The sequence below is a fragment of the Thetidibacter halocola genome, from assembly GCF_018224955.1.
Classification (GTDB): Bacteria; Pseudomonadota; Alphaproteobacteria; order Rhodobacterales; family Rhodobacteraceae; genus Thetidibacter; species Thetidibacter halocola.
In genome coordinates this window covers 449,014-549,061 of record NZ_JAGTUU010000004.1, presented here as the reverse complement: position 1 = coordinate 549,061, position 100,048 = coordinate 449,014, and the positions used below count along the sequence as shown (strand labels likewise).

Sequence of the window (100,048 nt, the reverse complement as noted above, 5' to 3'; positions counted from 1 at the left end):
CGTCCAGGACCGGACCCATGACGGGCGGGTGTTTCGAACACTCGACATCATCGACGAGTTCACGAAGGAAGCGCTGGCGATCCGTGTCGAACGCAAGCTCAATTCGACCGACGTGGTCGACGCCCTGACTGACCTGTTCATCCTGCGGGGGCCGCCCGAGTTCATAACGTCCGACAATGGCGCGGAATTCATCGCCAGGAAGGTGCGCGGCTGGATCGGCGCAGTCGGCGCCAAGACCGCCTTCATCGAACCCGGGTCACCCTGGGAGAACGGCTACTGCGAGAGCTTCAATGCCCGGTTCCGTGACGAGTTGCTGAATGCCGAGATCTTCTACTCGCTCAGGGAAGCCCAGATCCTCATAGAAAACTGGCGCCGCCACTATAACACCGTCAGACCGCACAGTTCGCTGGGCTACCGACCCCCAGCACCAGAAACCTTCGTCCCAATAGACCAGAGACCGACGATGCACTAACAATCAACCCGGACCACTCGTTGGGGGTAGACCAGTTGCGTGCGCCCTTTTTCTGAACGCGGGTCATCTCGGACAGCAGATGCGCGTAATGCTCGAAGGACCGATCCTTCTGCGCGGCATGGTTCGTGTTCTGCTTCGACTTGTAGTCAGCGTGGAGTTCGTCAGCGACTTTTCTCGCCTCTAACGTACTGGTCTCTTTGGTAGAACGAACGACATACCGCTTCTTGATGGAATCATAGAGACGCGCGTGCCAGAACGGCGACCGACCTGTCTTGTAGATGCTGAGTCCGCGTCGCAGGTGCTTGATCTATTTCTTCGCGTTCGGTGATTTTCCGGTCAAATCAGCGACTTACCCCGAGTGCCTAACTGTGTCTAAGTATGGAGCGCGCAGATAGCATCCGCAAAGCGCGAAAATTACTGTTTATTATCAGGTATTTGTGGTGCCCGGGGGCGGGGTCCGTGACCTCGTCCGTGAGGGCAGATCGGGGTTCTACTCCCGTTACAGGCACTTACGACACTGCTTGCGTCAGCAAAATCAGGGTTAGCAGGACCACGGATTCACCGTCAACAGGCGCATTTTGTACTACGGAATGTGCTACGGTATCGAGGCACGGGCTGCCGTGGGGGCTGCGAATGGATTTGTCCGGATCTGCTCAGTCATGATGCACGGTTAGGTTCCGGATCAGCTCACCGGTAGAAGGCGGATCTTTGGGCCTGGTAGGCGTACCGATTGGATCTGATGCGGGACGTGCTGCAGGGCCTCTCAGAGACTCATAGAACGGCCGTGCTGATCTGACTTGGCGAGATTGCTAGGCATGACTGCATGCCGGTGAGATGGCCTCTCCGTGGCCCTGTAGCGCCATCTGATGGGCGAGGTGCATAGGGGGGCGAGTGCCACCCCCGAAGGGTAGCGTTTCCGTATATGAGGCGATCACGGATTGGGGTTTGGGTAAGTCAACCTACCGGGCGACCTGATGCCGATGCCACGCTCTGACCAATCATCCTGAGAAGATCTCCGGATGTGACGGATGCCAGGTCGGGCTGGATGGGTTGGCTCCGTGTACCCAATTGCCCAGAGATCTCGACGGGTCTGTTGCAGGTCGAGTCGACGTCTCAGAGCTTCACAGAGCCACGGAGAGAGTCGCTGAGGGCCTTCTGAGGCCCCCGGGCAAGGGACCCCTAGCCAGACCGCAGCCAAGCGCCTCAGAGACGGTCACAGAGTCACTGCGAGGCGGCCTCAATACAGCCATCTACTGCGTGTGGCATGGCTCAGTCACGATAGCAGTACTCCACCTTCTGCCGCCGTCTTGTAATCGGAGGCATCGCCCCAGCTCCCCTCATCATCGACCCATTCGCCAGGATCATCGCCCCAGGCAGAGAAGCTAAGACGGTAATGGTCCTCGCCGATTTGGATTTCCAGGCGATCCCCATCTTCGGGCTGGTAGCCAAAGTCGAAGCATGCCGTCGTGTTCAGGTCCGACAGGATCTTCGACAGCATCAACTGATGATCCACGGGTGGGGTTGCCGGTTCCACGGCACTCCCAACGAAGTAGCTCGGCTCTCCGTGTCTGCGGAGAAGACGCCAGGACGCGGCAGGATCGATCTGGTCAAGGTCACAGGTGCAAAGCTTGATGGTCTTTCCGGCGCGGCACATGGAAGATCTCGTGAATAGTTACACAAGATCAGACCATTACGGAAAGCTGAAGGTCACGCAACATCTTGCCTTGGCCCTATCCCGATTAGTATGGTGACGGGGAGGCCCGCCCCACGGCGGGGACGCCCCCTGAACAGATCACATAGAACGAAAAGCAACCTGAACTTACGGGATCATGGTAGAACGCGCCTATTCCATCTCTTCAAGTGAGAACCCTAGTACCCGTGCGCTCCAAGGGGGTCATTCTTGGACGCCGATAGGGGGTCAAGATTGCGTGCCGATTGACAAGCCGCAGATACGTCAACACAGCCTCGGACAGCTTCGAAATGCCCGCGTTGACAGGATCCGCTTTGGGGTATGTTGGCGACCTTCCAAGGCCGAACCGAAGAAGATGCTTTCCGGGCAGTTCTGCATCCTGCGATCTGAGATGAAACCAGTATTCATCCAGCTTGCAGGCGGCCTGGTTTGCCCGGGCAGTGGCTACAGAACTCGACTTGGTTCTGAGGGAGTATGAGATCTTGTCAGACGAATAATGTCGTCTGAGATCGGCAGGGATTCTGCGGATGAAATAAAAGATGCCGTCCTTGCGGAAGGTGAAGGGTGCAGATTTGTACTCCGACATGTACTACGCCTCGGCTGCGTTGGTGCAAAAGCCGATGCAAAACAATGTCTTGAGCGAGATCTGTGGTGCCCGGGGGCGGAATCGAACCACCGACACGAGGATTTTCAATCCACTGCTCTACCCCTGAGCTACCCGGGCACGGGTGAAGGTTTCCCTTCGGGTGGCGCGGGTCTAGCCGAGAGGAAAACCGGTGTCCAGAGGGTTTTCTCGACTGAGAGCGATTTCATCAGGCCATCCGGCGGGGCGGCGATGCGGGGGCTTTTCCCGGCCCTCGGAGCGGGTTAGATGCGCGCCATGCCTATCGCATTCCGCTCCCTTCCCGAGATCCTGTCAGCCGGCTTCGACACTGTCATCGATGTCCGCAGCCCGGCCGAATTCGACGAGGACCACCTGCCCGGCGCGATCAACCTGCCGGTTCTCGACAACGAAGAGCGCGCGCGGGTCGGCACGCTTTACAAGCAGGTTTCGCCTTTCGACGCGCGCAAGCTGGGTGCGGCGCTGGTGTTCCGCAATGCCGCGAACCATATCGAACGCAACCTGTCGGGCCGCGACGGCGCATGGCGGCCGCTGGTCTATTGCTGGCGGGGCGGGCAGCGCTCGGGCGCCTTCGCCTGGATGCTGAAGGAGATCGGCTGGCGGTCGGACACGATCGAAGGCGGCTACAGGACCTATCGGCGCCTCGTGACAGCCTATCTCTACGACACGCCCCTGCCATTCCGGCTGATCCAGCTGGGCGGGCACACCGGCACGGCCAAGACCGCCCTGTTGCCTCGTCTTGCCGTGCGCGGCGTGCAGGTTCTGGACCTCGAGGGGCTGGCGCGGCATCGCGGCTCTCTGCTGGGCGAGATGCCGGGTGGTCAGCCCGGCCAGAAGGCATTCGAGACCGAGCTGGCGCGCAGCCTGTGCGCGCTGGACCCCGCGCGCCCTGTCCTCGTCGAGGCGGAAAGCAGCAAGATCGGGGCGCTTAACCTGCCACCCTCGCTTTGGGACGCGATGAAGGCCGCGCCCTGGGTCGAGGTCGCCGCTCCGATCGAGGCCCGTGCCGCCTACCTGGGGGAGGCCTATGACGACATCCTGTCGGACGGACCGGCGCTGCGGGACAAGCTGCGCCCGCTGCGGTTTCACCGCGGTCACGCCCTGGTCGATCAGTGGGACAGGCTGATCGAGGCGGGTGACCGGCTGGCCCTGTGCCGGTCGCTGGCCGAGGATCATTACGATCCGGCCTATGACAAATCGATGCGGGCGGTCGCGCCCCGCATCCTTGCCCGGCTCGAGACGCCCAGCCTCGATCCTGCCGCGCTCGACCTGCTGGCAGAGCGCATTTCCGACGTACTTCAGACCGCCGCGATCTGACCAGCGCGGTCGGTGATTCGACCGATGATGGCGGCCTCGCATCCGGTCTCGCGCAGGCGGTTCAGCAGGGCGTCGGCATGGCCCGGAACCGCCGCCAGAAGGCCGCCGCCCGTCTGAGGATCGAACAGCAGATCGGTCAAGGGGTCCTTTGGCCAGAACGGGTGCGCGGCGCGGTTTTCCGGGTAAAGCGTCGAGCGGATGCCCTGCCGCGCCAGGTCCAGCGCACCGGGAAGCAGCGGGATCGCATCCGGGCGCAGTTCGGCGCCGACGCCGGACTGCGCGCAGATGTTGCCCAGGTGCCCCAGCAGGCCAAAGCCCGTCACATCGGTCATCGCATGGGCGCCGGCCAGCAGCGCGGCAGCGTCGCCCTGCGGGCGCGTCATGCTGTCCAGCGCCGCGGCCACCCAGCCGCCACGCGCCTTGCCTTGCATCTCTGCCGCCATGACTACGCCGGTTCCCAGCGCTTTCGTCAACACCAGAGAATCGCCCGGACGCGCGCCCTTCAGGGTGATTGGCGCGCCGTCGCACAGGCCTGTCACGGTGAAGCCGATGGTCAGTTCCGCGCCCAGCGTACTGTGGCCACCGACGATCTCGGCTCCGGCCTGTGCCATCACGGCGCGGGCGGTCTGCATGATTTCCGACAGGCTGCGCTCGGCAAGAGCGGGTGCCATGCGCGGCAGGATGATCGAGGCGGTCGCCGCCTGAGGCCGCGCGCCCATCGCCCAGATGTCGCCCAGCGCATGCACCGCGGCAATGCGCGCCATGATGACCGGATCCTCGGTCAGGGCGCGCAGGTGGTCGGTCGAGATCACCTGGCGCGCGCCACCCGTGTCCAGAACCGCTGCATCGTCACCCGGACCTGCCGTTCCGTTCGGGTCGAGCGCGCGCTGCAAGGCGGGCGCCCCGATCTTGGCGCCGCAGCCGCCGCAGGCCGGCTTGGTGCCCAGCGCGGCCCGCACGCCGGCGGCGCGCGGCCAGGGCAGGACGGGCGCCGGCATGGCGGGAAGGTCTTGGAACCGCCGCATGAACCTGCGGTCGATGCGGTCCTTCCAGCGCCAGACCCAGCTACCGGAAAATGACAGGCCAAAGCGGTCGCCAAGCGCCGATTGGCGACCCAGCGAGATCAACTTGAGGTAATCCTTCTGTGGGCGGTAGGGCCGCTGCCCGCCCTGGCCGATCAGGCTGGCGCGAAGGTTTTCATGAAGAATTGGCGCCTGCCGCACCGCGTAGACGCCGGCCTTGGGCAGGGGCGCGGGCGCGAAATGCGCGCAATCGCCGACAGCAAAAACCGACGGGACGGAGCTGCGCAGGAAGGTGTCGACCACAACGAACCCGTCCTGCATCCGCAACCCGCAGTCGCGCAGCCAGCCATGCGGCCGGGCACCGGCAGCACCGGTGATGAAATCGGCCTCGATCCGGCGCCCGTCCGAGAGCAGGACGACGCCTGCCTCGATCCTTTCGATCCCGACGCCTTCCAGAAGCGTGACCTCTTGTTGCTTCAGGGCCGCCCGCAGATCGCGGGTCGAATGTGGCGGCAGGGCGGAAAACGCCTCGGCCCGCTCGATCAGCGTGACCTGTGCATCGCGCACTCTGGTCCGCATCGCATGCGCCATGGCCATCGCCAGCTCTGCCCCGGCGACACCTGCGCCGATGACGGCGATCCGGGCCGGTCCGGCTCCCGCGCGGAACCTGTCCCAGGCTTCGGCGAAGGGGCCAAGCGGTTTGGCCGGGATCGCGTGCCGCGCAAATCCCGGCAGGTCAGGCATGTCGCTGGTGATGCCGACATCGATCGATGCGACGTCGAAGGCCACCGAGGGGCGGTCGTCGAACAGAACCGCGCGTCTTTCGACATCCAGTCCCGTTGCTGGCGACAGGATCAGCCGCGCCCCGGCGCGGCGTGACAGCCGGACCAGGTCGATGTCGAGTGCCTCGCGGTCGTAATGGCCGGCCACAAAGCCGGGAAGCATGCCCGAATAGGGTGCGGTGGGACCTGGATTGATGACCGTGATGCGCGCGCCCGGCAGCGGCCGCATGATCCAGCGCCGAAGGACCAGTGCGTGACTGTGCCCTCCGCCGATCAGGACGAGATCGCGCGTGGCGGGTATCTGGATCTGCTGCATGGGGCCTCCTGTGGCGGGAGGCTTATCACGCGGTCGGTGCGAGGCAAGCTGCGCGCATTGTCCCAGATACAGCACACCAGTCAGAACAGTGTGATGGCGTCCTTCTGGGGTTTCGGAGCCTGCGGCACGATGGCGACACTGGGCAGTTCGGCGTTCTCGACGACGAGTTGCCGGACCCGTCCCGTCGTTGCCCAGAACCTCAGGCGGCGCGCAGCATGCCCGCCGAGGCTTTCTGCGGCGATAGGCACGCCCTCGTCTGACAGGAAGCTGCGGGCGAATTGCGCATTCGACTGGCCGATATCGCGCAAATTGTCGTTCATGCGCGCCCCCCCAAAGACCTTGGCCTGCAATCGGTCACGGTTGGCGCCGCGTTTTAGAAGCCCGTTGATCAGCAGTTCCATCGCGTGGGTTCCGTACCGCACGTTGACCCCGCCGGTGTTGTCCCCGCTTGGCAGCAGGAAATGGTTCATGCCGCCGACGCCGCGATCGGCGTCATAGAGGCAGACCGCCACACACGAGCCCAGAACCGTGGTCAACACCTCGGCCGGATCCTCGGAAATCACGAAATCCCCCTGGATGACATTCGTCAATCTTTCGTGTTCGGCGATCATGCGCGCAGTTCCCGTTTGTCATTGCCGACCGATCGCGCAGCGTCCAGCAACGCCACCCCCATGGCCGCGATGGGCAGGCTGCGTTCGACCGCGCCCATCTCGACCGCTGCGCGCGGCATTCCGTAGACGACCGAACTCGCTTCGTCCTGTGCAAAGGTTCGGGCCCCCACTGCGCGCAGGGCTCGCAATCCTTCGGCCCCGTCGCGCCCCATGCCGGTCAGGAGCGCGGCGACGATCCTCTGCCCCACCGGGACCGCGGATCGGAACAATGCATCGACCGAAGGGCGGTGGCCGGAAACCGGATCGCCCGGCATCGGTTCGACTCGCAGAGGGCGGTCAGCCGTGAGTGCCATGTGCGCCGAAAGGCCCGCCGCCACGATCACATGCCCGCGGCGCAGGGTGCGCTCGTCATCGCCCAGCAAGACGGTGGGCGCGCATTGCTGATCCAGCAGGCGGACGAGGCTTTCACCGAACCCTCTACCGGTATGCTGTACGATGAGCGTGGGCGGGCAGTCGGGGGGAAACCTGCGCAGCACTGTCAGAACCGCATCGACGCCGCCAGTGCTGGCGCCGATCAGGATGAGTCGGTCATAGGGGCCGCTGTCCTCCGTCTGGCGGGGCGTTGACCCCTTTGACGATGCTCGGGCCGGCTCCAGCCGCGTGAGGGCGCGCAGTTGTGCGCCGAGGGCCGACCCTTCGATGTCTGGCGGAAGCAGGAAAAGGTCGGCAGCCGGCGCCCTTGCCTTCGCGCGGGGGATGGAGGCCCCTGCTAGAGCCGTGTTTCGAATGAGAAGCCAGCGGACATCCAGCGCCGCGAACAACGCGTGCATGACCTCGAATTCCTCGGTGCGCGCCAGATCTTCGGAAATCAGCACGGCGTTCGGCAGGTTGTCTTCGACTTCGGCAAAGGTCTGCACCAGGTCCGCCGTTGTTCCGATCACGTGGAAATCCGGCAAACCGTCGACCAGACGTGCAAGCGCCTTTCTGACGGAAAGTTCTGTATGCGCGATGATGATGCTCTTGCGCGCCATGGCGGTCTCCGGACTGGCGTGGCTGCGGAGGACGGGACTGCGCCGTCCTCCGGGCTGGCGATCAGAACAATTCCATGTCGTCGGCTGGGCCCGGCTGGTCCGAACGCCCGGCGAGGCGTTCCGCCAGTTCCCGCAGCGGCACTGTCTTGATGGCCGAGCGCATGCAGATATTCCCTTCGTAGGCCTCGGGGATGCCCGCGACATGTTCGAGGAAATCGGCGAGGGCAGCCGTCGATTGCACGACGAGGTCGACATCCTGGAACGCCCGGATCTCGTCGGCATCGAGCGGCCGGCCCTTCCTGAAGTAGAGGTCCTCGAGCCGGTGTTCGATCCGTTCGAGACGTTCCTTCAGCAAGCGCAGTTCGGTTGCCGCGCGCGAGAGCACGATCGCAACCGGCTCTTGCGTCGCATCGGCGGCCATCACAGCCGACCCACGACGCTCTCGATGCATTGCTTCATCGAGGTCGAGGTGAACGGCTTCTTGATCATGTTGTTCAGCCCCAGTTGCTTGGCCTGTGTGACGAGTTCCGGCGTGGGCCGGCCAGTGACGAGGATGAAGCCAAGCTTTTGCGTCGCCTGGTTGGTCCTGACGGCCTTGAGCAGGCCCAGCCCGTCCATTCCGGGCATGTTGTAATCGGACAGGACGAGATGCACCGGCGTGGAGGCGAGTCGCTGGAAGGCCTTCTGGCCGTCGTTTTCGGTCACGTAGTTCTTGATGCCGATGTCATCCAGGGCCTGCGTGATGAGCCCGCGACTGGTGGCCATGTCGTCGACGACCATGATCCTCAGAGAGTCTTTCAGACCCATTGGATACTCCTATTGCTCGGTTTGGTTTCGGACTCGGTGACCTTGCGATAGCTGGTCACGCCGCATGCTTGCAGACTGGTTTCCGCGGGCCCCGAAATGCGTTCGGAATGCCCGATAAAGAGGTTGCCCGTTTCAGTCAGCAAACCGGCAAAGCGCTGCCACAAGGCCTGTTGAGTCGGTTGGTCGAAATAGATTGCGACGTTGCGGCAGAAGATGGCATCGAACGGGCCCTTGAACGGCCAGGGGTCCATGAGGTTCAGCTCGGCGAAGGTGATCAGCGCGCGAGGCTCGTCCGTGATCGAGACCGTGCCGTCGTCGCTGTCGCGGATCCACTTGCGATACGGATCCTTGCCCAGCGCTTCGGCATCCTGACCACTGTAGATGCCCTGCCGCGCGCGGTCGACAACGATCGGATCGATGTCCGTTGCGAGGACACGGACATCGCGGCGCAAGGCATCCGGCCAGGCGGCCAGGATTGTCATGGCGATGGAGTAGGGCTCTTGCCCCGTTGAACAACCGGCCGACCAGATCCGGAATCGGCCGCCTGCATCCAGCTTGGCACGTGCTTGCCTGAGGCAGACAGTGGTCAGGGTTTCGAAATGGTGCTTTTCGCGGAAGAAACTGGTGACGTTTGTCGTCAGCGCCGAGATGAGGGCCAGACGTTCTTCGTTTTCGCCCTTGGTCGTCACCAGCGCGAGGTAATCCGCGAAGGAAACAAGCCCCCTTGCCTTGACCCGCCGGGAAAGGCGCGAATAGACCAGCGGCTTTTTCGATGCCGCCAGATCGAGCCCGAATTCCCTTCGCGCCAGTCCCGCCAGCATCTGGAAATCGGCGTCGGTAAAGGGGATGTCCTCTCGCGGCGCGACACCGGATGCGACCATGCTCATACGGCAATTCCCATGCCGGTATCGAGCACGGCGTCAAGATTGACCACACGCACCATCGTCTCGCCCACGGAGATCATTCCGAGTATGCTGTTGCGCGTGACGTCGGACTTGATGTTGGGCGTCTCCTGGATGGCGCTTTTCGCCACCGAGAGGATTTCCGAAACCGACTCGACCAGAAGACCGATCGTGGTGCTGCCGACCGCTGCCACGATCACGACGTTTCGCTCGTTCGACTCGGTCTTTCCCAAGCCGAAACGCGCGGAGAGATCGAAGATCGGGATCACGGCGCCGCGCAGGTTCATCACCCCAAGCACATCTTCAGGAGTATGCGGCAGCGCCGTGACTGGGGTCCAGCGGCGGATTTCGCGGATTTGAGTGATCTCGAGGCAGAAGCTTTGTCCGCCTGCGGAGAAGGTGATGAATTCGAACTGGGCCTCGGCGCGGGTTTCTTCGGTTTCAGCCATGACGAAGCTCCATTCTTGCCTGCTGAGAGGCCGTTTCATGAACAGGCGTATGTGCCAGTTTGATGAGTTCCTCGGGGTCGAGGATCAGGGCGATCTTGCCGTCGCCGAGGATTGTGGCGGCGGAGACACCGGGGATTGCGGTATAGTTACTCTCAAGACTCTTGATGACGACCTGCCTCTGGTCATGGATCCCTGACACGCGCAGCGCGGTCAGCCCGTGGGTTTCGGTGCTGACAAGCAGCAGGGTGCCGGCATTGCCGCGCTCCGCCCCGTCGCCGAGGCCCAGGTTCTCGGCGACGTCGACGATCGGGACATAGGAGCCGCGCAGGCTGATCACCTCGGAATCGGTTCCGACGATATGGATGTCCTTTGCACGCGGGCGGATCGTCTCGAGGATCGAGGCGATCGGAATGACCATGGTCTGGTCGGCGACCGAGATCACGAACCCGTCCATGACCGCCAGAGTCAACGGCAGAACGATGGTGAAGGTCGTGCCCTTGCCCGGCGTCGAACTGATGGACACCCGGCCGCCGAGGGCAGAGACCGCGTTTTTGACCACGTCCATCCCGACACCGCGCCCGGACAGGTTGGACACCTGGCTGGCGGTCGAGAAGCCGGGCAGGAACAGCAGGTTGTCGATCTCTGGTTCAGAGAGTTCCACATCCGCTGCGACCAACTGCTTTTCAATTGCCTTTTGCAGGATGCGCTCCCGGTTCAGGCCGGCCCCGTCGTCGGAGACCTCGATGAACACGCTGCCCGAACGATGCGCGGCCGAGAGGCGGATGGTGCCCGTCACATCCTTGCCGGCTGCCTTGCGGATATCGGGCTTCTCGAGGCCGTGATCGACGGCGTTCCGGATCATGTGCGTCAGTGGGTCGGCGAGGCGCTCGATGACCGTCTTGTCGACCTCGGTCGAGTCGCCGACGGTGACCATCTTGGCCTTCTTGCCGGTCGCATCAGAGGCTTCGCGCACGATGCGGGACATGCGCTGGAACAGCGGCTTGACCGGCTGGGCCCGGATCGCCATGACGCCTTCCTGGATGTCGCGGGCCAGAAGCTTGTATGCTTCGAGTTCGTTGGTGAGGTGCGCGACGGTCGGCAGGTCGAGTTCCTCGATCCTCTGCGAGATCATCGCCTGGTTGATGATCAATTCGCCCACGGTGTTGATCAGCCGGTCGACCCTGTCGAGATCGACGCGCAGGGTCGGCTTTGGCCCGCGCGCATCCTTCGAGGATCCTGGCAAGGACGTGGCCGGACGGTCGGATGCGCCGCGGTCGGGGGATTCCGCCATCGCGTCTTCGGCGTCATCGCCGGCCAGCATGTCATCCACGTCCGGTGGCGCCGGCCTCATCACCGGCCCAAGGTCCAAAGGGGCGGTGGCGGCCTCGGCAGGCTCGTCCGTCGTGTCGATGTCTAGCGTGCACAGACCTTCGACGAATTCGAAGATCTCGTGCAGGGTCGTCTCGCTCTCGGCGGTGACAAGGCTCAGGCGCCAGGACAGGACCGCGTCTGACGGATCGAACTTGTTGAAATCGGGTAGGGCTGACAGGTCGGCCGTCACCGACAGATCGCCAAGATCCGCCAGTGAGTCGAACAGCAGAAGAGGCTCGTGGCCGTTTTCGTAGAGCGCACGCGTGGGTCGGAACGCGATGTCGAAGCGGCGGCGCGTGGGCTGCGGCGCCTCGTCGCCCATGTCCAGGGTCAACGCCTCGAACATGAACTCGGTCTCTTCGCCGCCGGGCCCGAGATAGGCTTCCAGTTCCTTGATGAGGCCAGCCTCGGTCTCGTCGTTGACGTCGGACTCGTCCCGCGCGGCGGTGACCAGATCTGACAGGAAGTCACCGGCGCGATGGAACAGCCCCATCAGGCTTTCATCGACGGCCAGCTCCTGGCCGCGCACCTTGTCCATGACGGTTTCGAAGGTGTGGGCAAAGCCCACTAGGCGGTCCAGCCCAAAGGCGCCGGCCCCACCCTTGATCGAGTGCACCGCCCGGAAGACCGCGTTCACGATCTCCATGTCGCCGGGCGCTTCCTCCATACCGGACAGCCCCTCTACCAGGGCCTCCAGCAGTTCCTCGCATTCCTCGAAGAACGTGTCGCGAATCGAGTTTCCAGACATCTTACGCCACGTGCCCCGTCAAACGCCGCAGAACGGAAACCAGGGATGCATCGTCGAACGGCTTGACGATCCAACCTGTTGCACCGGCGGTCCGGGCGCGCGCCTTGAGGTCGTCCGAGCTTTCCGTGGTCAGGACCAGGATCGGCACATTGGTCCGGTTCGGCCCGGTGCGCAGCGCGTCGATCACGCCGAAGCCGTCGAGTTTCGGCATGTTGATGTCGGTGATCACCACGTCCGGGTCGACATCGGGAAAGATCTCGACTCCTTCGGCACCGTCGCAGGCGGAATGGAATTCGAAACCGGCCCCTTCGAGCGAGACGCGCAGAAGGTTTCGGATGGTGCGAGAATCGTCGATTGCGAGAACCTTCGTCATTGCGGCCTTTCCTTGTCGAAATGGTCGGCGTCGAGCCCGAGCCGTTCCAGCCCTTGCCGGAAGGCCGGAGACATGTCGGTGACCGTGAACGGAACACCGTCGGACGCCCAGCGGCGCTGGGCGACGAGCAGAATCTGAAGCCGGTGCGAATCGATCCGGTTGACGTCACGCGTCGAGATCGTGACGGGCCCTTTCAGCGCCCCGAGCAGAAACGGCACGAGCGGATCCTCGCCCGAGCGGGCACGGGCCGGACCCATTGCGTGGAAATGGATATCTGACATGGCGAACCTGTATTCCTGTTGCCGCTGTGCATGCCGATCCGGGGCATGTCTGACGCACAACTGGATACGCGCGCTCTCTTAACAAAGCGTTCCGAGAGATCGGTCTATTCGGCGCATTGTCAGCTTTCGTAGCGGGTGCGGCCGCGCCTGAATGCATCGATGGGCAGGTTCACGTGCAGTGGCTGGTGGGCACGCTGTGAACAGGCCTGCCTGGGGCAGACATGGCAGTTCAGGCCGATCGGCGCATACAGGCTGTCATCCGACAAGTTGAAGGATTTCGCATAGGCGACGCCTTCGACATGGCTCAGTTCACAGCCGATGGCGACAACCAGGCGTCGGTCCTGGGTGCGATGGCTGAAGACCGGTCGGTCCGTGGTGCGCGACAGCGTGAAGAACCGACCGCCCTCGGGCAATTCGACGAATTGCGGCACGATTACCCCCGGCATCCGGAAGGCGCCGTGGATGTCCCAGACCGGGCAGGCGCCGCCCTGTTCGGCCAGGGTAAAGGCCGTGGCGTTGAACCGCTTGGTGACGTTGCCGGCCCGGTCTACCCGCAGAAAGAAGAAAGGGATGCCCCGCGCCCCGTCGCGTTGCAGCGTGGTCAGCCGATGGCAGACCTGTTCGAAGCTGACGCCGAAAGCCGCCGCCATTCGGTCGATGTCGTAGCCGGTTTCGCGGGCGAGGTTCAGCGTCTCGTCATAGGGCATCAAAAAGGCCGCGGCGAAGTAATTCGTCAGTTCGACGCGCACGCGCGCCCGACCCGCCTCGGTGTCGATTCCACTTTCCTCGACCAGCGCGTCCAGCTGGTTGCCCGCCTCCAGCAGGCCCAGCACATGCGCCAGCTGGAAGATGCGGTTGGGATGGTCCAGCGCCTCGGACAGATCGACCCGGCCCGTTTTCGCGTCGAAGGTGCGCAGCGCCTCGGGCATGTCCGACATCCGTCGCACGCGCGTGTCGATCGAATGCTCGATCCTCAGTTGCCGCTTCAGCAGCGTGTACATGTCGTCGGAACTGCCGCCCACGCGCGACCTCAGGACCGCGGCGGCGGTCTCGAGGGTTTCGAAGTAGTTGCCATGATCGCGGAAGAAGTCGTGGATCGCCGTTTCGGGCGAGACCCGCAGCAGCGATTCGGTCGATCCGGTTCCAGGCACGCGTTTCAGCTGTTCGACCATGCTGCGGTGGCTCTGGTAGAGATGCACGAACAACTCGACCAGGCCCGGCGCATGATCGAGCGCGGCGCGCAACTCGGCCAGGTCGGGCGGATCTCCGGGAAAGATCGGGTCGCGCACCGCGGCGCGCAGGTCAGCCAACTTGTGCGTCTCGCCATCCTGCACGAGGCTGCGCATGTCGATGCCGTAATGCTCGGATAGCGCGACCAGAACTGGCACTGACAACGAACGCTGGTTGTTTTCCAGCAGGTTGACATAGGCGGGGCTGATCCCCAGCCGCCTAGCCATTTCCGCCTGGGTATGGCCATTCCGCCGTCGAAGCTGTCGCAGTTGAGGGCCGATAAGGGTTTTTCGCATATTTACAACATTACAGGATATGGATTTGTCATGGAAAGAGTTTACACGATAACCCGATTCTAAGTGAAATAATATTTCGTGCCGATATGTTTCCCCCATAGCCCAGCGAGGGAAAGCGTGACTGCCACGCTAGTGAGATGCTGGCACCACCTTGGGAGGACTTTACATGCAAAACAATATCACTCGCCGCTTCATGATGGCAGCCACCGCATCGGTCGCCTTGTTCGCGACCACCGCCACCTCGGCGCTGGCCGAGGGCTGGGCGCCGCAAAAGCCCGTCGAGATGGTGATCATGGCCGGACAGGGCGGCGGCGCCGACCGCCTCGCGCGGATGTTCCAGGCGATCATCCAGAAGGAAGGCCTGTCGCGCATGCCCATGCTGCCGGTGAACATGGGCGGCGGTTCGGGGGCCGAGGCGCTGCGCTATCTCAAGGACAAGGAAGGCGACGCGCACACGATCATGGCGACGCTGAATTCCTACTACACCACGCCGCTGCGCACCGACATCGGCGTGAACATCGAGGAATTCACCCCGATCGCCCGCATGGCCGAGGACACGTTCCTGCTGTGGGTCAGCGCCGACAGCGGCATCACCTCGCTCGACGACTACGTGGCCAAGGTCAAGACCTCGGGCAAGGACTGGAAGATGGGCGGCACCGGCACCGGGCAGGAAGACAGCCTGCTGACAGCGATGATCGAAAAGACCTTTGGTCTCGAGATGACCTACGTGCCCTTCCAGGGCGGTGGCGACGTGGCCAAGAACCTCGTGGGCAACCATATCGACTCCACCGTCAACAACCCGTCCGAACAGATGGGCTTCTTCAGGGCGGGCAAGTCGATCCCGCTGGTCGCGTTCACGCCCGAGCGCCTGGTGCAATTCCCCGACGTGCCGACGGCGCGCGAGTTGGGCCATGACCTCGTCTACGTGATGCAGCGGTCCTTCGTGGCACCTCCGGGTATGCCGGCCGAGGCCGTGGCCTATTACACCGAGATGTTCCGCCAGCTTTCCGAGTTGCCCGAGTGGCAGAAGTACACCCAGGACGAGTCGCTGGAGCCGGCCTTCCTGACCGGAAACGAGCTTCAGGCCTATTTCCTGGAAGAACGCGAAAAGCACCGCGCGATCCTCGCCGGCATGGAAGACGGCAGTTCCTGATCCTTGCGAACAGGGAATTTGGCCGGGCCGCCAGGGAGCGGCCCGGTCTTTTTGGGGTGAACAAGACTGAGGGGAGCGAGAGATGCTGGTCGCGGATCGGATGATTGCGGGCGCCTTGATGGTGCTTTCGGCCTACTTCATGTGGCATGCTGTGGAATTGCCCATCGGCTGGAACGGCCGGACCGGTGGGCCCGGGGGCGGATCGTTTCCGTTCTGGCTTTCGGCCGTGATGCTGGTCTGCTCGGGCCTGGCGCTGCTGCGAAGCTTCGCCGCCGATGCCAAGGCAAGCTTCTTCTTCGACATGTCGATGCTGCGCAGCGTGCTCGCCATCATCGCGTCGCTGGTGGTGACGATCGCGCTGATCCCCATCGTGGGCGCCTACATCGCGCTGCCACTTTTCCTGTTCTGGTACCTGCGGATCTATGGCGGTCACGGCTGGGTGCTGACGTTGTCGATCACGCTGCTGACGCCGGTCGTCATCTTTTTCTTCTTCGAAGTGACGCTGCGCATCCTCCTTCCCAAGGGTGTGACGGAACCGCTGTTCTTCCCGCTTTACGCAATGTTCTTCTGAGGGGAACGACATGGAAATGTTTTCACTGCTCGCAGACGGCTTCGCTACGTCTCTGTCCCCCCTGAACATCATGATCGTCCTGATTGGTGTCACGGTGGGTCTGTTCATCGGCGCCATGCCGGGCCTCGGCTCGGTCAATGGCGTGGCCATCGTGCTGCCGCTCACCTTCATCGTGCCGCCCTCTTCGGCCATCATACTGCTGGCGGCGATCTATTACGGCGCCATGTATGGCGGCGCCATCTCGTCGATCCTGCTGGGCATTCCCGGTGCTTCGACCGCTGTGGCCACCACGTTCGACGGTCGCCCCATGGCGCAGCAGGGCAAGGCGGGTCTCGCCCTGATCGCCGCCGCCGTTGCATCCTTTGTCGGTGGCACGATCTCGGTCGTGCTGTTCACGCTGTTCGCGGCACCGCTGGCGGACCTTGCGCTGGCCTTCGGCCCGGCCGAGGAATTCGCGCTGGTCTTGATGGCCTTCACGACCTTCGTGGGCCTCGGCGGCGACGACAAGCTGAAGACGGTCATCATGATCTGCCTTGGCCTGGTGCTGTCGACCGTGGGTCTCGACCTGATCTCGGGCCAGCCGCGCCTGATCTTCGGCGACATGCCGGGCTTCTACTCGGGCGTGTCGTTCCTCGTGCTGGCGATCGGCGTCTACGGCATCGGCGAGGTGCTTTACACCATCGAGACCTCAAAGACCGCACCGACCGTCACCGCTGCCAAGATCACCTGGAAGGAACTGGGCTACGGTATCCGCGAGATGAACAAGCTCTGGCGATCGATGAGCATCGGCTCTTTCCTGGGCTTCTTCGTCGGGATGCTGCCGGCTGCCGGGGCAACCCCTGCCTCGCTGATGGCCTATGGCATCGCCCGCCAGACATCCAAGCGGCCCGACTCGTTCGGCAAGGGCAACATCGAGGGCGTCGCGGCGCCGGAAACCGCTAATAACGCAGCATCCACCGGCTCGCTGCTGCCGATGCTGACGCTGGGTATTCCGGGTTCGCCCACCACGGCGCTGCTGCTGGGCGGGATGGTGATGTGGGGTCTGGTGCCCGGCCCGATGCTGTTCATCGAACAGCCGGATTTCGTCTGGGGCCTGATCTCGTCGCTCTACACAGCGAACTTTGCCGCCGTGCTGATCAACATCGCGCTGATCCCGCTGTTCGTCTGGGCGTTGCGGATGCCGTTCACGGTGCTCTGCTCCATCGTCATCGTGCTGTGTATCGTCGGCGGTTTCGCCCCCAGCCAGAAGATGCACGACGTGTGGATGATCGCCGGCTTCGGCGTCGCGGGCTACCTGCTGCGCAAGGCCGACTATCCGCTGGCACCGCTGGTCCTGGCACTGGTTCTGGGCCCGCTGATGGAGAAAAGCTTCCGCCAGACGCTGATCGCCGAGCAGGGCAACGTGCTGGCCTTCATCGAGCGGCCGCTTTCGGGCACGTTTATCGCTATCGCACTCTTGTTCTTCGCGCTGCCTCTGATCAAGATGCTGCGCAAGAACGGTCGCCGCGCAGTTGCTCCGGCGGAGTGAGCGCTATGTTGCACGAGAGCATCGAGAACTATGCAAGGGGAGAGGGACATGGGGAGCACAATGAAGGCGCTGCTGGCGCCGCATCCGGAGGGGGCGCCGGCGATCGGCGCACCGGGGCGCGACTGGCTGAGCTATGGCGGGCTGCGTGCACTGTCGGAGAAGGTCCGCGACCAGCTGCGGGTCCACGGGGTCGGCGCGCAGGACCGGGTGGCGATCGTGCTGCCCAACGGTCCGGAAATGGCCACGGCCTTCGTGACCATCGCGCAATCGGCCACGACGGCCCCCCTCAATCCTTCGTACCGCGAGGATGAATATGCCTTCTACCTCGACGACCTGAAGGCCAAGGCGATCGTTCTCGCCGATGGCGACGAGGGCCCGGCCTTTGCCGCGGCGAACCGGCTGGGCATCGCCGTGCTGCGTGCAGTCGTTGCCGAGGGCGCTCCGGCGGGCGCGTTCTCGCTGCAAGGCCCTGTTGCAGAGCCTGCCCCCGCAGGCGAGCCCACCGAAAATGACGTGGCGCTGATCCTGCACACCTCGGGCACCACCTCGCGGCCCAAGATCGTGCCGCTGCTGCAGTCGAACGTCGCCGCCTCGGCCCGGCACATCGCCGAGAGCCTTGCGCTGACGCCGCAGGACCGCTGCATGAACGTCATGCCGCTGTTCCACATCCACGGTCTGATTGCGGCGGTGTCCGCCTCGCTTCAGGCTGGTGGGTCAATCTTCTGCACCAACGGGTTCAACGCGATGAACTTCTTCGCGATGATGAAAGAGGCGCGCCCGACCTGGTACACCGCCGTGCCGACCATGCACCAGGCGATCCTGACCCGCGCGGGCCGCAACGCGGACACGATCAAGGAGGTGCCGCTGCGCTTCCTGCGCTCGTCCTCGGCGTCGCTGCCGGCCCAGGTCATGGAGCAGTTGCGCGAGACTTTCGGCGCGCCGGTGGTCGAGGCCTACGGCATGACCGAGGCCGCGCACCAGATGTGCTGCAACCGCCTCGATCTGCAAAAGCCGGGCAGCGTCGGCGTCGCGGCCGGGCCGAAGGTCGCGATCGCGCACGAGACCGAGAACCGGATCATCGACGGCACGGGCGAGGTGGTCATCTCCGGCCCGAACGTCACGCCGGGCTACGAGAGCAACCCGGATGCGAACGCCAAGAACTTCTTCGAGGTGGATGGCCTGCGCTGGTTTCGCACCGGCGACCAGGGCGCCTTTGACGAGGAGGGGTTCCTGCACCTGACAGGCCGCCTGAAGGAGATCATCAACCGTGGCGGCGAAAAGGTGTCGCCGCTGGAGGTGGATGGCGTACTGATGGATCACCCCGCAATTCAGCAGGTCGTGACCTTCGCCCTGCCGCACCCCAAGCTGGGAGAGGAAGTCGCGGCGGCAGTCGTGCTGCGCGAGGGCATGACCGCGACCGAACGCGAAATCCGCGATTTCGCACTGGAACGGCTGGCCGACTTCAAGGCGCCGCGCAAGGTGGTGATCCTCGACGAGATCCCGAAGGGCGCAACCGGCAAGATGCAGCGCATCGGCCTGGCCGAGAAACTGGGTCTGGCGGAACCGGCCTGATCCTACCCCGCCGGAGGCTCTGGCCGCGCTTGCGGGAGCCTCCGGCGGGAGTTTATTCTGCAAGATGAAGACACAGGGGACGCGCCCGGCCATGCACCGGGTCGCGTGGGGACAGCGATGAAGATTTGCGTATTCGGCGCCGGCGCCATTGGCGGCTACATGGGCGTGAAACTGGCGCAGGCCGGGGCGGATGTGAGCCTCGTGGCACGCGGGCCGCACCTGGCGGCGATGAAGGCCAATGGCTTGAAGCTGATCGAGGAAGGCGGCGAGGAGACGGTGGTCTCTGTGACCGCCTCGGACAATCCGGCCGACCTGGGCGTTCAGGATTACATCATCGTCACGCTCAAGGCGCATTCCGTGCCGCCTGTCGTCGACAAGATGATGCCGCTGATTGGTGACAACACAACCATCGTATCGGGCGTGAACGGCGTGCCGTGGTGGTATTTCCACAAGATCGGCAATGAATACGAGGGCACGCGCCTGCACTCGGTCGATCCGGGAAACAAGCAGTGGGACGGGTTCGGCCCGGACCGCGTGCTGGGCTGCGTGGTCTACCCGGCGGCCGAGGTGATCGAGCCGGGCGTCATCAAGCATATCGAGGGCAACCGATTCTCGCTGGGGGAACCCGACGGCTCGAAATCGGACCGCGCCACGGCACTGTCGCAGGCGCTGGGGTCTGCGGGTCTGAAGGCCCCGGTACGTCCTCGTCTGCGCGACGAAATCTGGGTCAAGCTGTGGGGCAACCTGTCGTTCAACCCGATCTCGGCGCTGACCCATGCGACGCTGGACGTGCTCTGCACCGATCCGGGCACGCGGGCGGTGGCGCGTGGCATGATGGTCGAAGCGCAAGAGATTGCCGAGAAGCTGGGCGTGAAGTTCCCCATCGACGTGGACAAGCGGATCGACGGCGGCGCCGCCGTGGGCGCGCACCGCACGTCCATGTGGCAGGATCTCGACATGGGCCGCCCGATGGAGATCGACGCGCTGGTGGGCTCGGTGCAGGAGCTTGGCCGCCTGACCGACACGCCGACACCGACCATCGACACGGTGCTGGCGCTGGTCAAGCTGCGCGGCCGGATGGCCGGCTGCTACGACGGCTGAGGCTCAGGGAAAGACCGTTCCATCGAAGAGCTTGCGCGCAGTGCGCAAGATGGCGGTGCGGGTGACTGTGCCGCCTTCGACGTTTGCGATGACGGTCATTTCCCCGGTCGGGTGTTCCACTGACAGGGTCTTCTCCGTGCCTTCCGGCAGAACAGCGACCGCATGGGCCGGGCTGCCGGGCAGCAGGGCGGCGGTGGCGACGCTGACCGCGCCGAATACGCCGATCGCCTCGTGGCAGCGATGCGGGATGAAGGTGCGGGTTGACAGGATGCCGCCCGATTGCGGGGCCGAGACCATCGTCAGTTTCGGCACGCTTTTCTGTGTCACGTCGCCGAGGTTCATCAAGGGCCCGGCCGCGAGGCGGATCGCCTCGAGCCGGGCGCGCAGCGCCGTATCGGCCTCCAGCTCGGCGGGGGTCTCTGTGCCCGTGATGCCCAGGTCAGAGGCGCGCATGACCACCACGGGCATACCGTTGTCGATCAGGGTGCAGGCAATGCCCTTGATCACGTCCGCCTCGTTGCCGGTGGGCAGCAGCGCGCCACAGGTCGATCCGGCGGTGTCCTGGAACTCTACTGGCACCGGGGCGTGGGTGCCCGGCACGCCGTCGATCCGCGCATCGCCCGAATAGGACACGCGTCCTCCCGGGGTCTGGATGCGCGCGGTGGCGATCTGGCTCGTATTTTCCATGAAGATGCGAACCTCGGTCACGCCGTCCTGCGCCGGGATCAGCCCGCGCTCGATGGCGAAGGGGCCGACACCGGCGAGGATGTTGCCGCAGTTCTGGGCATCCGTCACCACGGCCCGATCGACCATGACCTGAAGGAATAGGTAATCCACGTCGACGCCAAGCCGCTCGGATCGGCGGACCACACCGACCTTCGAGGTCAGCGGGTTCGCGCCGCCCATGCCGTCGATCTGCCGTGCGTCGGGCGAACCCATCACGCCCAGCAGTAGGGTGTCGCGTTCAGTCGGATCAGACGGCAGGTCGGAGGCCAGGAAATAGCCGCCCTTGGACGTTCCGCCGCGCATCCACATGCAGCGGATGCCGGCGTCAGACATATTTCAGGCCCTTCTCGGCCAGCCGGAGGCGCATTTTGTAGATGTCGAGGCCAAGCTCACCCGCGGCAAGCCGCGTGCGCTTGGCCTCTTCGGCGGCGAGCCGCTCCTGCGCCTTGGCCAGAACCTCCGTCGCCTTTGCCTGCGGCACGACGCAGACGCCGTCGTCATCCGCCACGATCACGTCGCCCGCGTTGACCAGCGCGCCTGCGCAGACCACCGGCACGTTCACGGACCCCAGAGTTTCCTTCACCGTGCCTTGCGCGCTGATGCATTTCGACCAGACGGGAAAGCCCATTGCGGTCAGGTCGCGCACGTCGCGAACGCCCGCGTCAATCACCAGCCCGCGACAGCCGCGCGCCTGCGCCGATGTTGCCAGCAGGTCTCCGAAGTAGCCGTCATCGCAGGGCGAGGTCGGCGCCAGCACCAGGATATCGCCGGGGCGCAGCTGCTCGATGGCGACATGCAGCATCCAGTTGTCGCCCGGCGGCGCGCTGATCGTCACCGCCGACCCAGCGATGGCCGCACCGCCGTAGATCGGCCGCATATAGCTTTGCATCAGCCCCGTGCGCCCCTGTGCCTCGTGCACTGTTGCAACACCGGCCTGTGCCAGCGTGTCGATCACCGAGGCATCGGCGCGCGGGATGGTCTGGACGACGACGCTCACAGCTCGTCCACCGTGCGCGGAAAGATCGACTGGAAGCCCTCGGCATACTTGCAGTCACGCCCGCCCGATTGGCCGCCCGAGTTGCGCTTGAAGTGGTTGGCGCGGTTCTGGGCGACGCGGGTGTAATACTCCCACAGGTGCTCCTGCCCCTGCATGCACTCGATGGCGGCACGTTTCTTGTCCCAGACGGGCGTGATGTCGAGGAAGGTGTCGGGCTTCCATCCCATCTGCTCGGTCTGGTGCGGCTCGAACAGGTAAAGCTGCGGCGAGCCCAGCACCTTTTGCCCCGGATTGTGGCCCCAGGCCTGCGCGATCATCCGGCAGTCGAGCGCGAAGCGCATCGTGTTCATGTGGTCGGTGTTGTAGGGGTCCCATTCCGAATGGGTCAGCATGAAGGACGGCTGAACCTCGCGGATCACGTCGACCATGCGGTCGCGCGCCTCGGGGCCAAGGTCGAGTGGGTAGTCGCCGATGTCGAAAAAGCGGATATCGGCGAGGCCCAGAGCCTGCGCGGCATTCTCGGCCTCGACCCGGCGGGCGGTCTTGACCTTGTCGAGGGTCATGCCCTCCTGCTTCCACAGCTTCGCGCTTTCGCCGCGCTCGCCGAAGCTGAGGCAGACCACCGTCACGTCGTAGCCCCTTTGCGCATGCAGGGCGATAGCCCCACCGCAGCGCCACACGAAATCCGCCGAATGCGCCGAGATGACCAGCGCGGTCTTGTTGGCACTCATGGCCGTCCTCCGTTGGCGCGCAGCGGCGCCTGTTCCGTCATGCGCCCGGCATACTCGGCCGAGGCAGCAATCCCGTCCAGCGGGAAGATGTGAACGCCCGCGATCAGGCTGTCCGGGTTGGCCGCGTCATAGGCGGCGAGATCCTCGAGAACCTCGGTCGGCTCGAACGGCACCAGCAGCTTTGTCACGTCCTTGGCGCGGCGCTGGATCACGGACATGGAGGCGCCGACGCCGCAGGCGATGGCGAACTTGATCAGCGTTTGCAGCTTGGTCGGACCAGCAACGCCGACATGGATCGGCAGGGTGCTGCCCGTGGCCTTCAGCCGTTCGGCCCAGGCGATGACCGGCTGTGCGTCAAAGGCGAATTGCGTGGCCATCGCCATCGCGGCATCGGTGCGCTGGGCAAAGGCGTTCTTCCACTGCACCGCCTCGTCCACCAGCCGCGTCGAGCCGTCCGGATCGATGTCCTTGTTGCCCTCGGGGTGCCCCGCCACGTGCAGGCGCTTGAACCCGTGCGTGTCGAACAACCCGGTTTCGAGCAGTTGCATCGAGCTGTGGAACTCGCCGAGCGGCGTGGTCGGGCCACCGGCAAGAACCAGCGCCTCGGTCACGCCCGCCTCTTCGGCGTAGCGGCGCAGCCAGGTGTCCAGCGCGGCGCGGTCGGGCACGATGCGCGCGGGCACGTGCGGCATAACGGTAAAGCCTTCTTCCGCGATGCGCTTCGCCGTCGCCACCATGTCGTCGATGGGCGTGCCCTCGATATGGGCGATGTAGACGCGGGTGCCCGCGGGCAGGATCGCGCGGAAATCCTCGATCTTGGCGGCCGTGCGCGGCATCACCTCGATCGAGTAGCCTTGCAGGAAGGCGGCCATCTGCGCGCTGCCCTGCTGCGCGTCGCGCTTGCCGAAATTCAGGATTGCCATGTCGTCACTCCTTTCCGGGAACGGGAGGCGTTCCGTGGGTATGGAAACTCGGGATGGTCTTGAGGCCCCAGGCCTGGCCCTTCTTGCGCTCGGTCTCGGTCCAGGTGACGGTCTGCCAGTCCGGGGCCAGGATCAGCCGCGCACCGGCGTTGGCCAGCTCTACGCGATTGCCCGCCGGTTCCCAGACATAGAGGAAGAAGGTGCCCTGGATCGCGTGCTTGTGCGGCCCGGTCTCGATATGCACGCCGTTTTCCAGGAAGATGTCGGCGGCGCGCAGGATATCCTCGCGCTGGTCGGTGGCGTAGGTGACGTGGTGCAGCCGCCCGTTGCCGCCGCCGTGCTCTTCGGTGCAGGCCAGATCATAGGTCTTGTTGTTGACCGTGAACCAGCAGCCGCCGAGACGGCCATTGTCCAGCTGGATCTGTTCCGTCACGCGGCTGCCGAGGCAGGTCGTCATGAAGTCGCGGAAGGCGGTCACGTCCTCGGACAGAAGGTTCAGGTGATCCAGCCGGCGCGGACAGGCGCCCTGCGCGTGGAACCGGGACGCCATGTTCTTGAGTGCCGGGCGGTCAGCCTCGGGCGGGACATAGCGGTTGGTGTCCCAGTAGAGCTCGAACACATGCCCGAACGGGTCCTCGAAGCGAAAGGCGCGGCCGTGGCCCATGTCGCCTTCGACCCAGCCATGCACCTTGTAGGGGCTGGCCTCGATCGCCGCTACGCGCCGTTCCAGCGCCTGCGGGCTGCTGACCCGATAGCCGATATGGCCGACGCCCGTGGTGTGGTGGCGCGTGAGTTTCAGCGAGTGGAACTCGTAGTCCTCCCAGGCGCGCAGATAGGCGCTGGTCTCATCCTGGCCCGACAGCTTCAGCCCGTAGACGCGGGTGAAGAAATCGAGGCTTTCCTCGAACTTGTCGGTGAAGACCTCGACATGGCCCAGGTGCGCGACGTCGAAACAGGGCTCGGTCATGGGCCTCTCCCTCAATTGAACATGGTGTTGGGCAGGATCAGGCTGATCTGCGGAAAGGCGATCAGGATGCCCAGCGTGACCAGCATCGCGCCCCAGAACGGCAGCACCCCGCGAAAGATCTGGCCCAGGTCGACATTCGGCGCGACCGATTTCACGATGAACACGTTGATGCCCACCGGCGGAGAGATCAGCCCCATTTCCAGCGTCAGCACCACCAGCACGCCGAACCAGATCGGGTCGATCCCCAGTTGCATGATCACCGGGAAGAAGATCGGCAGGGTCAGCACCAGCATGGCGAACCCTTCGAGGAAGCAGCCCAGCACCATGTAGACGAAGAGGATGATCAGCAGCGTCCCGATGACGCCTGCATCCAGCGCGGCCAGGAAATTGCCCACCACGTCCGGGATATGGCTGAGCGCGAGGAACGGGTTGATCATGTGCGCCGCGATCAGGATCAGCATGACCGTCGCGGTGGTCACGATGCTGTCCTTGGCCGCCGCCCAGAAGGAGGCGAAATCCAGCTTGCCGATGGCAAGGCCGTAAAGGATCACGAGGCCCGCGCCGACGCCCGCCGCTTCTGTCGGCGAGAAGAAGCCGCCATAGATGCCGCCGATGGTCAGCAGGATCACCGTCAGGATGGGCAGGGCGCCGAGGATGCTCTTGCGCTTTTCGGCCATGCTGGTCTTCGGCCCGGCGGGGCCGAGGCTCGGCTTGATCCAGCACAGCAGCGTGATGGTCAGCACGAAGGCCGTCAGCAGCAGCAGGCCCGGCAGCACGCCGGCCAGGAACAGGCGCCCGATGCTCTGCTCGGTCAGGATGGCGTAGATGACGAAACCCGTGGACGGCGGGATCAGGATGCCCAGCGTGCCGCCCGCGGCGACGACGCCGGTGGACAGCCGCGGATCGTATTCATAGCGGTCCATCTCCTTGAGGCTGACCTTGCCCATGGTCAGCGCAGAGGCGACCGAAGATCCCGACAGCGCGGCAAAGCCGCCGCAGCCGATCACCGTGGCGCTGGCCAGCCCGCCGCGGACCTGGCCGATCATCGCATAGGCCGCGTCATAGAGTTGCCGGCTCATGCCGGTCTGGGTGGCCACGTTACCCATCAGGATGAAGAGCGGGATGATGACCAGTTCGGAATTCGAGGCCAAGGTGAAGGTCTCGGACGCCAGCAGGCCCATCGCGGCGTTCCAGCCGTTCAGGATCCAGATTCCGACGAACCCCACCAGAAACATCACGAAGGCCACGGGGATGCGGAACATCAGCAGCACCAGCAGGATGCCGGTGCCGACCAGGCCGATCATCTCGCCGCTCATTGACCGGCCTCCCATTCGCGGCGCACGTCACGCCCGGACACGGTCAGTTCGACGGCGCGCAAGGCCATGCCCAGTGCCGTCAGCACCGAAAAGCCGCAGAGCGCCCACTGGAACCAGACCTTTGGCAGTTGCAGCAGGTTGGTCGACAGGTTCAGCATTGCCGAGAGTTTCGCGCTGTCCCAGACCGCCCAGGCGATGAAGGCAAAGATCACCGCGCCCAGCGCCGCCGAGACGATGTCCAGCACGCGGTTCATCAGGCCCGGGAATTTCTTTTCCAGCAGGTCGACCGAGATGTGGCCGCCCTTGCGGTCACACAGCGCCATGCCGCCGAAGACGAGGATGACCATCGTCATGGTGATCAGGTCCTGCGAGCCGAACATCGGCTTGCCGAATGCCCGACCGATCACGTCAACCAGGATCACGCCCACTTCGGCGATCACGGCCAGCGTGCCGATGATGGCGGACAGGCCGATCAGCCCGTCCGCCGCCTTTCTGAGTGCTGACAGCACTTACTGGCCCTGCATCGCGGCCAGCGCAGCCTCGCCGCCGACCGAGGCGACATAGGCGTTCACCACGTCGGACACCGCGTCGGCAAAGGCCTGCGCTTCTTCTTCGGTCAGGTCGACCACGGTGTTGCCGCTGTCGGCACGCGCCACGTCCAGCGCAGCGTCTGCGGTGGCGTTCCACGAGGTTTCCGCCGAGGCCGACACATCGGCGCGCATGCCGTCGAGTGCGGCCTTCTGCTCGTCCGTCAGGGCATCGTACGCGCCCTGGTTCATCACCGTGAAAAAGGCGAGGCGACCCAGGTTGGCGCCCAGCGTATAGCTGCTGGCGACTTCGTCCAGTTTGAAGTCGGACAGGGTGGATGCACCGGTGATGACGCCGTCGATCAGGCCGGTCTGAAGCGCGTTGTAGACCTGGTTGATCGGCATCTGCACCGGCGTCGCACCCAGCGCCTCGGCCACCTGCGCGGCGGTCGCGCCGGCGACGCGCACCTTGAGGCCGGCCATGTCGGCAGGGGTGCGGATCACCTTGTCCTTCATGATGAAGATGTTGGGTTCCGACGTCCAGAGCGCGACCGCGTGGGTGCCCGGAAACTCGCCCGAGATTTCGTCCCAGGCGCGCCACAGCGCCTCGTCCCCGCGCGCGTCGAGCGGGATTGCGTTCGGCAGCTCGACGATCATGGTCTTCTGGAACTGCGAGCTGGTGTAGCCCGGCAGGCCCCAGCCCAGATCAGCCACGCCCTGCACAACGCGAACATACTGTTCGACGGGGCCTGCGCCCAGTTCGCCGCCGTGATAGCCGCGCACCGTCACCGCGCCGCCGGTGGCGGCCGACAGGTCGGCGTTCAGCTTTTCGATCACGCTGGCGTTGATCGTGTGGAACGGCGGGGTGAAGTTGGCAAATTTCAGTTCCGTCGCCTGAGCGGCGACAGCCGATGCCGCGATAGCGACGCCGGCAAGAATGCTGGTCAGTTTCATTGTTGTTCCTCCCGTTGGGTTGGCCCGCACCCCTCGCGCGGGCCGCGCGACGGGCAACGCATAATCGATAGCGCCGCCCGCCTCACATTCAATCTCTCGCAGAGAGCATAAGTTCTGTCTATTCCGCTGCGACGCCGGACGACTTGGTGCGCCAGCTGTCGGCATAGTTTTCGCGGGCCTCGGCCGCGTAGGGCGTCGGCGACACGCGCACGCGGATATCGGTCTGTTTGTGCGGCTCTGTCGAGGTCTTGGCGGTGGTCTCGGGCTCACCCCATTTCAGCGTCAGCACATCGCCCACCTGCACGTCGCTCGACACGACGCCGAGGCTCAGCACGCAGCGCTCGTTCCAGGAAAAGCCGTTGAACATCGACATGCCGACCATCTTGCCGGACTCGTCGCAGACCATGTCGGCGCTGGACGAGGCGTAGTTCGGCTGCGGGAAGTCGATCCACTTGTAGGGTGTGCCCTGCTCGAAGGCGCTGGCGATGACCTTCAGCACGTCTTCGCGGTTCCACTCGAAGGTGACTTTCTTGCGCTTGGCGCCCTCGGCCTTGATCTTTTCCAGCGCGGCCTTGCCGACGAAGTCGGGCTTCTTCCACCCGATGTAGAAGTCATAGCCCAGCTCGAACGGGTTGACGTAGTAGTCCTCGATGTTGTCGGACACGAAGGAGCCGCCGATCGCGCCCGCGGCCTCATACATGTCGGCACCCAGCCAGTCGCGGTAATCGGCCAGCATGCCGTCGCCGGTGTAGATGCCCGGCAGAGGCGACGGGATCCAGCCCGACTCCAGCGTGTTGGTCGAATAGGCCCGGCTGCCGCACTGCACCAGGCTGACGCCTGCCGTCCTGGCCGATTCCAGGATCACCGAGTGGATGTAGTCCTTGTCCTTGTAGGGGCCCCAGACCTCGAGGCCCGGTGCGCCGGACATGCCGTGGCGAAGCGCCTGAACCTTCTTTGAACCGATGTTGATCCAGTCGACATGGAAGAACTTGATGTCGGGGATCGGGCCGCCGTTCATCACTTCGAAGATCTTGTAGGCCTCGGGGCCTTGGATCTGATAGCGATAATGCTCGCGCAGCACGCGCTCGCCCTCGGGGCGCGACGGCGAACGGGGGTCATAGCGCAGGCGGACGTTCCACTTGCCCCATGCGGCGGCGAACATCAGCCAGTTCGAGGTCGGCGCGCGGCCGACCAGCACATACTTGTCCTCGCGCTCTCGGAAGATGATGTGGTCGCCGATCACGTGGCCGTTCGGCGTGACGGGGACGAAATGCTTGGCCCGGTTCAGCTCGAAATTGGCAAAGCTGTTGATGCCGTGATGGCTGAGGAACTCGGTGGCCTGCGGGCCCTCGACGAGCAGCTCGTCCATGTGGTGCGACTGGTCGAACAGCACGGCGGACTCGCGCCACGCGGCCTGTTCGTTGCGCCAGTTCTGGAATTCCGGCGCCACCACCGGATAGACATACATCCCCGTGCGCGAGTTGCGCAGCATCTCGACCGGGTTCTTCCACTGATTCATCACATCGCTGAGACTGGGCATTCCGGGTTCCTCTCTCCCACTTGGTTCAGTCATTCCCCCACAAGCGACAGGCCCGGCACGCGCTCGGCGAGGCTGGGATCCTGGCTTGTGACGTATTCCAGGTTGGTCCGCGCAAGGCGGGCATGTTCGCGGGCCAGCGCCTCGGCCCTTGCCCCCTCGCGGTTGCGGATCGCGTCGAAGATCGCGCGGTGCTGCCACTGGGCGCGGCGCAGGCTGGCGCGGAAATCGGGGATCAGTTCCTGTCCCTGCATGAAGGCGCCGGGCGAGGCGGCGGGCAGACGGCCCATCCGCTCGACCTCGCGGGCGATGACGCTCGACCCGGCCAGCCGCGCCAGCAGGTCATGGAACCGGTCGTTGAGGGGGACATAGGCCTTGAAGTCGAGTTCACCCTCGGTGGCGCGGTCGAGCCCGTCCAGCACCTGCGCCATCTCCTCGGCGAGGCCGGGACGGATGCCGCGTTCGGCGGCGAGGCGGGCGGCGGTTCCCTCGAGCACGCCGCGCAGCTCGATCGCGTCGCGGATGTCGTCCATCGAGAAACGGGAAACGCGCACGCCGCCGGTCTCGTTCCTCTCCAGCAGCCCCTCGTCCACCAGCCGGTCCATTGCCTGACGCAGCGGCGTGCGCGAGAGCCCCAGCCGTTCGGCCAGGGTCGTCTCGGGGAGGCGATCGCCGGGGACGAATTCGCCCTCCAGTACCAGCGACCTGAGATCCATCAGAGCGCGCATGAACTGCGCGTTGCGCTCCTGCCGGTCCATGCTTGCTCCTCCCCGAGTGGCGAGAAGGTAGTTTGTATACAGAAATCGGTCAATGCCTTTCCGAAAAGGGTGTATTCGGTTTATTTTTCCAGATTTTGTATACCGAATGACGGGGTGGCGGCCCCGTGTCGGATCGAATCGCCAGCGATCAGCCAACTTTTGCAAGCGGCCTGCGACCTGCTATGAAAGGCCCTGCGGCGTGATTGGCGCCGCCCAAAGATCCTGGACGATGACGCAGCAAGACTTCCCCGACCACGAATACCTGACGGTGCGCGAACTGGCCGACCTGTTGCGTCTAAAAGAGCGCAAGGTCTACGATCTGGCCGCCTCGGGCGCTGTGCCGTGTTCTCGTGCGACCGGAAAGCTGCTTTTTCCCGCCGCCGAGATCCGCGCCTGGGTCGCGCGCGCGCAAAATGGCGGCGCGGCAGAGGCGGGCCCGGGGCCGCCCATCGTGCTGGGAAGTCATGACCCTCTTCTGGACTGGGCGATCCGCCAGTCGCGCTGCGGTCTGGCCACTTATTTCGACGGCTCCTTCGACGGGCTCGACAGGTTTCTCAACGGCGAGGGCATCGCCGCGGGCCTGCATGTGCAGGATGCCGCCAGCGGCCGCTGGAACGTGCCAGCAGTCGAGCAGGCCGCCGCCGACCGAAACGCGGTGCTGATCGCCTTCGCGCGGCGTAGCCGCGGGCTGGTTCATCGTGGCGACGGTCCGCCCCTGGTGCGGCTGGTCGACGTGGCTGGCCGGCGGATGGTGCCCCGCCAGCCGGAATCGGGCACTGACCGGCTGTTCCGCGCCTGCGCCGCTGCCGAGGGGCTGGACCTGACATCGGTCATCGTCACCGACCTCGCCCGAACCGAGGATGACGCCGTCGCTGCCGTCCGCCGGGGCGAGGCCGACGTGACCTTTGGCCTCGCCTCGGTCGCGCGCGGTTATGGCCTGGAGTTCTTGCCGCTGGTGCAGGAGGAATTTGCCCTGCTCATCGACCGCCGCGCCTTTTTCGAGCCGCCGTGGCAGGCCCTGATGGGCTTCTTTCGCGGGGCGGACTTTGCCCAGCGGGCGACGGCGCTGGAAGGCTACGACATTTCCGGCCTTGGCACCGTATTGTGGAACGCCTGACCGCCGGATGCGGCTGACTGCGTGCTGACGCCCATAGATGGCCACCTGTGCAAGGCCGAACCAGCATCACGGCGCCTGATGGATCGGTCGCGGATGGGGGCGGGCGCACTCGGCTGGACAGGGGATCGGCAGGGCCGTCAGCTGACCCGCGCGATCCCGGTCGTCACCTGTCGTAATAGGCCTTGCCGTATCTGGAATAGGCTCCGTACTGGTCGCCATACCCGTATTTGCGGATCCGCTTCGCATTGACCTGGGTGATCGCAAAGCCGGTGATCGTCTGGCCGAAGGCCTCGAACAGGCGCACACCGTTGAGAACCTGCTCGCGCGAGGTCGAATCCCATTTCACGGCGTAAAGCACGCTGTCCGCGAGAGAGGCGATGATCCGGGCATCCGGAACCACCAGCACCGGCGGCGTGTCGATGATGATGTGATCGTATTCGGTCCTGAGCGCGTTCAGCAAGTTCTTGAATGCCGGGGACGAGAACAGGTCGGCCGGGTTCACGTCGCTCTTCTGGCCAATCAGAACATTGATCCCCGTGGTCGGTTCCGTGACGACAGCCTCGTCGAGGCTGACCGTTCCCGTCACCACGTCGAGAAGCCCGCGGGTATCGTCCGAGATGTCCAGGTAGTTGTTGAGCGTCCGCCGCCGGATGTCTCCTTCGATAAGCAGGACGCGCTTGCCCAGGCCGGAAAGGTTGAATGCCAGCGAGAGCGATAGCGATGTCTTGCCTTCCCCCGGAATGGAGGAGGTGATCATGATGACCTTCGGCGCCTCGGCCAGGTTCCGCATCAGGATCGATGTGCGCAGGTTGCGCAGGGACTCGATCTCAGGCGAGGTTGGGTTGGACACGAGGAAGTTAAGCAATTCCCGGCGCCTGCGCTTCCTGATCGGGAAGGCCGGGACCGAGCCCAGCACGGGCAGACCGGTCAGGTTTTCCAGGTCGGTCATGTTCTGGATGCGGTTGTTCAGGAACTCGCGCACCAGGAGGAAGGCAAGGCCGATGACGAACCCGACAAGCAGGGACGCTCCCAGGATCAGCCGCTTGCGCGGGCTGTCGGCGAGTTGCGGCACGAGAGCCCGGGACATCACGCGCGAGTCGGAGCGGACAAGCCCGACCTGCACCGTCGCCTCCTGAAGCCCTGTCAGGAACGTCTGGTAGAGATCCCGCGAAACGGCGAGTTCCCTCTGCATCTGTTCGATCATCTGCAGGTCGCTGCTTTGCACGTCGATGCGGGACTCGAGGCCGGTCAGCGATTGGGACAAAGCGTCGATTTCATTCTGTATGCGCGTGCGGGAAAGGCGGGTGGCATCGGCGAGCGTGCGCGCCCGCTCGAGGAAGGCCTCGCGATCTCCGTTGTCGCCTTCGAGAGACTCGTCAAGGCGCGACCCGGCGCGGATCAGGAACTGGTCGTCGAAGGCGGCGAGGATCTGGCTCTTGGACAGCGAAGCCAGAGCGGCGTCCTGTGCGTCGGACTGGATCCGGACCGTCACCAATGCATCCTGGCGGCTTTCAAGGCGGTCCCGGAATTCCTTGGCCTGGATTTGCACGGCCTGAAGCGCCTCACGGTTGATCAGGTCGGTTGCCGATTGAAGGGACGTGATTTCGGTTTCCCGCTCACGTAGGTCTGCTTCCAGTTTTCTCGCGCGGTCGGACAGCCAGTCGATGGCCTGCTCCGTCTCGACATACTTCGCATCCAGTTGGGACTGGACATAGACTTCGGCGACGGTATTCGCCAGCTGCGCGGCGACCGTCGGCCTTGACGCATTGGCAGTGATCCGCAGCAGGTATGTGTCTATCACTTCGGTCGCATTTACCGATGACTGCACCCAGTTGATGGCGCGCCGCCTGGCCCATTGTTCAATCTGTTCGTCGGTCGAGGGCAGGTTCGCAACCGGCATCCCCAGCAGTTCCTTGAGATTGTCCTTCCAGGTCTGGACGGGAGGGGTGGTGAACATCGGATCCTGCGCCAGGTTCAGCCTGGCGACGACCATCTCGGCCATTTCGTGCGACTCGATCTTGGCGATTTCCGTGTTGAGCGTCACGTAGTCGACGGACGTGCCTGTGACGACGGCCTCGAGGTCAAGCAACGGGGATTCCCGCGGCGTGAATTCGACGACGGCCGAGGCGGTGAATGCCGGTTGCGCGACCCGATACGCGTAGTAGCCCCCGACAACGAAGCAGGCCAGCATGCACAGAGCCACCCAGACACGTCCGCGCCAGATCGTGCGGAGCAAGACAAACAAATCCAGTTCGTCGCGCTGGCCGAACGATAAAAGCTTTGTCTTTGGTGCCGAGGGGAGGTCAGTCTGGCTATTCATCATTCTTCTCTCAGCAGCACAGGCGATCCGCCCGTCTTGGCCAAAAAGACACGCAATTCCCGCCGGGTTTAGGGACTCGTCACCAGACGGTCAACCTGCTGCTGCCGGGTGGCGCGTGCGCGCCTTGTTGCGTCCAGCGGAGCGCATCGCACTCTGCACCCAAGGAACGTTTACCATATCCGAGCAGCTTCCGGGTTTCGACGGCATGACGGATGCGACGCATCGACGTGCCGGGTGGACCTTAGGAGCACACGAGGAGCTGTCAATGGGATACATCAATGTTGAAGGCGCGATGATCGCGCGAACGGCCAGCGGCGAGCAGATCGCGCGCGCGCGCCGCTACGTGTATCATCAGGGGACGGATGTTCTGGCTCGGCTCTACACCGACGTGGGTCTGACCGACCTGCTGGCCAATCCCACGATCGCGGACGAGACCGGAACCTTCGAACCCTGCTACACCGTGGACGGTCTCTATCGCATCGTCATCGAGACGCCGAAGGGCGAGCGTGTGGCGGTGTTTGACAATATCGACGTCAGGTCCGCCGAGGTCGCGGCAGCGGCGTCGGCATCGGCGGCTGCGACGGCCGCGCTCTCTGCCCAGCGCTGGGCGGCGGAAACCGAGGATTCGATCGTCGCAGACGGATTGCATTCCGCGCTTCACTATGCGGCGAAGGCCGCAGCCTCGCAGGTTGCCGCCGGCTCGTCGCAGTCCGCGACCGAGGTCGCCCGGACCGCGGCAGAGACTGCCCACACTGGCGCGGCTGCGGCGCGGGTCGCGGCGGAAACCGCGCAGGCCAGCGCGGAAGGCGCGCGCACCGTTGCCGAGGCCGCGCGCACCGCATCGCTGGCCGCGCAGACCGTCGCGGAGGTTGCCGGGTCCGGCGCGCAGGCGGCACGGACGCAGGCCGAGCTTGCGGCGATTGCCGCCGGGGCGCCGATCCATGCCAGCACGGCGGCGGGGCTGGCCGCAACGTCGAATGGCGATGTGTTCCTGGTCTCGACAGCGCCGGGCATCCAGGTGCGGCAGAACGTGTCCGGCACGGCTTCCGTGTTGGGCTGGCTCGGCGAAGTGCTCTATGACAACGCGGCGTCGGTCATCGCCTCGACCGAGACGGGTTTTGCAACCGGAGCCATCATCCGCACGCGTGAAGGCGCCTTTGCCTACAAGGTCGCGGCCGCGAATGCTACGACTCACCATCTGACGACCGCGGGCGGCGTCAAGCTGCACGTCCTCCCCGGGCCGGACGGCTATGCAAACATCCTCGCCTTTGGCGCGACGGGGGTTGCCGGACAGAACCAGAATGCGGCCCTGGTCGCCGCAGCCGCGTCGGGCCTGCCGATCGTGCTGCCCGCGACCGGCGGGCGCTACGAGTTCTCCAGCACACTCCAGCTCACCGCGCCTTGGCGCGGGCTCTACACCGCCTGGAGTTCGCAGACCGTCAACCCCGGCGCAGAACTGAAGTTCACCGGAACCGGCACCGCGATCGTGACCGGACTCAGCCTCGAGTGCCTAGAGTTGACGGCCGACACGACGGTGGCGGGACAGTCGGGCATCCGCATCGAAAACTCGGTCTTCGGCGTGAAATACCACGACATCACGCTGCGCGACTTTGACGGAACGAGCTTTGCTGTTGGTTTGAAGAACTCGCGCGCATCATTCTACACGGATTTCAATGGCATCCACATCCGTAACGACAACCGTGACGGCGCGGTGGGTCTTTATGTTTCGGGCCTGGGCCTGCCCAACAGCAATGCCAACACGTTCACCAACGTGTTCATCACCGGGCGGCTTGTCGATTTCTTCCACATCGAGGGCAACAGCAACAAGTTCATCAACGTGAACGCGACCCCTCGGCTGGACGCGATGACCACGCTGACCTTCAGTTCCCTGTTCAAGATCGAGGGCCATCTGAACAGTTTCGACACGGTCTATGTCGAACCCTTCGGCAGCGTCTATCCCACCCGGGTGTGGCAGTTCACCACCGGGTCGGGCGGTCTGGGAGCGAATTCCAACAAGTTCCAGAACGTCTACCTCGCGTCGATCGGGGGCAATGGCAACCCGTATGCGCTGGTCGAGGATGTCGGCACGAACAACGACGTCCAGATCCGCCCGATCAGCTTCAATTTCCCGCAAGGCGCGGGCACGCCGAAAGGGCAGGGCAACCTGATCTTCAACGCGGGGTTCCGGGCGATCGACGTCGCCGGAATGCCGAAAGGGTGGCAGAAGAGCGGCACTGGAACGGTGACGCGGCTCACCTCTCCGGCGCGCGGCGACGCCTATGTCATGTCGCTTGATGTCGTGAACAGCGCGGTGACGCTGCAACAGGTGCTTGTGACGACCGCGAACCCGGTCACCTTCAACTGCCTTGGCACCTACCCGCCGGCCAAGTTCGAGGGGCAGACGATCACGGTCGGGGTGTGGTGTCTGTCCTCGGTTGCGGGCATGGGGTCCATTGCGGCGAATGCCGGCGGGCCGACCGTCGGATCCATGAGGCACACGGGATCCGGCAAGTGGGAGTTCCTGACCGTGCAATTGCGCGGCGCGCCCGTCATGACCACGCTTCAGGTGCAACTGCGGACGCATTTCCAGAATGCCGCCCAAACCGGAACCGTCCATTTCAGCGAACCGGTCCTCGTGATGGGCGAGGATGTGCCGCGCAGCCCCGAGCCGCGTCCTCTGAACGACGCCGAGGCGGTCCTGGCCGGGCGGATCGTGAACAATCCGATCGTGACCTTCCCGGATGGCAATGCCACGCCGAGCATCATGGACGGCAACGTGTTCATGACCGGGAACACGGCTGCCACCACGATCACGAATTTCACCGGGCGGCATGTCGGCGGCGGTGCGCAGGATATCCGCATCTTTGTGAACGACAGCAACACGACCCTTGCGAACAACAGCAACATCCGCACCACGACCAACGCCAGCAAGGTGCTTGTTCGCAATACGGTCTGTTCGTTGCTGTGGAACGGGTCGCGCTGGATCGAATACTGATCTTCCGGCCCTGCTGAAACTCTGGAGCCCCTGTCGTCGACAGGGGCTTTCGGCGTTTTGTGGAACCTGCGCGAAAGGGCCTTGATCCTGAGCGGGTTCCATGGGTTTCCCATGCGATGCACACCCTTCTGGCGAGGTGCCTTGAACCAAGAGTCTGCCTTCTTTATAGGCGCTGCAAGAGGGCTGCCGGAAAGAGGGTTTTCCATTCGGCCCGGGGCTGCTTGAATGGCCTGCGGGCGATGACAAAGATATCTATTGGACAGGCCGTTGGCCCTATCCTCAGTAATTTCCAATCCCTTTTGCCGAGACGCCAAGGGCAGCGTGGCGCCACGGACGGAGAAAGCCAATGAAGCAGCGCAAGGGCATCATTCTAGCCGGAGGGTCGGGAACGCGGCTCTATCCGATCACGATGGGTGTCAGTAAACAGCTGCTGCCGGTCTACGACAAGCCGATGATCTACTACCCCCTCTCGGTGCTCATGCTGAGCGGCATCCGGGATATCGCGATCATCACCACGCCGGAAGACCAGACGCAGTTCCAGCGTCTTCTCGGCGACGGATCGCAGTGGGGGCTGTCCTTCACCTATATCGTCCAGCCCTCGCCCGACGGCCTGGCGCAGGCCTATATCCTGGCCGAGGATTTCCTCGATGGCGCGCCATCGGCGATGGTGCTGGGTGACAACATCTTTTTCGGTCACGGCCTGCCTGACCTGTTGCAGGCGGCCGATGGGAGAGAGACCGGAGGCACCGTGTTCGGCTATCATGTCTCGGATCCGGAGCGGTATGGCGTTGTGGCCTTCGGCGCGGATGGACTGGCACGCGAGATCATCGAGAAACCCGAGGTGCCTCCGTCCAATTACGCGGTGACGGGGTTGTATTTCCTCGACGGTCGCGCACCGGAGCGGGCACGATCCGTGCAGCCCTCGGCGCGCGGTGAACTCGAGATCACGTCGCTGCTCCAGATCTATCTGGACGAGGGCACGCTGGACGTGCAGCGCATGGGGCGCGGATATGCCTGGCTCGACACCGGCACCCATGCCTCGCTGCTGGATGCGGGGAACTTCGTGCGCACCCTGGCCATGCGGCAGGGCATGCAGACCGGCAGCCCAGACGAGATCGCCTTTGCCAATGGCTGGATCGATCGGGCAGGGCTCGCGGCCAGGGCGGACCTGTTCCGCAAAACCGCCTATGGTGCCTATCTGAAGGCATTGCTCGGGGACTGACAGCGCATCCGCGAAAGGGTCTGTCCGCTCATGGCCAGCCAGGTATTCGATCTTCGACGCTTGCGGCGCAGCTTCCTCGGCGTGTCTGGCCTTTACCTGCTGGGCATCCCGCTGATGCTTCTGGCCAACATCGTTCTGGCGCGCACTCTCAGCGTGGCCGAATTCGGCGCCTTCGGGTTTGCCATCTCGCTGGCGACCGTGCTGGCGATCCCGGTCTCGGGCGGGCTGCCGATGCTTCTGACGCGCGAGGTGGCCACCTACAGCCAGAAGACGGACTGGCCGGCCTATCGCGGTCTGATCGTTGCGGCCCATCGCTGGGTCGCGGCCATCTCTGCGGTGATCGCACTGGGGCTGCTGACCTGGTGGCTGACCGCCGGGGGCGTACCGACCGGACCGTTGCTGATCGGCTTCCTTCTGGTGCCCTTCCTCGGCCTGAACGGTATTCGTGCCGGTATCCTGAAGGGCCTCGGCCGCCCGATGCTGGCAGAGGCGCCGACGCAGATCTTGCAACCGGCGTTGATGATCCTGGGCTATCTCGGCCTCGCCTGGCTGGGGCTGTCCTCGGCCATCCATGCGATGTGGTGGTATCTCTGCGTGGTAATCGTGGTCTTCGGGCTGGCATCGGTTATGCTGTGGCAGGTGCAGCCGTCTCAGGTGCATGGCGCGATGTCGGACCTCGGCGATCTGCCGCGCTGGCGGAGGTCGATCCTGCCCTTCGTCCTGATGAGCGCCGCGACAGTGCTGAGCACGCAGATCGCCGTTCTTCTGCTGGGGTTCTCCGGCCAGGAAGAGGCCGTCGCCCAGATGCGTGTGGCCGAACGCGGCGCGCAGATGGTGGCGCTCCCGCTGACCTTCATCAATTCCATCCTCGGTCCCTATTTCGTGCAGGCAATGACCGCGCAGGAAGCGGGCGCCCTGCGCCGGATCACCCTGCAATCGGCGCGGCTGACGCTGGCCGCGTCGCTGCCGGTCGCCTTGATCCTGGTGCTGTTCGGCCGCAGCCTGATCGGCTGGACCTTCGGTGCGCCCTACGACGCCCTGTCCTACCTGCCGATGGCGACCCTGATCGCCGCACAAGTCCTGTCGGTTGCCTTGGGCAATGGCGGGATGCTGCTGGCAATGGGCGGGCACGAGCGGCAGACGCTCTACAGCCTCGTGCTTTCGCTGGCGGTGAATGCCATGCTCTGCCTGCTGCTGATCGGCACCTACGGCGCGATGGGCGCGGCCATTGGCGCTGCGGCGGGCATCGTGACGGCAAAGCTGTATGTCTATGTCGTGGTCAGGCGCCTTTTTGGCTTTTCATCAGGTGTCGCATGAAGTCGAGGTCCGGATGCTGACGTTGGAACGGTTCGTGGAGCGCGTCGCACAAGGTATCGTCAGCCGGCTGGCGCGGCTGCGGTATCGGCGCTTTCTCGAGGTTGGCGGCCCGCTCAGCATCGGCCGCAATGTCGTGATGCGCAGTTTCCAGGGAGGGCAGGAGGGGCGCAAGTCCCAGCTTCGACTCGTGACTGCCGGGCACAACACCATCGGTGTCGGCGTGGTCATCCAGGGAACCGGAAGGTTGTTCCTGGGCGAGAAGACCTTTGTCGGCGATTACGCGGTCATCGGCTGCAACGCCGTGATCACCGTTGGCCGGGACGTGATGATCGCACAGGCCGTGACCATCCGCGACACCGACCACGCCTTTGACCGCACCGATATCCCGATGAACCGGCAGGGCATCACCACCGCCCCCATCCTGATCGGCGACGACGTCTGGATCGGGCATGGCGCGGCCATCCTGAAGGGGGTCACCATCGGCACCGGGGCCATTGTCGCGGCCGGGGCGGTGGTAACCCGCGACGTGGCGCCCTACGACATCGTCGGTGGTGTTCCGGCACGCGTCATTGGCCACCGCAGGACCGATGACAGCCCCTCGGAGACGGCCCAGGACGCGGAGAGCAGGACATGAGACTCCCCGACTTCCTCGTCGTCGGCGCGCAGAAGGGCGGAACCACGTCGTTGTTCGTGCTGCTGTCGAAGCATCCGCAGCTTTTCCTGCCTGGCCGCAAGGAATTGCAGTTCTTTTCCAGCCCGATGCTCTATCCCAAGGGGCTTGAGTGGTATTCGCAGGAGTTCTTTTCCACCTGCCCGAAGGACCGGCTGGCGGGCGAGGTCTCGCCGCAATACATGTATTCGACCGAGATCGCGCGGCGGGTGCATGACGCGCTGCCCGACGCAAGGATCATCGCGATCCTTCGCGACCCGATCGACCGGGCCTGGTCGCATTACCAGATGACATGCCGCCGTCAGCAGGAAACCCGCGCCCCCGAAGCGGCCATGGCTGCAGCGCTGGCGACGGACGAGACCGACACCGACGCGCCGGAGACCGCGCGGTATCTCCAGTTTTCCGACTACGAGCGCGTGCTGTCGGAATACCTGCGGCTTTATGGCCGCGACCGGCTGCTGATCCTGTTCCAGGAAGACCTGGACAAGCGCCCCGAGGCGGTGATGCGGCAGGTTTGCGCCTTTCTCGGTATCGACGAGGTGATCCCCGAAAACGTGAACGTCCGGGTCCACCAGTCGGGCGAGGTCCGGTTCAAGCTGCTCAGCCGGCTGGTCAAGGGAGACAATATCGCCCGCCGCGTGCTGCGCGCCTTCGTGCCGCGCAAGCTGCGGCCGACCATCGTCTTCTGGACCGAGATGTTCAACATCCGACCCGTCAAGAAGGATGGCGTGCCCGACAGTCTGCGCCACGACTTCGGCGCGTTTGCCCGCCGTCAGGCGGCCTTCCTCGAACGCGAGTTTGGCCTCGTGCCTCCCTGGCCCTCGGCCTCGGACGCGGATGCGGATGCCGGCCGCCCATGAGGTCGCTGGGCGACGATATCCTTCAGGCGGGGCCGTTCCGGGCCTTTCTGGGTGACATGGCTGCACTCGGTGTGACGCCTGTCGCTTCGGGCGGGCAGGCCTTTGCAGTTGTTGCCGCGCGGTCGAACCCGCGCTGGTGGCTGCTGCCGTTGGACAGCCGCCGGGCGACGGCGGCGGGGCTGGAGATGCTTCAACCGGTCACCACGGCGGCCGGGCTGGCCAAGGTGGCGATGCGCGGGCTGGCGCGGGTCGGACCGCTCGGGATGCTGGGCCGTGGCCAGGTTCGGCTGTCGGGGCTGCCAGACCTGTCCGGCGCTTTTGATGGGCAGGCCGCCCACATGGCCTGTTTCACTGGCACCGAGGGGCCACATCGCAAGACCGCCCTGCAGGTGATGGACAAGACCGGCGGGATCCTCGGCTATGCCAAGCTGAGCCGCGCGGCGCATGTCCGGACCTATGTGCGCAACGAGGCAAAGGTGCTGCGACAGCTGGCCGGGATGGGCCTTGCGTCGGCGGATGTGCCGCGGGTGCTGTCGCTGCGCGACGACGCGGCGCTGACGCTGCTGGTCACCGACAGCCTGAAATCCGCGTCCCACAGTGCGCCGCGCCAGCCGGGGCCGGCACATCTGCGCTTTCTCGAAGAGTTGCGGGACAGGACCCGGCGAACCGGTGCCGGGCTGGTGCTGGACGGGCTGGCGCAACGGATGGCGACGCTTGCGACGCGCGCCGGGAAGGGCTGGACCGACCGGATCGCACGGGTGCGCACGGCACTGGCGCCAATGGCCGACACGATCCCGGTCTGCCTGGTGCACGGGGATTTCACGCCGTGGAACAGCTTTCTCCAGGGCGGGCGGCTTTATGTCTTCGACTGGGAGTATGCCAGGCCCGACTGGCCCGTAGGCTTCGACCTGGCGCATTTCCTGCTGGCCACCATCCCCCCCGACCGGCAAGCCGACTGCCTGCCCGCCTTGCGGCAGGCGCTGGCCGCGGCGCATTTCGGCGGAGACGCACCGGCGGCCGGGCGTGCGCTGCTGATGTCGCTGGCCTGTCACGCGGTGTTCTACCTGGGCCGACTGGACGAGGCGGATCGCCCGCTGGCGGACTGGGCCGATGGCCCGGTGCGCGCCGCCATGATCGACCGTCTCATGGACGCGGCGGAGGTTGGCGCATGAACGGGTCCGGCCTGCGCGTCGGGGCGGTGGTCCTGACCTACAACAGCACCGAGGATCTGCCGGACTGCCTGGCGGGGCTGATCGCCCAACGCGGCGTCGACCTGCGGGTGATCGTGGTCGACAACGCCTCGTGCCCCGGGTCCCGCGCGCGGATGGAGGCGGACTTTCTCGCTGCCTTTCCCGGGGGAAGCGTCATCGAGGCAGACGGTGCCCGCGGCGATGCGGATGCGGCCCTGCCGGCGGTCTTCCTGCGCAACGCCGTCAACGCCGGCTATTCGGCGGGCAACAACATCGGCGCGCGGCTGGCGGCGGCGATCGGCTGCGACGCGGTGCTGGTCGTCAATCCGGACGTTCGCATCACCGATCCCGACTATGTGCGCCGGCTGGCCGCGCTGATCGTGGCCGATCCGAAAGCGGCGGTGACCTGCTCGGCGCTGAGCAACCTCTCGGGCGCGCAGGAAAACCCGATGACAGAGCCCGGCTTTGTCGAGGAACTGCTCTGGCCGGTCTCGATGCTGGTGGCTGGCCTGTCGCGGCGCCGCAAGGCATCCCCGCCGCTGCCCGAGGCACCCTGCCGGGTTGCCAAGGTTTCGGGCGCCTGTTTCCTGGTCCGGGTGGATTTCCTGCGACAGGTGGGATTTTTTGACGAGTCGGTTTTCCTTTACTGCGAGGAATCGATACTGATGGCGCAGGTCCGGGCCGCGGGCTGGCACATGATGATGGATCCGGGGATTCATGCGCTGCATGCTCACCGCGGCGGCGCCAAGGGCGATCCCCTGCCGCGGTTCCGCCTGTGGATGCAGAGTCGCAGCCGCTTCCACGAGGCGCATGGCGGCTACGGAGCGCTGCGGCGGACACTGCTGGCCGGATCGCGCTCGGCGTCGCTGGGCCTGGTCCGGGGACGGACCTTGTCGAGGCGGCTGCGCGATTACGCTGCCGGGACGCGGGTTGGACGAAAGGACTGAGCGGATGAGTGCGACGACGGACATGGCAGACATCCCGAGGCCCGCGGCCGCAGCCCCTGCCGCGACCAGGTCGGTCGAGACGGTTCAGTTCCTGCGGTTCGTCGCAGCCGGCATGGTCCTGATCGCGCATGTGAGTTTCTTCGTCCATCACCGCGTCGACACGGATGTGCGCATCCTCGGCGAGGTCGCCCAGGGCGTGGCCCTGTTCTTCGTGATCTCGGGCTTCATCATGACGGTCACGGCCAGCCCGCATTCCGGCGAGCCGGGTTTCGTGCGCTACTTCGCCCTGTCGCGGCTGATCCGGATCGTGCCGCTTTACTGGGCGGTGAACGCGGCCAAGCTGCTGGGCTTCGTGCTGGTCCCGGGCATGATCGCGGCCAATCCGACCGTGTCCAACGTCGTCTACTCGCTGCTTTTCCTGCCCGCGAAGAACGCCGACGGAAACATCGAGGCCTTTTACGGCGTCGGGTGGTCGTTGAATTTCGAAATGGCCTTCTATGCGTTGTTTGCGCTGGCCCTTCTGCTGGGCAAGAGACCCACCCGGTTCACGATCCCCATTCTTCTGGCGGCGGGCGCGCTGTCTTTCCTGAAGACGGAGGCCTGGCCGACTGCCGCCTACCTGCTGAGCCCGGCGCTGTTCAACTTTGTCTGGGGCATCCTGATCGGTGAGTGGTATCTGTCCGGACGCAAGCTGCCGGTGCCGATCGCAGTGGCGCTGATCGCGGCGGGAACGGCAGCGACCTTCGTGCCGCTGGCCGCGTTGCAGGGGCTCCTCGTGACGAAGGTTCACATGGGCGCCATCGTGCTCGGGTTCGTCGCGCTCGAGGACCGGATCGGGCAGGCGATCCCGAAACTGCTCACCTTCCTGGGGGATGCCTCCTATTCGCTTTACCTGACGCATCCGATGGTCGGGGTGCTGTCCGTGGTCGTTCTGCACAAGCTCGCGCCCTGGATGCCGTCCTCGCTGATCTTTGTCCTGACGGTCCTGCTGTGTCTCGTCTTCTCCGCCGCCAGCTTCATCTATTTCGAAAAGCCGATCACCCTTTGGTTGCGCAAGCGGCTGCTGAAACGCGGCAAGTCGGTCGAAAGTTGAAGAAGAGTCGGCTGTTCATGCGGAACACGTTGTCCACGAACTCGGGTAAGACATGAGATCGAAATCCCTTGTCCTGACATCGCGGGATTTCCTGACCTTCATTCTGGTCTCCTACGCCGTCGTCATATTCGCCTTCGTGGACGCGGGCCTGCGCAACTACCTTGTCCTGTTCGCGGCGATGCTGGGTGGCCTTCTGTTCTTCGTTTTCGGCCTCAGGTTGCACCGTCAGGCCTTCTGGGCTTTTCTGCTGCTGTCCTTCATGGCCATGCAGGGCCTGTTCGTGGGCGGGCGGGGCGAACTCGGATCAGTGTTGCTGACCCTGGTCTATGCCATGGGGTATTTCGCAATCGCCAGCATGCTTGACCGGGTGAGAGACAAGCGCGCCTTCGTGCAGGGCATGATGCGGACGCTGATCTATGCGTTCGCGATCCTCTCCCTCATCCAGATGGCAGCCTCGCTTGTCGGCCTGCCGATCCCCAACCTCGGATCAACCAGGGGTTTGTGGAGCTACAACTCCCTCGCTTTCGAACCCTCGCAGCTGGGCCGCGTCGTCGGGATCAGCATGCTGTGTTACCTGGTGCTTGACCGCCTGCCGGTGCTGCCGGGCCATGCCGAAGAGTCGCCCGGAACGCGCCAGAAGGTCATTCTCGCCTTTCTGACGACCATGCTCCTCAGCGGCAGCGCCCTGGCGGCGGCTGCGATCATTCTCGTGTATTTCATGTCCCGATCACTGATCCTCGTCATCTTCCTGACCAGCGCCAGTTTCCTGATCTGGCCGCTCTTCCTGCTCGTCGATTTCGGACCGCTCCAGCGGGTCGCGGCGATCCTGGCCAACCTTGGCACGCTCGATGCGGACGCCCTTCTGGATGCGGATGAGAGCGGCGCGGTGCGCATCATTCCGGCCCTGATCTACATGAAGGAAACCTCGATTCTCGACCTCGAGTTCTGGTTCGGCTACGGCAGCGATGGCCTGAGACGCTTTTTCCTGGGCCGCATTCCGGGTCTGGGGGAAAAGATTCCCGCCGGTTTCGTGCCCGGGTTCGCGGTGGTCTACGGCATCATCATGGCGGCCTTCTTCGCCTGGATCTTCGCCTTCCGCCAGGCCAACAGGACGACGGCGCCGCTGATCGGGTTCTGGCTGATCTTCATGTCGTTTTCCGCCTGGAACACCCAGGTCTTCTGGTATGGCCTGATCGTCATCCAGGTCGCCTGGGCGGCAAGCCGGGAAAACGCCCTCGAACAGGGCGAGGTCCGGTCATGAAGATCCTGATCTCTGCCTACAGTTGCGAGACCGGCCGCGGCAGCGAGGGCGAGATAGGGTGGCGCATGGTCAACGCGCTGGCCAAGCGGCACGAGGTGCGGGTCATCACCCGCGCCAACCTGCGCCCCGTGCACGAAGCCACCTTTGCCGAGGTGCCAAGACCTGCCGGACTGACCTTCGAGTATTTCGACCTGCCGTGGATCTTCCGCTTCTACAAGAAGGGAAAGCGGTTCTTTCTGGTCTATTATTACCTCTGGCAGATCGGTGTCGGTCTGCGCGCCCGGCGCCTGTTGCGCAGGGAACCCGCCGATGTCCTGCACCACCTGATCGGCGGGATGGACTGGATGCCCGCCGGGCTTGCCCTGTGCCCGGGGCCCTTCGTCTGGGGGCCGGTGGGCAGCGAGGACACGCACCCGGTCATCCTGCGGCACCTGTCGCTGAAATCCCGGCTGAAGGACGGGCTTCGGGTCGCGATGCGCGGGCTCCTGCGCACGGTCGAGCCCTTCACCCGCCTGACCGCGGCGCGGGCGGACATCATCCTCAGCCACACGCCAGAGACGATGCCGCGCCGCCTGGCCGCCCGCCTGCGACCCTTCACCCAGACCGGCATCGCAGACTTGCCCGGCCTTGCCCGGCCAAAGACGGATCTGGCCCGTGGACCGCGCCTGCGGCTGGTCTATGCGGGCGAGTTGAAGGACTGGAAAGGCGCGCGCATGGCGCTGGACGCATCGCTTGCCTTTTTGGAGACCGGGGCCGACGCCGACCTGGTGGTGATCGGCGACGGCCCGCTCCGGGCGGACATGGAGGCCGTCGCCCGAGCGCACCCGCAGGGCGCGCGCGTCACCTTCCTCGGCAAGGTGCCGATGGAGCGCCTGATCGACGAATTGCACGCGGGCGACCTGTTCCTGTATCCCAGCTTCCATCACGGGCTGGCGACCATCGTGTTGCAGGCCATGCTGACCGGCCTGCCGGTGGTGTGCATCGCGGGCGATGCCACGGGCCGCGCCGTGGGCCAGGAGGCGGGCGTCACCGTGCCACTGTCCGAGGACGAGGCGCCCGCCGAGGGTCTTGCCCGTGCCATCGGCGAACTGGCGGCAGACGAAGACCGCCGACAGGCCCTGGCGGCGTCAGCCCGGCGGATCGCGCTGGAACGCCATTCCTATGATGCGCTGTCGAGGCAGGTCGAACAGGTCTATCGGGATGCCCTGTCCGGCACCTCGGCGGCCGGCAAGCCGAGAGAGGTGCCATGAAGGCCCATATCGACGATATCCAGATACTGCGGGCCGTGGCGGCGCTGGCGGTCCTGTTCTTCCATGCCGAGCGCGAATTGTCGGCAGGCGGGTCCGACGCCCTCGCGCCGCTGTTCGTCGGTCTTGCCTGGCTGGGACAGGCGGGGGTCGACATCTTCTTCGTGATCAGCGGGTTCATCATGTATTTCGTGCATCGGGGGGATTTCGGTCGTCCGGGCATGATGGGGCGGTTCCTGCTGCGGCGGTTGGTGCGGATCGTGCCGACCTACTGGTTGCTGACCACGCTGACGGTGGCGGGGCTGGTTCTGCTGCCCGGTCTGTTCAACTCGCGATCCGTCGACTGGACCTGGATCGGAGCTTCCTACCTTTTCATCCCGTGGCAATCGCCGGCCGGAGACATCAGCCCGCCGGTCGGGCCGGGCTGGACGCTGAACTTCGAAATGTATTTCTACGTGATCTTCGGCGCGGTCCTGTTGGTGCCGAGGCGGGTGGCGCTGCCGGTGATGACAGTCTTCATGGTGGGATCGGTTATGCTGGGACTGATCCTGAAACCCGGCCTGCCAATCCTTGCCATGATGAGCGGCGCCCTGCTGATCGAATTCCTCTGCGGCATCTGGATCGCCTGGGCCTTTACCCGTGGCATGACGGTGGGTGGTGCTGCCCGGATTGCCCTCGTGGCGGCGGGGCTGGCGGTGCTCTGCGTTTCGCCTGTGTTCTACAGCAACGGCGACCTGGCCACCTGGTGGCGCCTGCCGTTCTTCGGCCTGCCGGCAGCGGCGCTCGTGGCCGCGACGATCCTGCGTCCAGGCCTGCAAGGCGCAGAGCGGGCCGGCAGCCCGGTTTCCCGCTTGTTCGTGGCGCTGGGGGATTCCTCTTACGCGCTTTATCTCAGCCACATCTTTACCCTGCGGATCATTGACCTGGTGCTGGCGCGACTGTTCCCACAACTGCCACTGGCCTTGGATTTCGTGCTGCTCGTCGTCGCGGCCGTCGTCGTGGGGCACCTGTTCTTCCTCTGGGTCGAGCGTCCGCTCTACCGGTTTCTCAAGCAGCGCCTTCCGGGCGGCAGGGCCGCGGAGGTGCCTGCGTGACCCTTCCCGCCATTTCCATCGTGGTCTGCTGCTACAACGCCGCCGCGACCCTGCCGCGGACCCTCGACAGCCTGCGCGCCCAGGATTTCGCCGATTTCGAGATCGTCGCCATCGACGACGGATCGAAGGATGACACGGTTGCCGTGCTGCACGAGCATGCCGCGCGCGAACCGCGCCTGCGGGTGCTGGAAAACACCGGCAACCGGGGCACCGCCTTTACCCGCCAGCGCGGGCTGGACGAGGCGCGCGCCGACCTCGTGATGTTCGTCGACGCCGACGACATCGCCGATCCACGCCTGCTGGCGCGGCTGCACGAAACGCTGACCGCGGATCCCGACCTGGTGGGCGTGGGCTGCTACACCACCTATTTCGTCGAAGAGGGCAACGACCTGGGGTTGCAGCGCGTCGGCCCCGAAAGCCGCGCCGCATTCGAACGCATCTACCGCGAGGCCAAGCTGCTGTTCATGGTGCCCTGCACGCTGTTCCGCAAGGCGGACGCGCTGGCGGTGGGCGGCTACCGCCAGGCAGTGATGCCCAATGCCGAGGGCATCCGCTACGAGGATTTCTCCGAGGACCTGGACCTGTGGTGCCGGCTATCCGACCTCGGCGCGCAGGGGCGCTATTTCCTGACCCTGCCGGAAAGCCTGCTGCGCTATCGCAAGCCGCTCGGATCGCTCTCGACGAGGAACCTCGGGCACATGCAACTCAAGATGCGCTGGATCAAGGATTGCCTGCGCCGCCGCCGCGCCGGCCGGCCCGAACGCAGCCTGGCCGATTTCATAGCGTCGCGCGGCTCCTGGGAGCGGCTCGGCGACTGGCGCTCCGACAAGGCGGCTGGCTTTTACAAGCAGGCCGGTTTCGCCTATGCGCGGCGCAATTTCGCCGGGCTCGCTTGGTATCTGATGCTGACCGGGGTGATGTCGCCCAAGCTGATCCGCCAGAAGATCGCGACCCAGAAGGTGACCCGATGAAGGACGTGATATCCGACAGCCAGGCGGCGTTCGAGGCCGAGGCGCTCGGGGCGCTGTTCGGCGGCATGGCCGAAGCCGGGCTGCGCCACGCGGTCCTGCGCAACTACGAGAACCTGCCCGACAGCGTCGGCGCACGCGACATCGACATCGTGGTGCACCCGGACGACCTGTCCGCCGCCTGCGCGCTGGTGGCGGATACTGCGCGTAGCATGGGCCTGCGCCTTGGCAACCATTTCGCTGACGAACGCCTGACCCAGTTCGCGCTGGTGCGGCGCGATGCGGATGGCGGGCTGCAACAGATCAAGATCGATTTCTTCATCCGCAGCGAGGTCTACGGGATCGAGATCCTGTCGGCCGGGGACATGCTGGCGGACCTGCGCCACCACAATGGCGTGCCGGTGGTCGCGGACCGCGTGCTGTTGCTGGACAAGTGGCTGTTTCACCTGCTGGTGGGCCGTCCCGTGCATGCGAAATACGACGCGGATTTCGCGGCGATCGCCGGGGCGGAGGGCGCCGCGCTGGTGCGCAGCCTGTCGCGTTTTCTGCCCCCGGCGCGCACGACGGAACTGGTGGATGCGCTGGCCGCGGGCAAAGGCTCGACCCTGGTTCTGGCCCGGGCGGAGCGCCGCCGCGCCCTGGCCCGGCTCTGGGCCGCGCAGGGGCTGGCCGCCCTGCCGCGCAGCCTGCGCTTCATGGGCTTCCGCCTGCGCGACCGGCTGCGTCCGCATGGCGTGTTCCTGTCGGTCAGCGGGCCGGACGGAGCGGGCAAGACCACGGTGATCGACATGGTGATCACCCAGCTTGGCGCCATCTACGGCGAGGGTGCGGTGCATTACGCCCATTTCCGGCCCACCATGCTGCCGCGCATCGCAGAAGTGGCAAAAAAGGCCCGCGCGGTCGAGACCGTGGACGTGAACTACGACCAGCCGCACCGGGCGAAGCCCTCGGGGCTGGGGGGGTCTGCGGCGCGGCTGGCCTATTACTGGCTGGATTACATGGGCGGCTATTTCCGCAGCGTGCGGCCGGTGCTGAAGCGGCGCGAGGTCATGCTGTTCGACCGCTATTACTACGACATGATCGCGGACAGCTTTCGCAGCCGGATCGCGCTGCCGATGCCGCTGCTGCTGGCCATGGGGCGCATCCTGCCGCTGCCGCATTACGCCTTCTTCATCCATGTCGACCCGGACGAGATCCACCGCCGCAAGCAGGAACTGACGATGGAGCGGATCGCGGCGCTGAACGCGCGTTACGGGACACTGGCCGATAGTGGCTGGCTGATCCGCATCGACAACAACGGCGCCCCCGAAGACGCAGCGGCGGCCATCGTCGACCGGATCGTCGCCGACCGTCACGCCCGGGCTCCACGAGCGTTGCGGTGATCGTCTTCTGTCACCTGCTCAACGATCGCTCGGGCAGTCCGACGGTGCTGCGCTCCACCCTGGAGGCGCTGAACGCACGCGAGGAGGGCCTGCTTTACGTCGGCTCGCAGGGACGCGGCGTGCTGGAGGAGGCAGGCGTGCCGACCCGCCGCTACTGGTATCGGCGCAGTCCGCACCGGATCGTGACGCTGTTCACCTACATGGCCAGCCAGGTCGCGCTGTACCGGGCGCTATCGCGGGCCGACGACATTCCGCGCGATGCCACCGTCTTCGTCAACACGCTGCTGCCCTTCGGGGCGATGCTCTGGGGGCGGCGCAGCGGGCGGCGGGTCGTTGTGCATGTCCACGAGGTGTCGATCTCGCCCGGACCGCTGCGGCGCTTCCTGACGCGCTGCGCGGGGCGGTGCGCCGACCTGCTGCTGTATGTCTCGAACGATCATCGCGCGCGTCTGCCGATCGATGGCCCGCCGGCGCGGATCGTGCCGAACCCGGTCAGCCCGGCGCTGGCGGCCCGCGCGGCCAAGGCGGCGCCCCGCCAGAAGGGGCCGTTCACCGTGCTGATGCTGGCCTCGCTGCGCGGCTACAAGGGGGTGGAGGAGTTCATGGCGCTGGCCGCGACGCTGCGCGACCGGTCCGACATCGTTTTCGAGCTGGTGCTGAATGCGGAACCCGACGAGGTCAGCGCCTTTGCCGCGCGGCATTCCGGTGTGTCCAATGTCACCATCCATCCGCGTACCGACGACCCGGCCCTGTTCTATACCCGCGCCGACCTGGTGCTGAACCTTGCCCGGGTGGACCAGTGGATCGAGACCTTCGGCCTGACGCTGGCCGAGGCCATGACCTTCGGCATCCCGGTGATCGCGCCGCCTGTCGGCGGTCCGGCCGAGATCGTGACCCATGGCGAACAGGGTTACTGTATCGACTCGCGTGACGGCGAGTCCCTGCGCAAGGCCGTCCTCGCGCTGGCCGACGATCCCGAAACCCGCTCCGCCATGTCGCGGGCCGCAAGAGAGCGGGCGCGTGACTTTAGCTTCGACGCCTATGCAGCCGCTCTGCGTGCGGCGCTGGACGAGGCGGGTTGAGCCGAAGTGCTGCGGGTTTCAGCCGGCCGGGGCAGGGGCCGGCGTCCGCCCGGCGGTGGGAAAGGTGCGCTCTGCGGCATAGCTGTCAAAGCTCGACAGGCGCTGCGCATTGCATTCAGCCTGCCAGGGCGTGTCCTGCATGACGGCGGTGACGACCTTGTGCGTGGCGCGATAGGCGTCGGTCGCGGGGTTTTCCTCCATCGCGATGGTGACGATCCCGGCGACCGTGCCCTTTTGGCGCTCGATCAGGCGGATCGCGCCATCCATCGTGCCTCCGGTCTCGACCCACTGATCGACCAGCAGCACGCGGGTGCCCGCGGCAAAGGCGGGCAGGCGCATCTCCATGTCCTGCGTGCGGCCCGAGTAGTTCGAAAAGGTGACCCGGTCGGTGTCGACGCACAGCTTGCCCGCCTTGCGGATCGGCAGGAAGCCCCGCTTCAGCCGGGCGGCCAGTGCGCTGCCAAGGACGAAACCCATCGCATCCAGCCCCGCCACCACGTCGATCCCGGCGGGATCGAGCTCGGCGCAGAGGTCGTCGAGCAGGTCGTTGAAGGCGACGGCATTGATGTAGATCGAGGTCGGGTCGAGCCAGGCGAATTGCGGGCCCTTGGTGTTCGGCGACATCAGGGACAGATACCAGCGATCATCGCGGGGGCCTTTCGGATCGGTCATGCGGACACTCCGTGGTTGCGTGCGGCCGTCAGCAGGGCATTCAACCGCACGGGATCTATGTTGTAGAAGTCATTGTCGTAATTGATTCCGGTGGCGACCAGGATCATGTCCACAAGCGGCGCGTAGCGGTGAACGTTGCCCGGCGTGATGCCAGAGGCGATGGCCAGCGGCGCGTCCCCGATGGCGGAGCGAAAGGTCTCGATCTTGGACAGGTCCGGTTCAAACCCGGTGGCGACGCCCGAGGTGCAGATCACGTCCATCCAGGGCAGCGCCTTGCGGGCGGCGACCGGATACAGCGCCTCGGGCACCTCGCGCTGCTTCTTGAAGGCGACGCCGCCCAGGTAGAGCCCCTGCCAGCCGCTTTCCCGGCGGATCCGGGCGATGGTGTCGGCCTCGGCCTGCACGTCCTCCCGCTCGTCGATCCGGGCATCGTCGGCCCAGTAGGCATCGAACACGTGACCCTCGCGGGCGAGTTCTCCGAGCACCGGAAAGGCGATGTCGCCCGGCTGCGCCAGGAAGTTCACGCCAAGCCAAAGGTCCGGCCGGGCGGCGCGGATCTCACGCAGAATCGGCAGGAAGGGCTCCATCGGGAAATCGTGGTTGATCAGGAAGGCGCCGGGGCATCCGGCCCCGTCCAGCACGTCCAGGTTGCGCAGGGCCTGCGCGGCGTCCTGAACATGAATCACCGGCGTGACGACAGGCGCGTCGGACTTGAGCATTTGCTTGATATTTGGGCGGTTCACGCGAAACCCCTTCGACTTTTTCACATGGCTAGCGACACGCTTTTCATATGGAAAATTGATTGTTGATATATAATCATAAGAAATCATCATGGCGTCGCGATGAAGAACATTCCCACCGACCTCCTGCGCAGTTTCGTTACCGTCGTCGATCTGGGCGGCTTCACCCGCGCGGCTGAGGCGCTGGGCCGCACACAGCCAGCCATCAGCCTGCAGATCCGGCGGCTGGAGGACCTCTTGCAGGCCAAGCTGATCCAGACCGCCGGGCGGCAATTCGCGCTGACCGAGGCGGGGGTGGCGCTTGGCCCCTATGCGCGGCAGATGCTGCGGCTGAACGACGATATCGTGGCGCATTTCGCCGAGGCGGCGCTGTCGGGCTGGATCCGTGTCGGCGTGCCGACGGATTTCTCCCATGCCTTCCTGCTCGAGGCGATCGCGGGCTTTGCCGCACGGCATCCCGACGTGCGAATCGACATCGAAAGCCTTGCCTCCCGCGACCTGCGCGAGGCGCTGGCAAAGGACAGGCTGGATATCTGCGTCGCCATCGTGCCCGAGGGCGATGTGCCCTATCTCGTCGAAACCACGCTGGTCGAGCCGTTCTGGGCGGTGCGTGACACCTTTGTCCTCGGCCGGAAGGAGCCGCTGCCGATCGTCCGTCATCCCGATCCCTGCGAATATGCCACGCGGATGCGCGGCGCGCTGCGGGTCGCCGGGCGCAGTTGGCGCACGACCCTTGTCTCGCGTGATGTGGCCGGGTTGCAGACCGCTGTCCTGGCCGGTCTGGGCGCCACGGCCCTGACCCCGGCGACCCTGGCGCCGGGCATGCGGGTCGGGCGTCCGGACGAAGGGTTTCCGCCGCTGGCGCCGCTTCAGATCGGGCTGTTCTACAAGCATGCGGCGCTTCGGGCGGCGGGGCACGGGTTGGCGCAAGAGCTGCTGGAGCATATCCAGAAGGTCAAGAAACGCATGCATTCATAAGATATGCTGATGCAGGTATTCCAACTGCAAATTTCCCAACGTCCCGCAACTGTCACTAATCTTTGCGCATCACGGCGGCCGGACTGTGCCGCGTGAGCAAAAAAATGAAAAACGGCGCAGCGCAGCATGCGCCGCCCGACACGGAGGCGAAATGTCCAAATCTTCCTTCACCATGACCCGGCGGCGCATGCTGGGCGGCGCCGCGGGCGTCGCGCTGACTGCGCCGATGATCAGCCGCGCCTGGGCGCAGGAGCCGGTGCAGATCAACATGCTGGCCTGGTACGGCCATGCCGAGCCCGACATGGTGGCCGAGTTCGAGGCCGCCAACAACGTCAAGTTCGTGCCGAAATACTATGCCGGCGGCGACAACATGCTGGCGCTGATCGCACAATCCCCGCCCGGCACCTATGACCTGATCCTGTCCGATGCCGAGTTCGTGCAGCAGCTGAACGCGGCAGGCTACATCGAGGAGATGGACCCGTCGCTCTACCCGTTCGACGACTTTTTCCCCGAGTACCAGAAGTTCCCGGGGCACTGGACGGACAACCAGCTTTGGTCGGTCATGGTGCGCTTCGGCCTGCTGGGCGTGTCCTACAACACCGAGGCGCTGACCCGCGAAGAAGCCATGAGCTACAACGCCTTCTGGAACCCCAAGGTGACCGGCAAGGTGGGCCATTTCGACTGGCACTTGCCCAGCCTGGGCCAGATCTCGCTGCTGAATGGCAACCGCAACCCGTCGCCCTTCGACATCGACGGCGCGGCCTGGGACGCGGTGATGGAAAAGACGCTGAGCCTGAAACCGCAGGTCGGTGGCTATTTCGACTATGGCGGCACCTTCGCCTCGCTCAAGAACGGCGAGATGCTGGCGATGGCGGGCATCGGCGACTGGATCACCGGTGTCCTGCAAAAGGACGGCGCGCCCGTCGCCTCGGTCATCCCCGAAGAGGGCGGCATCCAGTGGACGGAAAGCTACTCGATCGGCAAGGGCACGACCAAGCACGACATCATCAACAAGTTCATCCAGTACATGCTGTCGCCCGAAGGCCAGGTGAAGTCGATCCAGATGGCCGCCTATCCGGGCCTCTCGCCGCTGAAATCCGGCTGGAAGGCGATCCAGGACGCCAACCCGGCCGAGGCCGAGCGGTCGGGCCTGATCGAAGGGCATGACCAGTCGCCGATCAAGCTGCTGTCCGAAGGGCGCCTGTTCTTCCGCGACATCCCGCGCCAGCAGAGCCTCGAGGACTGGAACGACTTCTGGTCGGAATACAAGACGGCCTGACGTCGGCGCCCCGGCCGCGTGCCGGGGCATCCTGCACAAGCAACCGCGAAACCGGTCCCGGATCGCCTCCGGGGCCGCAACGAACCCGAAGCCCCGCCCATGTCCGAACGCCCCTCTGCCTATCCCTATGTCTGGCGCCTGCCGCTGCTGATCTGGCAGGGGCTGTTCTTTGTCGGGCCGCTGGTGCTGATGGTGGCCATGTCCTTCTGGTTGGTCCGCAACTACCGGATGGAGCCGGATTTCATCCTGGACAACTGGGACAGGATGCTGGGCCGGGGCTATTTCTGGGATGCCTACTGGGTCACCGTCTGGCGGGCGACGCTGGCCGCGATCCTCGCCAGCCTGATCGCCTTTCCCGCCAGTTTCGCGCTGGCCTTCCGCGTGTCAGAAACGACGCGGCGCTGGGCGCTGTTCTTTCTGATCGTGCCCTTCTTTACCTCCTACCTCGTGCGGATCTACGCGTGGCAGGTGCTGCTGGCGGAAAGCGGTCCGATCAACGGCGTGCTGGGCTGGGTCGGCCTGGGTCCGTTCACCATGCTGAACTCGGGCTTCGGCGCGATGGTCGGATACATGACGCTGGTCCTGCCGCTGGTGGTGATCCTGCAAACCTTCAGCCTTGCCAATATCGACCGCAACCTGATCGAGGCGGCCTGGAACCTGGGCGCCAACCCGCGCGCCACGCTGGTCCGGGTCATCGTCCCGGCGGCGAAAATCGGGCTGATCGTGGGGTGCGTCTTTGCCTTCATCCTGTCCTTTGGCGATTTCGTCTCGCCCTTCTACCTCGGAGGGTCGAAACCGCCGACCCTGTCGATCCTGATCATCGACACCACGAAATCCGGCCAGCAATGGCCCCGCGCGGCGGTCGTTGCGGTGATGATGATCGTGACGCTGTTCGTCGTGGCTTTCGCCGCCGTCGGCGCCGCCTACGGGAGGCGCAAATGATGCGCGGCACCCTGTTCTCGCGGTTCTACCTGGTGGCCCTGTTCACCTTCGTCTTTGCGCCGATCGTCACCAGCATGGTGTTTTCGTTCAACTCCGACCGCTTTCCCACGGTCCCGCTGGGCAGTTTCACGACGCATTGGTATCAGACTGCCTTTGCCCGGCCGGAGGTCTGGACCGCCTTCGGCAATTCCCTGGTCGTGGCGGCCTGCGCGGCGGCACTGTCGACGGCTCTCGGCTTTGCCACTGCCTATACCGATTTCCGCTATGGCTTCCGGTTCAAGCCTGCCTATCTGGCGCTCGCCCTGCTGCCGCCGACGATCCCGCTGGTCATCATGGGATTGGCTATGCTGGCTTGGCTGGGGCGGCTGGGCCTGTCGGGCACGCTGACCGGCATCGTCATCGCCCACACGGTGATGGGCGCGCCCTTTGCCATGGCGATCTGCCGGCTGCGCTTGTCGCAGATGGACCCCGCACTCGAGGCCGCGGCCTGGAACCTCGGCGCCTCGCCCTGGCGCACTATGCGGTCGGTGGTGGTGCCCTTCTGCCTGCCCGCGCTGATCTCGGCCTTCTGCCTGACCGCCGCCGTCAGTTTCGACGAGTTCATCGTGGCCTGGTTCGTCTCGGGCCTGAACAAGACGGTGCCGGTGATGATCCTTGAAATTCTTCAGGGCAATGTCGATCCGCAGATCAACGCCATCGGCACGGTGGTGTTCCTGACATCCATGACGCTGGTCGTGGTGGCCCAGCTTCTGATCCTGAAAAAGAGCGCGACATGACGACAGACGATCCGCTGGTGCGCTTCGACGGCGTGTCGAAAAATTATGGCGACTTCCAGGCAGTCAAGGGGATCGACCTGACCATTGGGCGGGGCGAGTTCGTGGCGATCATGGGCCCCTCGGGCTGTGGCAAGACCACGACCCTGCGGATGCTGGCGGGGCTGGAGACGCCCAGCGCCGGCACCATCACCATCGACGGCAACGTGATGAACGACGTTCCCGCGCATGAGCGCGACACGCCGATGGTCTGGCAGTCGCTGGCGCTGTTTCCGTTCCTGAACGTAAAGGAAAACGTCGAATTCGGCCTGAAGATGCGCGGCGTCGAACAGAGCGAACGCCACGGCCGCGCCATGCTGTGGCTGGAGCGGATGGGCCTGAAAGGCTTCGAGAAGCGGCGCATCGACCAGCTGTCGGGCGGCCAGCGGCAGCGCGTGGCGCTGGCGCGCAGCCTGGTGACCGAACCGCAGATGCTGCTGCTGGACGAACCGCTTAGCGCGCTCGACGCGCACCTGGTGATCCGCATGCAAGGCGTGCTGACCCGCCTGCAAAAGGAACTGGGCATCACCTTTGTCTATGTTACGCATTCGCAGTCCGAGGCCTTTGCCATGGCCGACCGCGTGGTCATCATGGGCCATGGCGAAATCGCCCAGATCGGCCGCCCGCAAGAGATCTTCCGCGCGCCCAAGACCCGCTTTGTCGCGGAATTCGTGGGGCGCAACAACATCCTGCCGGGCGAGGCGCCGGGGCAGGAACTGGTCGTCGCCGCCGATCGCATGACGGTCAGCGCCGAGCAGCCCGAGGGCCGCGCCATCGCCGCGGAATTCGTCTCCGAGGAATTCGCGGGCACTGGCATCATCTGCTATTTCGAGGGGCCGGACGGTGCCGAACTGAAGGCACAGGTCACCGAGGCACAGCTTGAATCGCTGGCGCCGGAACCGGGCAAGCGGTTCTGGCTCAGCTGGGCGCCCGGCGCCGAACACGTGATGGAGGCCGCATGAGCGTCGATATCCTGGTCAGCGGCGGCGTTCTGCCTGACGGAACGCAGGCCGACATTGCCATCGCTGGCGGTCGGATCACGGCGGTCGAGCCCGGAATCGCTGCCGACGCGGCCGAGGTGATCGACGCCACCGGCAAGCTGGTCAGCCAGCCCCTGATCGACTGCCATTTCCACATGGACGCGACCCTGTCCTACGGGTGCCCGCGAGTGAATGCCTCGGGCACGCTGCTTGAAGGGATCGCGCTGTGGAGTGAACTCAAGGCACTCCAGACCCGGGACGAGATCGTGGCCCGCGCGCTGGACTATTGCCGGCAGGCGGTGTCGCGCGGTGTCCTTGCGATCCGCAGCCATGTTGATGTGACCGACGCGACCTTCCGCACCGTCGAGGCGCTGCTGGAGGTCCGCGAGCAGGTGAAGGGCGTACTGGACCTGCAACTGGTCGCCTTCCCGCAGGACGGCTGGTATCGCGCGGCGGGCGCGGAACAGCAGGTCATTCGCGCGCTGGATGCCGGTGTCGACGTGGTCGGCGGCATCCCGCATTTCGAACGGACGATGGCCGATGGCGCGGCCTCGGTCCGCGCCGCCTGCGAACTGGCGGCAGAGCGTGGCCTGCGTGTCGACCTGCATTGCGACGAAAGCGACGACCCCCTCAGCCGCCATATCGAGACTCTGGCCGCCGAGACGATCCGCTGCGGTCTGCAGGGGCGAGTGGCGGGATCGCACCTGACCTCGATGCATTCGATGGACAACTATTATGTCGCCAAGCTGATCCCGCTGATCGCCGAGGCGCAGGTCGCCGCCATCCCCAACCCGCTCATCAACATCACGCTTCAGGGCCGGATGGATACCTATCCCAAGCGCCGCGGCATGACCCGCGTGCCGGAACTGCGCGCGGCGGGTGTCACCGTCGCCTTCGGCCAGGATTGCGTGCGCGACCCGTGGTATCCACTGGGCTCGGGCGACATGCTGGACGTGGCGCATATGGGGCTGCACGTGGCGCTGATGACGGCCCCTGACCAGATGCGCGCGGCCTTCGACATGGTCACACGGACGCCCGCGCAGATCATGGGGCTGGATTTCGGGCTGGAACCGGGCAGGCGTGCCAGCCTGGTGGTGCTGGACGCGCCCGACCCGATCGAGGCGCTGCGCCTGCGCCCGGCGCGGCTCTGCGTGATCTCGAATGGCCGGGTCGTGTCGCGCGCCGTTCCCGAAACGGCGACCGTCACCGCCGGTTTCTGAATCCCCGTCCCGCATTTCCCCAAGGAAGACATCGGAATGACACGCACCGTCGTGAACAGCTGGAACGAGTGGGATCCGCTGAAACACGTGATCGTCGGCAATGCCGACAATTGCCACATCCCACCCGAGGAACCGGCGCTGGACGCAAAGGTGCCTTAGGACAGCGACATGCGCGGCCTGTGGGGCCGCCGCCGGCAGGAAACGATCAACCGCGCGAACGAGCCGCTCGACCGGTTCGCCGCCCAACTGGGGGTTCGCGGCATCCGCGTCGACCGGCCGACGCCGATCGACCACGCGCTACCCGTGACCACACCCGATTTCCACACCAACAGCCAGTTCGGCTGCATGCCGCCGCCGGCCCGAGGATCAGCGCGCCATGTTCGAGGCCAACGGCTGGGAAGTCGTCGATGCCGCGCAGCCCGCGCAAAACGCGCCGCCCCCGCTGTGCTGTTCCTCGGTCTGGCTGTCGATGAGTGTGCTGGTACTGGATGCCAAGACGGTCTGCGTCGAGAAATCCGAGGTCTACCATGCCGAACAGATGGACAAGCTGGGCATGGAGGTCGTCGAGGTCGAGCTGCGCGACGCCTATGCCTTTGGCGGCGGCCTGCATTGCTGCACCGCCGATGTCTATCGCGAGGGCACCTGCGAGGATTACTTGCCGCACCTGGCGTGATGTCGGAACGGACGGCGGCGTGATGCAGCCGCTTGCGGAAAAGGGCGGAATGGGCAAGCTGTCCGGCATCCGGTCAGTCGGCACGCATCATGCCGTCGGCGCCCGGCTCGAGGATGCGCCCCATGCCCCTTACCGCCTTTTCCGCCCCCGGCCGTTTCTGGCGTGGCAACCTGCACACCCATTCCACCCTGTCCGACGGCGGCCTGCCACCCGACGAGGTCTGCCGCCGCTACAAGGCCGAAGGCTATGACTTTCTCGCGCTGACCGACCATTTCATCGGCGCGTATGGCTATCCAATCGCCGACACGACGCCGTTCCGCGACAATGCCTTCACCACCCTGCTGGGGGCCGAGATCCACTCGGGCGCCATGCGGAACGGTGAGTTGTGGCACATCCTGGCGGTCGGTCTGCCGGCGGATTTCGCGCCGCCGCATGCGCCCGGTTTCGACCCGGTTGAGGGGCAGGAGGCCGGCCCTGAACTCGCCGCCCGGGCGCGTGCCGCCGGTGCGTTCGTCGCCATCGCCCATCCGCAATGGTCGGGCATGACGCTGGAGGACGCGCGCAGCATCACCGCGGCGCATGCGGTCGAGATCTACAATCACGGCTGCGCGGTCAGCTGCGACCGGCCTGACGGCGCCTTCTATGCCGACCTGCTGCTGTCCGAGGGCCGCGACGTGACGTTGATCGCCACCGACGACGCGCATTTCACCGAGCCCGACCATTTTGGCGGCTGGGTGATGGTCAAGGCCGAGGCGAACGATCCCGACCTGCTGCTCGAGGCGCTGAAAGCGGGCGATTTCTATTCCAGCCAGGGGCCGGAACTGCGTGGCGTGACGGTCTCGGGCGGCGAGATCACCGTCGCCTGTTCGGCAGCTTCGGTCGTGATGGTGCAGGGGCATGGCAGCGCGGCGCAGGCAGTGCATGGCCAGTCGATGACGCAGGCCGCCGTGCCGATGCAGCGCTTCCGCAACTCGCCGTGGATCCGCGTGACGGTGATGGACCGCGCAGGACGCCGCGCCTGGTCGAACCCGATCCGTCTGGGCTGAGGGCGCATCGACGGGCCGGATCAGGCCACGCGCGCGCCCCGGCTCCAGACGCCGCGCAGCACCGGCGTGGTGCCGATCAGGCCGACGCGCAGGACGTCGCCGCGCCAGCCCGCCTCCAGCCGGCCGCGGTCCGTCAGGCCCGCCGCACGCGCCGGGCTTTCGGTCACGCAGGCCACGGCACGGGGCAGGTCGCCCCACAGGTCGAACAGGCGGAAGGCAGACAGAAGCAGCGCCGACGGTACGTAATCCGACGACACGATGTCCAGCAGCCCGGCCTGCGCAAGGTCATTTGCCGCGACATTGCCCGAATGCGACCCGCCCCGGATCAGGTTTGGCGCGCCCATCATCACCTTGATGCCCTGCGCCTGGCAGGCCTGCGCCGCCTCCAGGGTCGTCGGGAATTCGGCGAACCCCACGCCATGCGCCTTCGAGGTTGCCACCTGGTCTGCCGTGGTGTCGTCATGGCTGGCCAGCACTGCACCAAGGCGGCGCGCCTCGGCCACGGCGCCGGCCTCGTGCCGCGTGCCATGCAGACGGCGCAACTCCTTCAGGTTCGCCACATGCTCGACGAAATCGGCGTCCGACATGCCGCGCTTCTTGGCGACATAGGTCTTGAGCGCGGCCAGGTCGCGAAACTGCCGCTGGCCCGGCGTGTGGTCCATCAGGCTGACGATGCCCACCCGGTCCTCGGGGCCGAAGGCCGCCATCTCTTCCAGCAGGGTTTCGGAACAGGTCTCGGCCCGCAGGTGCAGGAAATGGCTGATCTTCAGGTGTCCGCCTTCGCGCAGCATCATCAGTTCCGAGGCCAGCGCGCGCGCATAGGGCATGTAACGCCCCTTGCCGTCATGGATGGAGCCGACCCGCATCGCGTCAAAGACCGTGGTGATCCCGGTTGAGGCCAGTTCCCCGTCATGCGCGAGGATCGCCGGCAGGTGCGGCCAGTCGACCGAGGGGCGCGGCTCGATATGCCGTTCCAGGTTGTCGGTATGCAGTTCCACCAGTCCGGGCATCACGACATCGCCGCCGCAATCCACCGCGCCGGGGGGCACTTGGTCTCCCTCGGCGATCTCGGCGATCCGTCCCTCGGCAAGGGTGATGCGGCCCGTCAGCACGCAGTCGCGCAGGACGAGGCGGGCATTGGCAAGACACAGCGGCTCTGCCATGGAACCGTCATGCGCGCCTTCCAGAGAGCCGGAGGGAAGGGGAGAATTCATGTCATATACTCGCTTCGCGATCTATTACCTTCCGCCCAAGGGCGACCTGGCGGAATTCGGGGCGCGCTGGCTGGGCTGGGACGCGGCCACGGGCCGGCCCGTGGACCAGCCCGACCTGCCCGGCATCGAGGCCATCACTGCGACACCGCGCAGATACGGCTTTCATGGCACGCTGAAACCGCCCTTCCGCCTGGCCGGCGGGCGCGACGCCGACGCCCTCGCCGTGGCGACGGCCGCGATGGCGGCCACCTGCGCCCCGGCCCGATGCGAGGGGCTTCACCTCAGCCGGCTGGGCCGGTTCCTGGCGCTGACGCCCACGGGCGACACGACCGGCATCGCCCGTGTTGCCGCGGCCTGCGTGGCTGACCTGGACGCCTTCCGCGCGCCACCCGGCGAGGACGAACTTGCCCGTCGCCGCAAGGCGAACCTGTCGCCCCGGCAGGAGGCGCTGTTGACCCGCTGGGGCTATCCCTACGTGATGGAGGAATTCCGCTTTCACCTGACCCTCACCGACCGCCTGCCAAGGGACGATATGGACCGCTGGTTCGCGGCGGTCGAGGCGCATCTTCCGCCGCTGCCCGCGCCCTTCGTCCTCGACGAGGTCGCCTTGGTCGGAGAGCGATCGGACGGGCGTTTCGAACTGGTCCAACGCTACGCCCTCACCGGTTGAATCGCCGCCAGCGCCCGCGTCACGGTATCGTCCAGCGGGCCGTCATTGACGATGGTGACGACATTCAGGCCGGGCGGCAACGGCCGCGGCGCCTGCGCAAGCCGTCCCGCGATCTCGTCGGCGCTTTCCCGCCCGCGCCCTGCCAGCCGCGCGGCCAGAACCTCGGGCGCGGCGGTGATGTGCAGGACCAGAAGGCGCGGAAACACCTTTGCGGCCTGCCTCAGGACACCGCGCGACAGGTTCGCCAACCGGTTCGCGCCGCCCCGGACATCCGCTAGAACCGGGGCTGGGATGCCGTAGCTCAGGCCATGTGCGTCCCAATGCAGGCAAAAGGCGCCCCGCGCCACGGACTCGGAAAAGGCGTCGGGCGTCATGGGCTCATGGTCTTCGCCGTCCGGGTCCGGCGCGCGGGTGATGACCCGCCGCACCGGCCGGATGCCCGGCGCACGCGTCGCGATCCCCGCCATGACCGAATCCTTGCCGACGCCCGAAGGCCCGACCACAGCGATCAGCCAACCGTCGCTCATGCCGCCCGCGCCGGGGCAAAACGGCTGACATCGATCTCGCGGTCGCAGACCCGGGCGCGCGCCGCCTCGTCGTGGAAGATGCCGATCATCGCCGCGCCCCGCGCCTTGGCCTCCTCGATCAGCCTTAGCACGACCTCGCGATTGGCGGTGTCGAGGCTGGCGGTGGGTTCGTCCAGCAGAAGGGCGGGATAGGGATGGGCAAACCCGCGCGCGATGTTGACGCGTTGCTGCTCGCCGCCCGAGAAGGTCGTGGGGGACAGGCTCCACAGCCGCTCCGGGATGTTCAGCCGGGCCAGCAATCCGCGCGCCCGCTCTCGCGCGTCCTCCACCGGCACGCCCACCGCGCGCAACGGTTCGGCCACCACGTCCAGCGTCGGCACGCGCGGCACGACGCGCAGGAACTGGCTGACGTAACCCAGCGTCTCGCGTCGCAACCGGATGATTGCGCGCGGCTCGGCCCGCGCCACGTCGACGCCGCCCACCAGGATACGGCCAGAGGCGGCGCGGTAATTGCCGTAGATCATCCGCATCAGCGTGGACTTGCCCGCGCCGCTCGCGCCGGTCAGGGCGACGCATTCGCCGGGCGCCACCGACAGTCGCGCCGCTTCGATCACGCGAAGGACCGCGCCGCCCTGATTGTGCAGGGTGAAGGTCTTTGACAGGTTCTCGATCTCGATCATGGCCGACTCCTCATACCTGCAATACGCTGGAGACCAGCAACTGCGTATAGCCATGCTGCGGGTCGTCCAGCACCTGGTCGGTCAGCCCGGCCTCGACCACGCGACCCGATTTCATCACCATCAGCTGGTCCGCCAGCAGGCGCACCACGGCCAGGTCATGCGTCACGATCACCGCCGAAAGTCCCATGTCGCGCACCAGGCCGCGCAGCAGGTCCAGCAGGCGTGCCTGCACGCTCACGTCCAGCCCGCCGGTGGGCTCGTCCATGAAGACCAGTCGCGGCCCGGTCACCAGGTTCCGCGCGATCTGCAACCGCTGCTGCATGCCCCCCGAAAAGGTCGAGGGGCGGTCGTCGATGCGGCCCGGGTCAATCTCGACCCGCTCCAGCCAGTCCGTCGCCTTGCCGCGGATGTCTCCGTAATGCCGCGCGCCCACCGCCATCAGGCGTTCGCCCACGTTGCCACCGGCGCTGACGCCCATGCGTAACCCGTCGCGGGCGTGCTGGTGGACAAAGGCCCAGTCGGTGCGGCCCAGCATCCGCCGCTCGGGCTCGCTCATGGTGACGGTGTCGCGCGGGCCGTCGGCGCGGGTGTCAAAGATCACCTGACCGGCATCCGGCACCAGGTGCCCGGCCATGCAGTTCAGCAGCGTCGACTTGCCAGAGCCGCTTTCGCCCACGATCCCCATGACCTCGCCCGGCCAGAGGTCAAAGCTGACATCGATGCAGCCGACATGCGCGCCATAGCGCTTGCCGATTCCGCGCACCGAAAGAAGGGGCGTATAGCTCATGCCGCGTCCTTTCCGCGATGGCCCTGCGCCTGCCGCGCCTCGCAATAGTCGGTGTCGGAACAGACGAACATCCGCCCGCCCACATCGTCCACGATAACCTCGTCGAGATAGCTGTCGGTCGCGCCACACAGGCCGCAGGGATGATCCGCCTTGGACGGCTCGAACGGGTGATCCTCGAAGTCGAGGCTGACCACCTGCGTCCAGGGCGGCAGCGCATAGAGGCGCTGCTCGCGTCCCGCGCCGAACAGTTGGATGGCGGGGCAGTCGCCCAGTTTCGGGTTGTCGAATTTCGGGATCGGCGACGGATCCATGACATAGCGTGCCTCGACGCGGACGGGGTAGGCGTAGGCGGTGGCGATATGGCCGTGGCGGCTGATGTCCTCGTAAAGTTTCACATGCATCAGCCCGTAGTCCTCGAGCGCGTGCATCTTGCGCGTCTCGCTTTCGCGCGGCTCGAGAAAGCGCAAGGGTTCCGGGATCGGGACCTGGTAGACCAGGATCTGCCCCTCGGTCAGCGGCACCTCGGGGATGCGGTGGCGGGTCTGGATGACGGTCGCCTCCTGCGTCCGGGTCGTGGTCGCAACCCCTGCCGTGCGCTGGAAGAAGCTGCGGATCGAGACGGCGTTGGTCGTGTCGTCGGCGCCCTGGTCGATCACCTTCAGCACGTCATCAGGCGTCAGCACAGCCGCCGAGACCTGCACACCGCCCGTGCCCCAGCCATAGGGCATGGGCATCTCGCGGCTGGCAAACGGCACTTGGTAGCCGGGAATCGCCAACGCCTTGAGCAGCGCGCGGCGGATCATCCGCTTGGTCTGTTCGTCGAGATAGGCGAAGTTGTAGGCCGTTTCGGTCACAGCAACCCCCTTTGCGTCAGGTCCGCCTCCAGCGCCTCGGGCGTGGTGAAATGATGCGCCTGCCAGCCCGCCGCCCGCGCGCCGTCGACATTGGCGGGACTGTCATCGATGAACAGGCAGTCCTGCGCGACGACGCCCGCCCTGTCGCAGAGCAGATCGAAGATCGCCCTGTCAGGCTTGATGATGCGTTCCTGGCCCGAGACGATGGTGACCCCGAACGCCTCCCGAAGGCGGGGATGAAGCGCCAGCCCGGTGTCCCAGTTCTCGGCCGACCAGTTCGTGATGGCGTGCAGCGCATGGCCGCGCCGCCGCAGCCGGTCGATCAGCGCCCATGTGCCCTCGATCGGCTCGCGGATGGTCAGGCCGTAGCAATCGACATAGCCCGCCAGAAGGGCGCGATCACGAGGATCGTCGAGTTCCTGCGCCAGCGCGGCAAAGGTTTCGCCGGCATCGGCACGATGATTGCGGGCGAAAAAGCCGGTCCGGTCCAGGAAGGCGTCGACCTCGGCATCGCTGCCAAGGGCCGAGCGGAAGGCCGCGCGGGGATCCCAGCGCACCAGAACGTTGCCGATGTCGAAGACGATGGTGGTCATTGCACCGCCTCCTTCGCAGCATCCGCCCCAGCCTCGCGCCGCAGCTTGCGCACCAGTTCAAGCTCGGACTGGAAGTCGACGTAATGCGGCAGCTTGATGTGCTCGAGGAAGCCCGTCGCCTGGATGTTGTCGCCGTGATACAGCACGAACTCCGCGTCCTGGGCGGGGGCGCCCTGGTCATCCTCGCCCAGTTCCTGCCAGCGCAGCGCCCGGTCCACCAGCGCCATCGAGATCGCCTTGCGCTCTGTCTGGCCGAAGACAAGGCCGTAGCCACGGGTGAATTGCGGCGGCTCGGTCTTTGATCCCTTGAACTGGTTCACGGTCTCGCATTCGGTCAGGGTGATCTCGCCGATCTCGATGGCGAAACCCAGCTCGGGGATGTCCATTTCGACGGCGACGGTGCCGATGCGCAACTCGCCGACAAAGGCGTGGGTGCGGGCATAGCCGCGCTGGGTGGAGTAAGCCATGCCAAGGGTGAAGCCCTCGTCCGCGCGGGCCAGTGCCTGAAGGCGCAGGGCGCGGTCTGCCGGCATGGCCAGCGGTTCGCGGGTCAGGTCCGGGGGCGGCGTGTCGTCTTGCGGCGCCTCTTCGATCAGGCCTTCGCGATTCAGGAAGCCCGCGACATGCGGCACCGGGCCGGACTCTGCCGCGCGCAGCGGTGCCTCTGGCACCGCGCCCTCGGCGGCGAGTTTGAAATCCAGCAGGCGGTGCGTGTAGTCGAAGGTCGGCCCTAGGACCTGCCCGCCCGGCAGGTCCTTGAAGGTCGCGCTGATGCGCCGGTCGCAGGCCATTGCAGCGGTGTCCACCGGGATCGACGCGCCAAGGCGGGGCAGGGTGGTGCGATAGGCGCGGATCAGGAAGATCGCCTCGATCAGGTCGCCTCGCGCCTGCTTGATCGCCAGCGCGGCAAGGTCGCGATCGTAGAGCGAGCCCTCGGCCATCACCCGGTTGACCGCCAGCGTCAGTTGCTCGCGGATCTGCGCCACGGACAGCTCGGCCACCGCCGTGTCGCCGCGCCGTTCCTCGGCCAGCCAGGCATGGGCATTCCCGATGGCGCGCTCGCCGCCCTTGACCGCGACATACATCTACAGATCCTCCGTTGCGCCGGACGGCGCGCTTGCCAGAGTTGTGCGCGGCAGTGCCGCGATGCGGTCGCCGCAGGTGAACAGGAAATCCAGCCCCAGCGGGAACAGCGCGCGGTTGGCTCGGAACGCCTCGGTCTCGGGCAGGGACAGCGCGGTGGTGTCGCGGATGCCGGGGCCGCGCAGGGTCGCGCCCTTCGGCTCCAGGGCGGGGCACTCGACGATCAGCGTTGCCGACCGGTCGGGATACTCGGGCGTACCCACGGGATAGGCCGACAGAGGCGCCAGCGCCTGCCATGGTCCCAGGGCGAGCATTGCCTGCCCGGGCTCCACCAGCGGCGCGCCGGTGTGAAAGGCGATCCAGTCGCGCAATGCCGGGCAATCCGCCTCACCGGCCAGGTGCAGCGGCGTGTCGGTGTCGCAGAGCGTCAGCAGCGCGGCGCCGGCGGCGGGCGACAGCGGCGCAGGCGGCATCGCTCCGGTCAGCCGGTGGATCGTGCCGGGGCGGGCCATCGCCTCCATCACGGCGCGAAAGGCATGGGCGGCAGCGGTTGCGGGATCGGTGAACCCCCCCTCGAGCGCGTGGGTCTGCATCAATCCTCTCCCCGGACCACGGTGAAGAAATCGACCTTGGTGGCGGCGGCCCGTGCAGCGCGAGCCTCGCGGCGGCCGGCATCCTCTTGCGCCAGCGGATCGAGGATGGCGCGCCGCACCGCCTCGGCGGCCCCGGTCTGCATCAGCGCATCGACGATCGCCGCCGCCTCGGCCTTGGCCTTGTCGCGGCCCTGCACGTAGGCATGACCCACGGTGCCGCAGGGCAGGCGCAGGGCGCAGCGCGTGACCGTCATTTCGCCCAGGTTGAATGGCGCGCCGGTGCCGCCCGCCCTTCCACGCACCATGACGCTACCCAGTTCGGGCGTCCGCAGCCATGTCATCGCTGGGCGCGGGCCGCGCGCATCCAGCAGCGCCGCCAGGCGCTCTGCGGGCGCACGGGCCAGCAGGCCCATCCAGGCCTTGCGCGGGGCGTTCGGGTCGGCGTCGTCTATCATCTCGACAACTCTTCCAGATACTATACAACTATACACATTATGACAGAAACGCGCGCCCGGTGCGACAGGAGAAGTGTTAATTTTGCCTAACAGGACCCCCTTGTGGCAGGCCATCGCCCAAGCCCTGCGCGACGACATGGCCGAGGGGCGCTACGCCCCGGGCGACAAGCTGCCGACCGAGGCGGCGCTGGCCGCCCGCTTCGGCGTGAACCGCCACACGGTGCGCCACGGCCTGTCGCACCTGGCCGAAGAGGGGCTGGTGCGGACGCGGCGCGGCTCTGGCGTCTTTGTCGCTGCGACGCCGACGGATTACCCGATCGGCAAGCGGGTGCGCTTTCACGAGAACCTGGTGGCAGCGGGCCGGAGGCCGGAAAAGCGCGTCTTGCAAGTCGAACTGCGCGCCGCGACAGAGGGCGAGGCGCAGGCGCTGCGCATTGCGACGGGCGATCCGGTCTGCGCCTGGCACGGCCTCTCGCTGGCCGATGGCCAGCCCATCGCCTCTTTCGAAAGCGTCTTTCCTCGCGCCCGTTTGCCGGGCATTGATACCGCCCTGGCCGCGACCAGCAGCGTGACAGAGGCCCTGCGGCGCGTGGGCGTCGACGATTACACCCGCGCCTCGACAAGGCTGACGGCCGTCGCGGCGGACGCCACGCAGGCGCTGCACCTGCACCTGCGCGAGGGCGACCCACTGCTGCGGTCGACGGCGGTCAACGTCGACGACGCAGACTTGCCGGTTGAATACGGGCGGACCTGGTTCGCGGGCGACCGCGTGACGCTGACGCTCTAGCCGTCATGACGGTCCAGAAAGGCCTCAGCGGACAGCTCGCGGAAATCCTCCGGCGCCATGCGCAGCGCGTCAAGCGACCAGTCCCACCAGGCCAGGGCGACCAGACATTCGGCGATCTCGGGCGGCTGGCGCGGGCGCAGCACCCTGTCCGGGGTGCCGGCGACGATCATGTAGCGGGCCACGTCCCTTGTCACCACCGCGCCCGACGCTACAACCGCGCCGTCACCCAAGGTCACCTGCGGCTTGATCATCGCGCCATGTCCGATCCAGGTGTCATGCCCGATCCGGGCCCGGCGTGACCGGCGATGGGCAAGGAAATCCTCGTCGATATCCGCATCGTCCCAGTAATCCAGCGAGCGATAGAGAAAGTGGTGACAGGCGGGGGTGTGCAGCGGATGGTCCGTCGCGCCGACCCGCACGATGGCAGCGATGTTGGCAAAACGGTCGCAATAGCTGTAGTGCCGAATGCGCTGTGCTGGATTCGGCTGCCTGGGCCGATCTCGACAAAGGCGCCGAAACGGCAGTCGGTTATCGTGCAGCCGTCATGGATGACCGGCGCGTCGGCCTTCAGCCGCGCCATCAACCGGTCCGCTCGATCAACCGCGCGCGCAGCCTGCCCGGGAACCAGTTGCTCGCGATCAGAAGCGCCCCGATGCAATAGCTGAGTTCCTCCCGGTCCTTCCGGGTCTGGATCGCCTGCGCGATCATCACCCCGATGCCGCCGCTGGTGATCGCCCTGATGACCGTTGCCGCGCGGGTGTTCGACCCGAGGAAATGGGGGATCTGGCTTTGGTACACGGGCATCACCGGCGGGATCAGGCCGAACCGGTGGCGTTACACCCATCCTTCCCTGATAGGCATTTGCCCTCGATCTGCATGATGTCGACGTTTTCCAGCGCCTCGGAGAACAGCTTTCGGCAACCTCCCGGGTCGGTCAAGAGGATCGCCGCCGCGCCGCCTGCTGCGCGATCCGGGCCGGGGCGAGATACCTCTCCGCCACGATGGACAGCGGCTGCGCAACCAGCGCACTGGAGCCGGGGCCGTTGCCAAACCCGGAGACCTCCGTGCCCGCACCCACGATGTCGCCTACCACGCCGGGGTTCGCTGCCCCGGCCTATTGTCAGGCACGGTGCCGCCTCCGGCCTGGTGAATGCGGCCCAGGGCCTGAACCATGACCGGGCATTGCGGACCGGACGCATGTCCCGGCTGCCGCCTGCATCGTCGCGCCGGTTGAGCACCGGGAAACCCGAACAGACGCGGGCGACCTCAGGGCTTGTAGAGCTCCGACGTGCGGTCGCGGCCTGCCAACCACCAACCCGACTGTTCCGGCCATGTGGCATAGGTCGTGTCATGGCCCAGCGCCTGCGCGGCGTGCAGCGCCCACATCGGGTTGGCCAGCGCCTCGCGTGCGATGGCGACCAGGTCGGCGCGGCCCTCGGACAGGATCGCCTCGGCCTGCACCGGGTGGGTGATCAGTCCGACCGCCATGGTCGGCATATCCGCGTCGCGGCGCACGCGCTCGGCATATGGCACCTGGAATCCCGGCTGCCGCTTTTGCCCGCCCGAGGCGGTCGCGGCTCCGGCGATCCCGCTGGACGAGCAATCCATCACGTCGACGCCGCGCGCCTTCAACTCGCGCGCCAGCACCACGGTGTCGTCGAGGCTCCATCCCTCGGGCGTGCCATCGACGGCGGAGGTGCGGAAGAACAGCGGCATGTCGTCCGGCAGGGCGGCGCGCACCGCCTCAGTGATCTCCAGTGCCAGCCGCATCCGCCCGGCCAGGTCGCCGCCATAGACATCGGTGCGGTGGTTCGACAGCGGCGACAGGAAGCTGTGCACCAGGTAGCCATGCGCGCCGTGGATCTCGACGATCCGGTATCCTGCCGCGATGGCGCGTTTCGTGGCCGCCACGTAATCGTCGATCAGCACGGCAATGTCCCCGGTCGTCAGTTCCTGCGGCACCGGCCAACCCTCGGCCACCGGCAGGGGCGAGGCGCCCACGGGGGTCCACGGCATGTCGCCCCGGTCGAAATCGGCATCGTTCAGCGGGCCGTTGCCGAACCATGGCCGCTCCATGCCCGCCTTGCGCCCGGCATGGCCCAACTGGATCGCCGGGATCGCGCCGTTGCGCGACAGGAACTGCGCGACACGTGCATGGCCGGGGATCTGACTGTCGGTCCAAAGGCCGGGACAGCCATGCGTTATGCGCCCACGCTTCTGCACGGCGGTCGCCTCGGCAAAGACGATGCCCGCGCCGCCGATGGCGAAACGGCCCAGATGGACCAGATGCCAGTCGTCCAGATGCCCCTCATGCGCCGAATACTGGCACATGGGCGAGATCACCACGCGGTTGCGCGTCTCGATCCCGCGCAGCGTCAGCGGGCGGAACAGCATCGGGGTTTGGGTCATTCGTGGTCTCCTGTCCTGTCTCGCGGCGGCCGGGGCGCCGCCCGTGGCGCGGACCCTACCGCGCGGTCAGGGCGGATTCCACCGGATGCAGCCGACTGACCGGCTGTTTGTGCACCACCTGCCTGCCCTGAAAATTGACGCCGCGGAAATTACTTTTGCAAAAAAAGTCGGCGTTCTGCTAAGTCTTGTCTGTCGAGTAGACAAAAGTCCGGGGGCAAACCCGGCTGTTTCGCGGTTCACGGGTTGCGTCGATTTGAAAATCCCAAAACTGTTGAGCCGCGACATCCAAAAAAAACGATCGTTTCGACAAGGAGGTACTGAACAATGAACTTTCGGATATGGGCCGCTGCGGCCCTGTGCGCTTTCGGCCTGACGGCGGTCCCGGCGCCGTCCCAGGCGCAGGAGGCCGGCGGCACGCTGGTCTATATCGTCCAGCCCGAGCCGCCCTCGCTGGCTTCCTTCCTGTCGACCTCGGGCCCGATCGGCCTGGTCGCCCCGAAGATCTACGAAGGCCTGTTCGACTACGACAACGATCTCAAGATCGTCCCGGCGCTCGCCGAAAGCTACGAGGTCAGCGCCGACGGCAAGACCGTCACCTTCACGCTGCGCCAGGGCGTCACATGGCATGACGGCGCGCCCTTCACTTCGGCCGACGTGGCCTTCAGCGTGATGGAGGTGCTCAAGCAGGTGCACCCGCGCGGGCCGAACTCGTTCCGCGAGGTGACCTCGATCGACACGCCGGACGAGCACACCGCCGTGTTCAATCTTGCGAATCCGGCGCCCTACATGCTGCGCGCGCTGTCCTCGTATGAAAGCCCGATGGTGCCCAAACACCTGCTCGAAGGCACCGACCTGCGCAATTCGGACCTGGCCACCAGCCCGGTCGGCACCGGCCCCTACAAGTTCGTGGAATGGAAGAAAGGCCAGTACATCCGCCTCGACAAGAACGAGGCCTACTGGCAGGACGGCATGCCCTACCTCGACCGCTTGGTCGGTCGCTTCATCCCCGACGCCTCGACCCGGACGGCGGCGATGGAGAATGGCGAGGTCATGTATGGCGCCTATGGCGCGATCCCGAACATCGACGCGGTGCGCCTGCGCGACACCGACGGCTTCTCGGTCACGACCGACGGCTATTCGATGATCAACCCGATGGCCCTGATCGAGTTCAACACCACCAAGCCGCCCTTCGACAACCCGGCGGTCCGCAAGGCGGTCTCGCTGGCGATCGACCGCGAGTTCCTGATCGAGAACATCTGGTTCGGCTATGGCAAGCCGGCGACCTCTGCACTGTCCTCCAACTTTGCCGCCGTGGGTCTCTACAAGGAAGGCATGCCGAACTACCCGAAGAACGCCGACGTCGCGGGCGCCATCGCGCTGCTGGACGCGGCGGGCATCATGCCGGACGCCAACGGCGTGCGTGCCACCGCCACGCTGGACCTGATCCCATATGGCGAGGACTGGCGCCGCGCGGGCGAATACATGAAGCAGGCGCTGGCCGAGATCGGCATCGCGATCGAGCTGCGCTACGAGGACGTGCCGACCTGGCTGAAGCGGATCTATGCCGACTACGACTTCGACTTCAACGTGAACTACTTCTACCAGCTGTCCGACCCGGTGCTGGGCGTTCACCGTCACTACGGTACCGACCAGATCCGCCAGGGCACGCATTTCGTCAACTCGTCGCGCTATTCCAACCCCGAGCTCGACGCCCTGCTGGCCGCCGGCGCGCAGGAAGCGGATGCCACGAAGCGGGCCGAGATCTATGGCCAGGTCCAGGAAATCCTGGCCGAGGACATGCCCGTGGCGAACCTGTTCGAGATGCAGTTCCTGACCGTCTACAACGACAAGCTCAAGGAACACGCGACCTCGGCGATGGGCGCCTATGGCTCGTTCGACCGCGCCTGGGTCGAGCAGTGACCTGACAAGACCATGGCGCCGGCCCCCGTGGCCGGCGCCGATTGCAAGGGAATATCGCCGTGTCTCATTTCGCTCGTCGCATGCGCTATGTCGTGAAGCGGCTGCTTCAGGCCATTCCGATCGTGCTGGCCATCGTCGTCCTCAACTTCTTCCTCCTGCAACTGGCAGAAGGTGACGCCGTCGACGTGCTGGCGGGCGAGGCGGGCTCTGCCACGCCGGAATACATGGCCGAGCTGCGGGCCAAGTTCGGCCTGGACAAGCCTCTGCCGGTGCAATTGGCCGTCTACCTGAAGAACGTCGTCATGTTCGACCTCGGCTATTCCTTCCGGCACGACATGCCGGTCAGCCAGCTGATCCTCGACCGGCTCGTTCCGACACTGCTGCTGATGGTCGCGACGATCACGCTGGCGGTGGGTTTCGGCATCCTGCTGGGCCTTGTCGCCGCGATGGGCCTGAACACCTGGCGCGACACCGCGATCTCGATCTTCGCGCTGATCACCTATGCCACGCCGCTGTTCTGGGTGGGGCTGATGCTGATCGTGGTCTTCTCGCTGAATCTCCGATGGTTTCCGACCTCGGGGATGGAGAATTTCGCCATGTTCTACGAGGGTTGGGACCGCGTGAAGGACATCGCGCATCACCTGGTCCTGCCGACGGTGACGCTGTCGCTGTTCTATCTCGCGCTTTACACCCGCCTGATGCGCGCCTCGATGTTGGAACAGGCGGGACAGGATTACGTCACCACGGCCCGCGCCAAGGGCGTGACCGAGAATCGCATCATGTTCGTGCACGTGCTGCGCAACGCCCTGTTGCCCGTCGTCACAATGGCGGGCGTGCAGGTGGGCGCGCTGATCGGCGGCTCGGTGATCGTCGAATCCGTCTTTGCCTGGCCGGGTCTTGGCATGCTTGCCTTCGAGGCGCTGTTCTCGCGCGACCTGAACCTGCTTCTGGGGATCTTCCTGCTGTCGGCGCTGCTGGTCGTCGCGGTCAATCTTGTGGTCGACATCATCTATTCCTCACTCGACCCGCGGATCGAGGTGAACTGACCATGACCTTCTGGAAACTCTTTGCCCGCAATCGCGGCGCGGTGGTCGGCCTGGGCATCCTGGTCCTGATCGCCGTCATGGCGGCGACCGCCAGCCTGTTCTTTCCGGCCGACCCGTTCAGCCTGGCGGGCAAGCCGATGTCGCCGCCGGGAGAGAACGGCTTCCTGCTGGGCAGCGACAGCCTGGGCCGCGACGTGGCGGCGGGCATCGCCCATGGCGCCAAGACCTCGCTGCTGATCGGGCTGCTGGCGACGCTTGTCGCCGTCGGCATCGGAATCGTCATGGGGGCGCTGGCGGGCTATTACGGCGGGCCGATCGACAACCTGCTGATGCGCGTGACCGAGATGTTCCAGACGATCCCGTCCTTCATCTTCGCGATCCTGCTGGTCGCGATCATGAAACCGTCGATCGAAAGCATCGTCATCGCCATTGCCGTCGTGTCCTGGCCTGCCGTGGCGCGCCTGGTGCGGGGTGAATTCCTGTCGCTGCGCAACCGCGAATTCGTGCAGGCCTGCCACACGCTGGGCATGTCCGACGTGCGCATCATGCTGGGGGAAATCCTGCCCAACTGCCTGTCGCCGGTGATCGTCATCGGCTCGCTTATGGTGGCGACGGCGATCCTGATCGAAAGCGGCTTGGCCTTCCTCGGCCTCGGCGATCCCAACATCATGAGCTGGGGCTTCCAGATCGGCGCGGGGCGGACGTTGCTGCGTTCGGCCTGGTGGGTGTGCACCTTTCCCGGCATCGCGATCCTGCTGACCGTGCTGGCGATCAACCTCGTGGGAGAGGGCATCAACGACGCCCTGAACCCGCGCCTGAGGGAGCGGACATGACCCGGCTTCTGGACATCACCGACCTGCACGTGGCCCTGCCGCCCGAAAGCCAGCGGCCCTACGCGGTCGAGGCGCTGAACCTGCACCTGGAACCCAACGAGATCCTTTGCGTCGTGGGCGAAAGCGGATCGGGCAAGTCGCTGACCGCCCGTGCGGTCATGGGGCTGCTGCCGAAACCGCGTGTGCGCATCGCCAAGGGCAGCGTCAATTTCCTGGGCGAGGACCTGGCCAAGGTCAGCGAGGAGCGACTGCGGGCGATCCGCGGCTCGCAGATATCGATGATCTTCCAGGAGCCGATGACCGCGCTGAACCCGGTCATGACCATCGGCACGCAGATCGACGAGGTGTTCCGCTTTCACGAGAAGATGCCGGGACGGGAACGCCGCGCGCGGGCCTTGCAACTGCTGACGGACGTGCAGTTGCCCGACCCCGAACAGACGCTGAAGGCCTATCCGCACGAACTGTCCGGCGGCCAGCGGCAGCGCGCCATGATCGCCATGGCGCTGGCGCTGGACCCCAAGATCCTGATCGCGGACGAGCCCACCACCGCGCTCGACGTGACAACGCAGGCGCAGGTGCTGAAGCTGATCAAGCAGATGCAGGCCTCGCATGGCACGGGCGTGCTGTTCATCACCCATGATTTCGGCGTCGTGGCCGATATCGCCGACCGGGTGGCGGTGATGCAGAACGGGTTGCTGGTGGAAACCGGCACCACCGACCAAGTGCTGCGCCGTCCCGAACATCCCTATACCAAGGCGCTGATCGGCGCCGTTCCCGACCTCGTGCCGCGCGCGGCGCGTCCCCGTTCGGGCGCGACGGTGCTGCGGGTGAAGAACCTGCAAAAGACCTATCGCAGCGGCGGCGGCCTGTTCGGTGGCAAGGGCCGCGTGGTGCATGCGGCCAATGACGTGACCTTCGACCTCGCCCGGGGCGAGACTCTGGGCATCGTCGGCGAAAGCGGCTCTGGCAAGTCCACCGTCGCGCGCTGCATCGTGCGGTTGAACGATGCCGAGGCAGGCGAAATCCTGCTGGGCGACACCGACCTGCGCCCGCTTGGCCGCGCCGCGATGCGACCGCACCGGTCCAAGATCCAGATGGTGTTCCAGGACCCGTTCGCCTCGCTCAACCCGCGCACCCGGATCGGCAAGATCATCGCGCAGGGGCCGATGATGTATGGTGCCAGCGCCGACGAGGCCAAGCGCAAGACGAATGAATTGCTGGAGATCGTCGGCCTGGACGCCCGCGCCTATGACCGCTTTCCACACGAGTTCTCGGGCGGTCAGCGGCAGCGGATCGGCATCGCCCGCGCGTTGGCGCTGGAGCCGCAGATCCTGGTCGCGGACGAGCCCGTCTCGGCGCTCGATGTGTCGATCCAGGCGCAGATCCTGCGGCTGCTGGACGAGATCCGGGACCGGATGAACCTGTCGATGGTCTTCATCACCCATGATCTGCGCGTCGCGGCACAGGTCTGCGACCGGATCGCGGTGATGCAGCGCGGCAAGGTGGTCGAGATCGGGCCGACCGCCACGATGTTCTCGGACCCGAAACAGCCCTACACGCAGGAACTGCTGGCCGCCGTGCCGGGCAAGGACTGGTTCTCGGCCGAGGACATGGCGCGCGTCCACGCGACCTGATCCCACACAGGAAAGACCCCGGGCATGACATTCGACCCCGACGCCCCGTATCCGTCGCTGACCGCGCTGGCAGATGCCTTTCGTGACGGCCAGGCCGCGCCCAGCCGCGTGACGCGCGCCCATCTCGACCGGATCGAGCGGCTTGACCCGCGGATCGGCGCCTACCAAGCGGTCTATGCCGAGGATGCGATGCAGGCGGCCGAGGCCGCCGACCGGATGATCGCGGCGGGCAACTGGTTGGGGCCGTTCCATGGCATCCCCTTCGGCCTCAAGGATATCTGCGATGTCGAGGGGCGCGTCACCACCGGCGGTTCGCGGGCGATGGTAGACCGCGTCTCGCCCGCAACCGGCACGCTGGCACACCGCCTGTTCGCGGCGGGCGGCATCATGCTGGGCAAGACCAAGACCGTGGAATGCGCGCTGGGCGGCTGGGGCACGAACCAGCACATGGGCACGCCATGGAACCCTTGGGACTTGGGCGCCCATCGCGTCCCCGGCGGATCGTCCTCGGGCACCGGGGCTGGCGTGGCGGCGGGGCTGGCGGTCTGTGGCGTGGGCACCGATACCGGCGGCTCGGTGCGCCTGCCAGCGGGCTTCTGCGGCCTGGCGGGGCTGAAGGTGACAGAGGGGCGGCTGCCCACCGACGGCATCCTGCCGCTGTCGCAGACGCTGGACACGCCCGGCCCGCTGGCCCGCTCGGTCGAGGATGCTGTGCTGATGTTCCTGGCGATGGACGGGGTCGATGGCTGGTGCGTGGACCGCGCGCGGCGCGACGGCACCGGCCTGTTCGCGGCCTTGCGCGCGGGCGTCCGGGGCTTGCGCCTGGGCGTCGTGACGGAACGAGAGCGCGCGGTCTGCACAGCCGAGGTGCTGGACGCCTATGACGCCGCGCTGGCGGTGCTGCGCGGGCTAGGGGCTGACCTGGTCCCCTTCGAGACGCCGCATTCCTTCGCCGATCTGACCGCCTCCTGCGGACGGATCATCGCGATCGAGGGGTATGCCAACCACGGCCACCTCTATGACCGGGCCGACCTGCCGATGGACGAGGACGTGCGCGGCCGGATGCTGGGCGGCCGGGGCGTTACGGCGCGCGACTACCTGGCCCTGTTGGCTGAACGGGCCGAGGGCAAGGCGCGGTTCGTCGCGCTCATGCAGGGGTTCGATGCGGTCCTGACGCCGAGCATGACCATGACCGCGCCGCGCCTGGACGAGGTCGATCAGGCGCTGGCGCCGGGCCATTTCACCCGGCCGGTCAACTATTTCGGGCTCTGCGCGCTGTCGGTGCCCTCGGGCCTGTCGCCGGCGGGCCTGCCGACCTCTCTCCAGGTCATCGGCAAGCCGCATGACGAGGCGATGACGCTGCGGATCGGCGCGGCGTTCGAGGCTGCAAGCCCGCCGATGCCGGTTCCGCTGGACTGAGGCGCGATCCCCCTTCCGGCAGGGGTCGGGCAGGCGTAGACTGAAACCGCGCGACAGAGAGGGAGAGCGACATGGCCGATGGGTCAAACCGCCAGACACGGATCACGTCCAGCCACTGGGGTGCCTTCGAGGTGGATGTGGAGGGCGACCGCATCGTGGCCACCCGCCCCTTCGCCCCCGATCCCGCACCCAGTCGCATCCCCGACATCCTGCCCGCCGCCGTGCATCACCGCACCCGCGTCGCCCGCCCCGCCATCCGCCGCGGTTGGCTGGACCGGCGCGAACGCGCGGGCCGCGGCGCAGAGGATTTCGTCGAGCTTCCCTGGGACGAGGCGCTGGACATCGCCGCCGCCGAGATCGACCGCATCCGCAAGACCCACGGCAACGAGGCGATCTTTGGCGGCTCTTACGGCTGGGGCTCTGCCGGGCGGTTTCATCATGCGCAAAGCCAGGTGCACCGCTTCCTGAACGCGGTGGGCGGCTATGTCTCGAGCTTCGGCAGCTATTCCACGGGCTGCGCACAGGCGATCATGCCGCATGTCTTCGGCGTCGATTTCCTCAAGCTGCTGTATGAGTGCCAGGACGGCTGGCAGGTGATCCACGACAACACCGAGACGCTGGTGATGTTCGGCGGCATCAACCCCAAGAACAGCCAAGTCAGCATGGGCGGCGTGACCGAGCACGAGACCGCCGGCTGGATCGACCGCTTCGTGGCGAAGGGAATGCACTGCGTCAATATCGGCCCCCAGCGAGTCGACGCGCCCGGGGGCTGCGAATGGCTGCCTGTGCGCCCGGGGTCGGATACGACCCTGATGCTGGCGCTGGCCCATGTGCTGGAAGAGGAGGGGCTGACCGACCGCGCGTTCCTCGACCGCTGTTCCGTCGGGTTCGAGCGGTTCCGCCCCTACCTGATGGGTGAGACAGACGGTCAGCCCAAGAGCCCGGACTGGGCCGCGCCGATCTGCGGGGTGGAGCCCGAGACGATCCGCGCGCTGGCGCGCCGCATGGCCTCCACCCGGACGCTGATCACCGTTGCCTGGTCGCTGCAACGCGCCGAGCATGGCGAACAGCCCTACTGGATGTCGGCGGTGCTGGCGGCGATGCTGGGCCAGATCGGCCTGCCGGGGGGCGGCGTGGGCTATGGCTATGGCGCGATCGGCGGCGTCGGAAAGGCGCTGATCGGGCTGCGCGGCGTGACCTTCTCGCAATTCGCCAACCCGGTGAAGAAGGTGATCCCCGTCGCGCGGATCGGCGACATGCTGCGTCATCCGGGCGGGCCCTATGACTTCAACGGGCGGCGCGACACCTATCCCGATATCCGGCTGATCTATTGGGCCGGCGGCAACCCCTATCATCACCACCAGGACCTGAACGCCCTTCACGAGGCCTGGGCGCAGCCCGAGACGGTGATCGTCAACGAACCCTGGTGGACCGCGACGGCCAAGCGCGCCGACATCGTCTTTCCGGCGACCACGCCGTATGAGCGCGAGGATATCGGCCGCTCGCCGCTGGACGACTACCTGTTCCACATGCCGCAACTGATCCCGCCCGTGGGCGAGGCGCGCGACGATTACAGCATCTTCGCCGGTCTGGCCGAGCGGATGGGCGAAGGGCAGGTCTTTACCGGGGGGCGCAGCGCCGAGGAATGGATGGGGCTGCTTTACGAGGAATATCGCGGTTTCGCCGCCGAGCAGGGGATCGAGGTGCCCGATCTCGACACGCTGAAAGAGAAGAACTGGATCAAGCTGCCGATCCAGGCGGACGGCCCCAACCGCACGCTGTTCCCGCCCTTCCGCGAGAACCCGGAGGGCGCACCGCTGCCCACCCCCTCGGGCCGGATCGAGATCTTCTCGGAAACCATCGCGGGTTTCGGCTATGACGATTGCCCGGGCCACCCGGTCTGGCTGCCGCCCTCGGAATGGCTGGGCGCGGCGACGGGCGATGCACCCTTGCACCTCGTCTCGCCGCAGCCCGGCGACAAGCTGCACAGCCAGCTGGAAAGCGCGCTGGCCGATGTGCCGGGCGCGCGGCCCGAGACGCTGGTCATCCATCCCGACGACGCCGCCCCGCGCGGCATCGCCACGGGCGACCTGTTGCGCGTGTTCAACGCGCGGGGCGCCTGCCGGGCGCGGGCGCAGGTTTCGACCGATATCCACGCGGGCGTGGTCGCGCTGCCGACGGGCGCGTGGTTCGGCGATCCCGGCGGCAATATCGACCCCGACGGCAACCCAAACGTGCTGACCCGCGACGTGGGCACGTCACGGCTGGGGCAGGGCAGCAGCGCCCATACCGCGCTGGTGCAGGTGGCCCGGCTGGAGGGCTAGGCGGTCACGCCCAGTCCGGGTCGGCGACTTGCGGAAGCGGGCCGGCGGCCTCGATCACTCGGCCAGCCGCGATCAGGATATCCTCGCGATAGCGCCCGGCGACCAGCTGCACGCCCAGCGGGCGCCCCTCGGCCTGGCCGGTTGCGACGGACAGGCCGGGCATGCCCATGACGGGCAGGGCGCGCTGGGTCAGCTGCGCCTCGTAGACGCGCAGGAAATCGGCCTCGGACCGCACGTCGAGTTGCTGGTCGAAGGGCAGTTCGCCAGACACCGGGCAGAGCAGCACCGGATAGTCTTGCAGGAACAGCTCCCACGCACGGATCAGCGTGGCGCGGTCCTGCAACGCCTTCATCACCGTCTTCAGGTCGACCGGGCCGATATCGCGGCGCATCACGTCAAAGACAAAGGTGGAATCCGGTTCGGCCTCGCGGGCGATCAGCGCTTCGGCCGAGATTTCGGTCTCGGCCATCCAGAGGATCGCGTTGATCCGCGCGGCGTCGCGCATCGGCGGACAGGGCACCTCGTCGACCTGCCAACCCGCGTCCTCGAGCACGCGGGCGGCCTTGCGCAGCGCGTCCTTGACGGCGGGCGCGACGCTCATGCCATCGGGTTCCAGTGTCAGCGCGGCGCGTTTCGGGAAATCGCGCGGGTCGAGAGGCACGGGCACATACCAGGGGTCCAGCACGTCGGGCGCGGCCATGGCACGCAGCGACAGCGCGATGTCGTCGATGCTGCGCGCGATCGGACCCGACACGGCCATCAGCTGCGCACTGATGAGCCGGTCGGGCGCGCTTGCGTTCCAGGCCGGGATGCGGCCCAGCGTCGGACGCAGCCCGTGCAGGCCGCAGGCATAGGCGGGATAGCGGACAGAGCCCGCAATGTCGGTGCCATGCCCGATGGCGCACATTCCCGCCGCGACTGCCGCGGACGCTCCGCCCGACGAGCCGCCCGGCGTGATGTCGCGGTTGCGCGGGTTCAGCGTCTGGCCGTGCAGGTCGTTCCTGGTGAACCACCGCAGCGAAAAGGCCGGCGTGTTCGTGCGCCCGACGATCACGCCGCCCGCCTTGCGCAGGTTGGCGACGACGGGGCTGTCCTGCGCAGCAATGTTATCAGCTTGCAGCTTCAACCCGTTGGTATTGGCCCAGCCCTTCTGGTCGATATTGACCTTGATCGTGCAGGGTACCCCGGCCAGCGGCCCCGGATCCTCGCCTGCCGCGATGCGGGCGTCGAGGGCGCGCGCAGCCTCCAGCGCTTCGTCCCGGCAGTCCTGCACCACGGCGTTGACCGCCGGGTTGACCGCGTCGATGCGCGCCGCGTGGGCCTGCGTCACCTCGGTTGCGGACAGCGTGCCACCGCGCACGGCGCTTGCGATCTCGGTGGCGGTCAGTCTGAACAGGTCTTTCACAGTGCGGCCTTTCGATCTGGAGCCGGGTCGACATGAGGCGCCCCGGACGCACCGGCGCGGCGCGAGAGCGCAGGGCCAACTTGCCCGCGGTTCGCGGCGGTGCCAAGACGATCCGTCACATTGGGCGGCGATGATGCACGGCACGGCAGTGAACGTCCGCAGGACAGGCAGCGGCCGCGCTTGCCCGCAGGATCAGCCGCCATCGTCCCCGCCCGAGAGGCATGCCCGGATCGTGTCGAGCAGTTCGCTCCTCGGAACCGGCTTCGTCAGGCGGACATCCGTGGGATGCAGGCCGTTGCCGTGGATCGTCGCCTCGCTGGCATAGCCCGACATGAAGATCACCGGCAGGCCGGGTTGCAGCGTCCGGCAGGCCTTGGCCAGTTTCGGCCCGCTCAACGTGCCCGGCATCACGACATCGGTCAGCAGCAGGTCGAACCGCCCGCCTTCCCGGAACCGGCGGAGTGCCTCGTCGCCGGTCGTGGCCGCGTCGATCTGGTAACCCGCCCGGGTCAGGGTCCGCACGATGACCGACAGGACGTCCAGCTGATCCTCTGCGACGAGGATCCGCGCCGTGGGCATGGTCCTGACCTGGGCCGCCGGTTGCACCTGTGCGTCCGGGCCCTCTGCGGGCCTGTCGCGGGTTTCGGTCTCGGGGAAGTAGAGCCTGACGCAGGTGCCGACGCCGGTTTCGGAGTGGATGTGGACAAAGCCGCCGCTTTGCCGGACAAAACCCTGCACCATCGACAGGCCAAGCCCGCTTCCCTCGCCGATGCGCTTGCCGGTGACGAAGGGTTCGAACACGCGCGGCAGCAGTTCCGGGGAAATGCCGCTGCCCGTATCGGACACGGACAGCATGACGTAGTGACCGGTCTCCAGCTGTTCGCGTTCGGTGCCTATCTCGGCCTCCGAGACATGCCGGACGGCAGTTTCTATGGTCATCGTGCCGCCGTCCGGCATCGCATCGCGCGCGTTCACGATGACGTTCAGCAACGCGCTCTGAAGGCCGGCGGGATCCAGCCGCACGATCACCGACGCGTCGGTCAGCCGCGTGCTCATCCGGATCGAGGCCGGCATCGCGCGCGATAGCCAGCCGTCGGTTTCGCGCACGATGTCGTTGATGTCGACCAGCTGCGGCTCGAGATGCGACTTCCGCGCAAAAGCCAGCAGGCTGCGCGTCAGTTCGGCGCCCCGCCGCGTCGCCGAAATCGCGCTGGTCAGAATGTCCAGCCGTTCGCCGCGCGGCAGCAGGCGGCGGTCCTCGTCCTCGTGCAGCAGTTCCAGGTTGCCCTGGATCACGGCGAGCAGGTTGTTGAAATCATGCGCGACGCCGCCCACCAGGTGGCCAATCGCCTCCATCCGCTGGGCATGCGCCAGCTGCTCCTCGCGCCGTGCCGCCTCGGTCCTGTTGTGAATGATGCCGAACAGTTCGGTGGGGTTCCCGTCCTCGCCAATCGTCGCCACACCGTCGAGATGCACATGCCGGATCTCGCCCGACGGCAGCCGCAGCCTGGCGTCCAGCGCCCGCACGGTGCCCTCGGTCACCACCGAGTCGAGACTGGCCAGCACCTGCGGCAGGTCGTCGGGATGGAAGAAGTCCAGCGCCTGCTGCAAGCCCGGCTGCGGATCGTCAGGGTCTAGGCCGTGAATGCGGAACACCTCGGGGGACCAGGTCAGCCTGTTCTCGCGCAGGTCCAGCAGCCAGTGGCCGATCTGACCAATCCGTTCCGCTGCCAGCAGCCGCTTTTCCAGTGTCCGGCGGTCGGTGATGTCCTGGACCGTGCCGGACAGGCCGGTGGTGCGGCCCGCTTCGTCGACCGTCGCCTGCCCCTTTTCCGAGATCGAGATGCGGCGGCCGTCGCCGCGGAACATCTCGTATTCGATCTCGTAGGGCGTGCCGGCTTCGAGATAGGCCCGCAACGCGGCGGTGACGCGATCCCGGTCCTCGGGCACGAGCCGATCGGTGAAGTCCGACAACTGACCGTTGAACTCGGACTCGTCGATGCCGAGAATGTCGAGGAAGACGGGCGACCAGTGCAGCGTGTTGGTGCGGGCGTCCCAGTCCCAGATGGCGATGCGGGCAGCGCGGGTGGCCTGAATCAGCCGCCTCGCAAGGCTTTCGGCATTCCTGGTCCCCTCTGACCCCATGCGCACACTCCAACACCGACAAAAGTTGCCGCCGGAGCGACAGAGACTTCACGAATACTGAATACGGAATTTCACCTTCTGGAAACAGCCCATTCCGGTTTCGGCGAAGAAAGGCGGAGTCGTGCACAGTCCGGGTGCGTTCGGGACTAGGCTGGCGCGCGCTTCACCAGGCCGAGCCTCTCACGCACCGCCTCGGGGCCCATCACCCGCGCGCCCATGCGCTCGATGATGCCCACGGCCTTGTCGACAAGCTGCGCGTTGGTGGCCAGCTTGCCCTTTTCCAGCCACAGGTTGTCCTCCAGCCCGACCCGCACGTGCCCGCCAGCCAGCACCGAGGCCGCAACAAACGGCATCTGGTCGCGGCCCAGGCTGAAGGCCGACCAGGTCCAGTCCTGCGGCACGGCGTTGACCATCGCCATGAAGGTATTGAGGTCGTTCGGCGCGCCCCAGGGCACGCCCATGCAGAGCTGCACCAATGCCGGAGAGGTCAGCACGCCCTCGCGGACCAGTTCCTTGGCGAACCAAAGGTGCCCGGTGTCAAAGGCCTCGATCTCGGGCTTTACACCCAGGTCGGTCATCATCCGGCCCATCGCCCGTAGCATGCCGGGCGTGTTGGTCATGACATAGTCTGCCTCGGCGAAGTTCATCGTGCCGCAATCCAGGGTGCAGATCTCGGGCCGGCATTGGGCGACATGCTCCATGCGCTCGGCCGCGCCGGCCATGTCGGTGCCGGCGGAGTTGAGCGGCAGCGGCGCGTCGGGCGAGCCGAAGGTGATGTCGCCACCCATGCCAGCGGTCAGGTTCAGCACCACGTCGACGTCCGCGGCGCGGATGCGGTCGGTCACCTCGCGATACAGGTCGACGCGGCGCGACGGCTTGCCGCTCTCGGGATCGCGGACGTGGCAATGCACGATCGCCGCGCCGGCCCGCGCCGCCTCGATGGCGCTGTCGGCGATCTGCCTTGGGCTTCGCGGCACATGCGGGCTGCGGTCCTGCGTGCCGCCCGATCCGGTGATGGCGCAGGTGATGAAGACATCCTTGGTCATCGTCAGAGGCATGGCTTTGGTCCTTCCTGTTGTGTTGTCTCGGTGGGTCTGCCGGGGATGGCGGGCGGGGCGTCGTTCGCAGAACGCGCGCCGTGCGCCATCACCGGCCCTGCCACGCGGGGTCCCGTTTCTCTGCAAAGGCGCGGGCGCCTTCCTTCTGGTCCTCCGAGCGATAGAGCGCTTCGACCGTGGCGAACTGGCTCTTGGTGATGCGGTTCAGCGCGTCCTGGAACTTCATGTCCTCGGCCTCGCGCACGATTTCCTTGATCGCCGCATAGACCAGCGGCGGGCCCGAGGCCAGCAGCCGCGCCATCGTCCACGCCTCGTCCATCAGCCTGTCGGCCGGGTGCAGGCGGTTGACCATGCCCCAGCGCGCGGCCTCCTCAGCCTCCAGCCAGCGGCCGGTGAACAGCATCTCCATCGCGATATGGTAGGGGATGCGTTTCGGCAGCTTGATGCTGGCGGCGTCCGCCACGGTGCCGGAGCGGATCTCGGGCAGGGCAAAGGTCGCGTGGTCGGCCGCCAGGATGATGTCCGCCGACAGCGCCAGTTCCAGCCCGCCGCCGCAGCAGATGCCGTTGACGGCGGCGATCACCGGCTTGTTCAGCCCGCGCAACTCCTGAAGGCCGCCAAAGCCGCCCTTGCCATAGTCGCCATCCACCGCGTCGCCCTCTGCCGCGGCCTTCAGGTCCCAGCCGGGGCAGAAGAACTTCTGCCCCGCGCCGGTCACGATGGCCACGCGCAGATCGGGGTCGTCGCGGAAGGTCGTGAACACCTCGCCCATGATCCGGCTGGTGGCCAGGTCGATGGCGTTGGCCTTCGGCCGGTCCAGCGTGACCTCCAGGATATGGCCTTCTGTCCGGGTCTTGATCGGGTTATCGGTCATCGGCCTCTCCAAGCTGCACCAGCGCATCTGCCGCCACGGCGAAATCCGCACCGCAGAGCAGGGGATTGATCTCGACCTCCAGCACCGGGGTCGAAAGGGCGAAATCCTGCACCGCAATCACGGCGTCCAGGATCGCGCCCATGTCGCAGGGCGCGGCCCCGCGATAGCCGGTCAGGACGCGGCCATAGTTCACCGAAAGAAGCGCGGTTTCCACCTCGGATCGCGTCACCGGCAGGATCAGCGAGACGCGGTCGGTCATCAACTCGGTCAGCACGCCGCCGGCGGCCAATGTCAGAACCAGCCCGTGGGCGGGATCGCGCAGCACTCCGACCAGCAGTTCGGCCCGGGCGGCGGGCACCATCGCCTCGACGAGGAACCCCGCGCCGGGCATGCCTTGCGCCGCCTGCCGCAACGCCGCCGCGTCGCGCAGGTTCAGCGCGACCGCGCCTGACTCGGACTTGTGGGCCAGGCCCAGGCCCTTGAGCACGACGGGAAAGCCGATGCGTCGGGCCACCTCGATGGCGCTTTCTGCATCGGCGGCGACCTCGCCACGCGGCACGGGCAGGCCGAATTCCGCGAGCGCCGTCTTGGCCTCGGCCTCGGTCAGCAGGCGGTTGTCCAAGACGGGGCCGGGAACGTGGACCGGGACGGGGGGCGCGGGGCAATAGGCGCGGGCTGCGGCCTCGATCGCCTCCAGCGCCTCGGCCATGCCGCAGAGCGGCACCAGGCCGTCCGCGACCAGTTGCTGCGCCACGGCCTCGGGCATGGTCTCGGGCAGAGAGGACAGGATCGCCAGCGGCTTGCCCGTTTCCGCCCGCGCCAGTTTCGCGGCCTCGATCACGGTGAACCAGTCGTCCGCGCGGCACCGGTCGGGACGGGGCAGGTCCAGCACGATCAGGCCCAGCGATACCGGACCGTCCACCAGCGCCGTGATCGTGGCGCGGGTGGCGTCCAGGTTGCCCCAGATATAGGTGTGGTAATCCAGCGGGTTGGCCAGCGCCACCTTGGGCCCCAGCGCCGCACGCAGGCCCTTCCTCTGGGGCTCCGAAAGGGACGCAAAGCGGATCGCTCCGCGGCCATGCGCGAGGTCGGCAATCAGGCTTGCCTCGCCGCCCGAGCAGGACATCGACACGATATCGCCCGAGGGCAGCGGCCCGGTGACATGCATCAGCTTCAGGCATTCCAGAAGTCCGGCGAGGGTCTGCACGCGGGCCACGCCCAGCCGGTCGAACAGTGCCTCTGCCCCGGCCATGCCGCCGGCAATCGATGCCGTGTGCGACACGGTCGCAGCGCGCGCCTGGTCCGATCGCCCGACCTTGAGCGCGACCACCGGCACGCCTTGTGTCTGCGCCTTCAGCGCAAAGCGCTGAAAGGCTGCCAGATCGTCGATCCCCTCGATGTGCAATCCGATGGCACTGACGCGCGGATCGTCGAGCAGTGCCTCGCCGATCCCGGAAAGACCCGTCTGCGCCTGGTTGCCCGCCGTCACCAGATAAGCGATCGGCAGGCCACGCGTCTGCATCGTCAGGTTCAGCGCGATGTTCGAGCTTTGCCCGATGATGGCGACGCCGCGCTCGACCGGAACCAGCCCGTGTTGATCTGGCCAGAGCGCAACGCCGTCCAGTGCATTGATGAAACCGTAGCAGTTAGGACCGAGGATCGGCATGTCGCCAGCCGCCGCCAGCAGCGCCGCTTGCATATCGCCGCCATCCGTCAGTTCCGCCACCGCCTCAGCAAAGCCCGAGGCGAAGCAGATCGCGCCCCCGGCCCCCATCGCCGACAAGGCGGCAACCGTTTCCACCGTCAGCGCCCGGTTCACCCCGATGAACACGGCATCCGGCGCCTCTGGCAGGTTGGCGACCGAGGCCACGGTCGCGACGCCGCCCACCTCGGTCTTTGTCGGATGGACCGCGTAAAGCGCTCCGTCAAAGCCTGCGCGGCGACATTCGCGCAGCACGTTGGCGCACCACGCGCCGCCACCGATCACCGCGACGGAACGAGGCCGCAAGAGGCGGTTGAGCGAGCGCATGGCTCAGGCGCCCAAGGGGCGGAAGAGTTCACGGCCGATGATGTGCCGCTGGATCTCGCTGGTGCCGTCCCAGATCCGCTCGACCCGCGCATCGCGCCAGAAGCGTTCGATGGGCAGGTCGTCCATCAACCCCATGCCACCGTGGATCTGCAAGGTTGCGTCCGTCACCCGGGCCAGCATCTCTGTCGCGTAGAGTTTCGCGCTGGCGATCTCGCGGTTGGCGGGCAGGCCCTGATCCAGCCGCCACGCGCCCGACAGGGTCAGCCAGTCGGCGGCGTCAATTTCCGTGATCATGTCCGCGATCTGAAAGCTGACACCCTGGAATTTCGCGATCTGCTGCCCGAACTGCTTGCGCTCTGCCGCATAGGCCAGGGCATGGTCGAAACAGCGCCGAGCCCGGCCCACGCTGAACGTCGCCACCGTCAGGCGGGTGGCGTAAAGCCATTCGTTCATCACCGCGAACCCGCCATCGACCTCGCCCAGCACCTGGGCATCGGGCAGGCGGCAATCGTCGAAATAGAGGATGCAGTTCTTGTAGCCCCGGTGGCTGACAGAGTTGTAGCCCGGCCGCACCTCGAAGCCGGGCGTTCCGCGATCCACGAGGAAGCAGGTGATCCGCTTTTTCGGCCCGTGCGGCGTTTCGTCGACCCCGGTCGCAATAAAGACGATGAAGAAATCGGCGTGATCGGCGCCCGAGATGAAATGCTTGGACCCGTTCACCACCCAGTCGCCGCCATCGCGCACGCCCATGCATTTCATGCCGCGCACGTCCGACCCCGCGTCGGGCTCGGTCATCGCCAGCGCGTCCATCCGCTCGCCTCGGACGGCGGGCAAAAGGTAACGCTCGCGCTGCTCGCCCTTGCAGGCCATCAGGATGTTCTGTGGCCGGCCGAAGAAATGCGTCAGTGCCATCGAGCCACGCCCCAGTTCCCGCTCGACCAGCGTGAAATCCAGGTGCGACAGGCCTGCGCCGCCGACCTCTTCGGGAAAATTGCAGGCGTAAAAACCCATCTCGATGCACTTGCGCTTGATCTCTTCGCCCAGGCCCGGCGGCACCGCGCCGCTGCGCTCGACCTCGGCCTCGTGTGGATAAATCTCGTTCTCGACAAAGCTGCGGACGGTGGAGACGATCATCTCCTGTTCCTCGGTCAGTCCGAAATGCATCTGGGGTTCCTCTTGCCTCGTGGCCGCGAGAGTGGAACAGATGTGCGGACAAGGTTGTGCAAGTTTAGGCGATGATCGTGCAGGATTCGCAAAATGCGCAAGGCATGCGGCACATGGCCGTGCTGCTGTTCCCGCAGTTCTCGAACCATTGCCTGGCCAACACGATCGAGCCCTTCCGCGCCGCCAACACGATCGCGGGAAAGTCGCTTTATCGCTGGTCGTTCCTGACCCTGACAGGCGGGCCTGTAGCCTCGTCCAGCGGCCTGACGGTTGAGACCGAAAGCTGGGCCAAGGCGCGTCCCTCGGGCGACTTCCTGTTCGTCATGCCCAGCTATGGTCATCGCGTCTGGGTCACGCCGGCACTGGGCCAGACCCTGCGCGCGGCGCGGCGGCGGTTTGCGACGCTGGTGGGGCTGGATACCGGCGCCTGGCTGCTGGCGGCGGCGGGCCTTCTGGACCGGCGGCGCGCGACGATCCACTGGCACGAACTCGACGCCTTTGCCGAGGCATTTCCCGATGTCACCGTGACCGATGATCGTTTCGTTCTGGAGCCGGATATCGCCACCTGCGGCGGCGCGGCCACCGCCTTTGACCTGACATTGGAACTGATCCGCCGCCACCATTCGCCGATCTTCGCGCTCGAGGTGGCGGCGCTGTTCATGCATGGCGACGCGCCCGGCCTGCGCGACCCGCTGCGCGGCAAGTCGCCGGGGGCAATGGTGCGCCGCGCGACGGCGCTGATGCGGCGGCGGCTGGAAGAACCGCTGCCCATCGCCGAGATCGCCGCGCAGATGCGCATCAGCCAGCGCCTTATGGAACAGGTGTTCCGCCGCGAGACAGGCCTGACGCCGAACGGCGTCTACCGTGCCCTGCGCCTGCGCGAGGCACGGCGTCTGGTCGAACTGAGCGACCTCGGCATCGCCGAGATCGCCGGCCGCTGCGGCTACCAGGACGCGGGCGCGATGACCCGCGCCTATCGCATGGAATTCGGCGTGGCACCCTCGGCCCACCGGCAGGCGTGACTAGTAAGGCACCCGCCAAGGCCGCGGCTGCACCGCCACCTGTGCCAGCCCGGACTCGTCCAGCAGGCGCGTGACCTCCTCCTGCAACAGGCGCTCGTCCGCCGCACCGTTGATCGGCACCCGCCCCGGTTCGAGGAACAGCGGCGCGGCCAGCGGCGTCACGCGGCTGAGCGCCAGGTGATCGATCCGGTCGCCCACCCGCGCGCACATCTCGCGGATACGGGCAAAATCCACCAGCCCGCGCAGGGCCTCCTCGCGGGTGATCGTCATCAGCAGGTGATCGGGGTCATATTTCAGAAGCGTGTCATAGAGGATGTCGGACGACATGGTGGCCTGCCGCCCGGTCTTGCGCTGCCCGCCCAGGTTCCGCTCGATCAGCCCGGCGATGGTGGCGCTGGCCCGAAAGGTCCGCTTCATCACGGCGTTGCCCGCCAGCCAGCCATCCAGCCCCGCCTCGAGCGCGCCAAGGTCGAACAGCGGGCGCGGGTCCACCACGGCGTCCAGCCCCCAGATCAGCGTGGCATAGTCGGTCGAGACAAAGCCCATCGGCGCCAGCCCCATCTCCTCCATCCGCTTGGTCAGGAGCAGGCCCAGCGTCTGCTGCGCGTTGCGCCCGGCAAAGCCGTAGACCACCATCTGCTGACGTCCGTCGCGCGGAAAGGTCTCGATCAGCAGGCGTCCGGGTTCGGGCAGGCGGCTGACCTCGGCCTGCAGCCGCAGCCAGTCGGCGGTGTGGTCCGGCAGGGCCGACCAGTCGCCGGACTGGAAAAGCCGCAGGATGCGGTCCGAAAGCTGGGTCGAGGTGGCGAATTTTGTCCCCATGAAGGTTGCGATCTTGGGCTTCTTCGCGGCATCGCGCGACACCTCGACCACCAGTTCGCGCATCCCCTCGTAGCGCACGATCTGCCCGCCGATCAGGAACGTGTCGCCCTTGCCGAGGCTGGCGGCGAACCCCTCCTCGATCTCGCCCAGCGGCGCCCCGCCCCGCCCGCGCCAACGCACCTTGAGCGTGTCGGTGTCCTGGATCGTGCCCACGTTCTGCCGGATGCGCACGGCAGAGCGGGGGTCGCGCAGCTGCCACAGGCCATCGGGCCTCTGCATCAGCCTTTGCCACCGGTCGTAGGCCCGCAGCGCGTAACCCCCGGTGGCGCAGAAATCGAGACAGGAGTCGAATTCGGCGCGCGTGATGTCGGCATAAGGTCCGGCGCTGCGCATCTCGTCGTACAGTGCGCCGGCCTCGAACGGCCCGGAACAGGCGGCGATCAGGATATGCTGGCACAGCACGTCGCGCGGCCCCCGTCCGCGCGGGTCGCCATCGAGGTCATGCGCCCGCACCGCCTCCAGCGCGGCGAGGCATTCGACAACCTCGAACCGGTTCGCAGGCACCAGCAGCGCCTTGGACGGCGCGTTGTAGCGATGGTTTGCCCGCCCGATCCGCTGCACCAGCCGCTTGACGTTCTTCGGCGCTCCGACCTGGATCACGAGGTCGACATCGCCCCAGTCGATCCCAAGGTCGAGCGACCCGGTGCAGACGATGGCCCGCAACTGGCCCGCGACCATCGCCGCCTCGACCTTTTCCCGCTGGCCACGATCAAGCGAGCCATGGTGGATGCCGATCGGCAACCCATCCTCGTTCGCCAGCCACAGGTTGTGAAAGAACAGCTCGGCCTGAGCGCGGGTATTGTGAAAGATCAGTGTGGTCTTGTGGCGCTTGACCTGCTCCAGCACAGCGGGGATGGCGTATTTCGCGCCGCCTCCCGACCAGGGCGGCGGCTCGTCCGTGACCAGCATCGAGATATCCGGGTCCGGCCCCGGATCGGCCTCCAGCACGGCACAGGGATCGGGATGCCGTGCCAGGAACCGCGCCAGCGCCGGCGGGTCCTCGACCGTCGCCGACAGGCCCACCCGCCGCAGACCGGGGCACATCCCCTGCAATCGCGCCAGCGCCAGCATCAGCTGGTCGCCCCGCTTGCTTTCCGCCAGCGCATGGATCTCGTCCACCACCACCCGCTGGAGGCCCGCGAACATCCGGGGCGCATCCTCGTAGGAGGTCAGCAGAGCCAGCGACTCCGGCGTCGTCAACAGGATATGCGGCGGATCGGCCCGCTGCCGCAGCTTGCGGGAGGACGGCGTGTCCCCGGTCCGGTCCTCCACCCGGATCGGCAGGCCCGCTTCCTCGATGGGCACCGTCAGGTTGCGACGGATGTCCGCCGCCAACGCCTTAAGCGGCGAGACATACAGCGTGTGCAGCCCGCCCCGCGGCGCCTCCGCCAGTTCCACCAGCGTCGGCAGGAACCCCGCTAGCGTCTTGCCCCCGCCGGTCGGTGCAATCAGCAACAGCGCCGCCTCGTCGCGGCGTTCCAGCATGGCGCGCTGATGCGGATGCAGCGCCCAGCCGCGCGCATCGAACCAGCCCTGCAAGGATTTCGGCAACTCCACCATGCGCCACAGATAGGCCGCCCGGAACGAAAGCGAAACGCCTGCGTTTCATCTTGCCAGGAAAACTCCGGGGGAGGCTCCCGAAGGGAGACGGGGGCAGAGCCCCCTTTCCATCCCCAGCCATATCCGCTTCACTCCCCCGGGGAGGACAGCCATGCTCGACGGCATCCGCATCGTGGAATTCGAGGCGCTGGGCCCGGCGCCTTTTGCCGGCATGCTGCTGGCTGATCTGGGCGCCGAACTCATCGTCATCCACCGCAAGGGGGGGGGCACCGCACCCGGTGCGCCGGAACGCAACCTGCTGGACCGCGGCAAGCGCTCCATCGCGCTCGACCTAAAGGAACCCGCCGACCTCGCCACCGCCCGCGCCCTCATCCGCTCCGCCGACGGCCTGACAGAGGGCATGCGCCCCGGCGTCATGGAACGTCTCGGCCTTGGCCCGGCCGAGGCTCGCGCGCTGAACCCGCGCCTCGTCTATGGCCGGATGACCGGCTGGGGGCAGGATGGGCCGCGCGCGGCGCAGGCGGGACACGACCTGAACTACCTCGCGCTCTCGGGCGCACTGTTCTACGCCGGCCTGCCGGGCCAGGCGCCGGGCGTGCCGCCCACGATGCTGGGCGATATCGGGGCGGGCGCGCTTTACCTCTCGGTCGGCATGCTGGCGGGGCTGCTGAACGCCCGCGCGACGGGGCAGGGCAGCGTGGTCGACGCCGCCATTCTCGACGGTGCCAGCCACATGATGGCGCTGCTCTTGTCCATGGGGGCGCAATTCTCGACGACCGCCCGCGGGCAAAGCCTGCTCGACGGCCCGCACTGGTCGCGCTGCTATGCCTGCGCCGATGGCAGATACGTTTCCGTCCAATGCCTCGAGCCGAAGTTCCATGCCGAATTCCTCCGCCTCATGGGCCTCGAGGACGATCCCGCCTTCGCCGCGCAATTCGAACCGGCGCAATGGGCCGCCCAGGCAGACCGCCTCGCCGCGATCTTCGCCGGACAGCCGCGTGACCACTGGGCCACCCTGTTCGACGGCTCCGACGCCTGCGTCGCCCCCGTCCTGTCGCCGGCAGAGGCGCAATCCGACCCCCATGTCGCCGCCCGCGGCATCTGGTCGGGCGGCGCCCCTATGCCTGCGCCACGCTTCGACGGGCAGACCTGCCGGCCAGGCGAAAGCCCTGGGCGGGGCCAGCATACCGACGCCATCCTGCAAGACCTCAAGGACAGGGGCCTCATATGACCCAAGACGCCGAAACCCTGGGCCGCGTGCTGCGCACCCGCTTCTCTTGCCGCGCGTACAGCCCCGACCCGGTGCCGCGTGAGTTGATCGACGCGGCGCTGGCCGACGCGCAGCATGTCGCCAGCTGGTGCAATTCACAGCCCTGGCAGGTCCATGCCTGCGGGGCCGAGGAAACCGCCCACCTTGCCGCTGCCCTTTACGAGCACACGAAAACCGCGCCGCACAGCAGCGACATTCCCTTCCCCGCCGCCTACGAGGGCGTCTACAAGGAGCGCCGCAGCACCTGCGGCTGGCAGCTTTATGATGCGGTGGGTGTGCAAAAGGGCGACCGCACCGCCTCGACCGCCCAGATGCGCGAGAATTTCCGTCTGTTCGGCGCGCCGCATTTCCTGCTGATCACGACGCCCAAGGCCTTGGGCGCCTATGGTGTCCTCGATTGCGGCGCCTTCGTAACCGCGACACTGCTGGCCTTGCAGGCGCGCGGCATTGCCTCGATCGCCATGGCCTCGGTCGCCGGCTTCTCACCCTTCATGCGCGACTGGTTCGGCATCGCCGAAGACCGCGATATCCTTTGCGGCATCGCCTTGGGCTATCCCAAGCCGGATCATCCCGCCAACGGGTTCCGGACCACCCGTGCCCCATTGGAAGACGTCGTCACTTGGCGCTGACGGCGCCTCTTCTTCTGGCTGAAAATATCTTGGGGGTCCGGGGCCAACGCCCCCGGCCGGTCGGCGCGCCGAAGGCGCGGCGGAACCCTGCTCACGCCTCTTCGTTGCGGTCCGTCGCGGGCGGCGGTGCGGGCACCAGCTTGGACAGCCGCGCATATAGTGCCGCATCCATGGGGTAACGCATCCCCTCGAGCGAGGGGCGCAGTTGCGCCGCCGAGCGTGCGGACAGGATCGGCACGGGCCGCGCGGGGTTCGCCGCGACCCAGGCCACCGCCAGCGTCGCGGTATCGGCTCCCACCTCGCGCGCGATGGCGACCAGTTCCGCCGCGGCCGCATGCATCGAAGGCAGGCCATAGCGTTCGGCATAGCGGTCGTCCTCGGTCAGACGCCCGCTGCCGCCCGAGACATACTTGCCCGTCAGCAAACCGCCGCCCAGCGGCGAATAGGGCACCGGCAGGATGCCTTCGGACGCGCACATCGGCAGGATCTCGACCTCGGCCTGGCGTTTCACCAGGTTGTACATCGGCTGGATCACGTCGATCCGCGTGCCCAGCCGTTCCGCCACCGCTTGCGCCTTCATCACCTGCCACGCGGCATAGTTCGACACGCCGACAAAGCGCACCTTGCCCGCCTGCTGCAACTGCGCCAGCGCGCCAAAGGTCTCCTCAAGCGGCACCGCGTCGTCCCAGCGGTGCATGTAGAGCAGGTCGACCGTGTCCATGCCCAGCCGGGCGCGGCTTTCGTCAAAGCTCGACAGGATGTTCGCGGCCGAGGCGCCGCCCGCATAGGCGGCCTTGGTTGCGATGAACAGCCGGTCGCGTTCGGCGGCGGCAAAACGGCCCAGCAGGGTTTCCGAGGCGCCGCCGTTATAGGCATGGGCCGTGTCGAAATGCCGGATGCCCGCCTCGCGGCAGGATTCGAACATGGCGCGGCTGGCGGTCTCGTCGGCGCGGGCGCCGAACTGCATCGTGCCGAAGGCGAAGGGGGGCAGGGGATCGCCTGCAATCGTGGTGAGCTGTGTCATGCGGCGGACAGTGCCACGGCTTTGCCCCGCGCGAAAGAGTGGACAGACGTCCCCCGTCACTGGCACCATCGGCGCGAAAGGACCGCCCCCATGTTGCTGCGCCTTCTCTCCGCCCTTGTGCTGGCCGCGGCGCCGCTTGCCGCCGGCGAACGCTGCACCGAGGACGCGATGATCGTCTTCGACGGCTCGGGTTCTATGGCCGAGATCGGCTTCAACCAGATCGGCGTGCCGCGCATCTCCGAGGCGCGGGCCGCCCTGCGGCAAGCGCTGCCGGAAATCGCGCCGGTCCGCCGCCTTGGCCTGGTGATCTACGGGCCGGGCGGCGACCGGACCTGCCGCAACATCTCGCTGCGCTTTACCCCGCAATGGGATGCCGCGCCCCGCATCGTGTCCGAGGTCGATGCGCTGCGCCCGGCTGGCGGCACGCCCCTGACAGAGGCGGTGCGGCAGGCGGCCGAGGTGCTGGACTGGCGCAACCAACCGGGCGCGGTTGTCCTGGTGACGGACGGCAAGGAAACCTGCAACGGCGCGCCCTGCCAGCTGGCCGCGGAGTTCAGGGCGCTTGCGCCGGGCCTGACCGTGCATGTCATCGGCTACAAGGTGCGCGGCGACCATTTCGGCTGGGAAAGCACGGATTATGCCGAGGCGGTCAGCGTTGCGCGCTGTCTTGCCGACGACACGGGCGGTCAGTATGTCAGCGCCGAGACCGTGGATGAACTGGTCACTGCCCTGCGCGTGACCCTTGGCTGCAACGTGCTCGGCGCAGTCGACCTGACAAGGAAACCCTCCTGATGCCGCTGACCGCCTTCGACCATGTCAACCTGCGCACCACCCGCCTGCCCGAGATGATCGCCTGGTATGGCGCAGTGCTGGACATGCATCCCGGCAAGCGCCCCGATTTCAGCTTTGACGGCGCGTGGCTCTACCTAGGCGACCGCGCGCTGATTCACCTGGTCGCCGTGGCCGAGGCGCGCTGCTTTGGCCGCGCCGCCACGATGGAGCATTTCGCCTTTCGCGCGACGGGCATGGCGGGGTTCCGGGAAACGCTGGAGTCGCACAAGATCCCCTACAGCATCGACCCGGTTCCGGGCTTTCCCATCGTGCAGGTCAATTTCCACGACCCCGATGGCAACCACATCCATGTCGATTTCGACGCAGCCGAAAACGCCTGACCGGAAACCGCCCGGCCCGCGCCGAAATTTCCGCGCAATCCTCGATGAGTTTGCGCCCATGCCAAAGCGTCACACCCGCCCCGACACGAGCCGACCGCGCGACCCGCACGCGCCGGTTCTGACTGTGCTCTGCGCCATCGTGGGCCTGGGCGTGGCCGCGCAGATCGTCTTGCCGGGCCCCGAAGCCGCCCCGCCTGTTGCCGTCTCGCTGGACACGCCGCGCGCGGCCTTCTTCGATCTGTCGCCCGGCGCGTTCTCGCGCTGAGCCCGGGCACCGGAACCCTTCCACCGCCCGGCGCGCTCTGCCATACTGCGGCACAATCCAAGAACAGGCAGAGCAGCACCATGGCCGACGACCTTCTTTCCGCAGCCGACGTGTCCGATTACGACGCCTCCTCGATCGAGGTGCTGGAGGGGCTGGAGCCCGTCCGCCAGCGCCCCGGCATGTATATTGGCGGCACAGACGAGCGCGCGCTGCACCACATGGTGGCAGAGATCCTCGACAACTCGATGGACGAGGCGGTGGCGGGCCATGCCAACCGCATCGAGGTCGAGCTGCACGAGGATTTCTCGGTCACGGTGCGCGACAACGGCCGCGGCATCCCGGTCGATCCGCACCCGAAATTCCCCGGCAAATCCGCGCTCGAGGTGATCCTCTGCACCCTGCACGCGGGCGGCAAGTTCAGCGGCAAGGCCTACCAGACCTCGGGCGGCCTGCATGGCGTGGGCTCAAGCGTGGTCAATGCGCTGTCAGACCTGATGGTCGTCCAGGTCGCCCGCAACAAGGAACTGTTCGAACAGCGGTTCTCGCGCGGCAAGCCGCAGGGCCCGGTGGAAAAGGTGGGCAGCGCCCCAAACCGGCGCGGCACCACCGTTACCTTCCACGCCGACGAGGAGATCTTTGGCCACCACCGGTTCAAGCCCGCGCGCCTGCTCAAGATGGTGCGGTCCAAGGCCTACCTGTTCTCGGGCGTCGAGATCCGCTGGAAATCCGCTGTCGACGATGGCGAGACGCCCACCGAGGCGACCTTTCACTTTCCCGGCGGCCTCAAGGACTATCTCTCGGAAACGCTGGGCAAATCCGCCGTCTATGCCGAGCAGCCATTTGCCGGCAAGGTCGAGTTCCGGGAGAAATTCAACGAGGCCGGCTATGTCGAATGGGCGATCAACTGGACACCCTCGCGCGACGGGTTCATCCAGTCCTACTGCAACACGGTTCCCACGCCCGAGGGCGGCACGCATGTGGCGGGGTTCTGGGCGGCGATCCTTAAGGGGATCAAGGCCTATGGCGAGCTTGTCGGCAACCGCAAGGCGGCGCAGATCACCCGCGAGGACATGCTGACCGGGGGCTGCGCGCTGGTGTCGTGCTTCATCGCCGACCCGGCCTTTGTCGGGCAGACCAAGGATCGCCTGTCATCCGAATCCGCGACCCGGCTGGTCGAGGGCGCGGTGCGCGACCATTTCGACAACTGGCTGGCGGCCGACACCAAATCCGCAGGCGCCATCCTCGATTTCCTCGTCCTGCGGGCCGAGGAGCGGATGCGGCGCAAGCAGGAAAAGGAAACCGCCCGCAAGTCCGCCACCAAGAAACTGCGCCTGCCCGGCAAGCTGACCGATTGTTCCTCCAAGACCCGCGAGGGGACGGAAATCTTCATCGTCGAGGGCGACTCGGCCGGGGGCTCGGCCAAGGGCGCGCGCAACCGCGAGACGCAGGCGCTGCTGCCGCTCAAGGGCAAGATCCTGAACGTGCTGGGCGCGGCCTCGAACAAGCTGACCTCGAACGCCGAGATCCGCGATCTGTGCGAGGCGCTGGGCGTGGGGCTGGGCAGCAAGTTCAACATCGACGACCTGCGCTATGAGAAGGTCATCATCATGACCGACGCCGACGTGGACGGCGCGCATATCGCCTCGCTGCTGATGACCTTCTTCTTCACCCAGATGCGGCCGCTGATCGACAACGGGCACCTGTACCTGGCCTGCCCGCCGCTCTATCGCCTGACGCAGGGGCCGAAGCGGATCTATGTCGCCAACGACGCCGCCAAGGAGGCCGCGATGGCCAGGGGGCTGGGCGGCAAGGGCAAGATCGACGTGCAGCGGTTCAAGGGCCTGGGCGAGATGGACGCCAAGGACCTGAAGGACACCACGATGGACCCCGCGACGCGGACGCTGATCCGCGTGACCATCGACGAGGACGAACCCGGAGAGACCGGCGACCTGGTCGAGCGCCTGATGGGCAAGAAGCCGGAACTGCGCTTTCAGTATATCCAGGAGAACGCGCGGTTCGTGGAGGAGTTGGATGTGTGAATGACGATCCAGAGATTAGTCGTAGCATTATCGCCGGAGGCGAATTTAGGAAAGTTGATTGCCCGGAGTGCTGTAGACGACAGAATTGTGCAGTGGAAACCGGAGTTAAAGAAGTGCGGGATTACGGTCCAGTATCAGCGAGTGCAAAGCATATAATCCTCCGCTGTTTAGGCTGCGACACAATTTTTTACGGGGAATTTTCCACGTTCTCAGAAGACTATGACTACGTCACTCACCCGGTGACCGGCGCTACAGAAGTGGTGATCCCGGAGAGAATTACGCTCTTCCCTTCGATGCAAAGGCGCAGTAGCCCAAAGTGGCAGACAACAAAGTTTGGCGTAGCACACGAATACCTCGATTTCCTGATTAGCGAGATTATTACCCTCTACAACAGCGGCCACTACACGTTTTCAGCGCTAGGGGTTCGCACAGGCTTTGAGATTGCCGCTGATGATCTTGGCATTAATCGAGACTTATCTTTTCAAGACAAAATTGAACAGCTGAGAGCCAAAGGCCACATTTCTCCACGGGAAAAAGATGTCCTCAAGGAGTTGGTGGATGCTGGTTCCGCTGTAATCCATCGTGGTTGGCAGCCGTCCGCTAACGACGTCGATTTGCTAATCGACACTCTTGAGCAGTTCATCCAGAGAGCGATCGTTTTGCCGGAAGGCCTCGATACACTTTCAAAAAAAGTACCTAAGAAAGCACCATAACTTTACGAGCCGCGCCAGAGACGACGCGCGCGGTGGCTCTGCTCCGGTGGGGCGGCGGCGCTTTATCCCGGTCTTCCCGGACGACCTCTGAGCGAGGGACAAACGGCACAAGAGAGCCGCCGCGTGGGGGCGCGTCGTCTCTGGCGCGGCGGCGCTGCGCGCCTTGTTTCCGCGCCCGGGGTGGTCCGTTCAATCGTTTCGGCCAATCTGTGAAACGCGGTCTTGCGCCGTTCGGGCGGTGGCGCGTCGTCTCTGGCGCGGCGAGCCTGCGGCCCTTGATTCCGCGCCCGGGGTGCCCCGTTCAATCCGCGCCGCGCGGTAGGGTGCGTGCTGGCACGCACCGCCCCCCTCAGAAGAAATTCTGCGGGTCGATGTCGATCGCCATGCGCAGGTCGCCTTTCAGCCGCACCTGACCGGCCCAGTCCGCCAGCGCCGGTTGCAGCGCGGTGCCCTTGGCCGCCTTGACCAGCAGGCGCACCCGGTGCCGCCCCCGCACCCGCGCGATGGGCGCGGGCGCCGGGCCATAGACCTGCGCCCCCACCCGCCGCAGCGCCGCGTCGTGCCGCGCCAGCCAGGTGCCCAGATCGAACACCCGGTCGACCTCGGACCCCGACAGGATCACGCCCGCCAGCCGTCCATAGGGCGGCATCCCGGCGGCGCGGCGCTCGTCTGCCTCGGCTCTCCAGAAGGCTTCCTCGTCCCCGCCCAGGATCGCGCGGATCACCGGGTGCTCGGGCTGGAAGGTCTGCAACAGCGCCTCTCCGGGCCGGTCGGCCCGCCCCGCGCGCCCCGCCACCTGCCGCATCAGCTGGAACGTGCGTTCCGCCGCGCGCAGGTCCGATCCTTGCAGGCCGAGGTCGGCGTCGATCACCCCCACCAGCGTCAGCAGGGGAAAGTTGTGCCCCTTGGCCACAAGCTGCGTGCCGATGATGATGTCGCAGCCGCCCGCCGCGATGGATTCGATCTGCGCCTTGAGCTCGCGCGCCGTGCCGTAGAGGTCCGAGGACAGGACGGCGATGCGCGCGTCGGGAAAGGCGCTGGCCGCTTCCTCCGCCAGTCGTTCCACCCCCGGCCCGACGGGCGCCAGCCGGTCCTCGGCCCCGCAGGAAGGGCAGGTGGTGGGGATCGGCGTGCTCTCGCCGCATTGGTGGCAGACGAGTCGTTTCAGGAACCGGTGTTCC

Annotated in this window: 92 protein-coding genes, 1 tRNA gene and 2 pseudogenes (1 of these 95 cut by a window edge); 46 read left to right on the top strand and 49 right to left on the bottom strand. The window is 66.2% G+C overall.

Features of this window, described 5'->3' with window-relative positions; all coding sequences use genetic code 11:
* Nucleotides 1-472, top strand: a 472-nt coding sequence (locus KB874_RS12725) for an integrase core domain-containing protein (protein ID WP_212536914.1), incomplete at its 5' end; no start/stop codon positions are given.
* 1,273 nt (nt 473-1,745) lie between these two features.
* On the opposite strand, the gene KB874_RS12720 is transcribed toward KB874_RS12725, so the two are convergent.
* From KB874_RS12720 to KB874_RS12715, 3 genes are all read right to left on the bottom strand, one after another.
* The gene (locus tag KB874_RS12720; protein ID WP_212536913.1) at nt 1,746-1,970 is read right to left on the bottom strand and encodes a hypothetical protein; all 225 of its coding nucleotides are present in this window, start codon (nt 1,968-1,970) and stop codon (nt 1,746-1,748) included.
* Between the two features lie 358 nt (nt 1,971-2,328).
* Entirely contained in the window at nt 2,329-2,748 is a 420-nt protein-coding gene (locus KB874_RS23310) for a DUF6538 domain-containing protein (RefSeq protein WP_346346544.1), read from the bottom strand.
* A gap of 63 nt (nt 2,749-2,811) precedes the next feature.
* Nucleotides 2,812-2,886, bottom strand: a tRNA-Phe gene (locus tag KB874_RS12715).
* Nucleotides 2,887-3,042: 156 nt separating this feature from the next.
* On the opposite strand from KB874_RS12715, the gene mnmH reads away from it, so the two are divergent.
* Nucleotides 3,043-4,101, top strand: coding sequence for a tRNA 2-selenouridine(34) synthase MnmH (gene mnmH / locus KB874_RS12710; protein WP_212536912.1), 1,059 nt, complete (start codon nt 3,043-3,045; stop codon nt 4,099-4,101).
* Here mnmH and selD read toward each other — a convergent pair.
* The 11 genes from selD to KB874_RS12655 form a co-directional block, all read right to left on the bottom strand.
* Nucleotides 4,083-6,221, bottom strand: coding sequence for a selenide, water dikinase SelD (gene selD, locus KB874_RS12705; RefSeq protein ID WP_212536911.1), 2,139 nt, complete (start codon nt 6,219-6,221; stop codon nt 4,083-4,085). The two genes, mnmH and selD, sit on opposite strands and share 19 nt — an antisense overlap.
* 80 nt (nt 6,222-6,301) lie before the next feature.
* Nucleotides 6,302-6,832 (bottom strand): chemotaxis protein CheD, encoded by a 531-nt coding sequence (locus tag KB874_RS12700; protein WP_212536910.1) that lies wholly within the window; start codon nt 6,830-6,832, stop codon nt 6,302-6,304.
* The gene (locus KB874_RS12695) at nt 6,829-7,863 is read right to left on the bottom strand and encodes a CheB methylesterase domain-containing protein (RefSeq protein ID WP_212536909.1); all 1,035 of its coding nucleotides are present in this window, start codon (nt 7,861-7,863) and stop codon (nt 6,829-6,831) included. The genes KB874_RS12700 and KB874_RS12695 overlap by 4 nt, the downstream gene beginning before the upstream one ends.
* A gap of 61 nt (nt 7,864-7,924) precedes the next feature.
* Nucleotides 7,925-8,284, bottom strand: a complete 360-nt coding sequence (locus KB874_RS12690; RefSeq protein WP_212536908.1) for a chemotaxis protein — start codon at nt 8,282-8,284, stop codon at nt 7,925-7,927.
* Nucleotides 8,284-8,670 carry a response regulator gene (locus KB874_RS12685; RefSeq protein WP_212536907.1) on the bottom strand — a complete coding sequence of 129 codons (387 nt, stop codon included), beginning with the start codon at nt 8,668-8,670 and terminating at the stop codon, nt 8,284-8,286. The genes KB874_RS12690 and KB874_RS12685 overlap by 1 nt, the downstream gene beginning before the upstream one ends.
* Nucleotides 8,661-9,557 carry a CheR family methyltransferase gene (locus KB874_RS12680; RefSeq protein WP_212536906.1) on the bottom strand — a complete coding sequence of 299 codons (897 nt, stop codon included), beginning with the start codon at nt 9,555-9,557 and terminating at the stop codon, nt 8,661-8,663. The genes KB874_RS12685 and KB874_RS12680 overlap by 10 nt, the downstream gene beginning before the upstream one ends.
* Nucleotides 9,554-10,021 (bottom strand): chemotaxis protein CheW, encoded by a 468-nt coding sequence (locus KB874_RS12675; RefSeq protein WP_212536905.1) that lies wholly within the window; start codon nt 10,019-10,021, stop codon nt 9,554-9,556. Before KB874_RS12675 ends, KB874_RS12680 begins: the two co-directional genes overlap by 4 nt.
* Nucleotides 10,014-12,140, bottom strand: a complete 2,127-nt coding sequence (locus KB874_RS12670; RefSeq protein WP_212536904.1) for a chemotaxis protein CheA — start codon at nt 12,138-12,140, stop codon at nt 10,014-10,016. The genes KB874_RS12675 and KB874_RS12670 overlap by 8 nt, the downstream gene beginning before the upstream one ends.
* 1 nt (nt 12,141) lies before the next feature.
* The gene (locus KB874_RS12665) at nt 12,142-12,513 is read right to left on the bottom strand and encodes a response regulator (RefSeq protein WP_212536903.1); all 372 of its coding nucleotides are present in this window, start codon (nt 12,511-12,513) and stop codon (nt 12,142-12,144) included.
* Nucleotides 12,510-12,794 carry an STAS domain-containing protein gene (locus tag KB874_RS12660; protein WP_212536902.1) on the bottom strand — a complete coding sequence of 95 codons (285 nt, stop codon included), beginning with the start codon at nt 12,792-12,794 and terminating at the stop codon, nt 12,510-12,512. Before KB874_RS12660 ends, KB874_RS12665 begins: the two co-directional genes overlap by 4 nt.
* Before the next feature lie 119 nt (nt 12,795-12,913).
* Nucleotides 12,914-14,320, bottom strand: coding sequence for a helix-turn-helix domain-containing protein (locus KB874_RS12655; protein ID WP_212536901.1), 1,407 nt, complete (start codon nt 14,318-14,320; stop codon nt 12,914-12,916).
* Between the two features lie 166 nt (nt 14,321-14,486).
* On the opposite strand from KB874_RS12655, the gene KB874_RS12650 reads away from it, so the two are divergent.
* From KB874_RS12650 to KB874_RS12630, 5 genes are all read left to right on the top strand, one after another.
* Nucleotides 14,487-15,473 carry a Bug family tripartite tricarboxylate transporter substrate binding protein gene (locus KB874_RS12650; RefSeq protein WP_212536900.1) on the top strand — a complete coding sequence of 329 codons (987 nt, stop codon included), beginning with the start codon at nt 14,487-14,489 and terminating at the stop codon, nt 15,471-15,473.
* Between the two features lie 82 nt (nt 15,474-15,555).
* Nucleotides 15,556-16,044 carry a tripartite tricarboxylate transporter TctB family protein gene (locus tag KB874_RS12645; protein ID WP_212536899.1) on the top strand — a complete coding sequence of 163 codons (489 nt, stop codon included), beginning with the start codon at nt 15,556-15,558 and terminating at the stop codon, nt 16,042-16,044.
* Between the two features lie 10 nt (nt 16,045-16,054).
* Nucleotides 16,055-17,572 carry a tripartite tricarboxylate transporter permease gene (locus KB874_RS12640; RefSeq protein WP_212536898.1) on the top strand — a complete coding sequence of 506 codons (1,518 nt, stop codon included), beginning with the start codon at nt 16,055-16,057 and terminating at the stop codon, nt 17,570-17,572.
* A gap of 48 nt (nt 17,573-17,620) precedes the next feature.
* Entirely contained in the window at nt 17,621-19,144 is a 1,524-nt protein-coding gene (locus KB874_RS12635; protein ID WP_212536897.1) for an acyl--CoA ligase, read from the top strand.
* Between the two features lie 117 nt (nt 19,145-19,261).
* Nucleotides 19,262-20,245, top strand: a complete 984-nt coding sequence (locus tag KB874_RS12630; RefSeq protein WP_212536896.1) for a 2-dehydropantoate 2-reductase — start codon at nt 19,262-19,264, stop codon at nt 20,243-20,245.
* Between the two features lie 3 nt (nt 20,246-20,248).
* Here the strand turns inward: KB874_RS12630 and KB874_RS12625 are convergent, their stop codons facing one another.
* The 10 genes from KB874_RS12625 to KB874_RS12580 form a co-directional block, all read right to left on the bottom strand.
* Nucleotides 20,249-21,304, bottom strand: coding sequence for a 4-oxalomesaconate tautomerase (locus KB874_RS12625; RefSeq protein WP_212536895.1), 1,056 nt, complete (start codon nt 21,302-21,304; stop codon nt 20,249-20,251).
* The gene (locus KB874_RS12620; RefSeq protein ID WP_212536894.1) at nt 21,297-21,968 is read right to left on the bottom strand and encodes a 4-carboxy-4-hydroxy-2-oxoadipate aldolase/oxaloacetate decarboxylase; all 672 of its coding nucleotides are present in this window, start codon (nt 21,966-21,968) and stop codon (nt 21,297-21,299) included. Before KB874_RS12620 ends, KB874_RS12625 begins: the two co-directional genes overlap by 8 nt.
* Nucleotides 21,965-22,699 carry a PIG-L deacetylase family protein gene (locus tag KB874_RS12615; protein WP_212536893.1) on the bottom strand — a complete coding sequence of 245 codons (735 nt, stop codon included), beginning with the start codon at nt 22,697-22,699 and terminating at the stop codon, nt 21,965-21,967. Before KB874_RS12615 ends, KB874_RS12620 begins: the two co-directional genes overlap by 4 nt.
* Entirely contained in the window at nt 22,696-23,622 is a 927-nt protein-coding gene (locus tag KB874_RS12610) for a methylenetetrahydrofolate reductase (protein WP_212536892.1), read from the bottom strand. The genes KB874_RS12615 and KB874_RS12610 overlap by 4 nt, the downstream gene beginning before the upstream one ends.
* A gap of 4 nt (nt 23,623-23,626) precedes the next feature.
* The gene (locus KB874_RS12605) at nt 23,627-24,589 is read right to left on the bottom strand and encodes a VOC family protein (protein WP_212536891.1); all 963 of its coding nucleotides are present in this window, start codon (nt 24,587-24,589) and stop codon (nt 23,627-23,629) included.
* A gap of 11 nt (nt 24,590-24,600) precedes the next feature.
* Nucleotides 24,601-25,905 carry a TRAP transporter large permease gene (locus KB874_RS12600; RefSeq protein ID WP_212536890.1) on the bottom strand — a complete coding sequence of 435 codons (1,305 nt, stop codon included), beginning with the start codon at nt 25,903-25,905 and terminating at the stop codon, nt 24,601-24,603.
* Entirely contained in the window at nt 25,902-26,414 is a 513-nt protein-coding gene (locus tag KB874_RS12595) for a TRAP transporter small permease (RefSeq protein ID WP_212536889.1), read from the bottom strand. The genes KB874_RS12600 and KB874_RS12595 overlap by 4 nt, the downstream gene beginning before the upstream one ends.
* Nucleotides 26,415-27,386 carry a TRAP transporter substrate-binding protein gene (locus KB874_RS12590; RefSeq protein WP_212536888.1) on the bottom strand — a complete coding sequence of 324 codons (972 nt, stop codon included), beginning with the start codon at nt 27,384-27,386 and terminating at the stop codon, nt 26,415-26,417.
* A 118-nt stretch (nt 27,387-27,504) separates the two neighbouring features.
* Nucleotides 27,505-28,926, bottom strand: coding sequence for a vanillate/3-O-methylgallate O-demethylase (ligM, locus tag KB874_RS12585; protein WP_212536887.1), 1,422 nt, complete (start codon nt 28,924-28,926; stop codon nt 27,505-27,507).
* Between the two features lie 29 nt (nt 28,927-28,955).
* Nucleotides 28,956-29,681 carry a GntR family transcriptional regulator gene (locus tag KB874_RS12580; RefSeq protein WP_212536886.1) on the bottom strand — a complete coding sequence of 242 codons (726 nt, stop codon included), beginning with the start codon at nt 29,679-29,681 and terminating at the stop codon, nt 28,956-28,958.
* A 229-nt stretch (nt 29,682-29,910) separates the two neighbouring features.
* Between KB874_RS12580 and KB874_RS12575 the strand changes: the two genes are divergently transcribed.
* The gene (locus tag KB874_RS12575) at nt 29,911-30,798 is read left to right on the top strand and encodes a substrate-binding domain-containing protein (RefSeq protein WP_212536885.1); all 888 of its coding nucleotides are present in this window, start codon (nt 29,911-29,913) and stop codon (nt 30,796-30,798) included.
* A 163-nt stretch (nt 30,799-30,961) separates the two neighbouring features.
* Here KB874_RS12575 and KB874_RS12570 read toward each other — a convergent pair whose 3' ends face one another.
* Nucleotides 30,962-33,118 (bottom strand): GumC family protein, encoded by a 2,157-nt coding sequence (locus tag KB874_RS12570; protein ID WP_212536884.1) that lies wholly within the window; start codon nt 33,116-33,118, stop codon nt 30,962-30,964.
* Between the two features lie 265 nt (nt 33,119-33,383).
* On the opposite strand from KB874_RS12570, the gene KB874_RS12565 reads away from it, so the two are divergent.
* The 14 genes from KB874_RS12565 to KB874_RS22920 all read left to right on the top strand — a co-directional run bounded on the left by KB874_RS12565 (nt 33,384) and on the right by KB874_RS22920 (nt 50,446).
* The gene (locus KB874_RS12565; RefSeq protein ID WP_212536883.1) at nt 33,384-36,113 is read left to right on the top strand and encodes a hypothetical protein; all 2,730 of its coding nucleotides are present in this window, start codon (nt 33,384-33,386) and stop codon (nt 36,111-36,113) included.
* 346 nt (nt 36,114-36,459) lie between these two features.
* Complete coding sequence (gene rfbA, locus KB874_RS12560) at nt 36,460-37,335, top strand: glucose-1-phosphate thymidylyltransferase RfbA (RefSeq protein WP_212536882.1); 876 nt, start codon at nt 36,460-36,462, stop codon at nt 37,333-37,335.
* Nucleotides 37,336-37,365: 30 nt separating this feature from the next.
* A complete protein-coding gene (locus KB874_RS12555; protein ID WP_212536881.1) occupies nt 37,366-38,652 on the top strand; it encodes an oligosaccharide flippase family protein in 1,287 nt (428 codons plus the stop codon).
* 22 nt (nt 38,653-38,674) lie between these two features.
* Complete coding sequence (locus tag KB874_RS12550) at nt 38,675-39,286, top strand: acyltransferase (protein ID WP_212536880.1); 612 nt, start codon at nt 38,675-38,677, stop codon at nt 39,284-39,286.
* Nucleotides 39,283-40,182, top strand: coding sequence for a sulfotransferase family protein (locus tag KB874_RS12545; protein ID WP_212536879.1), 900 nt, complete (start codon nt 39,283-39,285; stop codon nt 40,180-40,182). Before KB874_RS12550 ends, KB874_RS12545 begins: the two co-directional genes overlap by 4 nt.
* Nucleotides 40,179-41,354: an aminoglycoside phosphotransferase family protein gene (locus tag KB874_RS12540; RefSeq protein ID WP_212536878.1), complete on the top strand. Its 1,176-nt coding sequence runs from the start codon at nt 40,179-40,181 to the stop codon at nt 41,352-41,354. The genes KB874_RS12545 and KB874_RS12540 overlap by 4 nt, the downstream gene beginning before the upstream one ends.
* The gene (locus KB874_RS12535) at nt 41,351-42,319 is read left to right on the top strand and encodes a glycosyltransferase family 2 protein (protein ID WP_212536877.1); all 969 of its coding nucleotides are present in this window, start codon (nt 41,351-41,353) and stop codon (nt 42,317-42,319) included. Before KB874_RS12540 ends, KB874_RS12535 begins: the two co-directional genes overlap by 4 nt.
* Nucleotides 42,320-42,323: 4 nt before the next feature.
* Nucleotides 42,324-43,412 carry an acyltransferase family protein gene (locus KB874_RS12530; RefSeq protein ID WP_212536876.1) on the top strand — a complete coding sequence of 363 codons (1,089 nt, stop codon included), beginning with the start codon at nt 42,324-42,326 and terminating at the stop codon, nt 43,410-43,412.
* Nucleotides 43,413-43,464: 52 nt separating this feature from the next.
* Nucleotides 43,465-44,673: a hypothetical protein gene (locus tag KB874_RS12525; protein WP_212536875.1), complete on the top strand. Its 1,209-nt coding sequence runs from the start codon at nt 43,465-43,467 to the stop codon at nt 44,671-44,673.
* Nucleotides 44,670-45,923: a glycosyltransferase family 4 protein gene (locus tag KB874_RS12520; protein WP_212536874.1), complete on the top strand. Its 1,254-nt coding sequence runs from the start codon at nt 44,670-44,672 to the stop codon at nt 45,921-45,923. The genes KB874_RS12525 and KB874_RS12520 overlap by 4 nt, the downstream gene beginning before the upstream one ends.
* Entirely contained in the window at nt 45,920-47,014 is a 1,095-nt protein-coding gene (locus KB874_RS12515; protein WP_212536873.1) for an acyltransferase family protein, read from the top strand. Before KB874_RS12520 ends, KB874_RS12515 begins: the two co-directional genes overlap by 4 nt.
* Complete coding sequence (locus KB874_RS12510) at nt 47,011-47,985, top strand: glycosyltransferase family 2 protein (RefSeq protein WP_212536872.1); 975 nt, start codon at nt 47,011-47,013, stop codon at nt 47,983-47,985. The genes KB874_RS12515 and KB874_RS12510 overlap by 4 nt, the downstream gene beginning before the upstream one ends.
* Nucleotides 47,982-49,364 carry a nucleoside/nucleotide kinase family protein gene (locus tag KB874_RS12505; RefSeq protein WP_212536871.1) on the top strand — a complete coding sequence of 461 codons (1,383 nt, stop codon included), beginning with the start codon at nt 47,982-47,984 and terminating at the stop codon, nt 49,362-49,364. Before KB874_RS12510 ends, KB874_RS12505 begins: the two co-directional genes overlap by 4 nt.
* Nucleotides 49,361-50,446 carry a glycosyltransferase family 4 protein gene (locus tag KB874_RS22920; RefSeq protein WP_212536870.1) on the top strand — a complete coding sequence of 362 codons (1,086 nt, stop codon included), beginning with the start codon at nt 49,361-49,363 and terminating at the stop codon, nt 50,444-50,446. The genes KB874_RS12505 and KB874_RS22920 overlap by 4 nt, the downstream gene beginning before the upstream one ends.
* Before the next feature lie 18 nt (nt 50,447-50,464).
* Here KB874_RS22920 and KB874_RS12495 read toward each other — a convergent pair whose 3' ends face one another.
* Nucleotides 50,465-51,118, bottom strand: coding sequence for a phosphoribosyltransferase family protein (locus KB874_RS12495; protein ID WP_212536869.1), 654 nt, complete (start codon nt 51,116-51,118; stop codon nt 50,465-50,467).
* Nucleotides 51,115-51,861 (bottom strand): beta/alpha barrel domain-containing protein, encoded by a 747-nt coding sequence (locus KB874_RS12490; RefSeq protein WP_212536868.1) that lies wholly within the window; start codon nt 51,859-51,861, stop codon nt 51,115-51,117. Before KB874_RS12490 ends, KB874_RS12495 begins: the two co-directional genes overlap by 4 nt.
* Nucleotides 51,862-51,960: 99 nt before the next feature.
* Between KB874_RS12490 and KB874_RS12485 the strand changes: the two genes are divergently transcribed.
* From KB874_RS12485 to KB874_RS12450, 8 genes and pseudogenes are all read left to right on the top strand, one after another.
* A complete protein-coding gene (locus KB874_RS12485; RefSeq protein ID WP_212536867.1) occupies nt 51,961-52,836 on the top strand; it encodes a LysR family transcriptional regulator in 876 nt (291 codons plus the stop codon).
* Between the two features lie 151 nt (nt 52,837-52,987).
* A complete protein-coding gene (locus KB874_RS12480) occupies nt 52,988-54,115 on the top strand; it encodes an ABC transporter substrate-binding protein (protein ID WP_212536866.1) in 1,128 nt (375 codons plus the stop codon).
* A gap of 99 nt (nt 54,116-54,214) precedes the next feature.
* Nucleotides 54,215-55,057: an ABC transporter permease gene (locus KB874_RS12475; RefSeq protein ID WP_212536865.1), complete on the top strand. Its 843-nt coding sequence runs from the start codon at nt 54,215-54,217 to the stop codon at nt 55,055-55,057.
* The gene (locus tag KB874_RS12470; RefSeq protein WP_212536864.1) at nt 55,054-55,833 is read left to right on the top strand and encodes an ABC transporter permease; all 780 of its coding nucleotides are present in this window, start codon (nt 55,054-55,056) and stop codon (nt 55,831-55,833) included. Before KB874_RS12475 ends, KB874_RS12470 begins: the two co-directional genes overlap by 4 nt.
* On the top strand, nt 55,830-56,831 hold the full coding sequence (locus tag KB874_RS12465) for an ABC transporter ATP-binding protein (RefSeq protein ID WP_212536863.1): 1,002 nt from the start codon (nt 55,830-55,832) through the stop codon (nt 56,829-56,831). The genes KB874_RS12470 and KB874_RS12465 overlap by 4 nt, the downstream gene beginning before the upstream one ends.
* On the top strand, nt 56,828-58,069 hold the full coding sequence (locus tag KB874_RS12460) for a cytosine deaminase (protein ID WP_212536862.1): 1,242 nt from the start codon (nt 56,828-56,830) through the stop codon (nt 58,067-58,069). Before KB874_RS12465 ends, KB874_RS12460 begins: the two co-directional genes overlap by 4 nt.
* 36 nt (nt 58,070-58,105) lie before the next feature.
* Nucleotides 58,106-58,742: pseudogene (locus tag KB874_RS12455) on the top strand (hypothetical protein).
* A 122-nt stretch (nt 58,743-58,864) separates the two neighbouring features.
* Nucleotides 58,865-59,788 (top strand): PHP domain-containing protein, encoded by a 924-nt coding sequence (locus tag KB874_RS12450; protein ID WP_212536861.1) that lies wholly within the window; start codon nt 58,865-58,867, stop codon nt 59,786-59,788.
* A gap of 20 nt (nt 59,789-59,808) precedes the next feature.
* On the opposite strand, the gene KB874_RS12445 is transcribed toward KB874_RS12450, so the two are convergent.
* Entirely contained in the window at nt 59,809-61,002 is a 1,194-nt protein-coding gene (locus KB874_RS12445; RefSeq protein WP_428849244.1) for an alpha-D-ribose 1-methylphosphonate 5-triphosphate diphosphatase, read from the bottom strand.
* Between KB874_RS12445 and KB874_RS12440 the strand changes: the two genes are divergently transcribed.
* On the top strand, nt 61,001-61,672 hold the full coding sequence (locus KB874_RS12440; protein WP_212536860.1) for a DUF1045 domain-containing protein: 672 nt from the start codon (nt 61,001-61,003) through the stop codon (nt 61,670-61,672). The genes KB874_RS12445 and KB874_RS12440 overlap by 2 nt on opposite strands.
* On the opposite strand, the gene phnN is transcribed toward KB874_RS12440, so the two are convergent.
* The 8 genes from phnN to phnG are packed head-to-tail and all read right to left on the bottom strand — an operon-like array spanning nt 61,654 to nt 67,244.
* On the bottom strand, nt 61,654-62,199 hold the full coding sequence (gene phnN, locus KB874_RS12435; protein ID WP_212536859.1) for a phosphonate metabolism protein/1,5-bisphosphokinase (PRPP-forming) PhnN: 546 nt from the start codon (nt 62,197-62,199) through the stop codon (nt 61,654-61,656). The genes KB874_RS12440 and phnN overlap by 19 nt on opposite strands.
* On the bottom strand, nt 62,196-62,879 hold the full coding sequence (phnL, locus tag KB874_RS12430) for a phosphonate C-P lyase system protein PhnL (protein ID WP_212536858.1): 684 nt from the start codon (nt 62,877-62,879) through the stop codon (nt 62,196-62,198). Before phnL ends, phnN begins: the two co-directional genes overlap by 4 nt.
* A gap of 10 nt (nt 62,880-62,889) precedes the next feature.
* On the bottom strand, nt 62,890-63,666 hold the full coding sequence (gene phnK / locus KB874_RS12425) for a phosphonate C-P lyase system protein PhnK (protein WP_212536857.1): 777 nt from the start codon (nt 63,664-63,666) through the stop codon (nt 62,890-62,892).
* Complete coding sequence (locus tag KB874_RS12420) at nt 63,663-64,520, bottom strand: alpha-D-ribose 1-methylphosphonate 5-phosphate C-P-lyase PhnJ (RefSeq protein ID WP_212536856.1); 858 nt, start codon at nt 64,518-64,520, stop codon at nt 63,663-63,665. The genes phnK and KB874_RS12420 overlap by 4 nt, the downstream gene beginning before the upstream one ends.
* Nucleotides 64,517-65,113, bottom strand: a complete 597-nt coding sequence (locus KB874_RS12415; protein ID WP_212536855.1) for an HAD family hydrolase — start codon at nt 65,111-65,113, stop codon at nt 64,517-64,519. The genes KB874_RS12420 and KB874_RS12415 overlap by 4 nt, the downstream gene beginning before the upstream one ends.
* The gene (locus tag KB874_RS12410) at nt 65,110-66,198 is read right to left on the bottom strand and encodes a carbon-phosphorus lyase complex subunit (RefSeq protein ID WP_212536854.1); all 1,089 of its coding nucleotides are present in this window, start codon (nt 66,196-66,198) and stop codon (nt 65,110-65,112) included. The genes KB874_RS12415 and KB874_RS12410 overlap by 4 nt, the downstream gene beginning before the upstream one ends.
* Nucleotides 66,199-66,789 carry a phosphonate C-P lyase system protein PhnH gene (gene phnH / locus KB874_RS12405; RefSeq protein WP_212536853.1) on the bottom strand — a complete coding sequence of 197 codons (591 nt, stop codon included), beginning with the start codon at nt 66,787-66,789 and terminating at the stop codon, nt 66,199-66,201.
* On the bottom strand, nt 66,789-67,244 hold the full coding sequence (phnG, locus tag KB874_RS12400; protein WP_212536852.1) for a phosphonate C-P lyase system protein PhnG: 456 nt from the start codon (nt 67,242-67,244) through the stop codon (nt 66,789-66,791). Before phnG ends, phnH begins: the two co-directional genes overlap by 1 nt.
* A 100-nt stretch (nt 67,245-67,344) precedes the next feature.
* On the opposite strand from phnG, the gene phnF reads away from it, so the two are divergent.
* On the top strand, nt 67,345-68,031 hold the full coding sequence (phnF, locus tag KB874_RS12395) for a phosphonate metabolism transcriptional regulator PhnF (RefSeq protein ID WP_283054437.1): 687 nt from the start codon (nt 67,345-67,347) through the stop codon (nt 68,029-68,031).
* Here the strand turns inward: phnF and KB874_RS12390 are convergent.
* The 4 genes and pseudogenes from KB874_RS12390 to KB874_RS12375 all read right to left on the bottom strand — a co-directional run bounded on the left by KB874_RS12390 (nt 68,028) and on the right by KB874_RS12375 (nt 70,440).
* Nucleotides 68,028-68,611 (bottom strand): annotated as a pseudogene (locus KB874_RS12390) (LbetaH domain-containing protein). The gene phnF and the pseudogene KB874_RS12390 sit on opposite strands and share 4 nt — an antisense overlap.
* Nucleotides 68,611-68,835 (bottom strand): ABC transporter permease family protein, encoded by a 225-nt coding sequence (locus KB874_RS12385; RefSeq protein WP_212536851.1) that lies wholly within the window; start codon nt 68,833-68,835, stop codon nt 68,611-68,613. Before KB874_RS12385 ends, KB874_RS12390 begins: the two are co-directional and overlap by 1 nt.
* Nucleotides 68,836-68,965: 130 nt before the next feature.
* Nucleotides 68,966-69,109 (bottom strand): hypothetical protein, encoded by a 144-nt coding sequence (locus KB874_RS12380; RefSeq protein WP_212536850.1) that lies wholly within the window; start codon nt 69,107-69,109, stop codon nt 68,966-68,968.
* A 188-nt stretch (nt 69,110-69,297) separates the two neighbouring features.
* Entirely contained in the window at nt 69,298-70,440 is a 1,143-nt protein-coding gene (locus tag KB874_RS12375; RefSeq protein WP_212536849.1) for an NADH:flavin oxidoreductase/NADH oxidase, read from the bottom strand.
* Between the two features lie 324 nt (nt 70,441-70,764).
* Here KB874_RS12375 and KB874_RS12370 point away from each other — a divergent pair, with 324 nt between their 5' ends.
* The 6 genes from KB874_RS12370 (at nt 70,765) to KB874_RS12345 (ending at nt 79,616) form a co-directional block, all read left to right on the top strand.
* On the top strand, nt 70,765-72,360 hold the full coding sequence (locus tag KB874_RS12370) for an ABC transporter substrate-binding protein (protein ID WP_212536848.1): 1,596 nt from the start codon (nt 70,765-70,767) through the stop codon (nt 72,358-72,360).
* A gap of 59 nt (nt 72,361-72,419) precedes the next feature.
* On the top strand, nt 72,420-73,406 hold the full coding sequence (locus KB874_RS12365) for an ABC transporter permease (RefSeq protein ID WP_346346543.1): 987 nt from the start codon (nt 72,420-72,422) through the stop codon (nt 73,404-73,406).
* Between the two features lie 2 nt (nt 73,407-73,408).
* On the top strand, nt 73,409-74,239 hold the full coding sequence (locus tag KB874_RS12360; RefSeq protein ID WP_212536847.1) for an ABC transporter permease: 831 nt from the start codon (nt 73,409-73,411) through the stop codon (nt 74,237-74,239).
* Nucleotides 74,236-75,873, top strand: coding sequence for an ABC transporter ATP-binding protein (locus tag KB874_RS12355; protein WP_212536846.1), 1,638 nt, complete (start codon nt 74,236-74,238; stop codon nt 75,871-75,873). The genes KB874_RS12360 and KB874_RS12355 overlap by 4 nt, the downstream gene beginning before the upstream one ends.
* Nucleotides 75,874-75,897: 24 nt before the next feature.
* Nucleotides 75,898-77,292, top strand: coding sequence for an amidase (locus KB874_RS12350; protein WP_212536845.1), 1,395 nt, complete (start codon nt 75,898-75,900; stop codon nt 77,290-77,292).
* Nucleotides 77,293-77,363: 71 nt separating this feature from the next.
* Nucleotides 77,364-79,616, top strand: coding sequence for a molybdopterin-dependent oxidoreductase (locus KB874_RS12345; protein WP_212536844.1), 2,253 nt, complete (start codon nt 77,364-77,366; stop codon nt 79,614-79,616).
* A 4-nt stretch (nt 79,617-79,620) separates the two neighbouring features.
* On the opposite strand, the gene KB874_RS12340 is transcribed toward KB874_RS12345, so the two are convergent.
* The 6 genes from KB874_RS12340 to KB874_RS12315 all read right to left on the bottom strand — a co-directional run bounded on the left by KB874_RS12340 (nt 79,621) and on the right by KB874_RS12315 (nt 88,291).
* Nucleotides 79,621-81,021: an amidase family protein gene (locus tag KB874_RS12340; protein ID WP_212536843.1), complete on the bottom strand. Its 1,401-nt coding sequence runs from the start codon at nt 81,019-81,021 to the stop codon at nt 79,621-79,623.
* Between the two features lie 192 nt (nt 81,022-81,213).
* Nucleotides 81,214-83,166 (bottom strand): hybrid sensor histidine kinase/response regulator, encoded by a 1,953-nt coding sequence (locus tag KB874_RS12335; RefSeq protein ID WP_212536842.1) that lies wholly within the window; start codon nt 83,164-83,166, stop codon nt 81,214-81,216.
* A 146-nt stretch (nt 83,167-83,312) separates the two neighbouring features.
* Nucleotides 83,313-84,224, bottom strand: coding sequence for a 3-dehydrocarnitine:acetyl-CoA trimethylamine transferase BcoG (bcoG, locus tag KB874_RS12330; protein ID WP_212536841.1), 912 nt, complete (start codon nt 84,222-84,224; stop codon nt 83,313-83,315).
* An 88-nt stretch (nt 84,225-84,312) separates the two neighbouring features.
* Nucleotides 84,313-85,098: a carnitinyl-CoA dehydratase gene (locus tag KB874_RS12325; protein WP_212536840.1), complete on the bottom strand. Its 786-nt coding sequence runs from the start codon at nt 85,096-85,098 to the stop codon at nt 84,313-84,315.
* On the bottom strand, nt 85,088-87,127 hold the full coding sequence (locus KB874_RS12320; protein ID WP_212536839.1) for an acetate--CoA ligase family protein: 2,040 nt from the start codon (nt 87,125-87,127) through the stop codon (nt 85,088-85,090). Before KB874_RS12320 ends, KB874_RS12325 begins: the two co-directional genes overlap by 11 nt.
* A 3-nt stretch (nt 87,128-87,130) precedes the next feature.
* Entirely contained in the window at nt 87,131-88,291 is a 1,161-nt protein-coding gene (locus tag KB874_RS12315) for an acyl-CoA dehydrogenase family protein (protein WP_212536838.1), read from the bottom strand.
* Nucleotides 88,292-88,368: 77 nt separating this feature from the next.
* Here KB874_RS12315 and KB874_RS12310 point away from each other — a divergent pair, with 77 nt between their 5' ends.
* A complete protein-coding gene (locus KB874_RS12310; RefSeq protein ID WP_428849243.1) occupies nt 88,369-89,313 on the top strand; it encodes a GlxA family transcriptional regulator in 945 nt (314 codons plus the stop codon).
* Here KB874_RS12310 and KB874_RS12305 read toward each other — a convergent pair whose 3' ends face one another.
* Entirely contained in the window at nt 89,314-91,755 is a 2,442-nt protein-coding gene (locus KB874_RS12305; RefSeq protein WP_212536837.1) for a ligase-associated DNA damage response DEXH box helicase, read from the bottom strand.
* Nucleotides 91,756-91,906: 151 nt separating this feature from the next.
* Between KB874_RS12305 and KB874_RS12300 the strand changes: the two genes are divergently transcribed.
* A complete protein-coding gene (locus tag KB874_RS12300; RefSeq protein ID WP_212536836.1) occupies nt 91,907-92,986 on the top strand; it encodes a CaiB/BaiF CoA transferase family protein in 1,080 nt (359 codons plus the stop codon).
* Nucleotides 92,983-93,654 (top strand): nitroreductase, encoded by a 672-nt coding sequence (locus KB874_RS12295; RefSeq protein WP_212536835.1) that lies wholly within the window; start codon nt 92,983-92,985, stop codon nt 93,652-93,654. Before KB874_RS12300 ends, KB874_RS12295 begins: the two co-directional genes overlap by 4 nt.
* Before the next feature lie 91 nt (nt 93,655-93,745).
* Here the strand turns inward: KB874_RS12295 and KB874_RS12290 are convergent, their stop codons facing one another.
* Nucleotides 93,746-94,678 (bottom strand): aldo/keto reductase, encoded by a 933-nt coding sequence (locus KB874_RS12290; RefSeq protein WP_212536834.1) that lies wholly within the window; start codon nt 94,676-94,678, stop codon nt 93,746-93,748.
* 90 nt (nt 94,679-94,768) lie between these two features.
* Here KB874_RS12290 and KB874_RS12285 point away from each other — a divergent pair, with 90 nt between their 5' ends.
* The 5 genes from KB874_RS12285 to KB874_RS23305 all read left to right on the top strand — a co-directional run bounded on the left by KB874_RS12285 (nt 94,769) and on the right by KB874_RS23305 (nt 98,867).
* Nucleotides 94,769-95,470 (top strand): vWA domain-containing protein, encoded by a 702-nt coding sequence (locus tag KB874_RS12285; protein ID WP_249200425.1) that lies wholly within the window; start codon nt 94,769-94,771, stop codon nt 95,468-95,470.
* Nucleotides 95,470-95,850 (top strand): VOC family protein, encoded by a 381-nt coding sequence (locus tag KB874_RS12280; RefSeq protein WP_212536833.1) that lies wholly within the window; start codon nt 95,470-95,472, stop codon nt 95,848-95,850. Before KB874_RS12285 ends, KB874_RS12280 begins: the two co-directional genes overlap by 1 nt.
* A 58-nt stretch (nt 95,851-95,908) precedes the next feature.
* Nucleotides 95,909-96,115 (top strand): hypothetical protein, encoded by a 207-nt coding sequence (locus KB874_RS12275; protein ID WP_212536832.1) that lies wholly within the window; start codon nt 95,909-95,911, stop codon nt 96,113-96,115.
* 80 nt (nt 96,116-96,195) lie between these two features.
* Entirely contained in the window at nt 96,196-98,154 is a 1,959-nt protein-coding gene (gene parE, locus KB874_RS12270) for a DNA topoisomerase IV subunit B (protein WP_212536831.1), read from the top strand.
* The gene (locus KB874_RS23305; RefSeq protein ID WP_212536830.1) at nt 98,151-98,867 is read left to right on the top strand and encodes a DUF4145 domain-containing protein; all 717 of its coding nucleotides are present in this window, start codon (nt 98,151-98,153) and stop codon (nt 98,865-98,867) included. The genes parE and KB874_RS23305 overlap by 4 nt, the downstream gene beginning before the upstream one ends.
* 349 nt (nt 98,868-99,216) lie before the next feature.
* Here KB874_RS23305 and KB874_RS12260 read toward each other — a convergent pair whose 3' ends face one another.
* Nucleotides 99,217-100,048, bottom strand: the final stretch of a protein-coding gene (locus KB874_RS12260; RefSeq protein ID WP_212536829.1) for a primosomal protein N'. 1,355 nt of this gene lie beyond the right edge of the window; 832 of the gene's 2,187 nt are visible here — the last part of the coding sequence; its start codon lies off the right edge, out of view — the gene reads right to left on this strand; it ends in the stop codon at nt 99,217-99,219.

Bases quoted from the DNA above. Each gene is read 5' to 3' on its own strand.
- KB874_RS12450 (WP_212536861.1), top strand. From the start codon at position 58,865: ATGCCCCTTACCGCCTTTTCCGCCCCCGGCCGTTTCTGGCGTGGCAAC.
- KB874_RS12415 (WP_212536855.1), bottom strand. From the start codon at position 65,113: ATGACCACCATCGTCTTCGACATCGGCAACGTTCTGGTGCGCTGGGAT.
- KB874_RS12460 (WP_212536862.1), top strand. From the start codon at position 56,828: ATGAGCGTCGATATCCTGGTCAGCGGCGGCGTTCTGCCTGACGGAACG.
- KB874_RS12465 (WP_212536863.1), top strand. From the start codon at position 55,830: ATGACGACAGACGATCCGCTGGTGCGCTTCGACGGCGTGTCGAAAAAT.
- phnL (WP_212536858.1), bottom strand. From the start codon at position 62,879: ATGATCGAGATCGAGAACCTGTCAAAGACCTTCACCCTGCACAATCAG.
- KB874_RS12635 (WP_212536897.1), top strand. From the start codon at position 17,621: ATGGGGAGCACAATGAAGGCGCTGCTGGCGCCGCATCCGGAGGGGGCG.
- KB874_RS12695 (WP_212536909.1), bottom strand. From the start codon at position 7,863: ATGGCGCGCAAGAGCATCATCATCGCGCATACAGAACTTTCCGTCAGA.
- KB874_RS12565 (WP_212536883.1), top strand. From the start codon at position 33,384: ATGGGATACATCAATGTTGAAGGCGCGATGATCGCGCGAACGGCCAGC.
- KB874_RS12655 (WP_212536901.1), bottom strand. From the start codon at position 14,320: ATGCGAAAAACCCTTATCGGCCCTCAACTGCGACAGCTTCGACGGCGG.
- KB874_RS12680 (WP_212536906.1), bottom strand. From the start codon at position 9,557: ATGAGCATGGTCGCATCCGGTGTCGCGCCGCGAGAGGACATCCCCTTT.
- KB874_RS12600 (WP_212536890.1), bottom strand. From the start codon at position 25,905: ATGAGCGGCGAGATGATCGGCCTGGTCGGCACCGGCATCCTGCTGGTG.
- KB874_RS12520 (WP_212536874.1), top strand. From the start codon at position 44,670: ATGAAGATCCTGATCTCTGCCTACAGTTGCGAGACCGGCCGCGGCAGC.
- KB874_RS12545 (WP_212536879.1), top strand. From the start codon at position 39,283: ATGAGACTCCCCGACTTCCTCGTCGTCGGCGCGCAGAAGGGCGGAACC.
- KB874_RS12355 (WP_212536846.1), top strand. From the start codon at position 74,236: ATGACCCGGCTTCTGGACATCACCGACCTGCACGTGGCCCTGCCGCCC.
- KB874_RS12685 (WP_212536907.1), bottom strand. From the start codon at position 8,670: ATGGGTCTGAAAGACTCTCTGAGGATCATGGTCGTCGACGACATGGCC.
- KB874_RS12700 (WP_212536910.1), bottom strand. From the start codon at position 6,832: ATGATCGCCGAACACGAAAGATTGACGAATGTCATCCAGGGGGATTTC.
- KB874_RS12495 (WP_212536869.1), bottom strand. From the start codon at position 51,118: ATGACCGATCCGAAAGGCCCCCGCGATGATCGCTGGTATCTGTCCCTG.
- KB874_RS12535 (WP_212536877.1), top strand. From the start codon at position 41,351: ATGAACGGGTCCGGCCTGCGCGTCGGGGCGGTGGTCCTGACCTACAAC.
- rfbA (WP_212536882.1), top strand. From the start codon at position 36,460: ATGAAGCAGCGCAAGGGCATCATTCTAGCCGGAGGGTCGGGAACGCGG.
- KB874_RS12660 (WP_212536902.1), bottom strand. From the start codon at position 12,794: ATGTCAGATATCCATTTCCACGCAATGGGTCCGGCCCGTGCCCGCTCG.
- KB874_RS12275 (WP_212536832.1), top strand. From the start codon at position 95,909: ATGCCAAAGCGTCACACCCGCCCCGACACGAGCCGACCGCGCGACCCG.
- KB874_RS12345 (WP_212536844.1), top strand. From the start codon at position 77,364: ATGGCCGATGGGTCAAACCGCCAGACACGGATCACGTCCAGCCACTGG.
- KB874_RS12670 (WP_212536904.1), bottom strand. From the start codon at position 12,140: ATGTCTGGAAACTCGATTCGCGACACGTTCTTCGAGGAATGCGAGGAA.
- phnG (WP_212536852.1), bottom strand. From the start codon at position 67,244: ATGATAGACGACGCCGACCCGAACGCCCCGCGCAAGGCCTGGATGGGC.
- KB874_RS12315 (WP_212536838.1), bottom strand. From the start codon at position 88,291: ATGCATTTCGGACTGACCGAGGAACAGGAGATGATCGTCTCCACCGTC.
- phnK (WP_212536857.1), bottom strand. From the start codon at position 63,666: ATGAGCTATACGCCCCTTCTTTCGGTGCGCGGAATCGGCAAGCGCTAT.
- KB874_RS12445 (WP_428849244.1), bottom strand. From the start codon at position 61,002: ATGAATTCTCCCCTTCCCTCCGGCTCTCTGGAAGGCGCGCATGACGGT.
- KB874_RS12305 (WP_212536837.1), bottom strand. From the start codon at position 91,755: ATGGTGGAGTTGCCGAAATCCTTGCAGGGCTGGTTCGATGCGCGCGGC.
- KB874_RS12615 (WP_212536893.1), bottom strand. From the start codon at position 22,699: ATGAGTGCCAACAAGACCGCGCTGGTCATCTCGGCGCATTCGGCGGAT.
- KB874_RS12675 (WP_212536905.1), bottom strand. From the start codon at position 10,021: ATGGCTGAAACCGAAGAAACCCGCGCCGAGGCCCAGTTCGAATTCATC.
- parE (WP_212536831.1), top strand. From the start codon at position 96,196: ATGGCCGACGACCTTCTTTCCGCAGCCGACGTGTCCGATTACGACGCC.
- ligM (WP_212536887.1), bottom strand. From the start codon at position 28,926: ATGCCCAGTCTCAGCGATGTGATGAATCAGTGGAAGAACCCGGTCGAG.
- KB874_RS12610 (WP_212536892.1), bottom strand. From the start codon at position 23,622: ATGGCAATCCTGAATTTCGGCAAGCGCGACGCGCAGCAGGGCAGCGCG.
- KB874_RS12530 (WP_212536876.1), top strand. From the start codon at position 42,324: ATGAGTGCGACGACGGACATGGCAGACATCCCGAGGCCCGCGGCCGCA.
- KB874_RS12525 (WP_212536875.1), top strand. From the start codon at position 43,465: ATGAGATCGAAATCCCTTGTCCTGACATCGCGGGATTTCCTGACCTTC.
- KB874_RS12385 (WP_212536851.1), bottom strand. From the start codon at position 68,835: ATGCCCGTGTACCAAAGCCAGATCCCCCATTTCCTCGGGTCGAACACC.
- KB874_RS12570 (WP_212536884.1), bottom strand. From the start codon at position 33,118: ATGAATAGCCAGACTGACCTCCCCTCGGCACCAAAGACAAAGCTTTTA.
- KB874_RS12375 (WP_212536849.1), bottom strand. From the start codon at position 70,440: ATGACCCAAACCCCGATGCTGTTCCGCCCGCTGACGCTGCGCGGGATC.
- KB874_RS12540 (WP_212536878.1), top strand. From the start codon at position 40,179: ATGAGGTCGCTGGGCGACGATATCCTTCAGGCGGGGCCGTTCCGGGCC.
- KB874_RS12575 (WP_212536885.1), top strand. From the start codon at position 29,911: ATGACGCAGCAAGACTTCCCCGACCACGAATACCTGACGGTGCGCGAA.
- KB874_RS12480 (WP_212536866.1), top strand. From the start codon at position 52,988: ATGTCCAAATCTTCCTTCACCATGACCCGGCGGCGCATGCTGGGCGGC.
- KB874_RS12555 (WP_212536881.1), top strand. From the start codon at position 37,366: ATGGCCAGCCAGGTATTCGATCTTCGACGCTTGCGGCGCAGCTTCCTC.
- KB874_RS12720 (WP_212536913.1), bottom strand. From the start codon at position 1,970: ATGCTGTCGAAGATCCTGTCGGACCTGAACACGACGGCATGCTTCGAC.
- bcoG (WP_212536841.1), bottom strand. From the start codon at position 84,224: ATGCCTCTGACGATGACCAAGGATGTCTTCATCACCTGCGCCATCACC.
- KB874_RS12320 (WP_212536839.1), bottom strand. From the start codon at position 87,127: ATGCGCTCGCTCAACCGCCTCTTGCGGCCTCGTTCCGTCGCGGTGATC.
- mnmH (WP_212536912.1), top strand. From the start codon at position 3,043: ATGCCTATCGCATTCCGCTCCCTTCCCGAGATCCTGTCAGCCGGCTTC.
- KB874_RS12515 (WP_212536873.1), top strand. From the start codon at position 45,920: ATGAAGGCCCATATCGACGATATCCAGATACTGCGGGCCGTGGCGGCG.
- KB874_RS12650 (WP_212536900.1), top strand. From the start codon at position 14,487: ATGCAAAACAATATCACTCGCCGCTTCATGATGGCAGCCACCGCATCG.
- KB874_RS12290 (WP_212536834.1), bottom strand. From the start codon at position 94,678: ATGACACAGCTCACCACGATTGCAGGCGATCCCCTGCCCCCCTTCGCC.
- KB874_RS12665 (WP_212536903.1), bottom strand. From the start codon at position 12,513: ATGACGAAGGTTCTCGCAATCGACGATTCTCGCACCATCCGAAACCTT.
- KB874_RS12325 (WP_212536840.1), bottom strand. From the start codon at position 85,098: ATGACCGATAACCCGATCAAGACCCGGACAGAAGGCCATATCCTGGAG.
- KB874_RS12590 (WP_212536888.1), bottom strand. From the start codon at position 27,386: ATGAAACTGACCAGCATTCTTGCCGGCGTCGCTATCGCGGCATCGGCT.
- KB874_RS12470 (WP_212536864.1), top strand. From the start codon at position 55,054: ATGATGCGCGGCACCCTGTTCTCGCGGTTCTACCTGGTGGCCCTGTTC.
- KB874_RS12350 (WP_212536845.1), top strand. From the start codon at position 75,898: ATGACATTCGACCCCGACGCCCCGTATCCGTCGCTGACCGCGCTGGCA.
- KB874_RS12645 (WP_212536899.1), top strand. From the start codon at position 15,556: ATGCTGGTCGCGGATCGGATGATTGCGGGCGCCTTGATGGTGCTTTCG.
- KB874_RS12440 (WP_212536860.1), top strand. From the start codon at position 61,001: ATGTCATATACTCGCTTCGCGATCTATTACCTTCCGCCCAAGGGCGAC.
- phnN (WP_212536859.1), bottom strand. From the start codon at position 62,199: ATGAGCGACGGTTGGCTGATCGCTGTGGTCGGGCCTTCGGGCGTCGGC.
- KB874_RS12485 (WP_212536867.1), top strand. From the start codon at position 51,961: ATGAAGAACATTCCCACCGACCTCCTGCGCAGTTTCGTTACCGTCGTC.
- phnH (WP_212536853.1), bottom strand. From the start codon at position 66,789: ATGCAGACCCACGCGCTCGAGGGGGGGTTCACCGATCCCGCAACCGCT.
- KB874_RS12625 (WP_212536895.1), bottom strand. From the start codon at position 21,304: ATGTCTGACGCCGGCATCCGCTGCATGTGGATGCGCGGCGGAACGTCC.
- KB874_RS12410 (WP_212536854.1), bottom strand. From the start codon at position 66,198: ATGTATGTCGCGGTCAAGGGCGGCGAGCGCGCCATCGGGAATGCCCAT.
- KB874_RS12640 (WP_212536898.1), top strand. From the start codon at position 16,055: ATGGAAATGTTTTCACTGCTCGCAGACGGCTTCGCTACGTCTCTGTCC.
- KB874_RS12280 (WP_212536833.1), top strand. From the start codon at position 95,470: ATGCCGCTGACCGCCTTCGACCATGTCAACCTGCGCACCACCCGCCTG.
- selD (WP_212536911.1), bottom strand. From the start codon at position 6,221: ATGCAGCAGATCCAGATACCCGCCACGCGCGATCTCGTCCTGATCGGC.
- KB874_RS12300 (WP_212536836.1), top strand. From the start codon at position 91,907: ATGCTCGACGGCATCCGCATCGTGGAATTCGAGGCGCTGGGCCCGGCG.
- KB874_RS12475 (WP_212536865.1), top strand. From the start codon at position 54,215: ATGTCCGAACGCCCCTCTGCCTATCCCTATGTCTGGCGCCTGCCGCTG.
- KB874_RS12505 (WP_212536871.1), top strand. From the start codon at position 47,982: ATGAAGGACGTGATATCCGACAGCCAGGCGGCGTTCGAGGCCGAGGCG.
- KB874_RS23310 (WP_346346544.1), bottom strand. From the start codon at position 2,748: ATGTCGGAGTACAAATCTGCACCCTTCACCTTCCGCAAGGACGGCATC.
- KB874_RS12360 (WP_212536847.1), top strand. From the start codon at position 73,409: ATGACCTTCTGGAAACTCTTTGCCCGCAATCGCGGCGCGGTGGTCGGC.
- KB874_RS12295 (WP_212536835.1), top strand. From the start codon at position 92,983: ATGACCCAAGACGCCGAAACCCTGGGCCGCGTGCTGCGCACCCGCTTC.
- KB874_RS12605 (WP_212536891.1), bottom strand. From the start codon at position 24,589: ATGACCGAGCCCTGTTTCGACGTCGCGCACCTGGGCCATGTCGAGGTC.
- KB874_RS12370 (WP_212536848.1), top strand. From the start codon at position 70,765: ATGAACTTTCGGATATGGGCCGCTGCGGCCCTGTGCGCTTTCGGCCTG.
- KB874_RS12690 (WP_212536908.1), bottom strand. From the start codon at position 8,284: ATGGCCGCCGATGCGACGCAAGAGCCGGTTGCGATCGTGCTCTCGCGC.
- KB874_RS12580 (WP_212536886.1), bottom strand. From the start codon at position 29,681: ATGGACCGGCAGGAGCGCAACGCGCAGTTCATGCGCGCTCTGATGGAT.
- KB874_RS12335 (WP_212536842.1), bottom strand. From the start codon at position 83,166: ATGGGGTCAGAGGGGACCAGGAATGCCGAAAGCCTTGCGAGGCGGCTG.
- KB874_RS12285 (WP_249200425.1), top strand. From the start codon at position 94,769: ATGTTGCTGCGCCTTCTCTCCGCCCTTGTGCTGGCCGCGGCGCCGCTT.
- KB874_RS12630 (WP_212536896.1), top strand. From the start codon at position 19,262: ATGAAGATTTGCGTATTCGGCGCCGGCGCCATTGGCGGCTACATGGGC.